Annotated in this window: 101 protein-coding genes, 2 tRNA genes and 1 pseudogene (2 of these 104 cut by a window edge); 53 read left to right on the top strand and 51 right to left on the bottom strand. The window is 68.0% G+C overall.

Annotated features, from left to right (window positions below):
• Both M8R19_RS07125 and rdgC read right to left on the bottom strand, forming a co-directional pair.
• Window positions 1–760 carry the 5' portion of a bile acid:sodium symporter family protein gene (locus tag M8R19_RS07125; protein WP_249917423.1) on the bottom strand. Its footprint begins 185 nt before the window's first position, so only the first 760 of its 945 coding nucleotides appear in the window; its start codon is at window positions 758–760; its stop codon lies off the left edge, out of view.
• 62 nt (window positions 761–822) lie between these two features.
• Window positions 823–1,743 (bottom strand): recombination-associated protein RdgC, encoded by a 921-nt coding sequence (rdgC, locus tag M8R19_RS07120; protein ID WP_009620552.1) that lies wholly within the window; start codon window positions 1,741–1,743, stop codon window positions 823–825.
• Between the two features lie 178 nt (window positions 1,744–1,921).
• Between rdgC and M8R19_RS07115 the strand changes: the two genes are divergently transcribed.
• The 7 genes from M8R19_RS07115 to M8R19_RS07085 all read left to right on the top strand — a co-directional run bounded on the left by M8R19_RS07115 (window position 1,922) and on the right by M8R19_RS07085 (window position 5,179).
• A tRNA-Val gene (locus M8R19_RS07115) sits at window positions 1,922–1,997 on the top strand.
• Between the two features lie 15 nt (window positions 1,998–2,012).
• A tRNA-Asp gene (locus M8R19_RS07110) sits at window positions 2,013–2,089 on the top strand.
• Window positions 2,090–2,320: 231 nt separating this feature from the next.
• A complete protein-coding gene (bamJ, locus tag M8R19_RS07105; protein ID WP_009620550.1) occupies window positions 2,321–3,058 on the top strand; it encodes a BamJ family beta-barrel-assembly machinery protein in 738 nt (245 codons plus the stop codon).
• 368 nt (window positions 3,059–3,426) lie between these two features.
• Window positions 3,427–3,852 carry a YkvA family protein gene (locus M8R19_RS07100; protein WP_249917422.1) on the top strand — a complete coding sequence of 142 codons (426 nt, stop codon included), beginning with the start codon at window positions 3,427–3,429 and terminating at the stop codon, window positions 3,850–3,852.
• 171 nt (window positions 3,853–4,023) lie between these two features.
• The gene (locus M8R19_RS07095) at window positions 4,024–4,341 is read left to right on the top strand and encodes a helix-turn-helix domain-containing protein (RefSeq protein WP_249917421.1); all 318 of its coding nucleotides are present in this window, start codon (window positions 4,024–4,026) and stop codon (window positions 4,339–4,341) included.
• A complete protein-coding gene (locus M8R19_RS07090; RefSeq protein ID WP_009620544.1) occupies window positions 4,338–4,703 on the top strand; it encodes a hypothetical protein in 366 nt (121 codons plus the stop codon). The genes M8R19_RS07095 and M8R19_RS07090 overlap by 4 nt, the downstream gene beginning before the upstream one ends.
• On the top strand, window positions 4,700–5,179 hold the full coding sequence (locus M8R19_RS07085) for a sel1 repeat family protein (RefSeq protein ID WP_249917420.1): 480 nt from the start codon (window positions 4,700–4,702) through the stop codon (window positions 5,177–5,179). Before M8R19_RS07090 ends, M8R19_RS07085 begins: the two co-directional genes overlap by 4 nt.
• A 7-nt stretch (window positions 5,180–5,186) precedes the next feature.
• On the opposite strand, the gene M8R19_RS07080 is transcribed toward M8R19_RS07085, so the two are convergent.
• Window positions 5,187–6,935, bottom strand: a complete 1,749-nt coding sequence (locus tag M8R19_RS07080; protein WP_249917419.1) for a GGDEF domain-containing protein — start codon at window positions 6,933–6,935, stop codon at window positions 5,187–5,189.
• 97 nt (window positions 6,936–7,032) lie between these two features.
• Entirely contained in the window at window positions 7,033–9,114 is a 2,082-nt protein-coding gene (locus M8R19_RS07075; protein WP_249917418.1) for a carboxy terminal-processing peptidase, read from the bottom strand.
• Between the two features lie 152 nt (window positions 9,115–9,266).
• On the opposite strand from M8R19_RS07075, the gene M8R19_RS07070 reads away from it, so the two are divergent.
• Window positions 9,267–10,229, top strand: coding sequence for an NAD(P)H-quinone oxidoreductase (locus M8R19_RS07070; RefSeq protein ID WP_043315619.1), 963 nt, complete (start codon window positions 9,267–9,269; stop codon window positions 10,227–10,229).
• 255 nt (window positions 10,230–10,484) lie between these two features.
• Here M8R19_RS07070 and M8R19_RS07065 read toward each other — a convergent pair whose 3' ends face one another.
• From M8R19_RS07065 to M8R19_RS07040, 6 genes are all read right to left on the bottom strand, one after another.
• Window positions 10,485–11,138, bottom strand: a complete 654-nt coding sequence (locus M8R19_RS07065) for an HAD family hydrolase (RefSeq protein ID WP_249917417.1) — start codon at window positions 11,136–11,138, stop codon at window positions 10,485–10,487.
• On the bottom strand, window positions 11,138–12,133 hold the full coding sequence (locus M8R19_RS07060; protein ID WP_043271062.1) for an ABC transporter ATP-binding protein: 996 nt from the start codon (window positions 12,131–12,133) through the stop codon (window positions 11,138–11,140). The genes M8R19_RS07065 and M8R19_RS07060 overlap by 1 nt, the downstream gene beginning before the upstream one ends.
• Complete coding sequence (locus tag M8R19_RS07055; RefSeq protein WP_116423112.1) at window positions 12,130–12,918, bottom strand: ABC transporter permease; 789 nt, start codon at window positions 12,916–12,918, stop codon at window positions 12,130–12,132. The genes M8R19_RS07060 and M8R19_RS07055 overlap by 4 nt, the downstream gene beginning before the upstream one ends.
• Entirely contained in the window at window positions 12,902–13,744 is an 843-nt protein-coding gene (locus tag M8R19_RS07050) for an ABC transporter permease (RefSeq protein ID WP_064583916.1), read from the bottom strand. The genes M8R19_RS07055 and M8R19_RS07050 overlap by 17 nt, the downstream gene beginning before the upstream one ends.
• Window positions 13,741–14,550, bottom strand: coding sequence for an alkaline phosphatase family protein (locus M8R19_RS07045; protein WP_043315626.1), 810 nt, complete (start codon window positions 14,548–14,550; stop codon window positions 13,741–13,743). The genes M8R19_RS07050 and M8R19_RS07045 overlap by 4 nt, the downstream gene beginning before the upstream one ends.
• Before the next feature lie 65 nt (window positions 14,551–14,615).
• Window positions 14,616–15,674, bottom strand: coding sequence for an ABC transporter substrate-binding protein (locus M8R19_RS07040; RefSeq protein WP_249917416.1), 1,059 nt, complete (start codon window positions 15,672–15,674; stop codon window positions 14,616–14,618).
• A 349-nt stretch (window positions 15,675–16,023) separates the two neighbouring features.
• Here M8R19_RS07040 and M8R19_RS07035 point away from each other — a divergent pair, with 349 nt between their 5' ends.
• Entirely contained in the window at window positions 16,024–16,740 is a 717-nt protein-coding gene (locus tag M8R19_RS07035; RefSeq protein WP_043271054.1) for a UTRA domain-containing protein, read from the top strand.
• Window positions 16,741–17,054: 314 nt separating this feature from the next.
• Here the strand turns inward: M8R19_RS07035 and M8R19_RS07030 are convergent, their stop codons facing one another.
• The 7 genes from M8R19_RS07030 to minC all read right to left on the bottom strand — a co-directional run bounded on the left by M8R19_RS07030 (window position 17,055) and on the right by minC (window position 22,604).
• Window positions 17,055–17,465: a GFA family protein gene (locus tag M8R19_RS07030; RefSeq protein WP_249917415.1), complete on the bottom strand. Its 411-nt coding sequence runs from the start codon at window positions 17,463–17,465 to the stop codon at window positions 17,055–17,057.
• Between the two features lie 10 nt (window positions 17,466–17,475).
• A complete protein-coding gene (locus M8R19_RS07025; protein WP_074981587.1) occupies window positions 17,476–18,765 on the bottom strand; it encodes a M18 family aminopeptidase in 1,290 nt (429 codons plus the stop codon).
• Window positions 18,766–19,313: 548 nt separating this feature from the next.
• Window positions 19,314–19,892, bottom strand: a complete 579-nt coding sequence (locus M8R19_RS07020; RefSeq protein WP_249917414.1) for a class I SAM-dependent methyltransferase — start codon at window positions 19,890–19,892, stop codon at window positions 19,314–19,316.
• Window positions 19,893–19,904: 12 nt separating this feature from the next.
• Window positions 19,905–20,540: an RluA family pseudouridine synthase gene (locus M8R19_RS07015; protein WP_249917413.1), complete on the bottom strand. Its 636-nt coding sequence runs from the start codon at window positions 20,538–20,540 to the stop codon at window positions 19,905–19,907.
• Between the two features lie 66 nt (window positions 20,541–20,606).
• Window positions 20,607–20,861 carry a cell division topological specificity factor MinE gene (gene minE / locus M8R19_RS07010; RefSeq protein ID WP_009620516.1) on the bottom strand — a complete coding sequence of 85 codons (255 nt, stop codon included), beginning with the start codon at window positions 20,859–20,861 and terminating at the stop codon, window positions 20,607–20,609.
• Window positions 20,858–21,673, bottom strand: coding sequence for a septum site-determining protein MinD (gene minD / locus M8R19_RS07005; protein ID WP_009620514.1), 816 nt, complete (start codon window positions 21,671–21,673; stop codon window positions 20,858–20,860). The genes minE and minD overlap by 4 nt, the downstream gene beginning before the upstream one ends.
• A gap of 61 nt (window positions 21,674–21,734) precedes the next feature.
• Window positions 21,735–22,604, bottom strand: coding sequence for a septum site-determining protein MinC (gene minC, locus M8R19_RS07000; protein WP_249917412.1), 870 nt, complete (start codon window positions 22,602–22,604; stop codon window positions 21,735–21,737).
• Window positions 22,605–22,763: 159 nt separating this feature from the next.
• Between minC and M8R19_RS06995 the strand changes: the two genes are divergently transcribed.
• Both M8R19_RS06995 and M8R19_RS06990 read left to right on the top strand, forming a co-directional pair.
• Window positions 22,764–23,693: a lipid A biosynthesis lauroyl acyltransferase gene (locus tag M8R19_RS06995; RefSeq protein WP_249917411.1), complete on the top strand. Its 930-nt coding sequence runs from the start codon at window positions 22,764–22,766 to the stop codon at window positions 23,691–23,693.
• Between the two features lie 72 nt (window positions 23,694–23,765).
• On the top strand, window positions 23,766–24,950 hold the full coding sequence (locus tag M8R19_RS06990; RefSeq protein ID WP_249917410.1) for a patatin-like phospholipase family protein: 1,185 nt from the start codon (window positions 23,766–23,768) through the stop codon (window positions 24,948–24,950).
• Between the two features lie 302 nt (window positions 24,951–25,252).
• Here the strand turns inward: M8R19_RS06990 and M8R19_RS06985 are convergent, their stop codons facing one another.
• The 4 genes from M8R19_RS06985 to M8R19_RS06970 all read right to left on the bottom strand — a co-directional run bounded on the left by M8R19_RS06985 (window position 25,253) and on the right by M8R19_RS06970 (window position 28,995).
• Window positions 25,253–26,110 carry a pirin family protein gene (locus M8R19_RS06985; protein ID WP_074981596.1) on the bottom strand — a complete coding sequence of 286 codons (858 nt, stop codon included), beginning with the start codon at window positions 26,108–26,110 and terminating at the stop codon, window positions 25,253–25,255.
• A gap of 111 nt (window positions 26,111–26,221) precedes the next feature.
• Window positions 26,222–27,052 carry an MlaA family lipoprotein gene (locus M8R19_RS06980; protein WP_249917409.1) on the bottom strand — a complete coding sequence of 277 codons (831 nt, stop codon included), beginning with the start codon at window positions 27,050–27,052 and terminating at the stop codon, window positions 26,222–26,224.
• Window positions 27,053–28,399, bottom strand: coding sequence for a lipid asymmetry maintenance lipase MlaY (gene mlaY / locus M8R19_RS06975; RefSeq protein WP_249917408.1), 1,347 nt, complete (start codon window positions 28,397–28,399; stop codon window positions 27,053–27,055). It lies immediately after the preceding gene.
• A 110-nt stretch (window positions 28,400–28,509) separates the two neighbouring features.
• Window positions 28,510–28,995: a GNAT family N-acetyltransferase gene (locus M8R19_RS06970; protein ID WP_249917407.1), complete on the bottom strand. Its 486-nt coding sequence runs from the start codon at window positions 28,993–28,995 to the stop codon at window positions 28,510–28,512.
• A gap of 172 nt (window positions 28,996–29,167) precedes the next feature.
• Here M8R19_RS06970 and M8R19_RS06965 point away from each other — a divergent pair, with 172 nt between their 5' ends.
• The gene (locus M8R19_RS06965; RefSeq protein ID WP_074981602.1) at window positions 29,168–29,539 is read left to right on the top strand and encodes a hypothetical protein; all 372 of its coding nucleotides are present in this window, start codon (window positions 29,168–29,170) and stop codon (window positions 29,537–29,539) included.
• A gap of 1 nt (window position 29,540) precedes the next feature.
• On the opposite strand, the gene M8R19_RS06960 is transcribed toward M8R19_RS06965, so the two are convergent.
• Window positions 29,541–31,124 (bottom strand): glycoside hydrolase family 17 protein, encoded by a 1,584-nt coding sequence (locus tag M8R19_RS06960; RefSeq protein WP_249917406.1) that lies wholly within the window; start codon window positions 31,122–31,124, stop codon window positions 29,541–29,543.
• Between the two features lie 276 nt (window positions 31,125–31,400).
• Here M8R19_RS06960 and M8R19_RS06955 point away from each other — a divergent pair, with 276 nt between their 5' ends.
• The 10 genes from M8R19_RS06955 (at window position 31,401) to M8R19_RS06910 (ending at window position 40,340) form a co-directional block, all read left to right on the top strand.
• Window positions 31,401–32,258, top strand: a complete 858-nt coding sequence (locus M8R19_RS06955) for a glycine betaine ABC transporter substrate-binding protein (RefSeq protein WP_074981604.1) — start codon at window positions 31,401–31,403, stop codon at window positions 32,256–32,258.
• Window positions 32,259–33,224: 966 nt separating this feature from the next.
• Window positions 33,225–33,536 (top strand): DUF485 domain-containing protein, encoded by a 312-nt coding sequence (locus M8R19_RS06950; RefSeq protein ID WP_074986456.1) that lies wholly within the window; start codon window positions 33,225–33,227, stop codon window positions 33,534–33,536.
• A complete protein-coding gene (locus M8R19_RS06945; protein WP_249917405.1) occupies window positions 33,533–35,188 on the top strand; it encodes a cation acetate symporter in 1,656 nt (551 codons plus the stop codon). The genes M8R19_RS06950 and M8R19_RS06945 overlap by 4 nt, the downstream gene beginning before the upstream one ends.
• A gap of 77 nt (window positions 35,189–35,265) precedes the next feature.
• The gene (locus M8R19_RS06940) at window positions 35,266–37,056 is read left to right on the top strand and encodes a DUF294 nucleotidyltransferase-like domain-containing protein (protein WP_249917404.1); all 1,791 of its coding nucleotides are present in this window, start codon (window positions 35,266–35,268) and stop codon (window positions 37,054–37,056) included.
• The gene (locus M8R19_RS06935; protein ID WP_009620486.1) at window positions 37,053–37,679 is read left to right on the top strand and encodes a 3'-5' exonuclease; all 627 of its coding nucleotides are present in this window, start codon (window positions 37,053–37,055) and stop codon (window positions 37,677–37,679) included. The genes M8R19_RS06940 and M8R19_RS06935 overlap by 4 nt, the downstream gene beginning before the upstream one ends.
• 138 nt (window positions 37,680–37,817) lie before the next feature.
• Window positions 37,818–37,970 carry a DUF3309 family protein gene (locus M8R19_RS06930; protein ID WP_249917403.1) on the top strand — a complete coding sequence of 51 codons (153 nt, stop codon included), beginning with the start codon at window positions 37,818–37,820 and terminating at the stop codon, window positions 37,968–37,970.
• 114 nt (window positions 37,971–38,084) lie between these two features.
• Window positions 38,085–38,390: a hypothetical protein gene (locus M8R19_RS06925; RefSeq protein WP_009620483.1), complete on the top strand. Its 306-nt coding sequence runs from the start codon at window positions 38,085–38,087 to the stop codon at window positions 38,388–38,390.
• Window positions 38,391–38,519: 129 nt separating this feature from the next.
• Entirely contained in the window at window positions 38,520–39,332 is an 813-nt protein-coding gene (locus tag M8R19_RS06920; protein ID WP_074986438.1) for an SDR family oxidoreductase, read from the top strand.
• 234 nt (window positions 39,333–39,566) lie between these two features.
• Window positions 39,567–39,992, top strand: a complete 426-nt coding sequence (locus M8R19_RS06915; RefSeq protein WP_009620481.1) for a hypothetical protein — start codon at window positions 39,567–39,569, stop codon at window positions 39,990–39,992.
• An 18-nt stretch (window positions 39,993–40,010) separates the two neighbouring features.
• Complete coding sequence (locus M8R19_RS06910; protein WP_009620480.1) at window positions 40,011–40,340, top strand: YnfA family protein; 330 nt, start codon at window positions 40,011–40,013, stop codon at window positions 40,338–40,340.
• Between the two features lie 321 nt (window positions 40,341–40,661).
• Here the strand turns inward: M8R19_RS06910 and M8R19_RS06905 are convergent, their stop codons facing one another.
• From M8R19_RS06905 to M8R19_RS06890, 4 genes are all read right to left on the bottom strand, one after another.
• Window positions 40,662–40,892, bottom strand: coding sequence for a YheU family protein (locus M8R19_RS06905; RefSeq protein WP_074986441.1), 231 nt, complete (start codon window positions 40,890–40,892; stop codon window positions 40,662–40,664).
• A gap of 69 nt (window positions 40,893–40,961) precedes the next feature.
• Window positions 40,962–42,164: an osmoprotectant NAGGN system M42 family peptidase gene (locus M8R19_RS06900; RefSeq protein ID WP_116423123.1), complete on the bottom strand. Its 1,203-nt coding sequence runs from the start codon at window positions 42,162–42,164 to the stop codon at window positions 40,962–40,964.
• A complete protein-coding gene (ngg, locus tag M8R19_RS06895; protein ID WP_249917402.1) occupies window positions 42,161–43,933 on the bottom strand; it encodes an N-acetylglutaminylglutamine synthetase in 1,773 nt (590 codons plus the stop codon). Before ngg ends, M8R19_RS06900 begins: the two co-directional genes overlap by 4 nt.
• Window positions 43,934–43,994: 61 nt before the next feature.
• Window positions 43,995–45,764 (bottom strand): N-acetylglutaminylglutamine amidotransferase, encoded by a 1,770-nt coding sequence (locus M8R19_RS06890; protein WP_249917401.1) that lies wholly within the window; start codon window positions 45,762–45,764, stop codon window positions 43,995–43,997.
• A 141-nt stretch (window positions 45,765–45,905) separates the two neighbouring features.
• On the opposite strand from M8R19_RS06890, the gene M8R19_RS06885 reads away from it, so the two are divergent.
• Window positions 45,906–46,376, top strand: a complete 471-nt coding sequence (locus M8R19_RS06885) for a MarR family winged helix-turn-helix transcriptional regulator (protein ID WP_116423126.1) — start codon at window positions 45,906–45,908, stop codon at window positions 46,374–46,376.
• A 912-nt stretch (window positions 46,377–47,288) separates the two neighbouring features.
• Here the strand turns inward: M8R19_RS06885 and mnmC are convergent.
• Entirely contained in the window at window positions 47,289–49,247 is a 1,959-nt protein-coding gene (mnmC, locus tag M8R19_RS06880) for a bifunctional tRNA (5-methylaminomethyl-2-thiouridine)(34)-methyltransferase MnmC2/FAD-dependent 5-carboxymethylaminomethyl-2-thiouridine(34) oxidoreductase MnmC1 (protein WP_249917400.1), read from the bottom strand.
• Between the two features lie 107 nt (window positions 49,248–49,354).
• Here mnmC and pap point away from each other — a divergent pair, with 107 nt between their 5' ends.
• Window positions 49,355–50,845 carry a polyphosphate:AMP phosphotransferase gene (gene pap / locus M8R19_RS06875; protein ID WP_074986452.1) on the top strand — a complete coding sequence of 497 codons (1,491 nt, stop codon included), beginning with the start codon at window positions 49,355–49,357 and terminating at the stop codon, window positions 50,843–50,845.
• An 11-nt stretch (window positions 50,846–50,856) separates the two neighbouring features.
• The gene (locus M8R19_RS06870) at window positions 50,857–51,189 is read left to right on the top strand and encodes a hypothetical protein (RefSeq protein ID WP_043271016.1); all 333 of its coding nucleotides are present in this window, start codon (window positions 50,857–50,859) and stop codon (window positions 51,187–51,189) included.
• Between the two features lie 872 nt (window positions 51,190–52,061).
• On the opposite strand, the pseudogene M8R19_RS06865 reads toward M8R19_RS06870, so the two are convergent.
• Window positions 52,062–52,298: pseudogene (locus tag M8R19_RS06865) on the bottom strand (EAL domain-containing protein); the annotation flags it as partial.
• A gap of 132 nt (window positions 52,299–52,430) precedes the next feature.
• Window positions 52,431–53,306: a LysR family transcriptional regulator gene (locus tag M8R19_RS06860; RefSeq protein WP_058072880.1), complete on the bottom strand. Its 876-nt coding sequence runs from the start codon at window positions 53,304–53,306 to the stop codon at window positions 52,431–52,433.
• 242 nt (window positions 53,307–53,548) lie between these two features.
• Here M8R19_RS06860 and M8R19_RS06855 point away from each other — a divergent pair, with 242 nt between their 5' ends.
• From M8R19_RS06855 to M8R19_RS06840, 4 genes are read left to right on the top strand one after another with little or no spacing between them, the layout of a single operon-like run.
• Window positions 53,549–54,031: a MaoC family dehydratase gene (locus M8R19_RS06855; RefSeq protein WP_249917399.1), complete on the top strand. Its 483-nt coding sequence runs from the start codon at window positions 53,549–53,551 to the stop codon at window positions 54,029–54,031.
• Between the two features lie 53 nt (window positions 54,032–54,084).
• Window positions 54,085–55,449, top strand: coding sequence for an MFS transporter (locus tag M8R19_RS06850; RefSeq protein WP_116423130.1), 1,365 nt, complete (start codon window positions 54,085–54,087; stop codon window positions 55,447–55,449).
• A 21-nt stretch (window positions 55,450–55,470) separates the two neighbouring features.
• A complete protein-coding gene (locus tag M8R19_RS06845) occupies window positions 55,471–56,691 on the top strand; it encodes a CaiB/BaiF CoA transferase family protein (RefSeq protein ID WP_116423131.1) in 1,221 nt (406 codons plus the stop codon).
• Between the two features lie 23 nt (window positions 56,692–56,714).
• Complete coding sequence (locus tag M8R19_RS06840; protein WP_116423132.1) at window positions 56,715–57,479, top strand: enoyl-CoA hydratase; 765 nt, start codon at window positions 56,715–56,717, stop codon at window positions 57,477–57,479.
• Between the two features lie 91 nt (window positions 57,480–57,570).
• On the opposite strand, the gene lapD is transcribed toward M8R19_RS06840, so the two are convergent.
• Complete coding sequence (gene lapD / locus M8R19_RS06835; RefSeq protein WP_249917398.1) at window positions 57,571–59,523, bottom strand: cyclic di-GMP receptor LapD; 1,953 nt, start codon at window positions 59,521–59,523, stop codon at window positions 57,571–57,573.
• A 9-nt stretch (window positions 59,524–59,532) separates the two neighbouring features.
• Window positions 59,533–60,228, bottom strand: a complete 696-nt coding sequence (gene lapG / locus M8R19_RS06830; protein ID WP_249917397.1) for a cysteine protease LapG — start codon at window positions 60,226–60,228, stop codon at window positions 59,533–59,535.
• A gap of 164 nt (window positions 60,229–60,392) precedes the next feature.
• Between lapG and M8R19_RS06825 the strand changes: the two genes are divergently transcribed.
• The 4 genes from M8R19_RS06825 to M8R19_RS06810 are packed head-to-tail and all read left to right on the top strand — an operon-like array spanning window position 60,393 to window position 66,784.
• A complete protein-coding gene (locus M8R19_RS06825) occupies window positions 60,393–61,544 on the top strand; it encodes an efflux RND transporter periplasmic adaptor subunit (protein ID WP_249917396.1) in 1,152 nt (383 codons plus the stop codon).
• Window positions 61,541–64,630, top strand: a complete 3,090-nt coding sequence (locus tag M8R19_RS06820; protein ID WP_249917395.1) for a multidrug efflux RND transporter permease subunit — start codon at window positions 61,541–61,543, stop codon at window positions 64,628–64,630. The genes M8R19_RS06825 and M8R19_RS06820 overlap by 4 nt, the downstream gene beginning before the upstream one ends.
• 46 nt (window positions 64,631–64,676) lie before the next feature.
• A complete protein-coding gene (locus M8R19_RS06815; protein ID WP_249917394.1) occupies window positions 64,677–65,369 on the top strand; it encodes a heavy metal response regulator transcription factor in 693 nt (230 codons plus the stop codon).
• Entirely contained in the window at window positions 65,366–66,784 is a 1,419-nt protein-coding gene (locus tag M8R19_RS06810) for a heavy metal sensor histidine kinase (RefSeq protein WP_249917393.1), read from the top strand. Before M8R19_RS06815 ends, M8R19_RS06810 begins: the two co-directional genes overlap by 4 nt.
• 3 nt (window positions 66,785–66,787) lie before the next feature.
• Here the strand turns inward: M8R19_RS06810 and M8R19_RS06805 are convergent, their stop codons facing one another.
• Together M8R19_RS06805 and M8R19_RS06800 are read right to left on the bottom strand one after the other, a co-directional pair.
• Window positions 66,788–67,189: a YbaN family protein gene (locus M8R19_RS06805; protein ID WP_074977298.1), complete on the bottom strand. Its 402-nt coding sequence runs from the start codon at window positions 67,187–67,189 to the stop codon at window positions 66,788–66,790.
• A 10-nt stretch (window positions 67,190–67,199) separates the two neighbouring features.
• Window positions 67,200–67,787, bottom strand: a complete 588-nt coding sequence (locus M8R19_RS06800; protein WP_043271008.1) for a UPF0149 family protein — start codon at window positions 67,785–67,787, stop codon at window positions 67,200–67,202.
• 898 nt (window positions 67,788–68,685) lie between these two features.
• Here M8R19_RS06800 and recQ point away from each other — a divergent pair.
• From recQ to M8R19_RS06775, 5 genes are all read left to right on the top strand, one after another.
• Window positions 68,686–70,830 (top strand): DNA helicase RecQ, encoded by a 2,145-nt coding sequence (gene recQ, locus M8R19_RS06795; RefSeq protein WP_249917392.1) that lies wholly within the window; start codon window positions 68,686–68,688, stop codon window positions 70,828–70,830.
• 125 nt (window positions 70,831–70,955) lie between these two features.
• Entirely contained in the window at window positions 70,956–72,113 is a 1,158-nt protein-coding gene (locus tag M8R19_RS06790) for a GGDEF domain-containing protein (RefSeq protein ID WP_074977294.1), read from the top strand.
• A gap of 93 nt (window positions 72,114–72,206) precedes the next feature.
• A complete protein-coding gene (locus M8R19_RS06785; protein WP_249917391.1) occupies window positions 72,207–73,223 on the top strand; it encodes a DUF2804 domain-containing protein in 1,017 nt (338 codons plus the stop codon).
• 94 nt (window positions 73,224–73,317) lie between these two features.
• Window positions 73,318–73,752 carry a transcriptional regulator SlyA gene (slyA, locus tag M8R19_RS06780; protein WP_009620445.1) on the top strand — a complete coding sequence of 145 codons (435 nt, stop codon included), beginning with the start codon at window positions 73,318–73,320 and terminating at the stop codon, window positions 73,750–73,752.
• A 280-nt stretch (window positions 73,753–74,032) separates the two neighbouring features.
• Window positions 74,033–76,105, top strand: a complete 2,073-nt coding sequence (locus M8R19_RS06775; protein ID WP_249917390.1) for a motility hub landmark protein FimV — start codon at window positions 74,033–74,035, stop codon at window positions 76,103–76,105.
• A 585-nt stretch (window positions 76,106–76,690) separates the two neighbouring features.
• Here M8R19_RS06775 and M8R19_RS06770 read toward each other — a convergent pair.
• Window positions 76,691–78,877 (bottom strand): patatin-like phospholipase family protein, encoded by a 2,187-nt coding sequence (locus M8R19_RS06770; RefSeq protein WP_249917389.1) that lies wholly within the window; start codon window positions 78,875–78,877, stop codon window positions 76,691–76,693.
• Between the two features lie 66 nt (window positions 78,878–78,943).
• Between M8R19_RS06770 and M8R19_RS06765 the strand changes: the two genes are divergently transcribed.
• Window positions 78,944–79,228, top strand: a complete 285-nt coding sequence (locus tag M8R19_RS06765; RefSeq protein ID WP_249917388.1) for an Rdx family protein — start codon at window positions 78,944–78,946, stop codon at window positions 79,226–79,228.
• A 109-nt stretch (window positions 79,229–79,337) separates the two neighbouring features.
• On the top strand, window positions 79,338–80,330 hold the full coding sequence (gene rfaD / locus M8R19_RS06760) for an ADP-glyceromanno-heptose 6-epimerase (RefSeq protein WP_249917387.1): 993 nt from the start codon (window positions 79,338–79,340) through the stop codon (window positions 80,328–80,330).
• A gap of 1 nt (window position 80,331) precedes the next feature.
• Here rfaD and M8R19_RS06755 read toward each other — a convergent pair whose 3' ends face one another.
• The gene (locus M8R19_RS06755; protein ID WP_074977283.1) at window positions 80,332–81,246 is read right to left on the bottom strand and encodes a LysR family transcriptional regulator; all 915 of its coding nucleotides are present in this window, start codon (window positions 81,244–81,246) and stop codon (window positions 80,332–80,334) included.
• A gap of 126 nt (window positions 81,247–81,372) precedes the next feature.
• Here M8R19_RS06755 and araD1 point away from each other — a divergent pair, with 126 nt between their 5' ends.
• The 5 genes from araD1 (at window position 81,373) to M8R19_RS06730 (ending at window position 87,725) form a co-directional block, all read left to right on the top strand.
• Window positions 81,373–82,371: an AraD1 family protein gene (gene araD1 / locus M8R19_RS06750; RefSeq protein WP_249917386.1), complete on the top strand. Its 999-nt coding sequence runs from the start codon at window positions 81,373–81,375 to the stop codon at window positions 82,369–82,371.
• A 101-nt stretch (window positions 82,372–82,472) separates the two neighbouring features.
• Entirely contained in the window at window positions 82,473–83,792 is a 1,320-nt protein-coding gene (locus tag M8R19_RS06745; RefSeq protein ID WP_249917385.1) for an MFS transporter, read from the top strand.
• 28 nt (window positions 83,793–83,820) lie between these two features.
• Window positions 83,821–85,377: a UxaA family hydrolase gene (locus M8R19_RS06740; protein ID WP_249917384.1), complete on the top strand. Its 1,557-nt coding sequence runs from the start codon at window positions 83,821–83,823 to the stop codon at window positions 85,375–85,377.
• 130 nt (window positions 85,378–85,507) lie between these two features.
• Window positions 85,508–87,079, top strand: a complete 1,572-nt coding sequence (locus M8R19_RS06735) for an aldehyde dehydrogenase (NADP(+)) (RefSeq protein ID WP_249917383.1) — start codon at window positions 85,508–85,510, stop codon at window positions 87,077–87,079.
• A 160-nt stretch (window positions 87,080–87,239) separates the two neighbouring features.
• Window positions 87,240–87,725 carry a hypothetical protein gene (locus M8R19_RS06730; protein ID WP_249917382.1) on the top strand — a complete coding sequence of 162 codons (486 nt, stop codon included), beginning with the start codon at window positions 87,240–87,242 and terminating at the stop codon, window positions 87,723–87,725.
• Between the two features lie 777 nt (window positions 87,726–88,502).
• Here the strand turns inward: M8R19_RS06730 and M8R19_RS06725 are convergent.
• From M8R19_RS06725 to M8R19_RS06715, 3 genes are all read right to left on the bottom strand, one after another.
• Entirely contained in the window at window positions 88,503–89,366 is an 864-nt protein-coding gene (locus M8R19_RS06725) for a DMT family transporter (protein ID WP_083426718.1), read from the bottom strand.
• Window positions 89,367–89,430: 64 nt separating this feature from the next.
• Window positions 89,431–89,772, bottom strand: coding sequence for a tRNA-binding protein (locus M8R19_RS06720; RefSeq protein WP_009620426.1), 342 nt, complete (start codon window positions 89,770–89,772; stop codon window positions 89,431–89,433).
• Window positions 89,773–89,849: 77 nt separating this feature from the next.
• A complete protein-coding gene (locus tag M8R19_RS06715) occupies window positions 89,850–90,611 on the bottom strand; it encodes a helix-turn-helix transcriptional regulator (RefSeq protein WP_249917381.1) in 762 nt (253 codons plus the stop codon).
• A 124-nt stretch (window positions 90,612–90,735) separates the two neighbouring features.
• On the opposite strand from M8R19_RS06715, the gene M8R19_RS06710 reads away from it, so the two are divergent.
• Together M8R19_RS06710 and M8R19_RS06705 are read left to right on the top strand one after the other, a co-directional pair.
• Complete coding sequence (locus tag M8R19_RS06710) at window positions 90,736–91,548, top strand: UDP-2,3-diacylglucosamine diphosphatase (RefSeq protein WP_116423149.1); 813 nt, start codon at window positions 90,736–90,738, stop codon at window positions 91,546–91,548.
• Window positions 91,545–92,573, top strand: coding sequence for a glycosyltransferase family 4 protein (locus M8R19_RS06705; protein ID WP_249917380.1), 1,029 nt, complete (start codon window positions 91,545–91,547; stop codon window positions 92,571–92,573). The genes M8R19_RS06710 and M8R19_RS06705 overlap by 4 nt, the downstream gene beginning before the upstream one ends.
• 3 nt (window positions 92,574–92,576) lie before the next feature.
• On the opposite strand, the gene M8R19_RS06700 is transcribed toward M8R19_RS06705, so the two are convergent.
• Window positions 92,577–92,828: a hypothetical protein gene (locus M8R19_RS06700; protein WP_009620418.1), complete on the bottom strand. Its 252-nt coding sequence runs from the start codon at window positions 92,826–92,828 to the stop codon at window positions 92,577–92,579.
• 211 nt (window positions 92,829–93,039) lie between these two features.
• Between M8R19_RS06700 and M8R19_RS06695 the strand changes: the two genes are divergently transcribed.
• The gene (locus tag M8R19_RS06695) at window positions 93,040–94,167 is read left to right on the top strand and encodes a GNAT family N-acetyltransferase (protein WP_249917379.1); all 1,128 of its coding nucleotides are present in this window, start codon (window positions 93,040–93,042) and stop codon (window positions 94,165–94,167) included.
• A gap of 88 nt (window positions 94,168–94,255) precedes the next feature.
• Here the strand turns inward: M8R19_RS06695 and M8R19_RS06690 are convergent, their stop codons facing one another.
• The 6 genes from M8R19_RS06690 to M8R19_RS06665 all read right to left on the bottom strand — a co-directional run bounded on the left by M8R19_RS06690 (window position 94,256) and on the right by M8R19_RS06665 (window position 99,782).
• A complete protein-coding gene (locus tag M8R19_RS06690) occupies window positions 94,256–94,522 on the bottom strand; it encodes a DUF2790 domain-containing protein (RefSeq protein ID WP_043270980.1) in 267 nt (88 codons plus the stop codon).
• A 416-nt stretch (window positions 94,523–94,938) separates the two neighbouring features.
• Complete coding sequence (locus tag M8R19_RS06685) at window positions 94,939–95,403, bottom strand: REP-associated tyrosine transposase (RefSeq protein ID WP_082657051.1); 465 nt, start codon at window positions 95,401–95,403, stop codon at window positions 94,939–94,941.
• Window positions 95,404–95,552: 149 nt separating this feature from the next.
• Complete coding sequence (locus tag M8R19_RS06680; protein ID WP_249917378.1) at window positions 95,553–97,385, bottom strand: ABC transporter ATP-binding protein; 1,833 nt, start codon at window positions 97,383–97,385, stop codon at window positions 95,553–95,555.
• 75 nt (window positions 97,386–97,460) lie between these two features.
• Complete coding sequence (locus M8R19_RS06675) at window positions 97,461–98,021, bottom strand: peptidylprolyl isomerase (protein ID WP_043271553.1); 561 nt, start codon at window positions 98,019–98,021, stop codon at window positions 97,461–97,463.
• 30 nt (window positions 98,022–98,051) lie between these two features.
• The gene (locus tag M8R19_RS06670; protein WP_074977261.1) at window positions 98,052–98,843 is read right to left on the bottom strand and encodes an alpha/beta fold hydrolase; all 792 of its coding nucleotides are present in this window, start codon (window positions 98,841–98,843) and stop codon (window positions 98,052–98,054) included.
• Window positions 98,844–98,858: 15 nt separating this feature from the next.
• Window positions 98,859–99,782 (bottom strand): PA3225 family LysR-type transcriptional regulator, encoded by a 924-nt coding sequence (locus M8R19_RS06665; RefSeq protein ID WP_249917377.1) that lies wholly within the window; start codon window positions 99,780–99,782, stop codon window positions 98,859–98,861.
• Window positions 99,783–99,837: 55 nt separating this feature from the next.
• Between M8R19_RS06665 and M8R19_RS06660 the strand changes: the two genes are divergently transcribed.
• The 4 genes from M8R19_RS06660 to rarD all read left to right on the top strand — a co-directional run bounded on the left by M8R19_RS06660 (window position 99,838) and on the right by rarD (window position 103,071).
• Window positions 99,838–100,152 (top strand): 3-phosphoglycerate kinase, encoded by a 315-nt coding sequence (locus tag M8R19_RS06660; protein WP_249917376.1) that lies wholly within the window; start codon window positions 99,838–99,840, stop codon window positions 100,150–100,152.
• Between the two features lie 149 nt (window positions 100,153–100,301).
• A complete protein-coding gene (locus M8R19_RS06655) occupies window positions 100,302–100,901 on the top strand; it encodes an FMN-dependent NADH-azoreductase (RefSeq protein WP_074977260.1) in 600 nt (199 codons plus the stop codon).
• A 398-nt stretch (window positions 100,902–101,299) separates the two neighbouring features.
• A complete protein-coding gene (locus tag M8R19_RS06650; RefSeq protein ID WP_249917375.1) occupies window positions 101,300–102,163 on the top strand; it encodes a carboxylate/amino acid/amine transporter in 864 nt (287 codons plus the stop codon).
• Window positions 102,160–103,071: an EamA family transporter RarD gene (gene rarD / locus M8R19_RS06645; protein ID WP_116423156.1), complete on the top strand. Its 912-nt coding sequence runs from the start codon at window positions 102,160–102,162 to the stop codon at window positions 103,069–103,071. Before M8R19_RS06650 ends, rarD begins: the two co-directional genes overlap by 4 nt.
• Window positions 103,072–103,271: 200 nt before the next feature.
• Here rarD and M8R19_RS06640 read toward each other — a convergent pair whose 3' ends face one another.
• From M8R19_RS06640 to M8R19_RS06620, 5 genes are all read right to left on the bottom strand, one after another.
• Entirely contained in the window at window positions 103,272–103,874 is a 603-nt protein-coding gene (locus tag M8R19_RS06640) for a C40 family peptidase (protein ID WP_058072860.1), read from the bottom strand.
• Window positions 103,875–104,243: 369 nt separating this feature from the next.
• On the bottom strand, window positions 104,244–104,651 hold the full coding sequence (locus tag M8R19_RS06635; protein WP_249917374.1) for an NUDIX hydrolase: 408 nt from the start codon (window positions 104,649–104,651) through the stop codon (window positions 104,244–104,246).
• An 8-nt stretch (window positions 104,652–104,659) separates the two neighbouring features.
• On the bottom strand, window positions 104,660–105,190 hold the full coding sequence (locus tag M8R19_RS06630) for a dihydrofolate reductase family protein (RefSeq protein WP_249917373.1): 531 nt from the start codon (window positions 105,188–105,190) through the stop codon (window positions 104,660–104,662).
• Between the two features lie 97 nt (window positions 105,191–105,287).
• Window positions 105,288–106,598 (bottom strand): mechanosensitive ion channel family protein, encoded by a 1,311-nt coding sequence (locus M8R19_RS06625; RefSeq protein ID WP_249917372.1) that lies wholly within the window; start codon window positions 106,596–106,598, stop codon window positions 105,288–105,290.
• Between the two features lie 162 nt (window positions 106,599–106,760).
• Entirely contained in the window at window positions 106,761–108,125 is a 1,365-nt protein-coding gene (locus M8R19_RS06620) for an MFS transporter (protein ID WP_058072859.1), read from the bottom strand.
• Window positions 108,126–108,259: 134 nt separating this feature from the next.
• Here M8R19_RS06620 and M8R19_RS06615 point away from each other — a divergent pair, with 134 nt between their 5' ends.
• Window positions 108,260–109,624 carry a DEAD/DEAH box helicase gene (locus tag M8R19_RS06615; protein ID WP_249917371.1) on the top strand — a complete coding sequence of 455 codons (1,365 nt, stop codon included), beginning with the start codon at window positions 108,260–108,262 and terminating at the stop codon, window positions 109,622–109,624.
• Window positions 109,625–109,911: 287 nt separating this feature from the next.
• Here the strand turns inward: M8R19_RS06615 and M8R19_RS06610 are convergent, their stop codons facing one another.
• Window positions 109,912–111,405, bottom strand: the 3' portion of a protein-coding gene (locus tag M8R19_RS06610; protein WP_249917370.1) for an acyl-CoA dehydrogenase C-terminal domain-containing protein. 327 nt of this gene lie beyond the right edge of the window; only the last 1,494 of its 1,821 coding nucleotides appear in the window; the start codon falls outside the window, past its right edge — the gene reads right to left on this strand; it ends in the stop codon at window positions 109,912–109,914.

Here is a 111,405-nt window from a genome sequence, read left to right as displayed (position 1 = left end):
GCTGTGCCAGGGGCAGGCCGAAGGCGCGCCCGGCGAGGTAGCCGAGGAGGAAGCCGAAGCCGTTGTGCAGGATCACCACGGCCATGATCAGCAGGCCGGACTCGGCGATCTTCGCCTGGCTGGCCGCCACCACCGCCGCGACTATCACCACGATGCACACTACCGAGACCAGCGGCAGCACTTCCACCACCTTGCCCACCCGTGCGCCGAACAGGCGCTGGGCGACCACGCCGAGGGCGATGGGCAGCAGCACCACTTGGAGGATCGACCAGAACAGCTCGGCAAAGGACACCGGCAGCCAGGCCGAGGCCAGCAGCCAGATCAGCGCCGGGGTCAGCAGCGGGGCGAGTAGGGTGGTCACCGCGGCGATAGCCACCGACAGCGCCAGGTCGCCGCGAGCCAGCCAGGTCATGACGTTGGAGGCGGTGCCGCTGGGGCAGCAGCCGACCAGGATCACGCCCACGGCGATCTCCGGCGGCAGGTGCAGCAGCTGGCACAGCAGCCAGGCCACGCCGGGCATGATGACGAAGTGGGCGACCACGCCCAGGCACACGCGCCAGGGATGGCGCGCCACTTCGGCGAAGTCTTCCAGCTTCAGCGTCAGGCCCATGCCGAACATGACGATGCCGAGCATCGGCACGATCGCCGGCGCCAGCGGGCGGAACCACTGCGGCGCGAGGAAGGCCAGCACGGCGAACAGCAGTACCCAGAGGGCGAAGGTGTTGCCGACGAAGCGGCTCAGCAAGGCGATGGCGCGCATGGACGGTGGTCCTTGTCGTTATTGTTGGGCCGGCGCCATATAGGGCGCCGGCCGGGATGGGCTTAAATGCCCTGTGGGATTTCCTCGCCGCCAAGTGCTTCGAACAGCGCCGGCAGGAACTGGCCGAAGGTCAGCATCATCAGGATGAAGCTGGCGTCGAGCTGGCCGAGGGCGTCGTCGCCGCCGTCCTTCTCGGCCTGCTCCTGCAGCAGTTCCTCGAAGCGCAGGCGCTTGATCGCCAGCTTGTCGTCGAGCACGAAGCTGAGCTTGTCCGACCAGGCCAGCGCCAGCTGGGTGACCAGCTTGCCGGAGGACAGGTGCAGCTGGATCTCGTCGCTGGTCAGGTCCTGGCGCTTGCAGCGCACCACGCCGCCGTCCTCGTGGGTGTCGCGCAGTTCGCACTCGTCCAGCACGAAGAAGTCGCCGGCGGCCTCCTGGGTCTTCACCCAGTCGGTGAGGGTGGCGCTGGGCGCGACCTTGACGCTGAGCGGGCGCACCGGCAGCGAGCCGAGGGCCTCGCGCAGGGTGGAGAGCAGGTCCTCGGCCTTCTTCGCGCTGGCGGTATCGACCAGGATCAGGCCCAGCTCCGGGGCGATCGCCGCGAAGGTCGAGGAGCGGCGGATGAAGGCGCGCGGCAGCAGGCTCTGGACGATCTCGTCCTTGAGCTGGTCGCGCTCCTTCTTGTAGACCTTGCGCATCTGCGCGGTCTCGATTTCGTCCACCTTGTCCTTCAGCGCATCACGCACCACGCTGCCGGGGAGGATGCGTTCCTCCTTGCGCGCGCTGATCAGGTAGAAGCCCTGGCTGACGTGGGCCAGGGGCGCGTCGGGGCCCTTGCCGAAGGGCGCGGTGAACCCGTAGGTGGTCAGTTCCTGGCTGGCGCAGGGGCGCGCCGGCTTGCTGGCCAGGGCTTTCTCGAGGGCATCGGCATCGATCTGCAGATCCTGGGTGAGGCGGTAGACGAGCAGGTTACGGAACCACATGAGGGTCAAACTCCCGGACACAAAGGACTGCATTATTCCCACAGCGGCGGTCCAGGCCAAGCCCATGGCGTTTCGCCGGCGTTTTCCTAAGCCTTTGGAACGGCAGAAAAAAATTTTCACGCGGGGGCTTGCCAGGGTGCGAATGCCTCCGTAGAATGCGCCCCACTTCGAGAGTGAAGGGTGATTAGCTCAGCTGGGAGAGCATCTGCCTTACAAGCAGAGGGTCGGCGGTTCGATCCCGTCATCACCCACCAAACTCGAGGTCCGACGCAGCGGTAGTTCAGTCGGTTAGAATACCGGCCTGTCACGCCGGGGGTCGCGGGTTCGAGTCCCGTCCGCTGCGCCATATTCCAAGCCCTCAGGCAGAAATGCCTGGGGGCTTTGTCTTTTCCGGCTCCGGAAAAGGCCCGCGTGCGACGCCGTTCGCAACGCCTATCCTGTTAATTTTTCTATAAGTTTGCCGTGGGAACTTATCCCCCGGCAGTGGTTCCTATTGCCCATAGCCATTGGCCGCGGCGCCCTGATAAGCTCGCGGTTTCATCGAAATGCCAGCATGGCAATCAGACAAGGAATCAGCATGAAACAACATCGGTTGGCGGCAGCGATCGCACTGGTCGGCCTGGTTCTCGCGGGCTGCGATCAGCAGGCTGCCAATGTGGAGCTCAAGACGTCGGCGCAGAAGGCTTCCTACGGCATCGGCCTGAACATGGGCAAGAGCCTGGCCCAGGAAGGCATGAACGATCTGGACTCCAAGGCCGTCGCCCAGGGCATCGAAGATGCCATCGGCAAGAAGCCGCAGCGCGTCACCGATGAAGAGCTGACCCAGGCGTTCACCGACCTGCAGAAGCGTTCCGAGGAGCGCATGGCCAAGCTGAGCGAGGAAACCCTCAAGGCCGGCAAGAAGTTCCTCGAGGACAACGGCAAGCGCGAAGGCGTGGTCACCACCAAGTCCGGCCTGCAGTACGAAGTGGTGAAGAAGGCCGACGGCCCGCAGCCCAAGGCCACCGACGTGGTCACCGTGCACTACGAGGGCAAGCTGACCGACGGCACCGTGTTCGACAGCTCCATCCAGCGCGGCAGCCCCATCGACCTGCCGGTCAACGGCGTGATCCCGGGCTGGGTCGAAGCCCTGCAACTGATGCACGTGGGCGAGAAGATCAAGCTGTTCATCCCCAGCGAACTGGCCTACGGCTCGCAGAGCCCGAGCCCGACCATTCCGGCCAACTCGGTGCTGGTGTTCGACCTGGAACTGCTGGGCATCAAGGACGCCAACCAGGCCGGCGGCGAGCAGCCGCAAGCCCCGGCGCAGAACTGAGTACATTCGTACCAAGAGGACGCCCCGCTCGTGCGGGGCGTTCCTGTTTCTGCAGGAAGATGGCGCTGCCCCGCGGCTGACCAGCCGGTCGGAAAGGGCGTAGTCTGGTGCGGGATGTTACCCTTATGCACATATATGTCGCAGCCGTGGTTACGGCCGGTGCTTGACAGCGAAGGGTGATATCGAATAGCCGCAACTGTATGATTTTTATAAGGTTTCCCGAGCTGAACAAAAAATCGCCGATCTGTCTGTAGGCCGCTGGCGACGGGCTTTCCGGCGCGGAGACCGGATACTTTCAACAGAGTTATCCACAGGAAAGGTGGATAACCCAAACGTTCCCCGGCGACACCGCCGGGACGAGGTGCCCGATGAAGAAACCCGCCGGTTTCGACCGTTATCTGGCCCTGGCCGAACGCTTTCTTGCCCGGGGCCGGGTACCGGCGCTGCTGTTCGCCGTGGCGCGCAAGAGCACGCGCCTGAAGCTGGTCAAGGCCGACCTGCGCCTGCTGCAGGAACTCGCCCTGGCCACCGTGCGCGGGCAGTATCGCCAGCTCAACCCCAGGGCGCTGCTGGCCGTGGTGGCGGCGCTGCTGTATTTCCTCTCGCCGCTGGACATGATTCCCGACTGGCTGCCCGGCGTGGGCCTGCTGGACGACTTGGCGGTGCTGGCCTGGGTGGTGCGCCACTGGCAGTCCGAGCTGGATGCCTTCAAGCTCTGGCGCGACGCGCAGAGCCGCGAGACGCGCCAGTCCCTGGCGCTGCTGCCGGGGCCGGAGCGGCCGGCGCGCGGCTGAATTGCCGTCCACGCGAACCGTGCGCGGCGTCGCGATGCCAAGCGCGATGATGCGCCCGATGAGGCCGAGCGGCGTTTCATGGGCGATACTGTGAAAGGTCGGAATGCTGGGCAGGCGCCAGTGGTTGCCGTCATTGCCCGTTGAAATGCCGGCATGCAAGGAGTGTTGTCGATGAATGTGCAAGTGATCACGCGAGACGGCGAAGCGGAGTACGCCGTGCTTCCCTGGGCCGACTACCAGGCGCTGCTGGCCGCTGCCGGCGCCCGCTCCGCCCAGCCCCCGGCGGGCGCCGTCACGGTGGCGGCGCCGACCGCCTCCTGGCGCGAACTGCGCGAGGCGCGTGGCCTGTCCCTGGAGAGCGTGGCCCGCGAGGTGGGGATCAGCCCGTCCTACCTGGGGATGATCGAAAGCGGCGAGCGCGAGGTCAGCGAAGCCATCGAGCACGGCCTGCGTCGCGCACTGGGAGCGAAGTCGGAGTCGGCATCTTGAGCGTGCATATCAGCCGCAAGCATTGGCAGGGCTTGCTGGACGAGCTGGAAGACGCGCGCCGCCAGCGCCACCTGCTGACCTACCGGGCGCTGATCGAGCGCCTGCAACTGCCGACTCCGGCGATGACCACCCTGACCGCGGCCCTGGAACACCTGGCGCAGCTCGATGCCCGCGCCGGCCGGCCGCTGCGCAGCTCGCTGGTGATCAGCCAGGGCGCCAGCCGCCTGCCGCGCACCGGGTTCTTCGAGTGCGTGGAGCGCCTGGGACGCTTCTCCGGCGCTTCTGACGGCCCGGCGGCGGCGGGCTGGCATGCCGCCGAGGTGGTGCGGGTGTTTGAATTCGACTATCCGGAAGAGCCGTGAGCCGCGAGTTCGTCTGGCGCCTGCGCGCCCGCCTGTCCTACGCCGTGGCGCGACGCCTGATGGGCTGGCCCTGGCTGGTCCGCCAGCCGCGCGCCTGGCGGTGGATGCAGGGGCAGTTCTCGCGCATGGCCAATCTCGGCGACGTGGCTGCGCAGAGCTTCTACGGCCACCTGCTGCTGTTCCGCGGCCAGGGCTTCGGCGCCCGCGAGGAGGGCCTGCGCCTGCTCGCCCTGGCGGCCGCCGGCGGTGATGCCAAGGCTGCCTACCAACTGGGCGTGCAGGCCCTGCAGGGCAGCGCGCAGCGGCAGCCGGACGGTACCGCTGCGGCGCGTCATTGGGCCCAGGCCGCCGAGGCCGGTCATCCGCTGGCCGCGCGGCGCCTGGCCGAGCTCTATCGCGACGGGGCCGAAGGCCTCGCCGCCGATGCCGAGCAAGCCGAACGCTATCAGGCCCTGGCGGCGCGTCTCGGACTCTGAGCGGCTTCTATTCCAGCGTGATGACGTGCCGGCTGTAGCCCGGCACTTCCTTGGCGTGGCGCTTGGCCTCGGAGGCGATGCTCGCCAGTTGCGCCGCGTCCAGGCGCTCGCCGGCGCCGGGCTTGAGGTGCACCACGCCCACCGACAGCGACAGCAGCGGGAACTCCTGGCGCTGGCCGCGGCGGTTATAGGCGACGAAGCAGCCGGCCTGCAGGTGCTCCTGGTTGTAGAAGCGCCGGCACTGGCCCTGGAAGTCCTCCAGCAGCTGGTTGAGGCGGTTGCGCCAGTCCCCGGATGTGAATACCAGCATGAAGTCGTCGCCGCCGATGTGGCCGACGAAGTCGCAGCCGGGGTCCACCCGGTCGCTCAGGCACTGCGCCAGGCACAGCAGCACCTCGTCGCCGCGGGCGTAGCCGTAGAGGTCGTTGAAGGGCTTGAAGCTGTCGATGTCGACGTAGCACACCGCCGCCTCGCGCTCCTGCTGCAGCAGGCGGCCCAGGCACTGCTGGATGGGCACGTTGCCCGGCAGCAGGGTCAGCGGGTTGGCGTAGCGCGCCTGGCGGATCTTCAGTTCGGTGATCAGCTTGAGCACGTCGATCACCCGGCCCAGGCCGAGGTAGCGGCCGCCCTGGGTGATGATGAAGTCTTCCTCGATGCGCTGCCGCGCGCGGCTGGTGAGCAGGCGGCTGACCTGCTGCAGCGACTGGCTGCGCTCCACCGCGAGGAAGTCCTCGTTCATCAGCCGGCTGATCGGCTTGCGTGCGTATAGCTCGGTGCCGAAGGGTTTGAGCAGGGCATCGGAGAGCGCATGGCGGTGGACGATGCCCACCGGCTGCTGGTGCTCGTCGAGCACCGCCAGGGCGTTCAGGTTGGCCTGGGCGCGGAATGCTTCGAGCACCTCGGCGATCGGTGTATCGCGGCCCACCGCCGGCTGTTCCAGCAACAGCGGGCGCAGGTCGGCCTGTTCCTCGCCGTGCAGGGCGTCCGTGCGGTCGAGGTCCGGCAGCAGCCCGCGGACCTCGCGCACCGGCTGTTCCTGCGGGCGGCCGATCAGGTAGCCCTGGACCAGGTCGACGCCCATCTCCGAGAGCACCGCCAGTTCCTCCGGCAATTCGATCCCCTCGGCTATCACCTGGGCGCGGGAGGCGTGGGCCATCTTCAGGATGGAGCCAACGAACTCGCGCTTGACGCCGTCCTGGTGGATGCCGTCGATGAAGTGGCGGTCGATCTTCACGTAGTCCGGGCGCAGCTCCGACCACAGGCGCAGGCTGGAGTAGCCGGCGCCTAGGTCGTCCAGGGCGATGCAGAAGCCCATGGCGCGGTAGTGGTGCAGCGCGGTGTCGAGCAGGCCGAAGTCCTCGATGGGCGCCTGCTCGGTCAGCTCGATGACCACGTCGCCCGGCGCTATGCCGAGGGTCTGCAGCAACTGCAGGGTACGGCCGGGCTGGTGGCTGGGGTCCAGCAGTGACTCGGGGGCGACGTTGAGGAACAGCTTGCCGCCCAGCCCCAGCTCGTGGAAGCGCTGGCAGGCGCGGCGCCGGCAGAGCACGTCCAGCTCGCTCAGGCGGCCGGCGTGGCGCGCGGTGCTGAACAGCGTGAGGGGGGAGTGCAGTGGGCTGTTGGAGGGGCCGCGGGTGAGGGCCTCGTAGCCTACCAGGCGCCGCTCGGAGAGCGACACTATGGGTTGGAACAGACAATGCAGGTCGCCGTGAGCGATGATCTGGGCCAGCGCGCTCAACTGCTCGGTGACGGTCATGACGGTTCTCTGTGGGGTGAAAAGACGAAGGGCCGGTCTCCCGGCCCTTGCGCATTTCACTACTGAGTCATGACTGTTTCGTGACGACTCCGCGCTTTCAGTGCTTGGCCAGCGCCGAGCTGAGCGTCAGGTAGTCCAGCAGGATGTGCCCGGACTCGGTGAGGTAGGCGTCGTCCTGCGGCTTGGTCTTGTCGTCGTCCGGCAGGGCGTTGTCATCCTCCTGCTTGAGTTCCTTCAGCGGCTCCTGGCCCTTGGATTTGCGCAGTGCGTTCTCCATGGCCAACTGGCGGCCCTCGATGCTGCTCTGCTGGGCGCGGCGCTTGGCCTCGTTCAGGCTGACGGTCTTCTCCTTCATCAGCTCTTGGGCCAGGGCCAGGCGCTGGCGGGCGTAGACGAAGTCGGCATTGTTCGCGGTGCGCGCGTCGTGCTGAGTCTTCAGCTGGTCGAGGAACGGCTTGAAGGGGTCGCTCTGCGCCGACAGCACCGGGCGGATGGTGTCCCAGGGCATGGAGTCGGGCAGGGCGCTCTCGCCGATTTCCTTGTCGTCGACGATGGACGGGTAGCTGATGTCCGGGATCACGCCCTGGTGCTGGGTGCTCTGCCCGGAGACGCGGTAGAACTTGGCCAGGGTCAGCTTCAGCTCGCCGTGGTTGAGCGGCTGGATGGTCTGCACGGTGCCCTTGCCGAAGGTCTGGCCGCCGACGATGAGCGCGCGGTGGTAGTCCTGCATGGCGCCGGCGAAGATTTCCGAGGCCGAGGCCGAGAGGCGGTTGACCAGCACGGTCATCGGCCCGGTGTAGAAGGCCTGGCCCTCGTCATCGTTGAGCACGTCGACGCGGCCGTCGCTGTTGCGCACCAGCACGGTCGGGCCCTGGTCGATGAACAGGCCGGTCAGCTCGGTGGCTTCCTGCAGGGAGCCGCCGCCGTTGTTGCGCAGGTCGATGACGATGCCGTCGACCTTGTCCTTCTGCAGCTCGCCGATGAGCTTCTTCACGTCGCGCGTGGTGCTCTTGTAGTTCGGGTCGCCGGCGCGGTAGGCCTTGAAGTCCAGGTAGAAGGCCGGCACGTCGATCACGCCGAGCTTGTAGTTGCGGCCGTCGTGGTCGAGGGTGATTTCCGACTTCTTCGCCGCCTGGTCTTCGAGCTTCACCGCCTCGCGGGTGATGGTGACGATCTTGCTGGTCTGGTCGTTCGGCGCGTTGGTGGACGGAATCACTTCCAGGCGCACCTGCGAGCCCTTCGGCCCGCGGATCAGCTTGACCACCTCGTCCAGGCGCCAGCCGACCACGTCGACCATCTCGCCCTTGCCCTGGGCGACGCCGATGATCTTGTCCGAGGTGGCGATCTGCTTGCTCTTCTCCGCCGGGCCCGCCGGCACCAGGCGCACGACCTTGACGTAGTCGTTATCGCTCTGCAGCACCGCGCCGATGCCCTCCAGGGAGAGGCTCATGTTGATGTCGAAGTTTTCCGCGCTGTCCGGCGACAGGTACTGGGTGTGCGGGTCGTAGGTCTGCGCGAAGGCGTTGATGTAGGCCTGGAAGATGTCTTCGCTGCGCGTCTGCTCCAGGCGCATCAGCTGGTTCTTGTAGCGCTTGGTCAGCTGTTCCTGGATGGCCTTGTCGTCCTTGCCGGCGATCTTCAGGCGCAGCACCTCGTCCTTGACCTTCTTGCGCCAGAGGTCGTCGAGCTCGGCGCTGTTCTTGGCCCAGGGCGCGTTCTCGCGGTCGATGGTCAGGCTCTCGTCGACCTTGAAGTCGATCTTGTCGACGCCCTTGCCGAGCATCGCCAGGGCGAAGTCCAGGCGCTCCTTGAGGCGGTCCAGGTGACGTTTGTAGATGGTGAAGCCGGGGTCCAGCTCGCCGCTCTTGAGGAAGTCGTCGAACTGGGTGCGCCAGGGCGTGAACTGGGCGATGTCGCCGGCGGTGAAGTACATCCGCGACGGGTCCAGGGCCTTGATGTAGGCGTCGTAGATCTTCGCCGAACGGTCGTCGTTGAGCGGCGGCTTGCTGTAGTGATGGCGCTTGAGCAACTCGACGATGTTGAGGCTGGCGATCACCTGGTCACGGTCCGGCTGCAGGCCGTCCCAGGAGTTCTGGCCGGCGGAGGGCGCGGCGAACGAGGACAGGGCGCTGGCGCCGAGGACCAACAGCAGGGCGGTGCGGGGCAGAAATCGCTTCATGCTTAATCGACTGGGTGCGGAGTTATGACGCATATTAGGCCGTATCTGGCGTCGCCGGGTTCCAAGCTTGTCGAGATTGGGCTCTGGCGCGACGAGCGAAGAGAAAGGCCCGACCGACGTGGTGCGGGCCGTGCAAGCACTATGGAGGTAGCGTGAACGCATTGCAAGGTATCGAAGGGCGGGTGGAGTGGGCCGAGCGCGCCGCGCCGACCTGCGGGGCTGGGCAGGTGCGCATCCGCGTGGCCGCCGCCGGACTCAACCGCGCCGACCTGCTGCAGCGCGCCGGGCTCTACCCGCCGCCGCCGGGGGCCAGCGACGTGCTCGGCCTGGAATGCGCCGGGGTGATCAGCGAAGTGGGCGCCGGCGCCACCTGGCAGGTGGGCGACCGCGTCTGCGCGCTGCTGGCCGGCGGCGGCATGGCCGAGGAAGTGGTGGTCGACGCCCGCCACGTGCTGCCGGTGCCCACCGGCCTGTCGCTGGCCGAGGCGGCGGGATTGCCGGAGGTGTACGCCACGGCCTGGCTCAACCTGTTCCAGCTGGCGGGCCTGCAGCCGGGCGAGAAGGTCCTGCTGCACGCCGGCGCCAGCGGCGTGGGCTCGGCCGCCATCCAGCTGTGCAAGGCCTTCGGCAGCCCCTGCTGGGTCAGCGTCGGCTCCGCCGACCGGCTGGCCTACTGCGAGGCCCTCGGCGCCGAGGGCGGCGTGCTGCGCGGCGAGGGCCTGGAGTCGCTGCGCGACTTCGCGCCCTTCGACGTGATCCTCGACCCGGTGGGCGCCAACTACGCGGCGCTCAACCTGCAGGTGCTGCGCCAGGACGGCCGCTGGGTGGTCATCGGCCTGATGGGCGGACGCAAGGCCGAGCTGGACCTGGCGCTGCTGCTGGGCAAGCGCATCCAGCTGACCGGCTCGACGCTGCGCAGCCGCGACGCCGACTTCAAGGCGCAATTGATCGCCGAGCTGGGCACCCGCGTCTGGCCGCTGTTCGCCAGCGGCCAGCTGCAGCCGCGGCTGGAACGCCAGTTCGCCGCCAAGGACGCCGAGCAGGCCTTCGAGGCCCTGGCCAGCAACCAGGTGCAGGGCAAGGTGGTGCTGCTGGTCGACGAGAGCCTGGCCTGACGGGCGGTTCCGCACGGTGTTTGTCCTGAATCTGTAGGAGCGGATTCATCCGCGATCCGGCCGACGGGCCGGCTCCGGCATATCGCGGACGGAGTCCGCTCCTACGACCGTGCTTTCCTGGAGGTGTAGGAGCACCTGTCTTGCGCAGAGGTGCTCTTCGTAGGATGGGTTGAGCTTGCGAAACCCATGCTGTCGTGGCGATGGGTATCGCTTCGCTCAACACCATCCTACGACGGTACTTCTGTAGGCGCGTCCTCAGCGCCAGGCGAGGATTTCCCAGCCGTGCTTTTCCGCCTCGCCGCGCAGCACCGGGTCGGGGTTGACCGTGTGCGGGTTGCCGACGCGGTGCAGCAGCGACAGGTCGTTGCGCGAGTCGGAATAGAAGTGCGCGGCGGTCAGCGGGTTTTCGTCGCCGCCCAGCCAGTCGAGCAGGCGGATGATCTTGCCGTCGCGGTAGGTCAGCACGCCCTGGGTGCGGCCGGTGTAGTGGCCATTCACTACCTCCAGGTCGATGGCCAGCACGTCCTGGATACCGATGCGCTCGGCGATCGGCTGCACCAGGTGCACGCCGGAGGCGGAGATCACCAGCGGGCTGTCGCCGGCGGCGCGGTGGCGTGCCAGGGTGCGGCAGGCGTCGTTGTAGATCAGCGGTTCGATGACGTCCTCGACGTAGGCCTCCACCTCCCGCTCCACTTCCTCGACGCTGCGCCCGGCCATGGGCTCCAGGCTGAAGGCCATGTAGGCCTCCATCGACAGTTCGCCCAGGGCATAGCGCGCCATCAGCTCGGCGTCGCGGCGGATGAAGGATTCGCCGTCGACCCAGCCCAGCTCGGCCATGCGCCGGCTCCACAGGCTGGCGCAGTCGCCGTCGATGAGGGTTTCGTCAAGGTCGAAGATCACCAGGGCCATCAGGCCACCTCCCGGATGCTTTCATGATCGATCGCCAGCGCCAGTTGGCTGCCGGCCGGATAGAGACGTTCCGCGCTGCGGTTGAGCACGTCCACCGTGAGTTCGACGCCGTTGGCCCGCACCCGGTAACGGATGACGTTGCCCAGCAGGCTGTGGGACAGCACCTGGGCGGCGATGCCGTCGCCCGCGTCCAGGCTCAGGCGCAGGGATTCCGGGCGGATCGCCACCTGCCCGGTGAAGGGCCGGCCGAGCAGGCGGCCGGCCTGCTCGGCGTCGAGCAGGTTGTAGTTGCCGATGAAGCCGGCGGCGAAGGCGTCGGCCGGCGCGGTGTAGAGGGTTTCCGCGTCGCCGCTCTGGACGATGCGCCCGGCATTCATCAGCACGATGCGGTCGGACAGCGTCAGCGCCTCCTCCTGGTCGTGGGTGACGAACACCGTGGTCAGCTGCAGCTCCTGCTGGATGCGCCGGATCTGCTCGCGCAGGTGCTTGCGGATGCGCGCATCCAGCGCCGACAGCGGCTCGTCGAGCAGCAGCAGGCGCGGGCGGGTGACCAGTGAGCGGGCCAGGGCCACGCGCTGGCACTGGCCGCCGGAGAGCTGGTGCGGGTAGCGCGCGGCGTACTGGCCCAGTTCGACCATCTCCAGCACCTCGGCCACCCGGCTGGCGGCCTCCGCGGCCGGCACCTTGTGCATGCGCAGGCCGAAGGCGACGTTCTGCTGCACGGTCATGTTGGGGAACAGCGCGTAGCTCTGGAACACCATGGCGATGCCGCGCTTCTGCGGCGGCAGCGGCACCAGGTCCTGGCCGTCGACCAGGATGCGCCCGCTGTCCACCGCGGTGAGCCCGGCGATGCAGCGCAGCAGGGTGGACTTGCCGCAGCCGCTGGGGCCGAGCAGGGTGACGAACTCGCCGCGCCGGGCGGCGAAGTCGATGTCCTGGAAGACCTGGGTGTCCCCGAAGCTCTTGTCCAGGCGTTCGACGCTGAGGAAGCTCATGTGCGGTCCTTGTTCAGGCGGTTGGCGGCCCAGGTCAGCAGCAGGATGAAGAGGAAGTAGGAGACCACCACCGCGCTGGTGTAGTGGCCGCTGCTGTTGCGCATGTTATTGAGGAAGACCTGCAGCGTCTCGTAGCGGGTGCCGACCAGCAGGTTGGCGAAGACGAACTCGCCGATGAGGAAGCTGAAGGACAGGAACAGCGCCACCATCAGGCCCTTGCGCAGGTTCGGCAGCACCACCAGCAGGGCCGCCTGCCAGGTGCTGGCGCCCAGCAACTGGGCGGCGTCCATCAGGTCGTGCAGGTTGATCGCCTGCAGGTTGTTGCCGATGGCCCGGTACATGAACGGCAGGGCGATGGTGAAGTAGCAGCCGATGAGGATCCAGGGCGTGCCGGTCAGCGCCAGGGGACCTGCGGCATACAGCTGCAGCAGGCCCACCGAGGAGACCACCGGCGGCACCGCGAAGGGCAGCAGGATGAGCACGTTCATCAGCGCGTCCAGGCGCGGGAAGTGGTAGTGCACCACGAACATCAGCGGCAGGATCAGCAGCACGCTCAGCAGCAGCGCGCCGAAGCACACCAGCAGCGACTGGCCGAAGGCGGTGAGGAAGCGCGGGTCGGTCCACAGCGCCAGGTACCACTTCAGCGTCAGGCCGTCGGGCAGCACGCTCGCCGACCACTGGGTGGCCAGGGAGTAGAGCAGGGTGGCGGCCAGCGGCAGCAGCAGGATCAGGAACAGGGCCCAGACCACCAGCCGGTGGTACAGCGGGCTAGCGTTTCTGGACATGGTAGCTCCGCCGCAGCAGCCACTGGTGGGCCAGGGTGATGACGGTCATCAGCCCGACCAGGATCATCGCCAGGGCGCTGGCCATGTTCGGGTCGAGGAAGACGTCGCCGGAGACCAGGCCGGCGATGCGGATCGGCACCACGTTGAAGTTGCCGGTGGTCAGCGAGTAGACGGTGGCGTAGGCGCCCAGGGCGTTGGCCAGGAGGATGACGAAGGTGCCCAGCAGCGCCGGCGTCAGCACCGGGATGCCGATGTGCCGCCAGAACTGCCAGTGGTTGGCGCCCAGCAGCGCCGCCGACTCGCGCCAGTCCTCGCGCAGGGCATCGAAGGCCGGGTAGAGCAGCATCACCCCCAGGGGAATCTGGAAGTAGGTGTAGAGGATGATCAGGCCGGTCTTGGAATAGAGGTTGAAGTCCTCGATCAGCCCGGCCTGCTTGAGCAGCAGGGTGATGGCGCCGTTGAAGCCGAGGATGATGATGAAGGCGAAGGCCAGCGGCACCCCGGCGAAGTTGCTGGTCATGTTGGCGAAGGCCATGACGAAGTCGCGCAGGCGGCTGTCCACCTGGCGCAGCGAATAGCTGCCGAGCACGGCGATGGCCAGGCCGATCAGGCTCGACCACAGGGAAATCTCCAGGCTGTAGCGGATCGCTTGCAGGTAGAAGGGCGAGGCGAATATCTCGGCGAAGTTGCCCAGGCCCCAGGCGTCCTCGCTGCGCAGGCTGTTGATCGCCACCCACAGCAGCGGGGCGATCTGGAAGGCGAAGAAGAACAGCGCGAAGGGCAGCAGGCAGAGCAGGGCCAGGCGCTTTCCGCGGTTCGCGCTCATGGCCGCAGCAGTCCTTGGCAGACCGGCTTGTCGTGGGGCGCGCCGAGGATTTCGCAGAGGCTGCCGCACAGCTCGACCTGGCGCGGGCGCACCTGGTCGTCGAGGCTAAAGGCCTCGCCGAAGACGAACAGCGGCACCTCGCGCTCCTCGGGGAGGATGCCGCCGTGGGTATGGTCGTCGTTCATGCCGTGGTCGGCGGTGACCATCACCTGGTAGCCGGCGGCCAGCCACTGGTGCAGGTATTCCGAGAGCAGCACGTCGGCCTGGCGCGCGGCGTTGCGGTACTGGGCACTGTTCAGGCCATGGCGGTGGCCGGCGTCGTCGATGTTCATCGGGTGCGCCAGCAGCACGTCGGGCTTGTGGCGGCGGCGCAGGTGCTCGGCGTCGGCCAGCAGGTGCGAGTCGGGGTAGTGGTCGGTCCAGTAGAAGTGGCCGAACTGGATCGGCAGCGCCGCGTCCTCGGTGTGGCGGTCGCGGGCCGCGTCGAAGGGCGAGCGGTTGTACAGCTCGCTGACCCAGTGGTAGGCCGCCGCCGCGGTGCTCAGGCCGGCGTCGCGGGCGTAGTGGAACAGGCTGCGCTCCTTCGACAGGCGCGACACCTGGTTGTGCAGGATGCCGCTGTCGATCGGCGCGACGCCGGTGAGCAGGCATTCGTAGAGCGGCCGCGACAGCGACGGCAGCTCGCACTGCAGGCGGTAGAGGCGGCCGCGGCCGGCGTTGCAGAGTGCCTGCAGGTGGCCCATGCAGTCATGGGCGACGCCGTAGTTGAGGCCGTCGAGAATGACCAGGATGACGGGACGGGACATCGTAGCTGCCTGTGTCGGGGAAACCGGAACGGGCGCCCCCGGCCATGGCCGGGGGCGGTGCCGCGTTACTGCATGTTGATGATCACGCTCTCCTGCCACATGCGCGGCAGGCGCTTGGAGGTCGCTTCCCAGGCCTGGCCGTCCTTGATCGGCTGGGCCTTGGCGTACTGCTCGTTGGGCAGCAGCTTGGCCTTGACCTCGGCCGGCAGTTGCAGGTGCTCGGCGCGGATCGGCCGGGCGTTGCCCTTGGCCAGGTTGATCTGCCCGGCGTCGCTGAAGATGTACTCGCGGGCCAGCTTGGCGGCGTTGGGGTGCTTGGCGTACTTGTTGATGATGGTGGTGTAGCCGGAGATCACCGAGCCGTCGGAGGGGATCAGCACCTCGAAGCGGCTGGGGTCGATCTGGTCGCGGTAGCTCAGGCCGTTGAAGTCCCAGACGATGCCGACTTCCACCTCGCCTTTCTCCAGGGTGTTGATCACCGGGTTGGTCAGCGACAGGCGGCCCTGCTTGGCCAACTGGGCGAAGAACTCCAGGCCCGGCTTGATGTTCTTCTCGTCGCCGCCGTTGGCGATGGCCGCGGCGAGCACGCCGTTGACCGCCTGGGCCGCGCTGCTGACGTCACCGATGGTGACCTTGTACTTGCCCTTGAGCAGATCGGCCCAACTGCGCGGCACGTCCTTGACCAGTTGCTTGTTGACGATGAAGGCGATGGTCCCGGTGTAGGCCAGGGCCCAGTGGCCGTCCTTGTCCCTGGCCCAGTCCGGGACCTGGTCCCAGGTGCTCGGCTTGTAGGGCTGGCTGACGTCCTGTTGCACGGCGATGGGGCCGAAGGCGGCGCCGACGTCGCCGATGTCGGCGCTGGCGTTCTCGCCCTCGGCCTTGAACTTGGCCAGCTCCTGGGCCGAGCTCATGTCGGTGTCCATGTGCTTGAGCCCGTACTTGCTCTCCAGGTCCTTCCAGGTGTCCTTCCAGTTCGCCCAGCTGTCGGGCATGCCCACGCTGTTCACCTGGCCTTCCTTGCGCGCGGCCTGTTCCAGCGCCTGCAGGTCGGCCTCGGCGGCCATGGCGGTCGCGCTGCCCAGGGCAATCGCGGTTCCCAGCAGTGAAGCAAGCAAGCGTTTCATTCGGTGCTCCTTCGGTCATCGGGTTTGGCAGTCGGGCCCACGCCCCGGCAAGGGCGCGGCGCGTCGCTGGTCTAGATCAGCAAGACCCAGGCCAATCTACGAAGCGGGCATGACAATTTCGTGTCCGGGCGGCGGCATGGGGGTCAGCAGGCGGCGCCCGGATACAGCCTAGACCATGCACAAGACCTTGATGCGACGGGGCTATGCCGGGCCCGGGAGCTGGCATGGGGCCTGCTTGCCATGGCATTGTCACCGGACGGTCACCGGCGATTCCTACAGTGGAAGCTGCCGCCGGTTGCGGTGAAGTGCCCCAGGTTGGGGCTGGTCTAGTCCAAAAGAGGGAAACAGCATGCGCGACGAGGCGCTACCGACGGTGACGGCGATCTGCCGGGCGCTGCTGGAACAGATCGACAGCGGCCTGCTGCCGGCCGGCGGCAAGCTGCCAGCGGAGCGGCGCCTGAGCGAGCTGTTCGACACCACGCGCATCACCCTGCGCGAGGCGCTGACGCAGCTGGAGGCCCAGGGCCTGATCTACCGCGAGGAGCGCCGCGGCTGGTTCGTCTCGCCGCCGCGGCTGCTGTACAACCCGCTGGTGCGCAGCCACTTCCACGCGATGGTCGCCGGCCAGCAGCGGGTGCCGGCCACCGAGGTGCTGTCGGCGCGCCAACTGCCGGCCAGCCCGGCGATCTGCGCGCACCTGGAGCTGCCGGCGCTGTCCAGTGTCTACCAGATCCGCCGTGCACGAAGGGTGGACGGGCGGCTGGTGCTGTACGTGGAGCACTACCTGAACCCGGCCTACTTCCCCGGCATCCTCGACAACGACCTGCGCCAGTCGCTGACCGATCTCTACGCCAGCCGCTACGACATCCGCTACGGCCGCGTGCGCTTCGACATGGTCCCCACCGCCCTGCACGGCGAAGCCGCCAGCGCCCTGCGGGTGGCCGAGGGCAGCCCGGCGCTGCGCATCACCCGCATCAACCGCGACCAGCACGGCCGGGTGATCGACTGCGACCTGGAGTTCTGGCGGCACGATGCCATTCATGTGAGCGTGGAAGTGCCGGATTGAGGGGAGGGCTCTTCGTAGGAGCGAGCTTGCTCGCGAACCTGGCTCTTCATGCGTTTGGCCGACCTTCGCCCCCTCTCCCCAGCCCTCGGCTGCGCGCCCCGCCCTGAAGGGAGAGGGAGCTTGTCCGTGCCGAGAAGAGGCCTGGTTTCAGCCGACAATCTCTGTGCTAGCCGGCTAACTCCAAACTATCCAAACACACCGAACGGTCCCCTCTCCCTTCAGGGAGAGGGTTAGGGAGAGGGGCGGACTTATCCCCGAGTGCCTAGGTCAAGGGTTCGCGAGCAAGCTCGCTCCTACAAAAATCAACGCGAACGTCAGCTCTTGCGTTCCGGATTCCACTCCGGATAGGCGGGAGCGTCCGCACCGTCAGTCAGCCAGGGACGGTCGTGGGAAGTCCAGATGTGCCGGGCCGGTCGTGCGCCCGGATCTTCGTCGAGGGTGCCCACCCGGAGGATGACGTGGGCCTGGCCGGCGCGCTCGGCGACCAGTTGGCTGCCGCAGCGCGGGCAGAAGCGCCGCAGCTTGCCGGGGGAGGATTCGTAGGCGGCGACCAGTTCTTCCCCGCGGGTCCAGCGGAAATGTTCGCGCAGGACCCCGGCGGTAGTGGCGTAGGCCGCCGCATGGGCCTTCTGGCAGGTACGGCAGTGGCAATGCGCGATCGGCATGTCCAGGCCATCGACCTCGTAGCCGATGGCTCCGCACAGGCAGCTGCCTTTCAGGCTCATGGTTTTTTCCTCAAGGCAACTCGGCGCTTCCGTAGAAGGCCCCCAGCACCTTGGCCAGGTAGCGCAGGTCGTGGCTACCGGCCAGTTCGCGGATGCTGTGCATGGCGAAGGTCGGCAGGCCGATGTCGACGGTGCGCACGCCCAGCTGGCTGGCGGTGATCGGGCCGATGGTGGAGCCGCAGCCCATGTCGCTGCGGGTCACGAAGCTCTGCACCGGCACTTCGTTTTCCAGGCACAGGTGGCGGAAGTAGCCGGCGGTCTCGCTGCTGGTGGCGTAGCGTTGGTTGCTGTTGACCTTGATCACCGGGCCGCCGTTGAGCAGCGGGCCGTGGTTGCCGTCGTGCTTGTCGGCATAGTTGGGGTGCACGCCGTGGGCGTTGTCGGCGGAGACCAGCAGCGAGCGCTGGATCACCCGCACGAAGGCGTCGCCGTCGGGCAGCAGGCGGCGCAGCACCTGCTCCAGGAAGGGGCCGTCGGCGCCGCAGGCCGAGCAGGAGCCGACTTCCTCGTGGTCGGTGCAGACCAGCACCGCGCTCTGCTCGTCGCCGCTGTCCAGCAGGGCTTCCAGGCCGGCGTAGCAGGACAGCAGGTTGTCCAGGCGGGCGCCGGCGATGAACTCGCCGCCCAGGCCCACCACCGCGGCGCGCTGGGTGTCGTAGAAGCTCAGTTCGTAGTCGAGGATGGCGTCGGCGATGATGCCGTGCTCGTTCTGCAACTGTTCGCCGAGCAGGTCGCGGAAGTCGCGGGTCTCGCCGGCGGCCAGTTGGGCGAGGATCGGCGGCAGTTCGGTCTGCGCGTTGATCGCCCAGCCCATGTTGGCCTCGCGGTTGAGGTGGATGGCCAGGTTGGGGATCACCGCGATGGGTGCGCGGAAGTCGATCAGGCGGCTTTCCACCTTGCCGGCCAGGCGGAAGGTGACGCGCCCGGCCAGGGACAGGTCGCGGTCGAACCAGGGCGCGAACAGGGCGCCGCCGTAGACCTCGACGCCCAGCTGCCAGTAGCCCTTGCGGGCCAGTTCCGGGTTCGGCTTGACGCGCAGGCAGGGGCTGTCGGTGTGTGCGCCGACCAGGCGCAGGCCGTGCTCCAGCGGGGCGTTGCGGCCGAGCTTGAAGGCGATCAGCGAGGAGTCGTTGCGCGTCACGTAGTAGCGCCCACCGGCCTCGGTGCGCCAGGCGTCGCGCTCGTCGAGGCGCTGGTAACCGGCCTCCTCGAGGCGCCGGGCGAGGCTGGCGGTGGCGTGGAAAGGCGTCGGCGAGGCCGCGAGGAAATCGATCAGGCCCTGGTTGAGATCTGCACGCATGGGAAACTCCGGACAACGATGGGCGGAAGTTTATCGCAAATGGTGGGGGCGGCGGGGCTGTGGCTATGCCGGCGGGGATTCATCGCGGACTCCGTCCGCGATTCGCGCGCAGGGCGCGCTCCTACAGGGGAATGGCGTGGGTGGGGCGGCGTAGGAGCGGATCTCATCCGCGAATCGCGCCGGATCGTCCGGCTATCGCGGACAAGGTCCGCTCCTACGGGGGACGCCATGCCTCATGGTGAGTTGTAGGAGCGCGCCCTGCCCGTGATTCGCGCGCAAGGCGCGCTCCTACAGGGGAATGGCGCAGGTGGGGTAGTGTAGGAGCGGATCTCATCCGCGAATCGCGCCGGGACGTCCGGCTATCGCGGACAAGGTCCGCTCCTACGGGGGCACCATGTCTCATGGTGAGTTGTAGGAGCGGGCCCTGCCCGCGATTTCGCGCGCAGGGCGCGCTCCTACAGGGGAATGGCGCGGGTGGGGCGGCGTAGGAGCGGATCTCATCCGCGAAACGCGCCGGGACGGCCGGCTATTGCGGACAAGGTCCGCTCCTACGGGCGCCGTGCCACCACGGCGAAAATATGCCAGTGCTTGGTACCACCGACGGCGGTATTGCCTTGCCACTCGTGTTCTTCGAAGCGCAGCGTTTCCCAGCCCTGGAAAAGGGCTTGCGCGGCTTCGCGGGTGTGGAAGCTCATGCCGTCGCGCCCCTGCCACTGGTCGCGCTCGCCGAAGAAGTGCCCGGCGAACAACCCGCCACGCTCCAGGGCAGCCTCGATGCCTTGCCACAGGCGCGGAAAATCGGCAGGCGGGCAGAAGGGCAGGGCGAAGCTGCTGTTGATCAGCTGCGCGTTGGGCAGGGCGGTGTCCTGGAAGCGTTCGCAGCGGGTTCGCAGGCGTTCGGCCTGGCCTGTGGATAAACCTTCCGTCAGGTGACGCAGGCCGGCGGAGTTGCTGTCGATCGCCAGCACCCGCCAACCCTGGCGCAGCAGCTCATGGGTATCGCGTCCCGAGCCGCAACCCAGATCCAGGGCCTGGCCGGGCACTCCGTGCCAGTGCTCCAGCGCCTGCAGCAGCGAGGGATGGGGTGGGACGCCGCGGGTTGCCTGGTGGAAGTCTTGCCGGTCCATGGCGGTTTCCGCTCAGAACGGCGCAGGCGACTCGAAGCGCAGGCGCTCGCCGCTCTGCGGGTGGGTCAGGCACAGCAGGCTGGCGTGCAGGCACAGGCGGTCGCGCAGGGCCAGGGCTTCGCCTTCGGCGTAGAGGCGGTCGCCGAGCAGCGGGTGGCCGATGGACAGCATGTGCACGCGCAGCTGGTGCGAGCGGCCGGTGATCGGCGTCAGCTCGACTCTTGCGTACTGGCCGCAGCGTTCCACCACGCGCCAGAAGGTCAGGGCGTGGCGGCCGTGCTCGTGGTCGACGATGTGCCGCGGCTTGTTCTCCGGGTCGTAGCGCAGCGGCAGTTCGATGCGCCCGCTGTCCCGTTCCGGCTCGCCCCAGCACAGGGCGGTGTAGGCCTTTTCGGTCTCGCGGTCGTGGAACTGCCGGGACAGCTCGCGGTGGCTGTCGGGGTCGCGGGCCAGCACCATCAGGCCGGAGGTTTCCCAGTCCAGGCGGTGGACGATGCGCGCCTCCGGGTAGCCGTTTTCCTGCAGGCGGGTGACCAGGCAGTCCTTGTTGTCCTCGGCGCGGCCGGGCACCGAGAGCAGCAGGGTGGGCTTGTTCACCACCAGCAGGGCGGCGTCCTGGTGGACGATCTGGATGTTCGACAGCGGCATGGGGCCTCGACAGCGGCTAGAAATGACTGCGGCGGCCGAGGCCGCCGCAGTTCACTCCGGGAACGATCAACGTTCCGGCAGAGTGATGTTGAGTTCCAGGATCGAGCAGCTGCCCTGGTTGGCCAGTTCCACCTGGACCTGTTCCTGGTCGATCGGCACGTATTTGCGGATCACTTCCAGCAGGTCTTTCTGCAGCTGCGGGAGGTAGTCCGGTTGCGAACGGTTGCCGCGCTCGTGGGCGACTATGATCTGGAGTCTTTCCTTCGCGATGGACGCGCTGTTCGGCGCTTTCCGGCTGCGAAAGAAGTCTAAAAGGCTCATTCACGTCCTCCGAACAGTCGTTGCAGGAATCCTTTCTTCTGCACATCGAGGAATCGATGTGGCATCTCTTTGCCCAGCAGGCGGTCGACCGCGTCGCTGTAAGCCTGGCCGGCGTCGCTCTGCTCGTCGAGGATGACCGGCACGCCCTGGTTCGAGGCCTTGAGCACGGCCTGCGACTCGGGGATCACGCCCAGCAGGCGGATCGCCAGGATTTCCTCGACGTCTTCCACGCCGAGCATCTCGCCCTTGGTGACGCGCTCGGGGTTGTAGCGGGTCAGCAGCAGGTGTTCCTTGATCGGCTCCTCGCCCTTCTCGGAGCGCGCCGACTTGCTGGCCAACAGGCCGAGCATGCGGTCGGAGTCGCGCACCGAGGAGACTTCCGGGTTGGTCACGACGATCGCCTCGTCGGCGAAGTACATGGCCAGGTGGGCACCCTTTTCGATGCCGGCCGGGGAGTCGCAGATGATGTATTCGAAGTTCTGCTTGAGTTCTTCCATGACCTTGCCGACGCCTTCCTGGGTCAGGGCGTCCTTGTCACGGGTCTGGCTTGCGGCCAGGACGAACAGGTTCTCGAGGCGCTTGTCCTTGATGAGGGCCTGGGTCAGCGTGGCTTCGCCGTTGATGACGTTGACGAAGTCATAAACCACGCGGCGTTCGCAGCCCATGATCAGGTCGAGGTTACGCAGGCCCACGTCGAAGTCGACGATGACGGTCTTGTGGCCGCGCAGGGCCAGGCCGGTGCCGATGGCGGCGCTGGTGGTGGTTTTACCGACGCCACCCTTACCGGAAGTGACTACGAGGATCTTGGCCAAGGTGATTCACCCCAAAGAAAAAACGAAGAGTTCTGGTCCCTGAAATTCGCGGCAGTATCCGTTAAAGGCGGGTGATGTTCAACACGTCTCCCGACAGGCTGACGTGTACCGCCTGCCCCCATTGCGGACTGCGCCTAAGGTCTTCTGCCACCTTGTAATTCCCGGCGATCGAGACCAGTTCGGCGCCCAGTTGCTGACAGAAGATTCGCGCGCTGGTGTCGCCCTTGACGCCGGCCAGGGCACGACCGCGCATCGGACCGTATACGTGGATGTTGCCGTCGGCCAGAAGTTCCGCACCGGGGCTCACGGGGGCGAGCACGATGAGGTCGCCGCCGGCGGCGTAGATCTGCACGCCGCCGCGTACCGGGGTGGTCACCAGTTTAGTCGGACGGACGGCCGGGGCGGCGGGTTCGGCAGCCTTTTCAGAGGTCTTTTCAGGGGCTTTTTCAGGCGCCTTGTCCGCCGTCTTGTCGCCGGCCTTGTCGATGGCTTTTTCGACCACCGGTTCGGCCAGCTTCTCGCTGCGCGGGCGGCGCACTATGCCTTCGTTCGCCGGGGCCGCCGCGGCGTCCCTGGGTTCCAGCGGGCGGTCGCGGGAGCCGGAGGGCGGCAGCACCGGGATGTCCAGCATGGTCGCCAGGCGCAGGTCTTCCTCGCGGTTGGCGCGGATGGCCAGGGTGCGCAGGCCGTGGCGGCGGCAGATGTCCAGCACGCCCTGCAGGTCGAGCTGGCCCTCGCCGCCGGGCAGCTTGTCCAGGGCCAGCACCAGCGGGGTGTCGCGGAAGAAGTTGGGAGCCTGGGCGACCTTGTCGGCGAGCTGACGGTCCAGGCGCGACAGGTCGTTGTGCGCCAGTTCCAGCACGGTGACGGCGAGCATGCTGCCCTTGAGCTGGAAAACGGGATCTTGGTCGAGGAGGTCGGCTTGGCTCATGGTCGCACTGCATCGCTAAATGGCCTCGACTTATAGCGAACCCTCCCGGCAGCCGCAAGCCTGGCGCGGGGCCAGGTGCGATAGTGGCACCGCAGCGGCGGCGCAAAGGCGACGCTCGCGGTAGAATGCCGCCTTTGCCCGTCATTCCCGGAATCGTTCATGGACCGTCCCAGCTTTCGTGCCGCCTTCCTCCATCCGCGCTACTGGCCGCTGTGGCTGGGCCTGGGCGCGCTGTGGCTGGTGGTGCAGCTGCCCTATCCGGCGCTGCTGGCGCTGGGGCGCGGCCTGGGCGTGCTGATGTACCGCGTGGTCGGCAGCCGCCGGGCGATCGCCGCGCGCAACCTGGAGCTGTGCTTCCCCGAGCTGTCCGCCGCCGAGCGCACCCGGCTGCTCAAGGCCAACTTCGCCTCCACCGGCATCGCCTTCTTCGAAATGGCCATGAGCTGGTGGTGGCCCCGGGCGCGGCTGGCGAAGCTCGCCCATATAGAAGGTCTGGAGCACCTGCGCCAGGCCCAGGCCGAAGGCAAGGGCGTGATCCTCATGGCCATGCACTTCACCACCCTGGAGATTGGCGCGGCGCTGCTGGGCCAGGTGCAGACCATCGATGGCATGTACCGCGAGCACGACAACCCGGTGTTCGACTACGTGCAGCGCCGCGGCCGCGAGCGGCACAACCTGGACGCTAGCGCCATCGAGCGCGAGGACGTGCGCGCCATGCTCAAGGTGCTGCGCGCCGGGCGCGCCATCTGGTACGCCCCGGACCAGGACTACGGCGCCAAGCAGAGCCTGTTCGTGCCGCTGTTCGGCATCCAGGCCGCCACCGTCACCGCCACCACCAAGTTCGCCCGCCTGGGCCGTGCGCAGGTCATGCCCTTCACCCAGACGCGCCTGGCCGACGGCTCCGGCTACCGCCTGGTGGTGCACCCGCCGCTGCAGGACTTCCCCGGCGAGAGCGAGGAGGCCGACTGCCTGCGCATCAACCAGTGGGTGGAAGCCGAGATCCGCCAGCAGCCCGAGCAGTACCTCTGGGCCCATCGCCGCTTCAAGAGCCGCCCGGAAGGCGCGCCGAAGCTCTACGACAAGCGCTGAATGCGGCGGCGGGCTTTACCGCGGCGAGCGGCGCTGCATACTCAAATGCAGGACGCATCCAGGACTCCGGTCGTGACTGAATCTGCCGTTCCCCCATCCCCCCAGGCCGTCACCGGCCTCATCCTCTCCGGCGGCGGCGCCCGCGCCGCCTACCAGGTGGGCGTGCTGGCGGCCATCGCCGAGCTGCTGCCGGAGGGCGCGGCCAATCCCTTCCCGGTCATCGTCGGCACCTCGGCCGGCGCCATCAACGCGGTTGGCCTGGCCTGCGGCGCGCTGTCCTTCCGCGAGGCCATCCACAGCCTGACGCGGGTGTGGAAGGGCTTCCACACCGGCCAGGTGTACCGCGCCGACTTCACCGGGGTGCTCGGCCAGGCCCTGCGCTTCCTCGGCCACAGCCTGCTGGGCCTGGGCCGGCGGCGGCCGGTGGCGCTGCTCGACAGCACGCCGCTGCGCCACCTGCTGGCCCGCGAGATGGACTTTTCCGGCATCAGCGCCGCCCTGCAGCAACGCAAGCTGCGCGCGGTGGCGGTGACCGCCTTCGGCTACGACTCCGGGCAGGCGGTGACCTTCTACCAGGGCCGCGCCACCATCGAGCCCTGGCTGCGCCACCGGCGCATCGGCGTGCCGACGCGGCTGCACCTGGAGCACCTGCTGGCCAGCTCGGCGATCCCGCTGCTGTTCGCCCCGGTGCGCATCAAGCGCGAGTTTTACGGTGACGGCGCGGTCCGCCAGCAGGCGCCGATCAGCCCGGCGCTGCACCTGGGCGCCAACCGCGTGCTGGTGATCGGCGTCAGCGGCAACCCGACGAACAACGGGCCTGACGAGGGCGCCGCCGACCTGGCCAGCGGGCGGCCGCCGACCCTGGCACAGATGGGCATCCACCTGCTCAACAGCACCTTCATCGATAGCCTGGAAGGGGATATCGAGGTGCTGCAGCGCGTCAATTACCTGGGCTCGCTGGTGCCCCAGGAGCGCCGCTGCCACGAGGCCGGGCTGCGCGAGGTGGAAGTGCTGCTGGTGTCGCCATCGCGACCGCTGGACGAGATCGCGGCCAAGCACCGCAAGGAACTGCCCTGGGCGGTGCGCCTGTTCCTGCGCGGCCCGGGCGCGACTCGGGCGAGCGGGGCGGGGGTGTTGAGCTACCTGCTGTTCGAGCGCGGCTATTGCCACGAGCTGATCCGCCTGGGCTACAAGGATGCGATGGACAAGCGTGCGGAGCTGGTGCGCTTTCTCGGGCTGGAGGAGCATTGTCTGTAGGGGAGGGGCGTGGAGAGGATCTCGGACGGAGCCCGCTCCTACGCTTCAGGCAAACACGTAACTGCCTTGCAGGCCGCACCGGAGCGCTCTTCGTAGGAGCGAGCTTGCTCGCGAACCGCATGGCACGGCGTTTGTTCGCGAGCAAGCTCGCTCCTACGAAAAGCCATGCTCGCCTGCAACGTAGGAGCGGACCTTGTCCGCGATAGCCGGAACCACCGGCGCGGTTCGCGGATGAGATCCGCTCCTACGCTGCCCCACCCACGCCGTAACCATGTAGGAGATCCATCCGCGACCCCGGCGGTTCAGACCGCCAGCACGCCATCCCGGTAATCGCGCAGGGCCTGTTCGATCTCTTCGCGGCTGTTCATCACGAAGGGCCCGTATTGCACGATCGGCTCGTTCAGCGGCTTGCCGGCCAGCAGCAGGACTCGCGCGCCCGTGTCGCTGTGCAGTTTCACCGCGTCGCCTTCGCCCAGGCGCGCCAGGCGGTTGGTGCCGACTTCGCCGCCGCGCTCGGCCTGCACCTGCAGGCTGCCTTCGTAGACGTACAGCAGCGCGCGGTGGCTGGCCGGCAGGTTGAGGCCGATGTCGGCGCCGGCCGGCAGCTTCAGGTCGTAGTAGTGCGGTTCGGTGTCCGGGCGCTGCACGGCGCCGTCGAGCTGCACCTGGCCGTCGTTGAAGCGCCCGGCGATCACGGTCACTTCCACGCCGTTGGCGGTGGTGGTGCGCGGTACGTCTTGCGGCTCGATGTCGCGGTAGCCGGCCGGGCCGAGCTTGCTCTTGCCGGGCAGGTTCAGCCACAGCTGGAAGCCGCGCATGGCGCCTTGCTCCTGCTCGGGCATCTCGCTGTGGATGATGCCGTGGGCGGCGGTCATCCACTGCACGCCGCCGGGCTTGAGCAGGCCTTCGTTGCCCAGGTGGTCGCGGTGGCGCATGCGTCCTTCGAGCATGTAGGTCACGGTCTCGAAGCCGCGGTGCGGGTGGTCGGGGAAGCCGCCGATGTAGTCGTCGGGGTTCTGCGTGTCGAACTGGTCGAGCATCAGGAAGGGATCGAAGCGTTCGATGCCCGGGCCGCCGATCACGCGGGTCAGGCGCACGCCGGCGCCGTCGGAGGCGGGGCGGCCGATGTGCAGGTCGATCAGGTTGCGCAACTGGGTCATGGGGGACCTCCTCGTTCAGGCATGGAGGCCATGGTAGTCGCGCTGATTGAATGAATGGTTGCGAGTTTTGCGGGCCGAATATCGAATTTGTCGATATTCGGCCCGCCCCACTCATTCGCCGATCTGCAGCTTGCGCGCCTCGGTATAGAAGTAGCGAAGCTTCTCGTACTCGAAGGGCGTGTTCATCTGCCCGTAGCGGAAGCTGTTGCTGTAGCGCCGGTCGATGACCTCCAGGGTGGGGATTTCCCAGTAGTCGCCGCTGGCGCTGGCCACGCCCAGGTAGTCCACCTGCTGGCCGGCGACGAAGTCGGTGACCAGCCCGCCGGTGTCGCGCAGGTTGGACGGGCCGAGGATCGGCAGCATCAGGTAGGGGCCGGCGGGCACGCCGTAGAAGCCGAGGGTCTGGCCGAAGTCCTCGGGCTGCCGCGGCAGGCCCATGCGGGTGGCCGGGTCCCACAGGCCGAGCACGCCGAAGGTGGTGTTGAACAGCAGCCGCGCGGTGGTGTTCATGGCCCGCTTGCCCTTGAACTGCAGCAGGCTGTTGAGCAGGCTCGGCACCTCGGCGATGTTGCTGAAGAAGTTGCTCACGCCGCTGCGCACGAAGCGCGGGGTGACGTACTCGTAGCCGTGCACCACGGGCAGGAACACCCACTCGTCGAAGCGGTAGTTGAAGTGGTAGACGCGGCGGTTCCACGACTCCCAGGGGTCGTAGACGTTGAGCGCGCTCAGGGTGGCGCGCTCGAACTCGCGCTGGTCCAGGCCGGGGTTGAACTTGAGCGCGTCCAGCGGGTGCTTGAAGCCGTCGGCGTCGGGCGCCAGCTGCACCTGCTTGGCGGCTGAGGGCGGCACGGCGGGCGCCGGGCCGAGGTCGGAGGCATTGTCGGCGTGGGCCAGCGCGCTGCCCAGCAGCAGGGCCAGCAGCCAGGGGGATCGGCGGGTCATCTAGCGCTTTCCTGTGTCGGCGGCGGCCTGCAGCGTGGCGTCCTGGCCGCGGAAGAAGTCCAGCATGTCCTGGGCGTTGACCCGGTAGTTGAGGTTGCCGCAATGGCCGCCCAGCGGGTACAGCGTCAGCCGGTCGCCGAAGGTGCGGCGCAGGAAGCCGATGTCGCCGGGGCCGAGGATGACGTCGTCGGCGTTGTGCATCACGGCGATCTTCGGCGTCTCGTGCAGGTACTGCTGCAGGGCGTACAGGCTGGTCTGCTGGATCAGCTGCGGCAGGCTGCCGCCGCCATGGCGCTTGCGCCACATGGGGATCAGCTGCTCGACCATGTAGCAGTCGAAGTCGCATTGCAGCGCGCGCTTGAAGAAGGGTTCCAGGCTGGTGCCCTCGTTGATCGGGTAGTGCGGCGGGGTGACCAGCCCGCGCTGGTTGATCAGGTCCGAGGTGAAGGCGATGTCGGCGGAGGAGAAGCGGAAGGTCGTGCCGATCAGCATGGCCATCTCTTCGTTGGTCAGGTGCTGCCTGGAGTGCTGGAAGTCATAGAGGAAGGCATCGTTGAGGTCGATGTAGCCCTTCTGCTGGAAGTAGCGCGTCAGCTTGCCGAGCACCAGCTGGTAGTAGGTCCTGGAGTCGGTGATGCCCTTGACCTGGGTCTGCACCAGGCGGTCGAGGTTGCTCACCGAGGTGTAGAGGTTCACCGGCGGGTTGAGCAGCAGCACGCGCTTGAAGTTGAAGCTGCGGCGGGTTTCGTCGAGGTGGCTGACGAAGGCCGCGTGCAGCGCGCCGAGGCTGTAGCCGGTGAGGTAGTAGCCGGTGATCGGCAGGCTCGGGTGCTGGGCGCGCACCGCCTGCATCACCCGGTACAGGTCGTCGGCGTCGTCGGGGCTGTAGCCGGGGGTGGCGCGCATCGAGGCGCCGGCCATGAAGTCCCAGCTGGTCGGCGAGGAAATCTGCACCACGTGGTAGCCGGCGCCGTAGAACAGGCGCTTGAGGTATTCCGGGGTGCTGCTGAGGTAGCTGGCGCCGGTGCCGGCGATGATGAACACCAGCGGCGCCGGGTGGTCCTGGCGGGCCAGGCGGTAGTGCAGCTTCTTCACCGACCAGAAGTTGTCCGGCAACTGGAACTCGCGTTCCGGGCGCAGCTTCAGGGCGTAGTCGTGCTGGTCGATGTCGGCGTCGTCCGGCAGCTGCGGGCGCAGCTCCGCCGGGGTGGTGGCGATGGTCGCTTCGAAGGGGTTGCCCAGGGGGTAGCCGTAGCTGGCCGGGTCGACATCCCTGGCGAGCGCCGGACCTGCGAAGCCCATGACGAGGCTGCCGAGCAGGGCAGCCACGCGCGTAAGCAGAGGCATGGGGTGGATTCCTTTCAGTAGGACGCGAAATGCAGTGAAACCGAGCACTCTGACAAGTGCAAGTTCTACAAGTGCTGTAGGACGCGTCCGGAATCCTCCTGGGCGGCCGTTCAGTCGCGCCGGCCGAGGCGGGCGAGGGCGTCGCCGGTCAGGCGGTAGGCGGTCCACTCGTCCAGGGGCACGGCGCCCAGGCTGCGGTAGAAGCCGATGGCCGGTTCGTTCCAGTCCAGCACCGACCACTCCAGGCGCCCGCACTTGCGTTCCACCGCCAGGCGCGCCAGTTCGGTCAGCAGCGCCTTGCCCAGGCCCACGCCACGGGCGCTGGGGCGCACGTAGAGGTCTTCGAGGTAGATGCCGGGCTGGCTCAGCCAGGTGGAGTAGTTGTGGAAGAACAGCGCGAAGCCGGCGCCGACGCCGTCCACCTCGCCGATCAGCACCTCGGCGTAGGGGCGCGGGCCGAACAGGTGCTCGTGCATGCGCCCGGCGTCGGCCTTGTTCTCGTGGGACAGGCGTTCGTACTCGGCCAACTCGGCGATCAGTTCGAGGATCAGCGGGACGTCGTCGGGGCGGGCGGGGCGCAGCTGGATGCGGGACATGCTCATCTCCTGGTGAAGCGGACCGCCGAGCATGCCGTGCCGGCCCGGTGCTGGCAACCTCGGCGGTGCGGGATGCGCAGCTGCTGCAGCCGCCCACGCCAGGGGGCTGCGCCTCTTGCATCGGCCCCCGCGCTGGTTATGCTGGGCGCCCTTCGCCCGTGGAAGTGGCGCCATGCCTTCACGTTCATCGCTGATCCTGCTCTGCCTCGTCGCGCTCTGGCTGGCCGCCTGCTATGGCGTGCGCTTCGGCCTGCTGGAAAACGGCAGCTGGGTGGACGTGTGCGCCGACGATGCGGCGCTGTGGGCGTGCCAGGCGCGCTCCGGACTGGGCCTGCTGATCCATTTCGGGGTGTTCGGCCAGGCGGCGTTGGCGGCGTCCGTGCCGGCCTTTCTGCTGCCAGGGCGCATCGGCTGGTGGCTGGCGGCCCTGGCGCTGTTCGTCGGCCTGCTGGCGCTGGTGTTCTACAGCGTGAGCATGGCGGTGTTCGCCGTGGTGCTGGCCGGGCTGCGCCTGGTGCGCCAGCCGCGCCCGGCGCGGGCCTGAGTCAGGCGGCCGGCGCCGAGGCTGCGGCCGCCACGCACCTTTCCTGGCGCAGGCCGCGCCACAGGGCGCCGGCGAGCAGCAGGGCGATCCCCGCCCAGATCAGCGCCTGGCGGTTGCCCAGCCCTTCCAGCACGAGTTGCGGGACTATGCCCGCGGCGATCAGCAGCGCCAGCAGGCCGGCCTCGCGGCGTGGCGCGGTCGCCGGCCGGCAGAGGTAGACCAGCGCCGGGAACAGCAGCGCCGCGTTGGGGAAGTTGCGGTAGCGCGCGTCGAACACCAGGGCCAGCATCCACACCGCGCCGGCGAAGCCGCTGGCCAGCAGCCACCAGCCGCCGCGGGTCTCCAGCCAGGCCAGCAGGCGCGCGCGCCAACCGGCCCCGGCGCCCAGCGCCAGGGAGAGGTGTGCCAGCACCAACAGGTTGAGCAGCACCAGGTACGCCGCCCACAGCCATTCGTCGAGGAAGGTGCAGATCACCTGGGCCTGGGCGCCCCACAGGCCGACGCAGGCAGCGCCGAGGGCGGCAGCCAGTGGCTGCAGCAGGGCGTCTCGGGCGCGGGCCGGGCGACCGCCGAGCAGCAGCGCGGCGCCCCACAGGGCTAGCGACAGTGCCAGCCAGCGCGGCCAGTCCGGCTGGTTGGAAACCGGCCCGGCGAGCACGTTCTTGTCCTGCCGGTCGGCGTCGAACAGGCCCCAGTAGCCACCCACGGCGCCCTCGATACGGCGCTTCCACGGCTGGTCGAAGGCCTCGATCAGGTTGTAGCGCCAGCCGTGCTCCTCGGCCAGGCGCACGAAGTCGCGGATGTAGCGCGCCTCGTTGACGCGGCTGGGCAGGGCGGTCTGGCGCTGGCGGCCCTCGCTGGGCCAGCCGGTCTCGCCGATCAGGATGGCCTTGCCGGGGAAGGCCTGGTCGAAGCGCCGGCGGATGTCCGCGACGTGCTCCAGGGCGCCGTCGATGCCGCTGGGCTGGTTGTCCCAGTAGGGCAGCAGGTGCAGGGTGATGAAGTCGACGCCGCCGGCCAGCTGCGGGTGCTTGAGCCAGTATTCCCAGACCTCGGCATAGGACACCGGCTGGCGCACCTGGCTTTTCACCCGCGCCAGCAGGCCGTCGAGGTACTTGCTGGTGACTTCCTGGCGCAGCAGCGTCTCGTTGCCGACGATCACCGCCTGGACGACGTCGGGGTAGGCGTTGGCCGCCGCTATCAGCTTCTGCACCTCGCGTTCGCTGTCGGCGGGGATGGCGTTGATCCAGGCGCCGAGGATCAGCTTCAGGCCATGCTTGCGCGCCAGCTCGGGAATGCCCTCCAGGCCGCTCATGGAATAGGTGCGCACGCAGGTGAAGCGCGTCGCCAGCAGTGCCAGGTCGGCGTCCATCTGCGCCGGGCGCAGGGTGAAGGGCTGGTCGAAGGGCGACTGGTCCTTGCCGAAGGGGCTGTAGGAGGCGCACTGCAGTTTGTGCGTGGGGCCGGCCGCGTCGGGCAGGACGATGGCGCGGCCCTGCAGGTACCAGGTGGCGCAAAGGGCCAGGGTGGCCAGGAGCAGACCGAGACAGTAGGCTGAAAAAGGATGGCGCTGGAATCTGGGCATGGGCGCGGTGCTTGCGAGCAGGTCGCGCATCTTAGCAATGCCCCGCCTCCGGCGTCTGTGCAGACGAGCGCGGGATGGCTCTCTGGCATCAGTGGGGGACACGAGCATGTCGTAAATGCTCCGTGGTTGTCGCAATTGGACAGTCGTTGTCGCGTACCGGCAGGTTGCGCGTCGTTCTCGGAGCAGCCCGCCAGCCCCTCGCGCCGATGATGGAGGGGCGGCCAAGACCGTCCCGGAGCGCTCGTTCCGGTGAACCTAGAACAAGGGGAGACTCTTATGCGAATGATGCGACGACTGATGGGCCTGGGTGCGGGGCTCGTGCTGTCGGCGGCAGCGGGCCTGGCCGGTGCGGCGGCCAAGCCGGAGATCACCATCGGCTACGTGGATGGCTGGTCGGACAGCGTGGCGACCACCCACGTGGCCGCCGAGGTGATCCGCGAGAAGCTCGGCTACCCGGTCAAGCTGATGCCGGTGGCGGCCGGGATCATGTGGCAGGGCGTGGCCCGCGGCAAGCTCGACGCCATGCTCTCGGCGTGGCTGCCGGTGACCCACGGCGCCTACTACGAGAAGATGAAGAGCCAGGTGGTCGACCTGGGCGTCAACTACCCGGGGGCGAAGATCGGCCTGATCGTGCCGGAATACGTCAAGGCCAACAGCATCGAAGACCTCAAGGCGATGAAGGACGACTTCGGCAGCCGCATCGTCGGCATCGACGCCGGCGCCGGGGTGATGCTCAAGACCGACCAGGCGATCAAGGACTACGGCCTGGACTACAAGCTGGTAGCCAGTTCCGGCAGCGGCATGATCGCCGAGCTGACCCGCGCCGAGAACGACAAGAAGGCGGTGGCGGTGACCGGCTGGATTCCGCACTGGATGTTCGCCAAGTGGAAGCTGAAGTTCCTCGATGATCCGAAGAAGGTCTACGGCGAGGAAGAGCACGTCGACAGCGTGGCCAACCCGGCGCTGGAGAAGAAGGCCCCGGAAGTCTGGGCGCTGCTGAAGAAACTGCAGTGGAAGGACGGCGCGGAGATCGGCCAGGTGATGCTCGCCATCCAGGACGGCGCCAAGCCTGAGGAGGCTGCCAAGCAGTGGGTGGCCAGCAACCCGGATCGGGTGAAGGAGTGGACGCAGTAGGGCTTTGCCTGGCCTGGCGGTAGGTTGCTGCTGGGGCTGGTAGAGGTTGTGAGGAGAGCCGCTTCTCTTTTTGGGGGAGCGGCTTTTTTGTTTGGGGAGTGGGGGGCGGTGGTTGTGGTGTTGGGGTCAAGAGCGCCCTCTCCCCAACCCTCTCCCGCAAGCGGGAGAGGGGGCTGTTCGGAGTGGGTGGGGAGTTTGGAGTCATCCTGGAACGCCTAACCCTACCCCGTCATTCCCGCGAACGCGGGAACCCAGTGACGGCCAGGTTCGCGAGCAAGCTCGCTCCTACGAAAAGCAAAAGCACGTCCGCTCTGGCTTTTGCTTTTGGGATTTCCAGAGAAACCTCCGCGCACTCCGAAACGCCCCTTCAGAAGGCCGAGCGAAACCGGCGCTCAGGAGGTCATGCGACATGGATGTCGCGAGAGCCCCGCGGGCTACAGGGACGTACCCTCGGGGCGGGCCTCCGTGGCGGGGGAATTCGTGAGGGTAGCCCGGCTTTATCGGGCCCGTATGTCGGGGCAAGCCTTTTTGGTTCCTTTTGTGGCGTTTGACAAAAGGGACTCGCCCGAGGGGGCGAAACGAGAAATCTCCGCAGACTCGGAGCGGCGCGCTACACCGAGCCCCAACTCAAAAAAGTCTCTGGGTTCCCGCATTCGCGGGAATGACGGTGGTGGGAGGATGGCGCCTGACCGACGCATCGCTCAGGACAGCCCCCTCTCCCTTCAGGGAGAGGGTTGGGGAGAGGGCGCTCTCAACCCCAACACCGCAGCCACCGACAAACCCCATTCGCGAGCAAGCTCGCTCCTACAGACATCCCCACCAAGACTCCGCCACTCCCACGCCGAAGGCTCTAGAAAGCCCCTCCCAGCCCGCTACGACTAAAGTCGTCTGGAGGCCTTGCACCAGAGTCCTAAAGTGGGGATCGACGACATCCGCGTCATCCCCCGCTGTGAGGACAAGAACAAAATGAACGACAGCATCTACCAGCGGATTGATACCAATCCGCGCTTCAAGGAACTGGTGGCCAAACGCGAGCGATTCGCCTGGCTGCTCTCACTGATCATGCTGGGCCTGTACGTGGCCTTCATCCTGCTGATCGCATTCGAACCGCAAGTGCTGGGCACCAAGGTGAGCCCCGATTCCTCGGTGACCTGGGGCATTCCCATCGGCGTCGGGCTGATTCTGTCCGCCTTCGTCCTCACCGGCATCTACGTGCGCCGCGCCAATGGCGAGTTCGACCGCCTGAACCAGGAAGTCCTCAAGGAGGTCCAGCAATGATCGCCCGCCTGTTCGCGGCCCTCGGCCTGGCCGCCTTCGCCCCCGCCCTCTGGGCCGACGCCCTGACCGGCGACGTGCAGCGCCAGCCGATCAACGTCTCGGCGATCATCATGTTCGTCGCCTTCGTCGGCCTCACCCTGTGCATCACCTACTGGGCCTCCAAGCGCAGCAAGTCGGCCGCCGACTTCTACACCGCAGGCGGCAGCATCACCGGCTTCCAGAACGGCCTGGCGATCGCCGGCGACTACATGTCCGCCGCGTCCTTCCTGGGGATTTCCGCGCTGGTGTTCACCTCCGGCTACGACGGCCTGATCTACTCCATCGGCTTCCTCGTGGGCTGGCCGATCATCCTCTTCCTGATCGCCGAGCGCCTGCGCAACCTCGGCAAGTACACCTTCGCCGACGTGGCCTCCTACCGCCTCAAGCAGAAGAACATCCGCACCCTGTCCGCCTGCGGCTCGCTGGTGGTGGTGGCCTTCTACCTGATCGCGCAGATGGTCGGCGCCGGCAAGCTGATCGAACTGCTGTTCGGCTTGAACTACCACGTCGCCGTGGTCATGGTCGGCATCCTGATGGTGCTCTACGTGCTGTTCGGCGGCATGCTGGCCACCACCTGGGTACAGATCATCAAGGCCGTGCTGCTGCTGTGCGGCGCCTCCTTCATGGCGATCATGGTGCTCAAGCACGTCAACTTCGACATCAGCGCGCTGTTCTCCGAAGCCATCAAGGTGCACCCCAAAGGCGAGGCCATCATGAGCCCCGGCGGCCTGGTGAAGGACCCGATCTCGGCCTTCTCCCTGGGCTTCGCGCTGATGTTCGGCACCGCCGGCCTGCCGCACATCCTGATGCGCTTCTTCACCGTCAGTGACGCCAAGGAAGCCCGCAAGTCGGTGTTCTTCGCCACCGGCTTCATCGGCTACTTCTACATCCTGACCTTCATCATCGGCTTCGGCGCCATCGTGCTGGTGAGCACCAACCCGGCCTTCAAGGACGCCGCCGGCGCCCTGATCGGCGGCAACAACATGGCCGCCGTGCACCTGGCCGACGCCGTGGGCGGCAGCCTGTTCCTCGGCTTCATCTCCGCGGTGGCCTTCGCCACCATCCTCGCGGTGGTCGCCGGCCTGACCCTGGCCGGTGCCTCGGCGGTGTCCCACGACCTGTACGCCAGCGTGCTCAAGGGCGGCAAGGCCAACGAGAAGGACGAGCTGCGCGTGTCGAAGATCACCACCGTCGCCCTGGGCGTGGTCGCGATCATCCTCGGCATCCTGTTCGAGAAGCAGAACATCGCCTTCATGGTCGGCCTGGCCTTCTCCATCGCCGCCAGCTGCAACTTCCCGGTGCTGCTGCTCTCGATGTACTGGAAGAAGCTGACCACCCGCGGCGCCATGATCGGCGGCTGGCTGGGCCTGATCACCGCGGTGGTGCTGATGATCCTCGGCCCGACCATCTGGGTGCAGATCCTCGGCCACGAGAAAGCCATCTACCCGTTCGAATACCCGGCGCTGTTCTCCATGGCCGTGGCCTTCATCGGCATCTGGTTCTTCTCCATCACCGACAAGTCGGCGGCGGCGGACGAGGAGCGCGCACGCTTCTTCCCGCAGTTCATTCGCTCGCAGACCGGCCTGGGCGCCAGTGGCGCAGTAGCCCACTGATGCCTCGCGGCTGACTTGACGAAGCCGGAGGCTCGCCTCCGGCTTCGCCTTTTACGCACTGCCACAAGGGGCTCGCGATGCCCGAGAGCTTCAACTTCTCCGCGCCGCCGTTCGATCAGCTGCGCGTGAGCGAGCGCCAGGCCTTCGCCGAGGCCCTGAGCGTCGCCTACTACACCAGTGGCGAGACCGTACTCGAAGCCGGCGCCGCGGTGCCCTGCCTGTTCATCGTGCTCAAGGGCGTGGTCGAGGAGCGCGGCGAAGATGACCGGCTGTTCGCCCAGTACGCCGGCGACGACCTGTTCGACATCCGCGGGCTGTTCTCCGGCAGCAGCAAGCACGACTACCGCGCGGTGGAGGAGAGCATCCTCTACGAACTGCCGGCCAGCACCTTCCACCAGCTGTGCAGCGACAACCCCGGCTTCGCCCGCTTCTTCCAGGCCGACCTCGCGGCCAAGCGCCAATTGGCGCGGCGCGACGGGCAGAACCTGGCCGAATTCATCCTCACCCGCATCGCCCGCGAACACCTGCTGCCGGCCATCGAAGTGGACGCCGGGCTGCCCCTGGGCGACGCCGCGCGCCTGCAACTCAGCCATGGCGCCGATGCCCTGCTGGTGCGCAGCGGCGGCGAACTGGGCATCGTCACCCGCACCGACCTGATGCGCGCGCACTTCCGCGACGGCCGCGCCGAGGACGAGGCCATCGGCCCGCTCGCCCACGGCCCGCTGGCCAGCATCGAGCTGGGCGATTTCCTGTTCGACGCCATGATCCTCATGACGCGCCTGCGCATCGAGCGCGTCGCGGTGCACGAGGACGGCGAAGTGGTCGGCCTGCTGCACCTGACCCAGGTGCTCAGCCTGTTCTCCACCCACTCCCACGTCCTGGCGCTGCGCATCGCCCGCGCCGAGACCGAGGAGGAGCTGCGCGGCGCCGCCGAGACCCTGCACACCCTGATCGCCACCCTGGCCGGCAACGGCATCCGCCTGCGCTTCATCATGCAACTGGTCGGCGCGCTCAACGAGCAATTGCTCGAACGCCTCTTCGAACTCTTGATACCGGCGCCGCTGCGCAGCCGCTGCTGCCTGGTGGTGATGGGCAGCGAAGGCCGCGGCGAGCAACTGCTCAAGACCGACCAGGACAACGCCCTGATCCTCGCCGACGATTTCCCCCAGGAACAGGCCCTGGCGCTGATGCAGCGCTTCAGCGATGCGCTGCTGGCCTGCGGCTATCCGCCGTGCCCCGGCGGCGTCATGGCCAGCCACGCGCAGTGGTGCAAGCCGCTGGCCGCCTGGCAGCGCGAGCTGAACACCACGGCCCTGGAAGGGCGCCCGGAACAGCTGCTGCGCCTGTCGATCCTCATCGACGCCTGGCCGGTGGCCGGCAACCGCCAGCTGTTCGACGGCCTGCGCCAGGGCCTGCTGGGCTTCGCCGCGGACGGCGAGCGCTGGCTGGCGGACATCGCCGTGGCGGCCCTGCAGTTCGACACTCCGCTGACCTTCCTCGGCCAGCTGAAGACCCGCGAGGAACACCTGGACATCAAGCGCGGCGGCATCTTCCCCATCGTCCACGGCTGCCGCGTGCTGGCCCTGCGCGAAGGGCTGGAGGCGCGCGGCAGCCTGGCCCGGCTGGACGCGCTGAAGGCGCACGGCGTGCTCGACGAGGGCCTGGCGGAGAACCTTGCCGAAGCCTTCGAGCTGTTCCTGCAGCTGCGCCTGACCCAGCAACTGGCCGGCGAGCGCGATGGCCGCCAGCAGGGCCTGGACGTCGCCCGCCTGAGTCGCCACGAGCGCGATATGCTGCGCTTCGGACTGCATGCGGTGAAGAAGTTCAAGCAGAGCCTGGAACGGCAGTTCCACCTGGAGAGCCGATGAACGCCCTGGTGAAGATTCCCGACCATCACTGGTCCGGCTGGCGCCGCCGGCTGTACTGGTGCCTGCACGCCCCGGAGGAGGCCGAGGAGATCGTCTCCCTGGACCTGGAGACCACCAGCCTCGACCCGCGCAAGGCGGACATCCTCAGCATAGGCGCGGTGCTCATCCGCCGCGGCAAGCTGGTGCTCGGCGAGCGCCTGGAGCTGCTGGTGGAGCCGCCGGCCAGCCTCGACGGCGAGTCGATCCGCATCCACAAGCTGCGCCGCGCCGACCTCGAAGGCCAGTTGCCGCTGGACGAGGCGCTGCGCCGGACGCTGGCCTTCATCGGTGACCGCCCGCTGCTGGGCTACTACCTGTCGTTCGACGTCGCCGTGCTGCGCCGCCACCTGCGCGAGCGCCTGGGCGAGGCCCTGGGCAACCCGCGCATCGAGGTCTCCGCGCTGTACCAGCGCAAGATGGCGCGGCGCTACCCGGACCTGCACCTGGACCTGCGCTTCGACACCCTGGCGCGTACCCTCGGCATTCCCGTGGAAGGCCGCCACACCGCGCTGGGCGATGCGCGCAGCGTGGCGCTGATGTTCCTGCGCCTGCGCAAGGGCTCGCTGCCCGACCTGCAGCACTGAGCCCGCGGCGCAGAAAAACTGAATCCCGGCGTTGCGACGCCAGTCCCAATAGCAGGTGGGCAGCCCGTGCGCTGCCCGTTCCGCGGACGCGGGCCGGCAATGCTGGCGTGCCGTCCGACTGCCTACGGGAGGCGCTCCATGGGAACCATTCTGCTGGTCATCTTCATCCTTCTGCTCATCGGCGGCCTGCCGGTGTATCCCTATTCGCGCAGCTGGGGCTACGGGCCCTCGGGGATCCTCGGTGTGGTCCTGGTGGTGCTGCTGGTCATGCTCCTGCTGGGCTACGTATAGCGTGAACCCTTCGCGGTCCGCCGCTGGCGCAAGGTGCGCAAAGTGATCCAGGACACAGCCCGCCGTCCTCCCACGCCCTACCATGATGGCCTTTTGCAGGACGGGGGAAAGGGAATGCTCGGAGTCGTACTGGTCGCCCTGGGCAGCCTGTGGCTGCTCGGCCAGTTGCTCAGTGGCCTGGTGGCGCTGCCGGCGGCGGACTGGTTGGCGCGGGAGAGCGATCCGCAACGCTACTGGCAGTTCGTCTATTTCGCCCCGGCCCTGCTGCTGGCGCTGGGCTTCTTCCTGTTGCGCTACCGCGTGCATTCGTTCGCCGGCCTGCGCCGCGAGAAGGTCAATTGCGCGGCCTTCGTGCTGATCTTCGCGGGCGTCGCACTGGTTCTCGGGAAGCTTTCCTGTCTGCTGCTTCCATTGTTCTGAAGGCTGCGCCTTACCTGGCTGTGGCGCCGGTTTGCCGGCGCCATTCAGCAGCCTGATTAAAGCGCAGCGCGGGCGGGGCCTTGGCTACACTGCCGGACAATTCCCCGGACAAGACAAGGCAACCCCCCTATGCAAAACCGCATGATGATCACCGGCGCCGGTTCCGGCCTGGGCCGCGAAATCGCCCTGCGCTGGGCCCGCGAAGGCTGGCGCCTGGCCCTGGCCGACATCAACGACGACGGCCTGGCCGAAACCCTGCGCCTGGTGCGCGAGGCCGGCGGCGACGGCTTCACCCAGCGCTGCGACGTGCGCGACTACAGCCAGCTGACGGCGCTGGCCCAGGCCTGCGACGAGAAGCTCGGCGGCATCGACGTCATCGTCAACAATGCCGGCGTGGCCTCCGGCGGCTTCTTCGAGGAGCTGTCGCTGGAAGACTGGGACTGGCAGATCTCCATCAACCTGATGGGCGTGGTCAAGGGCTGCAAGGCCTTCCTGCCGCTGCTGGAGCGCAGCAAGGGGCGCATCGTCAACATCGCCTCCATGGCCGCGCTGATGCAGGGCCCGGCGATGAGCAACTACAACGTGGCCAAGGCCGGCGTGGTGGCCCTGTCGGAAAGCCTGCTGGCCGAGCTGAGCCTGGTGGACGTGAAGGTCCACGTGGTCTGCCCGTCGTTCTTCCAGACCAACCTGCTGGACTCCTTCCGCGGCCCCAGCCCGGACATGAAGAACCAGGTGGGCAAGCTGCTGGAAGGCTCGCCGATCAGCGCCGCCGACATCGCCGACTACATCCACCAGGAAGTCGAGCGCGGCAGCTTCATGATCCTGCCCCACGAGCAGGGCCGCCTGGCCTGGCAGGTCAAGCAACAGAACCCGCAGGCGATCTACGACGAGATGACGCGCATGGCGCAGAAGATGAAGGCCAAGCAGCGCAGCCTGGCCTGAGTTTTCGCACCGCTTCGGTGCAAGCGAAAACAGCGCTTGCCCAGGGCGGTGCAAAAGCGTAGTTTTGCTTCACCGGCCTGCCTGCCGATGTAAGTTGGACCCCAGTGAAAGCCCCGCCTCCATCGCGGGGCTTTTGCTTTTCCGGGCCAGGCCACGCAACATTGCTGCCCGGCGCTTCCGTGGCGCCTGCGCCTGTGCTAGAAGGCAGCGTCGTCCAGAGGGAGTCTCACCGTCTTGCAGTCCGAATCCATCGTCTATGGTTGCATCCGCGACTGGCCCGGCGACTCCATGGAGCGGCGCCTGCGCCGCGCGGCCAACCGCAAGGTGCTGGACAGCCTGCCGATGGGCGAGGCCTGGCCGTTCCTCGGCCGCGAGATGTTCAGCCGCTGCGAGCAGGAAGGCGCCGGCCTGTACCAGTCCCAGGTGATCCACTTCGGCGCCAGCTACCCGGCCATCGAATACGAGTGGAACCTGTGGGTGGAGCAGTTCGAGGCGCTGCTCAAGCGCCTGTACTGGGCCAGCGCGGTGGTGCACCTGGAAACCGAACTCAACGGCTGCCACACCTTCCGCTGGGAATCCGAACGCGGCTTCCACAGCCCCCAGGAAGGCGACCTGCGGGTACGCTGCGCCTGGGAGCGCGAAGGCGGCCTGCGCGGCTGAGCCGCCAAGGAAAGCGAGATGCTCAACTACCTGTGGTTCCTCCTGGCCGCGTTCTGCGAGATCGCCGGCTGCTACGCCTTCTTCCTCTGGCTGCGCCTGGACCGCACGCCCCTGTGGATAATTCCCGGGCTGTTCAGCCTGCTGTGCTTCGCCCTGCTGCTGACCCGCGTCGAGGCGGCCTATGCCGGGCGCTCCTATGCGGCCTATGGCGGCATCTACGTGGCGGCGTCGCTGTTCTGGTTGGCCTATGTGGAGAAGAGCCGGCCGCTGTGGAGCGATTGGCTGGGCGTGGCGCTGTGCATCGTGGGGGCGAGCGTGGTGCTGCTGGGGCCGAAGTTGGCGCCTTGATGGGGGCTGGCTTTTCGTAGGAGCGAGCTTGCTCGCGAACCTGGCTCCTGGTGCTCAGCTAACCCTTGCAACCCTCTCCCCAGCCCTCTCCCTTCAGGGAGAGGGCTGGGGAGAGGGCGCTCTAAAGCCCAGCACCTAAAGTCCCCGACAAGCGCCATTCGCGAGCAAGCTCGCTCCTACGCGGCATCAGCCATGGCGTACCCCTGTAGGAGCGGGCCCTGCCCGCGATATCGCGCGCAGGGCGCGCTCCTACACCACCACACACCCCGTAGGATGGGTTGAGCGAAGCGAAACCCATGCGGCCGTGGCGATGGGTATCGCTCAGCTCTCCAGCCACTCCTTCGGCACTTCCACCTTGAGCATCAACTGACACTGCTGGCTCTCCGGATCGAACACGATCACCGCCTCGCCGCGCCTGAGCGCGTGGCGGGCGCGTTCGACGCGGGTGGCCAGGGGCGTGTCGTCGCCGTTGTCGGTGCCTTCGCGGGTGACGAAGTCTTCCAGCAGGTTGTTCAGGGTATCGGCTTCGAGCAGGTCGTAGGGAATCAGCATGGGCGGGCACTCGGCGGAACTGGCGGCGATTCTAGTCGCGCGCCGGCCCGCCGGCGAGTGCGGAACGCCTCAGTGGTGCCCCTTTTCATCGTCCTTGCTGTTGTCCAGCAGTTCGCCCACCGGTTGCACGTGGGTGGTGCTCTCCATGTGCACCGGGTGTTCCAGTTGCTTGCTGAAGCGCTCGATGGCGCCTTCCTTGGGCTCGGCGTCGCTGTCGAACACCGGCGGGCTGAGCAGGTAGGCGCAAAGCAGGCGCGCCAGGTTGGCCAGGCTGTCGATGTGGGTGCGCTCGTAGCCGTGGGTGGCGTCGCAGCCGAAGGCCAGCAGCGCGGTGCGGATGTCGTGGCCGGCCTCGATCGCCGACTGCGCGTCGCTGTGGTAGTAGCGGAACAGGTCGCGGCGCACCGCCACCTCGTGGCGCTCGGCCAGGCGCAGCAGGTGCCGCGAGAGGTGGTAGTCGTAGGGCCCGCCGGAGTCCTGCAGGGCCACGCTCACCGCGTGCTCGCTGGAGTTCTGCCCCTCGGCCACCGGGGCGATGTCGATGCCGACGAACTCGCTGACGTCCCAGGGCAGGGCGCCCGCCGCGCCGGAACCGATCTCCTCGGTGATGGTGAACAGCGGGTGGCAGTCGATCGGCGGTTCCTGGCCGCTTTCGACGATGGCCTTGAGCGCCGCCAGCAGCGCCGCCACGCCGGCCTTGTCGTCCAGGTGGCGGGCGCTGATGTGGCCGCTGTCGGTGAACTCCGGCAGCGGGTCGAAGGCCACGAAGTCGCCGATGGACACACCCAGCGCGGCGCTGTCGGCCGGGCTCACGGTGTAGGCGTCCAGGCGCAGCTCGACGTGGTCCCAGCTGATCGGCAGGCTGTCCACCGCGGTGTTGAAGGCGTGCCCCGAGGCCATCAGCGGCAGCACGCTGCCGCGCAGCACGCCGTTGTCACAGAACACGGTGACGCGGCTGCCCTCGGCGAAGCGGCTCGACCAGCAGCCCACCGGGGCCAGCGCCAGGCGGCCGTTGGGCTTGATCTCGCGGACGATGGCGCCGATGGTGTCCAGGTGCGCCGAGACCGCGCGGTCCGGGCTGTTGCGGCGGCCGGCGAGGGTCGCGCGGATGGTCCCGCGGCGGGTCATCTCGAAGGGGATGCCGATCTCCTCCAGGCGCTCGGCGACGTAGCGCACGATGGTGTCGGTGAAGCCGGTGGGGCTGGGGATGGCGAGCATCTCCAGCAGCACCCGCTGCAGGTAGTTGAGGTCCGGTTGCGGCAGTCGGCTCATGCGGGCACCTCGCGGTCCAGGGGTTCGCGGCTGAGCGGGAAGAGCAGGTCGAGGAAGCGCTCGGCGGTGGGCTGCGGCTCGTGGTTGGCCAGGCCCGGGCGCTCGTTGGCCTCGATGATCACGTAGTCCTCGCCCTCCACGTCGGGCACCAGCAGGTCCAGCCCGGTGACCGGGATCTCCAGCGCCCGCGCGGCGCGGATGGCGGCCTCGCGCAGGCTCGGGTGGAGCCTGTCGGTGACGTCTTCCAGGGTGCCGCCGGTGTGCAGGTTGGCGGTGCCGCGCACGGCCAGGCTGCGGCCCTCGGGCAGCACGTCGTCGTAGCCGAAGCCGGCGGCGTGCAGGGTGCGCTCGGTCTCGCCGTCCAGCGGGATGCGGCTCTCGCCGCCGGTGGCGGCCTGGCGCCGGCGGCTCTGCGCCTCGATCAGCTGGCGGATGCTGTGGCGGCCGTCGCCGATCACCGTGGCCGGGTGGCGCACCGCGGCGGCCACCACTTCGTAGCCGATCACCAGCACGCGCAGGTCCTGGCCGGGGTGGTAGCTTTCCAGCAGCACGCGGCCGTCGAACTGGTGGGCGTGCTCGATGGCCGCCTCGACCTCTTCGATCTTCGTCAGGTTCACCGCCACGCCCTGGCCCTGCTCGCCATCCACCGGCTTGACCACCAGCGCGCCGTGCTCGGCGAGGAACGCGGCGTTGTCCTCGGCGCTGCCGGCCAGGCGCTGCTGCGGCTGCTTCAGCCCGGCGCGGGCCAGCGCCCGGTGGGTCAGGCGCTTGTCCTGGCAGAGAGTCATGCTCACTGCGCTGGTCAGGTCGCACAGCGACTCGCGGCAGCGGATGCGCCGGCCGCCCTGGGTCAGGCTGAAGAGGCCGGCGTCGGCGTCCTGCACCTGCACTTCGATGCCGCGGCGATGAGCCTCGTCGACGATGATCCGGGCATAGGGGTTCAGCCCCTGCTCGGGGCCGGGGCCGAGGAACAGCGGCTGGTTGATGCCGTTCTTGCGCTTGATGGCGAAGGTCGCCAGTTCGCGGAAGCCGAGCTTGCGGTACAGCGCCTTCGCCTGCTTGTTGCTGTGCAGCACCGACAGGTCGAGGTAGGCCAGTTCGCGGCTCATGAAGTGTTCGATCAGGTGGCGCACCAGGGCCTCGCCGACGCCCGGCCGGCTGCACTGCGGGTCCACCGCCAGGCACCAGAGGCTGGAGCCGCCTTCCGGGTCGTGGAAGGCCTTGGCGTGGTTCAGGCCCATGACCGCGCCGACCGCATTGCCGGTCTCGCTGTCCTCGGCCAGCCAGTAGGTGGGCCCGCCCTGGTAGTGCGGGGTGAGCCGCTCGGCGTCCACCGGCAGCATGCTGCGCGCCAGGTACAGGCGGTTGACCGCCGCCCAGTCGTCCTCGCCGTGCACCCGGCGGATGCGGAAGCCGCGGAAGGAGCGACGCGCCGGGCGGTAGTCGGTGAACCACAGGCGCAGGGTGTCGGAGGGGTCGAGGAACAGCTGCTGCGGCGCATGGGCCAGCACCTGCTGCGGCGCCGCCACGTAGAGGGCGATGTCGCGTTCGCCGGGGCGCTCGTTGAGCAGCTCCGTGGCCAGCGCGTCGGGTTCGGCGAAGGTGTGCCCGATCAACAGCCGGCCCCAGCCGCAGTGCAGGCTGTGAGGCTCGCAGCCGGGCCGCTCGTGGTCCTCGGCGAAGCGCGCCTGCAGGCGCTGGTAGGTCGGCACCTGGCCGCGCAGCAGGCGCTGGTTGTGCGGATGGGGCAGGTTGAAATGGCTTTTCATGGTTCGCTCCCTGGAGGGCGGGCCGCCGGTACGGTGCCGGTGGCCCGCGCTGCTGGCTGGGTCAGAGTCCCTGTTCGGTCAGCCAGAGGTTGAGGGCGGCCAGCTGCCAGAGCTTGGAGCCGCGCAACGGGGTGAGGTCGTCCTGCGGGCTGCCGAGCAGGCGGTCGATCTGCGCCGGCTCGAACAGGCCGCGGTCCTGGCTCGGGTCCAGCAGCAGTTCGCTGACCCAGGCGCGGGTGTTGCCCTGCAGATGCTTGAGCCCCGGCACCGGGAAGTAGCCCTTGGGCCGGTCGATCACCTCGGCCGGGATCACCCGCCGCGCCGCGGCCTTGAGCACCTGCTTGCCGCCTTCGCCGAGCTTGAAGCGCGCCGGGATGCGCGCCGAGAGTTCGGCCAGGCGGTAGTCGAGGAACGGCACGCGGGCCTCCAGGCCCCAGGCCATGGTCATGTTGTCGACGCGCTTGACCGGGTCGTCCACCAGCATGATGGTGCTGTCCAGGCGCAGCGCCTTGTCCACCGCGTCGCTGGCGCCGGGCATGGCGAAGTGCTCGGCGACGAAGGCCTGGGCCACGTCCTCCACGCGCATGGCCGGGCGCACCGTGGCTTCGTATTCGCCGTGGCTGCGGTCGAAGAAGGCCGCGCGGTAGGCGTGCAGCGGCGAGGCGGCGTCGACCATGGGCGGGTACCAGTGATAGCCGGCGAACAGCTCGTCGGCGCCCTGGCCGCTCTGCACCACCTTGCAGTGCTTCGACACTTCGCGGGCGAGCAGGTAGAAGGCGATGCAGTCGTGGCTGACCATGGGCTCGCTCATGGCGCGGAAGGCCGCCGGCAACTGCTCGATCACCTGGTTCTCGCCGATGCGCAACTGGTGGTGGCGCGTGCCGTAGCGGCGGGCGATGAGGTCGGAGTAGTGGAACTCGTCGCCGCGCTCGCCGCCGGCATCCTCGAAGCCGATGGAGAAGGTCAGCAGGTCGTCCACCCCGGCCTCGTGCAGCAGGCCGACCAGCAGGCTGGAATCCACCCCGCCGGAGAGCAGCACGCCCACCTCGCGGGCGGCGCGCTGGCGGATGCCCACGGCTTCGCGCAGGCTGTCCAGCACGCGGTCTTCCCAGTCTTCCAGGCGCAGTTCGCGTTCGTCCTCGCGGCAGCCGTATTCCAGGCGCCACCAGCAGTGCTGCTCGCTGCGGCCGTCGGCGTCGATGCTCATCCAGGTCGCCGGCGGCAGCTTGCGCACGCCGTTGAGGAGGGTGCGCGGCGCGGGCACCACGGCGTGGAAGTTCAGGTAGAGGTTGAGCGCCTCGGCGTCCAGGCTGGTGTCGACGCCGCCGCCCTGCAGCAGCGCCGGCAGGCTGGAGGCGAAGCGCAGACGCTTGTCGTCCCGGGCCAGGTACAGCGGCTTGATGCCCAGGCGGTCGCGGGCGATGAACAGCCGGCGGGCGTCGCGCTCCCAGATGGCGAAGACGAACATGCCGTTGAGCCTGGGCAACAGTTCCTTGCCCCAGGCGTGGTAGCCCTTGAGCAGCACCTCGGTGTCGCCGCCGGAGAAGAAGCGGTAGCCGAGGGCTTCCAGCTCCTTGCGCAGCTCGGGGTAGTTGTAGATGGCGCCGTTGAACACCAGGGACAGGCCCAGGGTGGTGTCGATCATTGGCTGGCCGGAGGCTTCGGCCAGGTCCATGATCTTCAGCCGGCGGTGGCCGAGGGCCACTGGTCCTTCGCTATGGAAGCCCCAGGCGTCGGGTCCGCGGGGGGCGAGGTGGTGGGTGATGCGTTCGACCGCCGCGAGGTCGGCCGGTTGATTGTCGAAGCGTAGTTCTCCTGCTAAGCCGCACATTTTCCTTACCGGTTCTCCGTTGGGGATGAATGGGGTTCGGGCCGGGGCCCTTTTTTTGTGTTAACAGAAAGACTCTTTCATGTGAAAGTAGTTCTATGATTTTTTTATGAATTAATGCGGTTTTTGAACGGACGATTGATTATGGTTGAAAGGAAAAATGCCTTGGAGGATGCCTATGCGCTGTCCATGTTCCAGGCCCTGCGGCGGCTGCAGCAGGGCAGCGAGGTGCACGCCAAGCGCCTGAGCCGCTTCGGCGGGCTGACGCCGCTGCAACTGCTGATCCTGCAGGTGTTGCTGGTGGAGAGGGAGATCACTGCCAGCCGCCTGGCCAAGCGTGTGAGCCTGTCCCAGGCTTCGCTGTCCGGGGTGCTCGATCGTCTGGAAAGCCGTGGTTTGCTGGCGCGCCGGCGTGATGAGCAGGATCGGCGCAAGCAATGGTTGCTGTTGGAGGATGCCGGCCGCGATGCGCTGCAGTCGGCGCCGCCGTTGTTGCCGGAATATGTGTTGGTGCGTTTTGCCGAGTTGCCCGAGTGGGAGCGGCATGCGGTGTTGGCGGGGTTGCTGCGGGCGGCGGAGTTGTTCGAGTTGCCGGAGGAGGAGGAAGAGGAGTGATGGGGGTTGGGAGGTTGGGATGCGTAGGAGCCTGCTCCTTTGCTTTGCGCCCAACCCCACCCCCCGTCATTCCCGCGAACGCGGGAACCCAGAGACTTTTGGGGTTGGGCTCGGCGTAGCGCGCCGCTCCGAGTGCGTTGATGTTTCTTGTTTCGCCCCCTCGGGCGAGTCCCTTTTGTCAAACGCCACAAAAGGAACCAAAAAGGCTTGCCCCGACATACGGGCCCGACAGAGTCGGGCTACCCTCACGAATTCCCCCGCCACGGAGGCCCGCCCCGAGGGTACGTCCCTGTAGCCCGCGGGGCTCTCGCGACATCCATGTCGCATGACCTCCTGAGCGCGGGTTTCGCTCGGCCTTCTGAAGGGGCGTTCTGGTGCGCTCGGCTATTTCTCTGGAAGTCCCAAGAGCAAACGCGCTTTTGCTTTTGCTTTTCGTAGGAGCGAGCTTGCTCGCGAACCCGGCAGTCACTGGGTTCCCGCGTTCGCGGGAATGACGAGGTTGAAGGATGGTGCCTGACTTACAGGCCACTCCGAACAGCCCCCTCTCCCTTCAGGGAGAGGGCTGGGGAGAGGGCGCTCTTGAACCCAACACCTAAGTCCCCAGTAACCACTGTTCGCGAGCAAGCTCGCTCCTACGAAAAACACCTCGGCGCCGCCAGCGACAGGTTCCTCGCCAGGTGTGGCCCGGCTCTCGATGACGAGGGGGCGTGAGGAGTATCAGTTTGACTCCAAACTTTCCGCTCACTCCGAACGGCCCCCTCTCCCTTCAGGGCGGGGCGCGCAGCCGAGGGCTGGGGAGAGGGCGCTCTTACCCCCAACACCGCAGCCACCGGTAACCACTGTTCGCGAGCAAGCTCGCTCCTACGAAAAACACCTCGGCGCCGCCAGCGACAGGCTCATCGCCAGGTGTGGCTAGGACTTCAGCCCCCGAACCAACTCGCGCAGGAAGAACCGATTGGGATGGCAAGCCTCGGCCACGGCGCGGGGCAGGGGTAGTGGTTCGTCGTCCAGCCAGGCCGCCAGCAGTTCGCCGGACAGCGGCGCGCTGATCAGCCCGCGGGAGCCGTGGGCGCTGTTCAGGTACAGGCCGTCGAGCCAGGGGCAGGGCGCTTCGGGTACCTGGCGGGCGTCCTTGGCCAGTACTGCATAGGCCTCGGCGAAGGCTTCGCGCGCGGCCAGCGGGCCGATCAGCGGCAGGTAGTCCGGCGTTGTGCAACGGAACGCGGCGCGGCCTTCGAGGGCTGCCGGGTCCTGCGGGCCCAGGCGCTGCAGCAGGTCCGGGGAGATTTCCCGCAGCAGTTCCAGGTTGCCCTGGTGTTCGGCGACGGTGGGCTGCAGGTCGTCGCTGTGAAAGTCGAAGCTGGCGCCCAGGGTGTGCTCGCCCAGGCGCGGCGGAGCGACGTAGCCCTCGGCGCAGACCACGGTACGCAGCGCCGCGCTTGCTTCGGTGGCCGGCAGGCGGCTGATCTGCCCGCGGATGCGTTTGAGCGGCAGGCTGGCCGCGCCGGGGAAGGCGCGTACCTCGGCGGCGGTGGCCAGGACCGCCACCGGCGCCGAGGCCAGGCGCTGTTCGCCATCGAAGGCGTGCCACTGCCCGCCGTCGCGCTCCAGGCGCACCTCGTGGCCGCTCAGCAGCTCGATGTTCGGGTGTTCGGCCAGGGCCCGGCACAGCGCCGGCGGATGCGCCCAGCCGGCCTCGGGGAAGAACAGCCCGCCGGCCGGCAGGGCGATGCCGGCGGTGGCTTCGGCCTGTTCCCGCGAGAGCGCCTGCAGCAGGTCCTCGGGGAAGGCTTCGGCCAGCTTCGCCTGGCGCTTGCCCTCGGCTTCGTCGAAGGCCAGTTGCAGCACGCCGCAGGCGTCCCAGTCGCGGCCGCGTTGCAGACGCTCCAGCAGCCGGCGGGTATGGCCGAAGCCGGCCACCACCAGACGCGACAGCGCCGTGCCGTGGGCCGAGAGCTTGAGGTAGAGCACGCCCTGGGGGTTGCCCGAGGCCTCCGCGGCCAGTTCGCCATGGCGTTCCACCAGGCTTACCTTCCAGCCGCGCACAGCCAGGCTGGCGGCGGTGGCGCAGCCGGCCAGGCCGCCGCCGACGACCAGCGCGCGGCGCTCGCCCACGGGCGCCGGCGGGCGCGCATACCAGGGCTTGGCGGCGTCCTGCGGCTGGCCCTGGAACTCGCCCACCAGCATCTCGCGCTTCTGCCCGAAGCCCTTGACCCGCTGCATGGCGAAGCCGGCGGCGATCAGCCCGCGGCGGACGAAACCGGCGCTGGTGAAGGTGGCCAGCGTCGCGCCGGGGGCCGCCAGCCGCGCCAGTTCGGCGAACAGCGGCTCGGTCCACATCTCCGGGTTCTTCGCCGGGGAGAAGCCGTCGAGGAACCAGGCGTCGATACGCGCTTCCAGCTCCGGCAGGGTTTCCAGCACGTCGCCCACCAGCAGGGTGAGCACCACCCGGCCACCGTCGAACAGCAGGCGCTGGAAGCCGGGATGGATGGCGTGGTACTGCGCCAGCAGCTGCTCGCTCCAGGGCCGCAGTTCATCCCACAGGGCCAGGGCGCGCGCCAGGTCGTCGCGGCGCAGCGGGTACTTCTCCACGCTGACGAAGTGCAGGCGCGCATCCGCCGGGGCCAGGGCCTCGAACTGGCGCCAGGCGCAGAGGAAGTTCAGGCCGGTGCCGAAGCCGGTCTCGCCGATGCACAGGCGCCCGCCCGCCGGCAGTGCGGCGAAGCGTCGCGGCAACTGGTTGCCGTCGAGGAACACGTGGTGGGTTTCCGCCAGGCCCGAGGCGCGGGAGAAGTACACGTCGCCGTAGGCGCGCGACAGGGGCTGGCCGTTGTCGTCCCAGTCGAGCTGGGCGCTGTGGTGGTCGGGCATGGGGCTACCGGCAGGAAAGCGAAGCGCGCATTTTAGCCGATCCCCCGCGCAGACAGCCTGCGTCACATCCGCTACCTTCAATGCAACCCGCAGTCAGGAGGCAGTGCATGTTCGAGTCCGCCGAGATCGGCCATTCCATCGACAAGGAAACCTACGAAAGGGAAGTCATAGAGCTGCGCGAAGCCTTGCTGGAGGCCCAGTACGAGCTCAAGCGGCAGGCGCGGTTCCCGGTGATCATCCTGATCAACGGCATCGAGGGGGCCGGCAAGGGCGAGACGGTCAAGCTGCTCAACGAGTGGATGGACCCGCGGCTGATCCAGGTGGAAAGCTTCCTCTGGCCCACCGACGAGGAGCTCGCCCGCCCGCCGCAGTGGCGCTTCTGGCGGCGCCTGCCGCCCAAGGGGCGCACGGCGATCTTCTTCGGCAACTGGTACAGCCAGATGCTCCATGCGCGGGTCAACGGCGATATCAAGAGCAGCCGCCTGGACGTCGCCATCGACGCCGCCGAGCGTTTCGAGCGCATGCTCTGCGACGAGGGCGCGCTGATCTTCAAGTTCTGGTTCCACCTGTCCAAGAAGCAGCTCAAGGAACGCCTGAAGACCCTCGAGAATGACCCCCAGCGCTCCTGGCAACTGAGCGAGATCGACTGGCTGCAGAGCGAGGTCTACGACAAGTTCGTGCGCTACGGCGAGCGCGTGCTGCGCCGCACCAGCCGCGACTACGCGCCATGGTACATCGTCGAAGGCGCGGACGAGCGCTACCGCAGCCTGACCGTCGGCCGCACCATCCTCGAAGGCCTGCAGGCGGCGCTCGACGTCAAGGACCGGCCGCGCCGGCAGCCCCATGCCGCGCCGTTGGTGGCCAGCCTGGACAACCGCGGCCTGCTCGACAGCCTCGACCTGAGCCTGGCGCTGAGCAAGGACCAGTACAAGACGCAACTGGCCCGGGAGCAGGCGCGCCTGGCCACGCTGATCCGCGACAAGCGCTTCCGCCAGCATTCGCTGCTGGCCGTGTTCGAGGGCAACGACGCCGCCGGCAAGGGCGGCGCCATCCGCCGCGTCACCGACGCCCTGGACCCGCGCCAGTACCACATCGTGCCCATCGCCGCGCCCACCGAGGAGGAGCGCGCCCAGCCCTACTTGTGGCGCTTCTGGCGGCACATGCCGGCGCGCCGGCAGTTCACCATCTTCGACCGTTCCTGGTACGGCCGGGTGCTGGTGGAGCGCGTCGAGGGCTTCTGCCCGCCGGCCGACTGGCTGCGCGCCTACTCGGAGATCAACGACTTCGAGGAGCAACTGGTGGAGTTCGGCATCGTGGTGGTGAAGTTCTGGCTGGCCATCGACAAGGACACCCAGTACGAGCGCTTCAAGGAGCGCGAGAGCATTCCCTTCAAGCGCTACAAGATCACCGAGGAAGACTGGCGCAACCGCGACAAGTGGGACCAGTACGTCGACGCGGTGGGCGACATGGTGGATCGCACCAGCACCGAGATCGCGCCCTGGACCCTGGTGGAGGCCAACGACAAGCGCTTCGCCCGGGTCAAGGTGCTGCGCACGCTCAACGATGCGCTGGAGGCGGCGTTCGATAAGGACAAGTGAAGGAGACGGCGATGGTCTACGTGCAGCGCGATGAGAACGGCCGCCTGGTGCGGGTCGAACGCGAACCCTTCGCCGGCGGCCAGGGCGCCCCGGCCGACGACCCCGAGGTGCTGGCCTGGATGAGCGGCGCCCTGGACGCGCGCCTGCAGTCCCTGCAGCGCTCGGACCTGGAGTTGGTGCGGGTGATCGAGGACCTAGTGGGCGTGCTGGTGGGTCGCGGCCTGATCCGCTACACCGACCTGCCCGAAGCGGCCCGGCGCAAGCTGGAAGACCGCGCCACCACTCGCGCTGGGCTGGATGGGTTGGGGGCTTTGGTGGAGGAGGAGGATGAGCGGTTGTTCTGAAGGCAGGCTCGGGGTTTTTGTAGGAGCGAGCTTGCTCGCGAACAGTGGTTACCGGTGGCTGCGGTGTTGGGGGTAAGCGCCCTCTCCCCAGCCCTCTCCCTGTGTAAGGGAGAGGGGGCTGTCCTGAGCGACGCGTCGGTCAGGCGCCATCCTTCAACCCCGTCATTCCCGCGAACGCGGGAACCCAGAGACTTTTGGGGTTGGGCTCGGTGTAGCGCGCCGCTCCGAGTGCGTTGATGTCTCTTGTTTCGCCCCCTCGGGCGAGTCCCTTTTGTCAAACGCCACAAAAGGAACCAAAAAGGCTTGCCCCGACATACGGGCCCGATAAAGCCGGGCTCCCCTCACGAACTCCCCCGCCACGGAGGCCCGCCCCGAGGGTACGTCCCTGTAGCCCACGGGGCTCTCGCGACATCCATGTCGCATGACCTCCTGAGCGCGGGTTTCGCTCGGCCTTCTGAAGGGGCGTTTCGGAGTGTGCGGATGTTTCTCTGGAAGTCCAAAACCCAGAGCAAGAGCGGACATGCTCTTCGTAGGAGCGAGCTTGCTCGCGAACCTCGCGAACTGGCCGGCGATATCTGCGCACTGGTTCAACTCCGCCCCCTCTCCCTAACCCTCTCCCTGAAGGGAGAGGGGACCGTTGGGCAGGGCTTGATGTTATGGCGTTAGCCGGCAGCCTCGGTGATTTCCGACTGGTGCCAGTTCTTCTCTCGACACGGACAGCCCCCTCTCCCTTCAGGGCGGGGCGCGCAGCCGAGGGCTGGGGAGAGGGCGCTCTTAAGCCCAGCCCAACCTGAAGTCTTCTGGGTTCCCGCGTTCGCGGGAATGACGGGGGTGAGGATCGGAGCGCGGGATAAAGACTCGCAATCCCACCTCTACCCCCCCTCACCCCACGGCGCCGGCGCCCCGATCAACCGCCCCATCGCCCCCTTGATCCCCATCTCCCGCAACACCCGCAATTCCCCCTCGCTCTCCACCATCTCCGCGATCAGCGGCAGGTCGATGCTGTTGGTGGCGCGGAACACCGCCTCGATGAACAGGCGCTTGGCCTGGTCCTGGTCGATGGCGCGGATGTAGCTGCCGTCGAGCTTCAGGTAGGCCAGGCCCCAATGGCACGGCCAGTCCCGATTTGGCCCTGACCAGGCGCGCCTTCGAGATCGTGTTCGACGAGACAGCCCAATGGCAGCGGAAGCGCCTGCAAAAGATGGAGTGCTCGTATGGTCTTGCGAGCCGCGTTCCGAGCGTTACGTCATGTATGAGATGAAGCTTCTGACATAGTGCGGAAGGTTCGAAAAGCTATTCGCCACCAACCACTGCTTGCGATGTCGCCAGGATTCCTCCAGGGAGACTCCGGCAATTCGATGTTCACTGATGGCTGTGCTGGCAATGCTGCGGGGCACAATGGAGACACCTACGTTTTCCTCGACCAGTTGAAGCAGCGTGGGGAAGTTCTGCACGTTCACCCGGGCATTGATGCGTTTCCCCAGTTTTCCCGCCAGCTTGGAGAGGAACAGGAAGTTGCTGCTGCGGCGATCCAGGCAGATGAAGTCGGAATCCAGTGCGGTGGCAAGGCTGACCTGCTGTGCGTTGGCCAGGGGGTGGAAAACCGCAGTGATCAATATCAGTTCATCCTGCCCGTATGGCTTGGACTCGAGCGCCATCACATCGACCTCGCCTGCCAGCAGGCCTATGTCTGCCGTATTTTCCGTAACGGCAAGAACGATGTCTTCGCTCAGCCGCTCCTCCAGTTCCACATTGATATTGGGATGTGCGACCAGATAGCGGCTAAGTGGCGCGGTCAGGCCGGCCAGGCAACTGCTATTGGCGACAATTCGTATTTGCCCCCTGATGTTATTGGAGAAGCGCGACAGGTCACCTTCCATATGCTGGACCGACGTGAGGATGCCACGCACATGGTCCAGGAATACGCGCCCGGCTGGCGTTAGCGCCATGCCCTTGGCGCTTCTCAAGAACAATGTGGTTCCCAGGGCCTGCTCCAGATTCTTGAGCCGGTAGCTGGCCGACGGTGCGGAGAGGAAGCGGCTGGATGCTCCGATCGAGAGGCTTTCCGATTCGGCAATGGCGAGAAACAGTCGTAGATCGGTCAACTCGTATCGCATGGGCACCTCGGGGTTTGCATTGAGTCGTCGGTAGGGGGCGCCTGGCCGAATATATCCTCACCATCATCGGAAGTTTCGGCAAGTCTGTTTTTAAAGTCTGAGCATACCCTTCCAATATCCCGATCACCCCCTTCGAATATTTCAACTGTTTTCCTACCCGGCAGGCCTCTAGTCTGATTATGTCGTTGTGATCGTACCGACCTTGAGATGTTTCTATTTAAAAAATAATAGGGCTACGATACATGCATTCTTCCCCTGATCTTCCCTGCGAGAGTCATCGGATCTGTGCGCAACGCTATTTCGAGGATTTCGAAATAGGCGAGCGTTTCATTCTTCCGTCCCGAACGATGACCGATGCGCTTTTCGCGGCCTTTCAATTGGCCAGCGGCGATAATCATCCGGTTCATTACGATATCGAATACTGCCGGGCGCACGGCATGCCGAACATGCTGGCGCACGGGTTCCAGGTCGCGATCCAGACAGCCGCCGGCGCGGGGCTGTTTCCGCACATGGTGGAAGATTCGCTGAAGGCATTCCTGGGGCAAAGCAGCGAGTTTCTCAAGCCGGTGTATGTGGGAGACACGCTCTACAGTTCGCTGGAAATTATCGAACTGATTCCTGGCCGGACGACTGGTGTGCTGGAAATGGCCTCATGCATCGTCAATCAGCGAAGTGAGCAAGTATTGCACGGCAGGCAGAGATATCTGCTTCGCAAGCGCGCGTAATCATACCGGGGTGGCGCTCTTTCCTGTGACATTAGAATAAGAACGGAGTCACTATGAGCCAGTTGGAAGTTTTATCGAAAAGCAATTTAGGAAGTACTTCGGCGGACCTGGCGTCGGAAGCAGAAGAAGCACTACTGTACAGAAAGATTACCTGGAGGCTGATCCCCTTTCTGCTATTGGCCTACGTCATCTGTTATATCGACCGGGCCAATGTCAGCTTCGCCTACCTGAGGTTCAAGGATGATATCGGACTGTCCGACGCCGCTTATGGCCTGGGGGCCGGAATCTTTTATCTTGGATACATAGTCTTCGAGCTTCCAAGCAATATTCTGCTGGAAAAGCTGGGGGCCCGAACCACCTTGATGAGGATCATGGTGCTTTGGGGGCTGGTTTCGGCCGGAACGGCCTTCGTGAGTTCTCCCGAGCAATTCTATATCGCGCGTATCCTGCTGGGCGCCGCCGAGGCCGGGTTCTTCCCGGGCTTGATCCTGTACCTGACCTACTGGTTCCCGGCCAACAGACGTGGGCGTGTCACCTCGTTGCTGATGCTGGGACTGTGCATAGCCGGGGTCATTGGCGGCCCTGTTTCCGGCGGCATATTGGATTTGTTCGAAGGCTCCACGGTCATGAAGTCCTGGCAGTGGATGTTCCTGCTCGAAGGCCTGCCCGCCGTCATTATCGGTTTCGTGGCGTTCTTCTACCTCAGCGATGGCCCGATGGACGCCAAATGGCTGAGCGAGGACGAAAAGCGACGGGTATTGGCCAACCTGGAACGGGACCAGCAAGGTAAGGTGCAACAGCATGGAGGCAAGGCCGTGCTGTTCAAGTTGCTCACCGACCCCAAGGTCTTCATCGCCTCGGTCGCCTACTTTTTCAGCCCCTGGGCGCTGAGTGTCCTCAATGTCTGGGGGCCCGCCATCATCAAGCAGTCCGGCGTCGAGAACGCGTTCGCCATCGGCCTGCTGACCATCGCCCCGAACCTGGCGGGGGCTATCGCCATGGTTTACGTGGGGCGCCGATCCGACCGGCATGGAGAAAGGCGTTGGCATTTCATGTTCAGCGTGGGCATCACCGCTATCGGTTCCCTGATGCTCGCGTCGATGCATGACAACTGGGTGGCGGCCACTGTTTTCCTGACGCTGGTGGGGATCGGTCAGTACGCCGCCTTCGTCGTGTTCTGGAGCATTCCTCCCAGCTATTTCTCCCGTACCACGGCTGCGGCGGGCATCGCGATCATCAGCAGCCTCGGGCAGATTTCCGGGCTCTTGTCGTCCTGGATTCTCGGAATCCTCAAGGAGGCCACGGGCAGCATGGTGGTCGGCCTGTACCTGGTCTCCGCCATCCAGATCCTGGCCGGACTGTTGATCGTCTTCGGGTTTCGCGAGCGAGTGCCTGCCGAAAAGCACACGGGCCACTGAGTCATTGCACAGGTGAGCAAAATGAATACTGCATTGGAAGGTATCCGCATTCTCGATCTTTCGAGAATTCTCGCTGGCCCCTGGTGTACCCAGAACCTTGCGGACCTGGGCGCCGATGTGATCAAGGTGGAAAGCCCCTGGGGCGGGGACGACAGCAGGGACTGGGGGCCTCATTACCTTGAGGTGGCCGATGGCGAGGAGCGGCTGTCCGCCTATTTCCTCAGCTGCAACAGGGGCAAGCGTTCCATCGCCATCGATTTCTCCCGGCCCGAGGGGGCCGAGGTGGTCCGGCGACTGGCCAGGCAGGCCGACGTCGTGATCGAGAACTACAAGTCCGGATCGCTGGCCAGGCATGGCCTCGACTATGAAAGCCTGAGCGATGGCAATCCGGGCCTGATCTACGTGTCGATCACCGGTTTCGGCCAGACCGGGCCGATGGCGGGGCGCCCCGGCTACGACTACATCTTCCAGGGCTTCGGCGGGCTCATGAGCTATACCGGGCATCCCGACGGGGAACCCGGGGCGGGGCCGTTGCGCACCGGCGCATCCATCATCGACCTGAGCACCGGAATGTACGCAACGGCCGCAGTCCTGGCGGCGTTGATCGAGCGGGCTCGCACCGGCAGCGGTCGGTACGTCGATCTCGCCCTCTCAGACGTTGCCATCGCCATCAATGCGAACCATAACCTTGGCTACCTGATTTCCGGGCGGGTGCCCGAGCGCATGGGGAACACCCATGCGAACCTGGCTCCCTACGAAGTATTCGCCTGCGCCGATGGCCATCTGATCCTGGCGATCGGCAATGATCAACAGTTCACCAGGTTCTGTGCTCTGGCGGGCGAGCCTGGTCTTGCCAGCGATGCCAGGTTCGCCAGCAACGAGCAGCGCCTGCGCAACAGGCCGGCGTTGCGCGAGGCGGTCGCCGTGCTCCTGGCGAGGAAGACCCGCTCGGCCTGGAAGGAAGTTCTCGATGGCGCCGGTATTCCCTGGGGGCCCATCAATACGTTGCAACAGGCATTCGATGATGCGCAGGTCAGGCATCGCCTCGTTCGCCAGACGCTTCGGCATCCCCGCGCAGGCGACATTCCCTGCGTCAGGAATCCGTTGCTGGCCGGGGACGTGAGTGCCGGAAGGGCACCGCCGATGCTTGGCGAGCACACCAGCGAAATACTCTCCGAACTGCGCTTCGACAAGGCACGGATCGACGCGCTGAAGAACGCCGGAATCGTTGCCGGCGATTGATGACCAGCAAAGGGAATCAGCCAATGAACCATCACGTCAGCCTCTCCATCGACTCACGAGGCGTTGCAGTGCTCTGCATCAGGAATGCAGGCCCATTGAACATTCTCGGTACCGAAGTGGTAAGCGACGTACTCGCGGCCTTGAATGCCATCTCGTCGAACGAAGCCGTTCGGGTAGTGGTCTTGAGCACATCGGGTAGCAAGGCCTTCATCGGCGGCGCCGACATAAAGGAAATGGTGGATTTCGACGTGCAGGAGGGGAGGCGCTTCATTTCCTCCCTGCGCGACCTGTGCGTTGCCTTGAGGCAGTGCAGGGTTCCCGTGGTGGCGAGAGTCCAGGGTTGGTGCCTGGGAGGAGGGCTCGAAGTCGCCGCGGCCTGCGACATACGAGTGGCCGCGGGCAATGCTCGCTTCGCCATGCCGGAGGTCAGGATGGGCATTCCTTCGGTGATCCATGCGGCTTTGCTGCCTGCGCTGATTGGCAGTGGGCGGGCGCGCTGGCTCATGCTGTCGGCGGAAGCGATCGACGCGCAGACGGCCCTGGCGTGGGGGCTGGTCACGGACCTGGCCGACGACGCCGAACTGGACCAGGCGGTGGAGCGTGTGCTGGAGCCCTTGCTGCAGATCCAGCCAGGGGTGATGGTTGCCCAGAAGTGTCTGCTGAATGACTGGGAGGGGTACGCGCTGGGCGATGCCATCGACTCCAGCATCCCGTGCTTCGGTGACGCCTTCGACACCGGCGAGCCTAGTCGATCGATGCGCGAGTTCATTTCCAGGCGCCGGGGCTGAGTCGGGGCTGTCCGCCAACGGGTTCAGACGCCTGCTAGCCTGGCGCTCGGAGCTTCGATCCTGTGCGCCGTGGGCCACCTCCTGCACTGATTCAGGACGGTTGTTCGTCCCACGGCGCCGGCGCCCCGACCAACCGCCCCATCGCCCCCTTGATCCCCATCTCCCGCAACACCCGCAATTCCCCCTCACCCTCCACCATCTCCGCGATCAGCGGCAGGTCGATGCTGTTGGTGGCGCGGAACACCGCCTCGATGAACAGGCGCTTGGCCTGGTCCTGGTCGATGGCGCGGATGTAGCTGCCGTCGAGCTTCAGGTAGGCCAGGCCCAGGTGGGTGAGGTTGCCGATCAGGCTGAAGCGCCCGCCGAAATGCTGCAGGCCGAGGCTGGCGCCGGTTTCGCGCACGGCCTGGCCGAGTTGTTCCAGTTCGGCCGGCGGCGGCAGGTAGCGTTCGTCCAGCTCCAGGGTCAGCAGGGCGGCCTGCTGCGGGTTGGCCTTGATGGCTTCGAGCAGTTGCCGCAGCGCCCTGGGCTCGCGCACGCTGGCGGCCGACAGGCTCAGCGCCACGGGCTCGGGGTGCTGGGCCAGGTGGGCCAGGGCGTGTTCGAGCATGGCCCGGTCCAGGCGCGCCGCCCAGCCGAAGCGCTCCACCCAGGGCAGGAACTGCCCGGCGGCCACCGCCTGGCCCTGCGGGTCGAGCAGGCGCGCCAGCAGCTTCTGCTGCAGCAGGGCGCCGTCGGCGCAGGCGCGTACCGGCTGGAACCACAGTTGCAGCTGGCTCTTTTGCAGCGCGCTGTCGATCCAGGCGTGCCAGGCGTGGCTGTCCTGGGCCGGCTGGCCATTGGATTCGTCCAGGCGCTGCCAGGGCCGTTCGGCATTGGCCTGGGCGCTGGCCAGGGCCTGATCGGCGCGGGCCAGGACGCTGGCCGCCGCTTCCCCCGGGCGGAACGCGGCCAGGCCCAGGTGCGCCACCGGCTGGACGTCGCTGGCGCCGGTGCGCTGGAGGCTTTCCAGCTGGTCGCTGAGGGCTTCGGCCAGGCGTTCGGCGCCGCTGCCGTCCAGCCCCGGGGCGAGCAGGGTGAACTCGCCGCCGCGGCTGCGCGCGGCCAGCCAGTCGGGCTTGCCGTGCTGGGCCAGGGCGCCCTGCAGCAGGCCGGCGACTTCGCGGATCAGCGCGTCGGTGCGCTGGCCGCCCAGGCGCTGGTTGAGCCCGGCCAGGTCGTTCAGGCGCAACAGCAGCAGGTAGCCGGCGGCGCTCTGCTCGCCGGGCGTCAGCTGGGCTTCCAGGCGGGCGTCGAACAGGCGCCGGTTGGCCAGGCCGGAGAGGCTGTCCTGGTAGGCCTCCTCGCGCAGCTTCTCGCTGCGCGAGGCCTCCTCGGCGAACAGCGCCTTGAGCTTCTCGACCATCTGGTTCATCGCCTGCACCACCCGGCGCAGTTCCGGGGTGCGCGGCTCGCGGGGCAGGGTGAGGAATTCGCGGCGGGTGATGGCCCGGGCCTGCTGCACCATCTGGTCCAGCGGGCGCAACTGGGTGCGCAGCAGCCAGCCGCCGAGGATAGCGCTGACCACCCCGCAACCGAGCAGCCAGGCCAGGCTGCCCAGGGCGCTGTCCCACAGCCGCGCCAGGGCGAACTGCGGGTGGCTGACCACCTCGACCCGCGCCGCCTGTTCCCAGCCGCGCATGATCAGGGCGTCGCCGCCTTCGGCCTTGAGGTTGACCAGGCGGGCGAACCAGCCGGGCACCTCGCCGTTGCCCGGGGCGGCCTTGCGTTCTACCAGCACCTGGCCGTCGGCGATGCGCACCACGCGGATGCTGGCGAAGTAGCCGCTGTCGAAGATCGAGCTGACCATCAGCTCGATCATCGCCGGGTCGTCGACGTGGGGCGTCAGCGACAGCCCCAGGGCGGTGGCGGCGTCCTGGGCGTGGGAGCGCAACTGGCTTATGAGCTGCTCGCGGGAACTCTCCAGGCTGGTGGCGAAGCTGCCGGCGAAGGCCACCACCAGGAACAGGCAGATGGCCAGGAAGAGTTGCTTGAGTAGCGACATGCATGCCTCCTAGCGCGTCTCGTCGAGGATCAGCCCCTCGCCGCGCATCTTGGTCAACAGGTCCTGCCAGCGCGACAGCTGCTTGCTGCTGCCGCTGCGCTTGCCGCCGCCGGGGCCGGGCAACCACAGCCCCTCGGCGTTGAAGGCGTAGACCGGGAGCAGGTCCTGGCGCTGCGAGGCGGGGCGGATCTGCGGGATGAGGTTGTCGAGCACCAGCGGCTCGGCGTCGGGGCTGGCGTACCAGGTCAGCACCATGTGCGCCTGGTTCAGGCGCAGCGCCTTGACGTAGGTGATGCGCAGCTTGTCGCTGGGGATGCCGAGCTGGCGCAGGGTGACGTACTTGGCGATGGCGTAGTCCTCGCAGTCGCCGGCGCCCTTGTACAGGGCCTCGACGGGCGTCGCCCAGTAGTCTTCCTGGCCCCACACGCTGCGGTCGTCGCGGAACGCCAGGCTGGCGTTGAAGAAGTCGTTGGCGGCCTTGAGCTTGCCGGCCTCGTCCTGGCCCCGGGCGCTTTGCAGCAGCTCGCCCCAGTCGTGGATGCGCTGGCGCGCCGGGCCCACGTCGCCCCAGCGTTGCTCGGCGTTGCGCAGGATGGCGTCGAAGTCCCATTGCGCCTGGATGCCCAGGGCCAGGACGAGGAGCAGCACCAGGCCGGCCCCGGACGGGCGGACGAACAGCCGGAGGGCTCCTTGCAGTGGCCGCATCGCCGGGGCTCCAGGGGGAATGAGTGAAGTCTAGGCGCTGCCTGGCGGCTGTCGATGGCGGCGAAACTGACAGCATTGTCATCTTCGGGTCAGGGTGAAGTCCCGCGGCCTGGCCTATAAACGCAGGATGCGGTCCGCCGGGCCGCGACGAGGAGGAGGGCGGCATGCAGGCGCAAGGCAGGCGGATAGGGATGGCGGCGGGGCTGCTGGGCGTGGTGCTGGCGGGCGCCCTGGCCTGGGGGCTCGGCGCGCGCCAGGGCGAGCCGCGGGCCGCCGCCGCGGCGCCCGGGGTGCCGGTGACCCTGGTGCGGGTGGCGCGCGAGGACCTGGCGCAGAACCTCGCCGGCGTCGGCACCGTCACTTCCCTGCACAGCGTGCTGCTGCGACCGCAGGTCGAGGGCCAGCTGACCGCCTTGCTGGTGGAGGAGGGGCAACTGGTCGAGCGCGGCCAGTTGCTGGCGACCATCGACGACCGCGCCATCGCCGCCGCCCTGGAGCAGGCCGAGGCCACCCGGCAGAGCAACCAGGCGCAACTGCGCATCGTCGAGCAGGACCTGCAGCGCTACCGCACCCTGATCGAGCGCGGCTCCATCTCCCGGCAGATTCTCGAACAGCAGGAGGCCCAGGCCGCGCAGCTGCGCGCCACCCTGCGGGCCAACCAGGCGACCATCGACGCCGAGCGCGTGCGCCTGTCCTACACCCGGATCACCTCGCCGGTGGCCGGCCGCGTGGGCATCCGCAACGTCGACGTCGGCAACCTGCTGCGTACCAACGATGACAGCAGCCTGTTCAGCGTGACGCAGATAGCGCCCATCTCGGTGGTCTTCGCACTGCCCCAGGAAAGCCTGCCGCGACTGCAGCCGCTGCTCGGCGGCGACACCCTGGTCAGCGCCTACAGCCGCGACGGCGGCCAGTTGCTGGGCGAGGGCCGCCTGCGCAGCATCGACAACCAGGTGGCCAGCAGCACCGGCACCATCCGCGTGCGCGCGGTGTTCGACAACCCCGACGGCAAGCTCTGGCCCGGCCAGTTCGTCGCCGTGGACCTGCGCACCGGCGTGCTGCGCGACGGCCTGGTGCTGGACAGCCGCGCCGTGCGCCGCGGCCTGGAAGGCGCCTTCGTGTACCGGGTGGTGGACGGCAAGGCCGAGGTCGTGCCGGTGCGGGTGCTGCAGGAGGTCGACGGGCGCAGCCTGGTGGAAGGCCTGGAGGCCGGCGAGGCGGTGGTGCTCGACGGCCATTCGCGGCTGGTCCCCGGCGCCCGCGTCGAAGTGCTGGGCGAGGCGCCGGCCCTGGCCCTGCGCCGGAGCCAGCCGTGAGCGTGCGCGCCGGCATGTCCGGCTGGTGCGTGCGCCACCCCATCGCCACTTGCCTGCTGACCATCGCCTCGCTGCTGCTCGGCCTGCTGGCCTTCCTGCGCCTGGGCGTGGCGCCGCTGCCGCAGGTGGATTTCCCGACCATCCAGGTCAACGCCCTGCTGCCCGGCGGCAGCCCGGAGACCATGGCCTCGGCCGTGGCCACGCCGCTGGAGGTGCAGTTCAGCGCCATTCCCGGCATCGCCGAGATGACCTCCAGCAGCGCCCTGGGCTCCACCACCCTGACCCTGCAGTTCGAGCTGGAGAAGGACATCGACGTCGCCGCCCAGGAAGTCCAGGCGGCCATCAACGCCGCCTCCGGGCGCCTGCCGGCGGACCTGCCGAACCTGCCCACCTGGCGCAAGGTCAACCCGGCGGACAGCCCGATCATGATCCTGCGGGTCAATTCCGAGCTGCTGCCGCTGATCGAGCTGAGCGACTACGCCGAAGTGCTGCTGGCCCGCCAACTGAGCCAGATAGCCGGAGTGGGGCAGATTTTCGTGGTCGGCCAGCAGCGCCCGGCGATCCGCATCCAGGCGCAGCCGGAGAAGCTCGCCGCCTACCGCCTGACCCTCGCCGACCTGCGCCAGGCGCTGCAGTCGGCCAGCATCAACCAGGCCAAGGGCGCGCTCTTCGGCGACGGCCGGGTGTCCACCCTGGCGGCCAACGACCAACTGTTCAGCCCAGCCGACTACGACGATCTGGTGGTGGCCTACCGTGCCGGCGCCCCGGTGTTCCTGCGCGACCTGGCGCGGGTGGTCAGGGCGCCGGAGGACGACTACGTCAAGGCCTGGCCCAACGGCCGCCCCGGCGTGGCCCTGGTGGTGCTGCGCCAGCCGGGGGCGAACATAGTCGCCACCTCCGACGCCATCCAGGCGGCCCTGCCGCGCCTGCGCGGGATGCTCCCGGCCGGCGTCGAGGTGGAGGTGCTCAACGACCGCACGCGCACCATCCGCGCCTCGCTGCACGAGGTGGAGCTGACGCTGCTGCTGACCATGGGCCTGGTGGTGCTGGTGATGGGCCTGTTCCTGCGCCAGCTGTCGGCGACGCTGATCGTCGCCACGGTGCTGGCGGTGTCGCTGAGCGCCAGCTTCTCCGCCATGTACCTGCTGGGCTTCACCCTGAACAACCTGACCCTGGTGGCGCTGATCATCGCCGTGGGCTTCATCGTCGACGACGTCATCGTGGTGGTGGAGAACATCCACCGCCACCTGGAGCAGGGCAAGGACCGCGTGCTGGCGGCCCTGGACGGCTCTGCGGAGATCGGCTTCACGGTCGTTTCCATCAGCTTCTCGCTGATCGCCGCGTTCATCCCGCTGCTGTTCATGGGCGGCATCGTCGGCCGGCTGTTCCGCGAGTTCGCCGTCAGCGTCACGGCGGCCATCCTGCTCTCGGTGCTGGCCTCGCTGACGGTGGCGCCGATGCTCGCCTCGCGCTTCATGGGCGCGCCGAAGCACGCCGGCCACGGCGGCATTTCCGAATGGCTGCTGGCCCGCTACGCCCGCGGTCTGGACTGGTCGCTGCGGCACCAGCGCACGGTGCTGGCCGGCTTCGGCCTGTGCATCGCGCTGGCGGTGGCCGGCTACGCGGGCATCCCCAAAGGCTTCTTCCCGCTGCAGGACACCGCCTTCGTGTTCGGCACCACCCAGGCCGCCGAGGACATCTCCTACGCCGACATGGCCGAGAAGCACCGCCAACTGGCCGAGATCGTCGCCGCCGACCCGGCGGTGCAGAGCTACAACCATGCCATCGGCATCACCGGCGGCAGCCAGAGCCTGGCCAACGGGCGCTTCTGGATCGTGCTGAAGAACCGCGGCGACCGCGACGTCTCGGTGGAGGAGTTCATCAACCGCCTGCGGCCGAAGCTGGCCAGGGTGCCCGGCATCGTCCTCTACCTGCGCTCGGCCCAGGACATCAACCTGGCCACCGGCCCGGTGCGCACCCAGTACCAGTACGCCCTGCGCAGCAACGACAGCGCCGAGCTGGCGCTGTGGGCGCAGCGCCTGACCGAGCGGCTGAAGCAGGAGCCGGGGCTGGCCGACGTGTCCAACGACCTGCAGGTGGGCGCCAGCGTCACCGCCCTGCAGATCGACCGGGTGGCGGCGGCGCGCTTCGGCCTGAGCGCCGAGGACATCAGCCAGACGCTGTACGACGCCTTCGGCCAGCGCCAGGTCGGCGAATTCCAGACCGAGGTCAACCAGTACAAGGTCATCCTCGAACTGGACGCCCGCCAGCGCGGCCGCGCCGAGAGCCTGGCCTGGTTCCACCTGCGCTCGCCGCTGAGCGGCGAGATGGTCCCGCTGGCCGCCGTGGCCAGGGTCGCCCCGGCGCGCTCGGGGCCGCTGCAGATCAACCACAACGGCATGTTCCCGGCGGCCACCCTGTCCTTCAACCTGGCCCCGGGCACGGCCCTGGGCGAAGCGGTGCGCCTGGTGCAGCGCGCGCAGCAGGAGATCGGCATGCCGGCCAGCATCGGCGGCGACTTCCAGGGCGCCGCGCGGGCCTTCCAGAGCTCCCTGGCGAGCCAGCCGCTGCTGATCCTCGCCGCGCTCTTCGCCGTGTACGTGATCCTCGGCGTGCTCTACGAGAGCTTCGTGCACCCGCTGACCATCCTTTCCACGCTGCCCTCGGCCGGCATCGGCGCGGTGTTCCTGCTCTGGGGCTGGGGCCTGGAGTTCTCGGTGATGGCGCTGATCGGCCTGGTGCTGCTGATCGGCATCGTCAAGAAGAACGGCATCCTGATGGTCGACTTCGCCCTGGCCGCCCAGCGCCAGCGCGGCCTCTCGCCCCATGACGCGATCCGCGAGGCGTGCCTGGCGCGCTTCCGCCCGATCATGATGACCACCCTGGCCGCGCTGCTGGGCGCCATCCCGCTGATGATCGGCTTCGGCACCGGCTCGGAGCTGCGCCAGCCGCTGGGCGTGGCAGTGGTCGGCGGGCTGCTGGTGAGCCAGGCGCTGACGCTGTTCAGCACGCCGGTGGTGTACCTGGCGCTGGACCGCCTGTTCCACCGCAAGCCGGCCGCCGTGGCCCTGGGAGGTGCGGCATGAGGCGGGGCTGGTTAGCATGGCCGCACGCAGCGAACGGAGGCCGGGCATGCGCGTACTGATAGTCGAAGACGAGAGCAAGACCGCGGACTACCTGCAGCGCGGGCTCAGCGAGCAGGGCTTCACCGTGGACGTGGCGGCCGACGGCATCGACGGCCGCCACCTGGCGCTCAACGGCGAGTACGACGTGATAGTGCTGGACGTGATGCTCCCTGGCATCGACGGCTACGGCGTGCTGCGCGCCCTGCGCGAGCGGCGGCAGACGCCGGTGATCATGCTCACCGCCCGCGAGCGCGTGGAGGACCGCGTGCGCGGCCTGCGCGAGGGCGCCGACGACTACCTGATCAAGCCGTTCTCCTTCCTCGAACTGGTGGCCCGCCTGCAGGCCCTGACCCGCCGCGGCGCGCACCTGGAGAGCGCGACGCAGATGCGCATCGCCGACCTGTCCATCGACCTGGTCAGCCGCCGCGTGTTCCGCGGCGCCACGCGCCTGGAGCTGACCGCCAAGGAATACGCGCTGCTCTGCGTGCTGGCCCAGCGCAGCGGCGAGATTCTCTCCAAGACCGCCATCGCCGAGCTGGTCTGGGACATCAACTTCGACACCGACACCAACGTCGTCGAGGTCGCCATCAAGCGCCTGCGCGCCAAGCTCGACGGGCCCTTCGAGACCAAGCTGCTGCATACCATCCGCGGCATGGGCTACGTGCTGGAGAGCCGCGCCGGGCAAGGGGGCGGCGGATGAAGGGCCTGTCGCTGTCCACCCGCCTGGCCGGCATGTTCGCCGTCGCCGCGCTGGGCGCGTTCCTGCTCATCGGCTCGGCGCTGTACTGGGTGCTCGACCAGCAGATCGAACGCCTGCAGCGCTCGGAGCTGGACACCCGCTTCAACATGGTCGCGCGCATGCTCGACAAGCCCGACCTGGTGCAGCGCTGGCCGCACCTGCAGGGCAAGCTGAACACCCTGAGCCAGGAGTACGAGCTGATCCGCTTCTGGATCGACAGCGACGACGCCCGCCTGCGCTACGGCCAGGCCAGCGAGCCGGTGCGCCGCCTGCTGGCCGCCGGCAGCGGCTACGGCGAACTGGAGCTGCCGGACCACGGCTCGCCGCTGTCCACCCGCGTCGGCCGCCTGCCGGCCAGCGGCGAGCGCCCGGCGCTGGTGCTGCTCACCGCCATCGACAGCGTGGCCTTCCAGCAGGCGCGCCAGGCCACGCTGGTGGCGCTGTTCGGCCTGTCGGCGCTGGGCATCGCCCTGGCCTCGCTGTGCGGCCACTGGATCGCCCGCGTCGGCCTGCGGCCGCTGCACCGGCTCAGCGACGAGGCCCGGCAGATCAGCCCGCGGCAGTTGTCCCAGCGCCTGCGCCTGGAGCGCTTGCCGGCCGAGCTGTCGGCCCTGGCCCAGGCCTTCAACGAAGCGCTGGACCGCCTGGAACAGGCCTACCTGCGCCTGGAGTCGTTCAACGCCGACGTGGCCCACGAACTGCGCACGCCCCTGGCCAACCTGATCGGCCAGAGCCAGGTGGCGCTGTCCCGCGAGCGCGGCGCGCGGGACTACGAAGAGGTGTTGCAATCCAACCTGGAAGAACTGGAACGCCTGCGCGCCATCGTCAACGACATGCTGTTCCTCGCCCGCGTCGACCAGGGCAGCCTGGCCGCCGAGCGGGTGGAAACCTCGCTGCGCGCCGAGGTGGGCAACACCCTGGACTTCCTCGAAGTGATCTTCGACGAGCAGGGCGTCAGCGTGGCGCTGCATGGCGAGGCCCGCGCCAGCGTTGAGCGCGCCCTGTTCCAGCGCGCGGTGACCAACCTGCTGTACAACGCCGCCCAGCACACCGCGCCGGGCGGGCGCATCGAGGTGCGCCTGAGCGGCGAGGGCGGCGCCGCGCGGGTGGAGGTGAGCAACCCCGGCACGCCCATCGGCGACGAGGAGCGCGCCCGGCTGTTCGAGCGCTTCTACCGCGTCGACGCGGCGCGGGCCAACAGCCAGAGCAGCCACGGCCTGGGCCTGTCCATCGTCAAGGCGGTGGCGAGCATGCACGGCGGCAGCGTTTTCGTGCGCAGCGAGGCGGGGGTGAATACCTTCGGTTTCAGCGTGGCCGCCGTGCCGGCGCCAGCGGGGCCGGACGGGGAGGGCGGAGGCGAGCCGCTGCCGGCCTGAGCCTCAGATGCGGCGGGTCTTCACCTTCAGCAGGATGTACAGGCTGACCAGCACAGCGCTGCTGAGCATGAACACCCGGGCCCAGAGGTGCGGGACCAGGTAGCAGGAGAAGCCGATGCTGATCCACATCAGCCCCACCGTGTAGAGCTTGCCCTTGAGCGGGATGCCGTTGCCTTCCAGGTAGTCGCTGATCCAGGGGCCCAGCCTGGGGTGGCTCACCAACCAGTCGTAGAAGCGCTGCGAACTGCGCATGAAGCAGGCCGCGGCGAGCAGCAGGAAGGGCGTGGTGGGCAGCAGCGGCAGGAAGATCCCGGCCACGCCGAGCGCCACGCTGAGCCAGCCGACGGCCAGCAGCAGGTAGCGCACCCAGGCGTGACGGCTACGGCGGATTTCCCGCGGTGCCATAGGCGCCGGATCAGTGTTGGCGGGGCTTGAGCAGCGCCGGTTTCTCTTCCGGGGCCTGGCAGAGCAGGAACAGGTTGGTCAGCAGCTCGGGGATCTGCGCGACCATGTCGTCCACCAGGTGGCGGTCGCGGGCGATCTCGTCGAACTCCGGCTGCTCGTCGAACAGCCCGGAACCGACCATGATCGGCAGCAGCAGCTCGCTGACTTCTTCCTCGGCCTGCTCGAACCACACGGCCTCGCGCAGGAACACGCCTTCCATGAAGCCGATGCACCAGCCGCGGATGTCGGAATCGTCCGGTTCGTCGCCCAGGTAGGGCTCGCAGGGCAGCTCCAGTTCCTCGTCGCCGGCCAGCTGGCGGGTGATGTGCGCCTTGAGCAGCAGCAGGGAGCCTTCGATTTCCTCGCGCTCGGCGTCGCTGCGGTAGTGCGGCGGCTCGGCGAAGAGCGCATCGATCCACTCGCGGTCGGGCACCTGGTCCGGGCAGATCGCCAAGGCGGTCAGGTAGCCGTGGGCCGCGACATAGTCCAAGGCTTCCTCGTGCAGGTCGTCGGCATCGAGAAAGGCTTGCAGGCGGGCCAGTTGGTCGGCGAAGGACATCGGTTACTACCTCGGCGGGGATGCGGGCCTGAATTGTAGTCTTTCCGCAGCCCGCGGGCCAGCCACGGGGCTTGGTGGCCGGCGTGGGGTTCTGCTTTTCGTAGGAGCGAGCTTGCTCGCGAACCTTGGTCCTGTGCTCCTATCCCCACCCTCGTCATTCCCGCGAATGCGGGACGCGGCTCCATCGCGAACAGCGCTTGCGCTGGCCCGAAGGGGAATAACCCAGAGACTTCTTCGGGGTTGGGCTTGGTGTAGCGCGCCGCTCCGAGTTTGCGGGGATTTTTTGTTTCGCCCCCTCGGGCGAGTCCCTTTTGTCAAACGGTGGAAGGCCACCCCCGCAAAAAGGAACCAAAAAGGCTTGCCCCAACATACGGGCCCGATGAAGCCGGGCTCCCCTCACGAACTCCCCCGCCACGGAGGCCCGCCCCGAGGGTACGTCCCTGTAGCCCGCGGGGCTCTCGCGACATCCATGTCGCATGACCTCCTGAGCGCCGGTTTCGCTCGGCCTTCTGAAGGGGCGTTCCGGAGTGCGCGGATGTTTCTCTGGAAATCCTTACGGCGTTATCCGCCGAATCGCGGACGGAGTCCGCTCCTACGGTTACAGGGAAGCACGGGCGTAGGAGCAACTGTCTGCGCCGAGGCGTTTTTCGTAGGATGGGTTGAGCTTGCGAAACCCATGCGGTTGCGCTGATGGGTATGGCTCCGCTCAACGCCATCCTACGAAAAGCCATGCTCGCTCATGCGGTAGGAGCGGACTTTGTCCGCGATTGGATTCTCCGGCCTCGCCGGACGCCCCGGTGGCGCGCTAATAGAGCAAGCGCCTTCAATCCATTGCGACGGCTGACCCACTCCCATCGCCCCGCTTGCGTATAATGCCCGGCTCGAAACGGAGTCCCCCATGCTCGACCAGGCCCAGCGCATCCTCAAAGACGTATTCGGCTACGACGCCTTCCGTGGCAACCAGGCGCGCATCATCGAACGCGTGGCCAGCGGCGGCGACGCCCTGGTGCTGATGCCCACCGGCGGCGGCAAGTCGCTGTGCTTCCAGGTCCCGGCGCTGCTGCGCGAGGGCCTGACGGTGGTGGTCTCGCCGCTGATCGCGCTGATGGAGGACCAGGTCGCCACCCTCGACGAGCTGGGCGTGCCGGTCGCCGCGCTGAATTCCTCGCTCAGCCCCGAGGCGCAGCGCGACATCGCCGCGCGCCTGCAGCGCGGCGAGATCAAGCTGCTCTACCTCGCCCCCGAGCGTCTGGTGCAGCCGCGCATGCTGGACTTCCTGCAGCGCCTGAACGTCGGCCTGTTCGCCATCGACGAGGCGCACTGCGTGTCGCAGTGGGGCCATGACTTCCGCCCGGAATACCTGCAGCTGGGCCAGCTCGCCGAGCTGTTCCCGGACGTGCCGCGCATCGCCCTGACCGCCACCGCGGACATGCGCACCCGCGAGGAAATGATCCAGCGCCTGCACCTGCAGAACGCCGAGCAGTTCCTCTCCAGCTTCGACCGGCCGAACATCTTCTACCGCATCGTGCCCAAGGAACAGCCGCGCAAGCAGCTGCTGGGCTTCCTCGCCGAACGCCGCGGCGACGCGGGCATCGTCTACTGCCTGTCGCGCAAGAAGGTCGAGGAGGTCGCCGATTTCCTCTCCAACCAGGGCTTCCCGGCGCTGCCGTACCACGCCGGGCTGTCCAACGAGCTGCGCGCCTTCCACCAGAAGCGCTTCCTCAACGAGGAAGGCCTGATCATGGTGGCGACCATCGCTTTCGGCATGGGCATCGACAAGCCCAACGTGCGCTTCGTCGCCCACCTCGACCTGCCCAAGAGCCTGGAGGCCTACTACCAGGAAACCGGCCGCGCCGGCCGCGACGGCCTGCCGGCGGACGCCTGGATGGCCTACGGCCTGCAGGACGTATTGCTACTGCGGCAGATGATGCAGAACTCCGAGGGCGACGAGCGCCACAAGCGCGTCGAACGGCACAAGCTCGAAGCCATGCTGGCGCTGTGCGAGGAGACCCGCTGCCGGCGCCAGGCGCTGCTGGCCTACTTCGACGAGGTGATGCCCAACCCTTGCGGGCATTGCGACATCTGCGTCGATGGGGTGGAAACCTGGGACGCCACCGAACCCGCGCGCCAAGCCCTGTCGGCGATCTACCGCAGCGGCCAGCGCTATGGCGTCGGCCATCTGGTGGACATCCTCCTCGGCAAGGAGACCGAGAAGGTACGCAGCGTCGGGCACCAGCACCTGGCGGTGTTCGGCATCGGCAAGGCGCGCGGCGAGGAGGAATGGCGCACGCTGTTCCGCCAACTGGTCGCCCGTGGCTTCGCCGACGTGGACGTCGACGGCTTCAACGGCCTGCGCCTGACCGAAGCCTGCCGCCCGCTGCTGCGTGGCGAGGAGACCCTGGCCCTGCGCCGCGATCCCAAGCCGCAGCGCAGCAAGTCCCCGTCCTCCGGCGGCGCCAGCCCGGCCAGCCAGCTGGTGCGCCAGGAAGAGCGCGAGATGTGGGAAGCGCTGCGCACCCTGCGGCGCAAGCTGGCGCAGGAGCATTCGGTGCCGCCCTACGTCATCTTCCCCGACGCCACCCTGCTGGAAATGCTGCGCAGCCAGCCGACCACGCTCACCGCCATGGCCCAGGTCAGCGGCGTCGGCGCGCGCAAGCTGGAGCGCTACGGCCAGGCCTTCCTCGACGTGCTCACCGAGTCCGAGGCGGCGCCGTCCACGCCGGCGCCGGTGGTCGACCTCAGCCACGAACTGGTCAGCCTGGCCCGCGCCGGCATGACCCCGGCGCAGATCGCCCGCCAGCTCGATTGCACCGAGAAGAACGTCTACAACCTGTTGGCCGAGGCCATTGCCGCGCAGCAGCTGAGCCTGGAACAGGCCCTGGACCTGCCCGAGGAGCTGCTGGCCGAAGTGCAGGATGCCTTCCTCGAAGAGGACGGCGAGCTGCCGCCGGTAGCGGCCCTGGCCGAGCGCTTCGAGGGCCGCGTGCCGCAGGGCGTGCTGCATTGCGTGCGCGCCGCGCTGCAGGCCGAGCTGGAAGTCTGAGACCGGCGCTGGCCATGCTGGCGCTTTGATGGCTGACAGAAAAGTGGCGTTTCGAGGCGACAAACTTGTGACGCGCTTCGCAACGGGCTAAGGTGTGCCCAAGACCTCCACCAGAAGAGGCGGACGTGCCACAACATGCCTGGCTCGACGACGTGCGCGCCAACCCCTATGCCGAACAGCTCGCCCGCGGTTTCCGCCGCCTGCGCTTCGACGCGCCCGTGGAAGGCGAGTACCGCGCCTACCTGCTGGAAGACAACTTCGCCCTCAAGTGCAGCGCCCTCGGCTTCGCCGTGCTGGCCTGGCTGGCGCTGGCGGCCATCGACCTGCTGCTGATCCCGGGGCCGGAGCACTGGAGCATGCTCGCCGTGCGCGCCGCGGTGCTGGTGCTGCTGGTTGTCTGCGGCGGGCTGATCCTGCAGCGGCGCTTCGTGCGCCTGGTGGTGCCGCTGAGCCTCGCCTGCATCCTCGCCGTGGGCATCGGCGCCGCCGTGGTGGTGGGCATCGCCCACCGCGTCGACCCCGGCTACCCCTACGAAGGCCTGCTGCTGGTCAGCATGGCCGCCTACTTCCTGGTCGGCCTGCGCTTCTCCGAGGCGCTGGGCTCGGCCTCGCTGATCCTCCTGGCCTACCTGGGCTGCGAGCTCTACGCCGGCCTGGCGCCGGCCAAGCTGCTGAACAACCTGGTGTTCCTGCTGCTGGGCAACCTGGTCGGCGCGGTGGGCTGCTACCTGCTGGAGTACAAGTCCCGCGAGCACTTCCTGGTCAGCCGGCTGATGCGCCAGATGGCCGACCACGACGCCCTCACCGGCCTGCACAACCGGCGCAGCTTCGACCGCCAGCTGGAGCGCCTGTGGCGCCAGGCCCAGCGCGATGGCACGCCACTGTCGCTGCTGCTCTGCGACGTCGACCACTTCAAGGCCTACAACGACCGCTATGGCCACCAGGCCGGCGACGAGGTGCTGCGCCGCATAGGCAAGGCCCTGGCGGCCAGCGCGCGGCGGCCGCTGGACATGGCCGTGCGCCTGGGCGGCGAGGAGTTCGCCGTGCTGCTCTATGGCACCGACCTGGACGAGGCCCGGCACCGCGCCGAGGTGTTGCGCCAGGCGGTGCAGGGCCTGGGCATCAGCCACGAGGGTTCGAGCACCGCCGCGGAGGTGACGCTGTCCATCGGCGTTTCCTGCCTGAAGCCCGACATGCCTTTGGCCCTGCAGGCGATCTACGCCCATGCCGACCGCGCCCTCTACGAGGCCAAGGCGTTCGGCCGCAACCAGGTGGTGGCCTGACCCATTCGGTCCCCCGTCCTGGCGCCGCCGGTGACTGCGCCCGCTGGCACGCCGGTGCTAGGATGCCGCCGACCCCGCAGCCGAGCGCCCGCCATGCAGCGACTGATCCAGGCCAACGGCCAGCCCCACTACGGGGTGTTCGCCGATACCCCGCAGGACGTCAACCACCGCGACTTCGACTACCGCTCGCCCATGGGGCGCAAGCTGGGCGCGCTGAGCAAGTGGCGCAACTTCCACCAGTTCCAGTACTTCGGCCTGATCAGCCCGCAACTGATCGGCGGCTGCGCCCTGGCCGAACTGAGCCTGGTGGCCGTCGGCTTCGTCTACCTCTACGAGCCGCGCAGCGGGCGCATGCTCGAACGTCGCTTCAAATGCCCGCTGGGCCTGGGCACGCGCTTCTCGCAGCGCCCGAACGATGGCGCCTGCGAACTGCGCCAGGGGCGCAACCGGCTGCGCCTGGAGAATTCTGCCGGGCCGCTGCGCAAGCGCCTGCTGGTGGAACTGGACGACGGCACGCGCATCGACGCCTGTTTCGACGAGACTGAGCCGGCCTTCCAGCCCATGAGCTTGTGCACGCCCGCGGCGGTGAACGGCTGGGTATACGCACGCAAGGTCGCCGGGGTGCGCTGCGCGGGCCAGGTGCGCAGCACCCTGGGCGACTTCGACCTGCGCGCCATCGACGCCTTCGCCCACCACGACTGGTCGGCCGGCTACATGCGCCGCGAGACCTTCTGGAACTGGGCCTGCCTGTCCGGCGAGGCGCAGGGGAGGCGGGTGGGGTTGAACCTGTCGTGCGGCGTCAACGAGACCAGCTTCACCGAGAACTGCTTCTGGCTCGACGGCGAGCTGTGCAAGGTCGACAGCGTGCGTTTCGAGTTCGACCGCGACCGGGAGCTGGGCCCCTGGCGCATCCGCTCCTTCGATGGCCAGGTGGACCTCACCTTCGAGGCCCACGGCCTGCATCGCGAACGCCTGAACCTGGGCCTGCTGGCGAGCAACTTCAAGCAGATCTTCGGGCGCTTCCGCGGCGAGCTGCGCCCCCATGGCCGCGCGTCGCTGGTCATCGACGACCTCTGGGGCTTCGTCGAGGACCAGTACGCCAAATGGTGAACGGGTAAAGCCCTGCGACAAAATGTCATTGTACGGGCTTGATTAGCCGACTAATAATTAGCCAAATCAATTAGCCTGAAACTGCTGCAGCACAATGACAGATAAAGACAAGCACTACTTCGGCACCCAACTGGCCCAGGCCTCGCGTGCATGGCGCGCCGAACTCGACCGCCGCCTCAGCCACCTGGGGCTTTCCCAGGCCCGTTGGCTGGTGCTCCTGCACCTGGCGCGCAATTCCGGCATCCCCACCCAGCGCGAGCTCGCGCAATCGGTCGGCGTCGAGGGCCCGACCCTCGCGCGCCTGCTCGACGGCCTCGAATCCCAGGGCCTGGTGCGCCGCCAGGCAGTGGCCGAGGACCGCCGCGCCAAGCGCATCTGCCTGACGCCCAAGGCCGACGTGCTGATCGCCGACATCGAGAACATCGCCGCCAGCGTACGCAATGACGTATTGGCCGGCATCGATGAGTCGGACATAGCAATCTGTCAGAAAATCCTCTCCCGCATCCTCTCCAACCTGGAAAAGAACTGAGCGATTCTTCACACTTTTTCGAGTAGAATTGCCAAACTTCTGACGGCCCCTACGGGGCCGTCATCCGTTCGGAGTGGTACCCAGGCCTTTCGCCGGATTTCCGACGAATTGTCTTGACCTAGACGGGGCCTGCGCCTAATCGTGATGGCAATGAGCCTTTATGGCGTTGCCGGGCCAACCCACGTCCCGGATGGGCGTCTATATTGCATGGACAGCACGACCGATCGCACAGCGAGGTCAAGGATGGCCTGCAGACCTGGACACAACTGGGATGGGACCTATGGCTCGACTCACTCGCTTGCCGCTGGCAATGGCCGTACTCTCGGCTCTCATGACTTCCCAGGCCCACGCGCTGGGGCTCGGGGACATCACCGTGCATTCGGCGCTGAACCAGCCGCTGGATGCGGAGATCGAGCTGCTGCAGCCCGGTGACCTGAGCAGTGACGAGCTCATCGCCCGCCTGGCCGACATGGCGACCTTCGAGCGCATGGGCGTGGACCGCACCACCTTCCTGCAGAACCTGCGCTTCACCCCGGTGATCCGTAACGGCCGCGGCTACATCCGTGTGGTTTCCACCCAGCCGGTGCACGAGCCCTACCTGAATTTCCTCCTCGAGCTGGAGCGCCCCAACGGCCGCCTGCTGCGCGAGTACACACTGCTGATCGACCCGCCGGGCTACGCCGGTGGCAGCTATGCCCAGAGCACTCCCACGCGCGGCGCCGACAGCGGCCCGGCGGCCAGCCGCCCGGCCAAACGCAGTGCGGCGGCGCGCCCGGCACCCGTTCCGAGCGCGCCCATCGCTGCGGGCGAGGGGCGCTACACCACCGCCGCGGGTGACACCCTGTGGAGCATTTCCGGGCGCCTGGGCGCCAAGGGCGCCGCCCGCCAGGAACTGATGACCCAGCTGCAGCAACTGAACCCGCAGGCGTTCAGCGGCGGCAACCCGCATCGCCTGCGCCTCGGCTACCAGCTGGTGCTGCCCGCCGGCCAGGCAACGCCTGCGGCTGCCACGAGCACCGCTGTCGCCACGCCGAGCAGCGCTGCGCCTGCCGTGCCGGCGCCGAGCGAGGCGACGGTGGCCCAGGCCCAGGGGCAACTGGCCGACATGACCGCCGAGCGCGAGCGCCTGAACCAGCGCATGGACACCCTGCAACAGCAGCTCGACACCCTGCAAAAGGCCCTGGAAAGCCGAGACCAGCAGGTGCAGAGCCTGCAGGCCGAACTGGCCCGCCGCCAGGCCGAGCAAGCGGCCGTGCCGGCCAGCGCCCCGGAGTCTGAAGCCGCGCCTGCCGCCCCCGTAGCTGCACCCGCGCCCGCGCCGACGGCGGAAGCCGCCAAGCCGGCGTCCCAGGCGCCCGTCGCGCAGGACGAAGAAAACGCATCCCTGACCCGCTACTGGCCGTGGGCCGCCCTGGCAGCCCTGGTGCTGGCCTTGGGCCTGGTCTACAACCGCCGGCGCAAGCCCGGCACCGACGAGCCGCCCCTGGCGCAGCCCGAGGCCGCCAGCCTGCCGCCGCTGGCGCCGGCCGGCCCGGCAGCACCGGCCAAGCCGGTGGTGGCTTCCGCCGTCGCGCCCCTGGCCAGCGCCAACGAAGCCTCCCTGGCCCGCTTGCCGGCCGCCAGCAGCGACAGCCTGGAAGGGGCGAACATCTACATCGCCTACGGCCGCTTTGGCCAGGCCCGCGACATGCTGACCAAGTCCGTCGCCGCCGAACCGCAGCGCCGCGACCTGCGCCTGAAGCTGCTGCTGGTGCTCGCCGAGCTCGGCGACCTGGCCGCCTTCCACGAGCAGGAGCGGGCGCTGCAGGCGATGGGCGGCGACCAGAAGCAGATCGACCAGCTCAAGGCCCGCTACCCCGCCATGCTCGAGCGCGAAGACGAGCAGGCCATCAGCGACGGCCTCGGCGAATGGGACGGGCTGGAGCTGGGCGACATCGGCGAGCACCCCGCGCCGACACAGCCGCCGCTGGGCGACACCGCCGACCTGAACCTCGGCGAACTCTCCCTGGACCTGGACTGGAACAGCCTGGACGCCTTCGATTCGCCCAAGGGCTCGCCGGCCAAGGGCGGCAAGGACGACACCGAGGACCTCCTGAAGGACTTCCGCAGCAACCTGCGCGAACTGCCCGAGGTCACCGAGTTCGACCTGGACGACGAGCAGGCCGGCGCCTTCGGCCTGCCGAGCCGCGCCGGCGGTGAGCAGGACAAGTTGCTGGCCAGCCTCGACCGGGCCCGCGCCTGCATCGACCGCGGCGACCTCGACGAGGCCTACCGGATTCTCGAGCAGGTGCTGCAGGAAGGTGACAAGCAGGAACAGGAAGAAGCCCGCGAGTTGCTGGCGCGGATTGCCTGAAGCATCCCCGATTCACTTGGAGCCCGGCCTTGTGCCGGGCTTTTTGTTGCCTGAAGCCGGTGAGGCTCGGCGCTCGGGCTTTCCCCTCACCCCAGCCCTCTCCCGGAGGGAGAGGGGGCTAGTCCGTGCCGAGAGGAGGCCTGGTTTCAGCCGGCAATCCCTGTGCTGGCCGGCTAACGCTGAAACACCAACGTACGCCGAACGGTCCCCTCTCCCTCCGGGAGAGGGTTAGGGGGCTGCGGTAGGCGCAACTGTCTTGCAGGTCACGCCGGAGGGCTCTTCGTAGGAGCGAGCTTGCTCGCGAACAGACTCCGCTGCGGGGCTCATTCGCGAGCAAGCTCGCTCCTACGAGAAGCCGTGCCCGCCCGTACGGTAGGAGCGGATCTCATCCGCGAATCGCGCCGGGATGTCCGGCTATCGCGGACAAGGTCCGCTCCTACAGGGGAAGGAATACCGTGCCTCCCGGCGACCTGTAGGAGCGGGCCCTGCCCGCGATATCGCGCGCAGGGCGCGCTCCTACAGGGGAATGGTGCGGGTGGGGCGGCGTAGGAGTGGATCTCATCCGCGATTCGCGCAGGGCTTCCCTCAGAAATTCCGCCCCAGGTTCAGGTACACCGCATGCTCATCGGCATCGTTCAGCCCATAGCTGAACGACAGCGGCCCCAGCGGCGTCTCGAAGCCGAGCATGATGCTCATGGCGTTGATGTAGCCGGTGTCGTAGCTGTTGTCGTTGTTCCACACCCGCCCGCGTTCCAGGCTGCCGCCGAGGTAGAAGGGGAAGTCCAGGGGCAGGAACGAGCGTTCGGTCATGCGCCGGTAGTAGATCACCCGGCCGAGGCTGTAGTTCTGCCCGGCCAGGGCGTCCTGGCGGAAGCCGGAGAGTTCGCGCGCGCCGCCGAGCAGGAAGCTCGATACCACCACGTCGGCGTCGTCCAGGGTGCGCCCGTAGCCGCCGCCGAGCACCCAGGTGTTCGGCCCGCTGCTCAGCGCCTTGTCCAGGCGCAGTTCCCACTGGCGGTAGCGGTCGTCGTCGCCCAGCGACGGCGTGTGCTCGCGGTAGCCGGCCTGGATGTCCTCGCCCTCGCGGGGGAAGTCGACGTTGTCCATGGTGTCGAAGGAGTACTTCAGCTCGGCGTAGCCTTCGTTGAAGTGGAAGTCCGGCAGGTCCTGCTGGCCCACGCGCACGTCGGCCTTGCCAAAGGCCTGGGCCACGCCCAGGCGGATCTCGCCGTTGTTGGCGATCTGCCGGCCGAGATTGAGGCCGTAGCCGTAGCGCTCCAGGCGGTATTCGGCGATGGGGTCGTCGTTGTCGGTGGCCTCGACGTTGCGCGCCTCGTTGAACAGGTAGGGCGCCACGAAGTAGCGCGAGCCGGCGTCCAGCGGCTGGTAGAACTCGCTGTAGAGTTCCTGCTGGTCGCCGATCTGCAGGCGCGTCAGCCATTCCGCGCCGAGGCGGTTGATGCCGTTGACGCGGTAGCTGGCGCCGACGTTGAAGGTGCTGTCGCCGCGCAGGTCGTCCGACAGGTTCAGGCCCAGGCGCAGGTAGTCGGTGCCGCTGCGCTTGCCCAGGGCGTGGATGACCAGGGCGTTGCCGCCTTTCTCGCGGACCACGCGGTACTGCACCTGGTCGAAGTAGTCCAGGCCGTAGAGGGTGCTCATGTCGCTCTGCAGGCGCTCCAGGTCCAGCGGCTGGCCCAGCGGCTGGCGGATGTAGTGGCGGATCACCTCGTCGCCGACTTTGGAGTCGTTCTCCACGCGGATACTGCCGATCACCGGGGTGCGCTCGTCCGGCGTGCGCGCCTCGGCCAGGGCCACGGCCTCCTGGTCGCGGGGTTTGCGCAGGGCCGCCAGGCGCGTGGCGAGGATGCTGGTGGCGCGGTAGCCGGCGTCGATCAGCTGCGGCACGCGGCCGAAGTCGGTGGAGCTGTAGCCGCTGAGCGGCGGCTGGATGAGCACGTCGTCGGGCTTCAGGGTGGCCAGCTGCGCCTCGGAGTTCTTGCGCGTCATCAGGGTGACCGACTGGTTGAGCATGTCGACCACGGTGGTCAGTTGCTTGCGTTCGAGCAGCGGGTTGCCGATGTCGACCACGATGACCACGTCGACGCCCATCCTGCGCGCCACGTCCACCGGGATGTTGTCGACCATGCCGCCGTCCACCAGCAGCTTGCCGTCGACCTCCACCGGGGCGAACACCGCCGGGATCGACATGCTGGCGCGGATCGCCTGGGGCAGGTGGCCACGGTCGAACACCACCTTCTCGCCGGTGGCGATGTCGGTGGCCACGGCGCGGAAGGGGATGGCCAGCTTGTCGAAGTCGCGGGTGCCGCTGGTGTGCACCAGCAGGCTTTCCAGGAGCATGGTCAGGTTCTGTCCCTGGATGGCGCCCAGGGGCAGGCCGAGGGAGCCGTCGTCGCGGAAGCTGAGCTTCTGCTTGACTAGGAAGTCGCGGTCGTCCTGCTTGCGCCGGAAGGGCACGTCCACCCGCGGCGGCGAGTCGGACAGCGCCTGCTGCCAGTCCAGGCCGAGGGCGATGCGCTCCAGTTCCTTGGGCGTGTAGCCGGCGGCATAGAGCCCGCCGACCACCGCGCCCATGCTGGTCCCGGCGATGGCGTCGATGTGAATGCCCTGTTCGTCCAGGGCCTTGAGCACGCCGATGTGGGCCAGGCCGCGGGCGGCGCCGCCGGACAGCACCAGGCCGATCTTCGGCGGGTGCCCGGCGGCGAGGGTGGACAGCGGAAGGAGCAGCAGCAGGGCGAACAGCAGGCGGCGCATGGGGCGGGGTCCGATCGGGCTTCCAGGCGGCTATTATAGGCATCCCAGAGCAGGAGCCCGGTCGCCATGAGCCAGCCCAGAGCGGAAATCGTCATCACCTATTGCACCCAGTGCCAGTGGCTGCTGCGCGCCGCCTGGCTGGCCCAGGAACTGCTCAGCAGCTTCGCCGACGACCTCGCCCGGGTGAGCCTGGAGCCCGGCACCGGCGGGGTGTTCCGCATCACCTGCGACGGCGAGCAGATCTGGGAGCGCAAGGCCGACGGCGGCTTCCCCGAGGCCAAGGTGCTCAAGCAGCGGGTGCGCGACCGCATCGACCCGCAGCGTGACCTGGGACACAACGACCGGCCGTGAGTCGGGTATTTCGTTAGCGAGCTATCTTTTCCTGCCTTATATCAAAGGCCGCCGGCGGCGCGCGCAATAGCCTGTGGGCAATTCATTCTCCCCAGGGGAGTGTTCCCACATGAGCATCATCGTCACCGGGGCGGCCGGCTTCATCGGCAGCAATCTCGTCAAGGCACTGAACCGGCGTGGTGAAACCGAGATCATCGCGGTCGACGACCTGACCGAGGGCGACAAGGTCCGCAACCTCGCCGACTGCGACATCGCCGATTACCTGGACAAGCGCGACTTCGTCGAACGCTACGCCCGCGGCGGTTTCGGCGTGGTCCGCGCGCTGTTCCACCAGGGCGCCTGCTCCAGCACCCTGGAAGGCGACGGCCGCTACCTGATGGACAACAACTACCGCTACAGCTGCGACCTGCTGGAGGCCAGCCTGAAACTGGGCGTGCCCTTCCTCTACGCCTCCTCGGCGGCGGTCTACGGTGGCGGGCGCGACTTCCGCGAGCTGCGCGAGTACGAGCGGCCGCTGAACGCCTACGGCTACTCCAAGTTCCTCTTCGACCAGCGCGTGCGCCGCGTCCTGCCGCAGGCGCACAGCCAGGTCGTCGGGCTGCGCTACTTCAACGTCTACGGCCCGCGCGAACAGCACAAGGGACGCATGGCCTCGGTGGCCTTCCACTGCTTCGAACAGTTCCGCGCCAGCGGCAAGGTGCACCTGTTCGGCGAATATGGCGACTACCCGGCCGGCGGCCATCTGCGCGACTTCGTCTCGGTGGAGGACGTGGCGCGGGTCAACCTGCACTTCCTCGACAACCCCGGCCGCAGCGGCATCTTCAACCTCGGCAGCGGCCGCGCCCAGCCGTTCAACGACGTGGCCCTGGCGGTCATCAACAGCCTGCGCGCGCAGCAGGACCAACAGCCGCTGGACCTGCAGCAGGCCATCGCCCAGGGACTACTGGAATACGTCGAATTCCCCGACAGCCTGCGCGGCAAGTACCAGTGCTACACCTGCGCCGACATCGCCTTCCTCCGCGAGGCCGGCTACCGCGCGCCGATGCTGGGCGTGGAGGAGGGGGTGGAGCGTTATTGCCGGTGGTTGCTGGACCAGGCTTGATTCAGGCGAATTCGTCGATCAGCAACTGTGCCGGCACCGACAGGCTGGCGCCCTTGCGAGTGACCACTTCGTAGGGTTCGCTGCGCGTCTTCACGTTCAGCGCCAGGCGGGTGATGAGCCCTGCATCCAGGCCCACGCGCGCCACGTCCACCGGCATCAGCGCCACCAGCGCCTCGTCCTCCAGCAGCAGGCTCAGGGTGGTGAAAGTGGACGAGGTCTCGACGGGGTAGGGCGGGAAAGGCAGCCCGGCTTCGCGGAATTCCCGCTCCAGCAGCAGGCGCATCGGCATGTTCACCGGGAACACCACCCAGCGGTAGGCGGCCACGTCGGCCAGCTCCAGCGAATCCGCCCCGGCCAGCGGGTGGCGCGGGTTGGCCACCAGGGCCAGGCCTTCCTGTTCCAGGGCCCGGCATTCGTAGTTGTCCGGCCTCCGGCTGACGCTGGTGCGGCAGATGGCCAGGTCCAGACGGCCCTGGTCGAGCAGGCTGAGCAGGCGCGCGCTGGTGTCCTCGACTATTTCCACCGACAGCTCCGGCTGCTTGTGCCGCAGCCGCGCCAGGCCCTCCACCAGCATGGGCACGGCGCCCATGATCACCCCCACCGAAAGCCGCCCGCCGTGGCCCTGGAGGATGCCCAGCATTTCCTCGCGCAGGTGCGCCAGGTCGGTATGGATCAGCCGCGCGTAGCGGATCACGCAGCGCCCCAGGTCGTTCGGCTGCAGGCCCTTGGGCGTGCGTTCGAAAAGCGTCGCGCCGAGGGTCGACTCGATTTCGTGCAGCGCCTTGGTGGCGCCGGGCTGGGTGATGGCCACCGCTTCGGCGGCCTTGTGCAGCGAGCCGTGTTCGTCGAGGGCGATCAGCAGGCGCAGCTGCTTCAGGCGCAGGCGCGAGGCGATGGTGGTCAGCGAGGGCAGCATGGGGGATAAGGAAAAGTTATCGCTCAATCAGCAGCTCTCATTAGGCAGCATTTACCCGCGAATTTACAGTGGCTCCCACGAGGTTCCTGCGCAGGGCCGTTGGACGATAACAATGCGAGCCGAATCATGAGACTGATCCAATTCCTCACCGACCAGGGCTGCCGCCGGGTCGGCGTCGTCGAAGGCCAACAGGTCGAGACCCTGCGCGACTGCTCCAGCACCCGGGAACTGGCCCTGGCGGCGATCCGCGCCGACCGCAGCCTGGTCGACGAGGTGCTGGCGCGCGGTAGCGAGCCTTGCACCGAGACCTACTCTCAACTGCTGGAGGCCGGCCGGGTATTGCCGCCGCTGGACCACGAGGACCCCGCCCACTGCCTGATCAGCGGCACCGGGCTGACCCACCTGGGCAGCGCCTCCACCCGCGACAAGATGCACCAGCAGAAGGACGAGGACGACAGCGCCCTCACCGACACCATGCGCATCTTCCGCTGGGGCATCGAGGGTGGCCGTCCGGCGCCCGGCTCGGTGGGCGTGCAGCCGGAGTGGTTCTACAAGGGCGATGGCAGCATCGTGGTGCCGCCCGGCGGCGCCTTCCGCGTCCCCGAATTCGCCGAGGACGCTGGCGAGGAGCCCGAACTCACCGGCCTCTACGTGATCGGCGACGATGGCCGGCCGTACCGCCTGGGCTTCGCCCTGGGCAACGAGTTCTCCGACCATGTGATGGAACGCCGCAACTACCTGTACCTGGCGCACTCCAAGCTGCGCAGCTGCTCTTACGGGCCCGAGCTGCGGGTCGGCGAGCTGCCGCGCCATCTCGAAGGCCGCAGCCGTATCCTGCGCGACGGCCAGGTCGTCTGGGAAAAGGCCTTCCTCTCCGGCGAGGACAACATGTGCCACAGCCTGGAGAACCTGGAGTACCACCACTTCAAGTACGCCCAGTTCCTCCGCCCCGGCGATGTGCACGTGCACTTCTTCGGTACTGCCACGCTGTCCTTCGCCGACGGGGTTCGCACCCGGGCGGGCGACCGCTTCGAGATCAGCCTGGCCGAGTTCGGCGAGCCGCTGGTCAATGCCATCGAGCAGGTCGAGCCGGTGTTCGCCGCCGGCGGCGTCGTCCCGCTCTGAGCGACGCGCGGAGCCCCGGCCGGGCTCCGCCGCCGCGCTACGTCCACCCGCACGGCCATGGCCGCGCGGGTGCCCATAACAAACATAAGAAAGAGACGGCCATGAAAACCACCAACGCCCAGACGTTGTACGCCGATGTCGCTCCCGCCCGCGTGGCCCAGGCCACCACGGTGCGCTGGCGGATCTTCCTGCTCCTGCTGCTGCTCGCGGCGATCAACTACATCGACCGCGCCTCGCTGTCGGTGGCGCTGCCGCTTATCTCCCAGGAATTCAACCTGACCCCGGCCCTGGAAGGCCTGCTGCTCAGCTCGTTCTTCTGGTCCTACGCGCTGATGCAGATTCCCGCCGGCATGCTCCTGGACCGCTTCCAGGCGCGCAACATCGTCGGCATCGCCACCGTCGCCTGGGGCAGCTTCCAGGCCCTGGGCGCGGCCTCGCACAACTGGATACTGCTGCTGGCCACGCGCATCGGCCTGGGCGTCGCCGAGTCGCCGATCATGCCCGCCGGGGCCAAGCTCAACGGCGCCTGGCTGACGCCCAACGAGCGCGGCCGCGGTGCCACCCTGGTGGACGGCGGCGCACCGCTGGGCACCGCCCTGGGCGCGATCATCATCGCCGGGTTGATTTCCTGGTTCGGCTCCTGGCGCACCGCCTTCGTCATCGCCGGCATCGGCACCGTGGTGGTCGGCCTCTGGGCCTGGTGGTACATCCGCAACAACCCCGCCGACCATCCCGGGGTGAACGAGGAGGAACTGCGGCACATCCGCGAGGCCAACGAGGCCGCTTCCCGCGAGCATGGCCAGGGCCGCAAGGCGGTGCTGCGCGAGATGCTCCGCGACCGCTCGGTGCTGGCCATGATCTGCGGGTACATGTGCTACAACAGCGTGTTCTACGGCCTGATGACCTGGATGCCGAGCTACCTGCACCAGGCCCACGGCCTCGACATCAAGGCCATGGGCGGGGCGACCTTCCTGATCTTCATGTGCGGCTTCGTCGGCGAACTGGTCGGCGGCTGGTTGGCCGACAAGTGGAAGGCCGCCGGCGGCGCGCCGAACCGGGTGATGCGCAGCATGTTCGCCGGCTCGGCCATGATCGCCTCGCTGTGCATCCTGCTGGTGGCCTACACCGCTGATGCCGCCGGGGTCATCGCGCTGCTCTGCGTCGCGCTCTTCTTCATCCGCTGGTGCGGCATGTACTGGTGCCTGCCGGCGATCCTCGGCGGCAAGTCGCGCGCCGGCGTGCTGGGCGGCAGCATGAACTTCGGCGGCAACATGGTCGGGGTGATAGTGCCGATCCTCATCGGCCTGATCGTGCAGTTCACCGGCTCCTACTTCCTGGCCCTGATCTTCTTCGTCGTGATGGCCCTCGGCCTGGTGCTGTTCTCCAGCCTGATCGACTACCGTGAGCGCGGGCTGGCCTGAGCCGGCCCGCCGATGTGAGGTTGCTGTAATGGAACTGATAAGCAGAACCGGCGGGCCAAGCACCGCCAACGCCGTGATCCGCCTGAACCCGCTGGACGACGTGCTGATCGCCCGCCTGGCCCTGCCCGCCGGCCTTGAGCTGGCAGGGGAGGGGCTGAAGCTGCGCGAGGCGATCCCCGCCGGGCACAAGGTCGCCACCCGGCGCATCGAGGCGGGCCAGCCGCTGCGCCGCTACGGCCAGATCATCGGCTTCGCCAGCCGGACGATCGAGGCCGGCGAACACGTCCACGTGCACAACCTGGCCATGGGCGACTTCGCCCGCGACTACGCCTTCGGCGTCGACGCCGTGGCCGCAGTGCCGTCGCGTGAAGAGAGCTTCCTCGGCATCCGTCGCGCCGATGGCTGCGTCGCCACGCGCAACTACATCGGCATCCTCACCTCGGTGAACTGCTCGGCCACGGTGGCGCGGGCCATCGCCGACCACTTCCGCCGCGACATCAACCCCGCCGCGCTGGCCGACTACCCCAACGTCGACGGCGTGGTGGCCCTGACCCACGGCGTGGGCTGCGCCGTCGACCCAGGCGGCGAGGCCCTGGCCATGCTGCGCCGGACCCTCGGCGGCTATGCGATACACCCGAACTTCGCCGCGGTGCTGATGATCGGCCTGGGCTGCGAGACCAACCAGATTCCCGACCTGCTGGCGGCCCAGGGGCTGAGCAGCGGCGAGCAGCTGCGCACCTTCACCATCCAGGACAGCGGCGGCACGGCGAAGACCGTGGCCAGCGGCATCGAGCAGGTGAAGAGCCTGCTGCCCATGGCCAACCGCGTGCAACGCGAGCCGGTCAGCGCGCGCTACCTGACCGTGGGCCTGCAGTGCGGCGGCTCCGACGGCTACTCGGGCATCACCGCCAACCCGGCGCTGGGCAACGCGGTGGACCGCCTGGTGAGCGCCGGCGGCACCGCGATCCTCTCGGAAACCCCGGAGATCTATGGCGCCGAACACCTGTTGACGCGCCGCGCGGTGAGCCGCGAGGTGGGCGAGAAGCTGATCGCCCGCATCCGCTGGTGGGAAGCCTACTGCGAACGCATGGGCGCCGAGCTGAACAACAACCCCTCGGCCGGCAACAAGGCCGGCGGGCTGACCACCATCCTGGAGAAGTCCCTGGGCGCGGTGGCCAAGGCTGGCTCCAGCAACCTGGTGGACGTCTACGAATACGCCGAGCAGGTGCGCGCCCACGGCCTGGTGTTCATGGACACCCCCGGCTACGACCCGATCTCCGCCACCGGCCAGGTCGCCGGCGGCGCCAACCTGATCGCCTTCACCACCGGGCGTGGCTCGGCCTACGGCTGCGCGCCCTCGCCGTCGATCAAGCTGGCCACCAACTCGCGCCTGTGGGAGCGCCAGGAGGAGGATATGGACGTCAACTGCGGCGGCATCGCCGACGGCTCCACCAGCATCGAGGAGCGCGGCGAGCACATCTTCCGCCTGATGCTACGCATCGCTTCCGGCGAACGCAGCAAGAGCGAACTGCACGGATACGGCCAGAACGAATTCGTGCCCTGGCAGATCGGCGCCATCACCTGATCCGCCGTCACCGACGGGCGCCTACCCGCGCCCGCCAGCCTCTTCCCAGCGGGCATCACGCCCCACTTCTCACGCCCTCCGGGGCCGCGCCAGGCTCACGAGGCCTGGCAATCTTTTGCAGGAGACCAGCATGTTCGGACACAACTTCATCGGCGGCGCACGCACCGCCCAGGGCAACCTGACCCTGCAAAGCCTCGACGCCAGCACCGGCGAGGCGCTGCCCTACAGCTTCCACCAGGCCACCCCGGAAGAGGTGGACGCCGCCGCGCTCGCCGCCGAAGCGGCCTTCCCGGCCTGCCGCGCGCTGCCCGATGCGCGCCGCGCCGAATTCCTCGACGCCATCGCCGCCGAGCTGGATGCCCTGGGCGAGGACTTCATCGCCATCGTCTGCCGCGAGACCGCCTTGCCGGCGGCGCGTATCCAGGGCGAGCGCGCCCGCACCAGCAACCAGCTGCGCCTGTTCGCCCAGGTGCTGCGCCGCGGCGACTACCATGGCGCACGCATCGACCGCGCGCTGCCGGAACGCCAGCCGCTGCCGCGTCCGGACCTGCGCCAGTGCCGCATCGGCGTCGGCCCGGTGGCGGTGTTCGGCGCCAGCAACTTCCCGCTGGCGTTCTCCACCGCCGGCGGCGACACCGCAGCGGCGCTGGCCGCCGGTTGCCCGGTGGTGTTCAAGGCCCACAGCGGACACATGGTGACCGCCGAGCACGTCGCCTCGGCCATCGTCCGCGCAGCGCAGGCCACCGGCATGCCGGCCGGGGTGTTCAACATGATCTACGGCGGCGGCGTCGGCGAACAGTTGGTCAAGCACCCGGCGATCCAGGCCGTCGGCTTCACCGGCTCGCTCAAGGGCGGCCGCGCGCTGTGCGACCTGGCCGCGGCCCGGCCGCAGCCGATCCCGGTGTTCGCCGAGATGAGCAGCATCAACCCGGTGCTGGTGCTGCCGGCGGCGCTGGCGGCGCGCGGCGAGCAGGTGGCTGCGGACCTGGCCGCCTCGGTGGTGCTGGGCTGCGGGCAGTTCTGCACCAACCCCGGCATGGTGATCGGCATCGCCTCGGCCGAGTTCTCCGCCTTCGTCGCCAGCCTAGCCGGGCGCATGGCCGACCAGCCGGCGCAGACCATGCTCAACGCCGGCACCCTGAAGAGCTACGAACGCGGCATCGCCGCCCTGCACGCGCACGCCGGCATCCGCCACCTGGCCGGCCAGCCGCAGCAGGGTCGCCAGGCATTGCCACAGCTGTTCCAGGCCGACGCGCGCCTGCTGGTGGAAGGCGACGAGTTGCTCCAGGAGGAGGTCTTCGGCCCGGTCACCGTGGTCGTCGAAGTGGCCGATGCTGCCGAACTGCAGCGTGCCCTGCAGGGGCTGCGCGGCCAGCTCACCGCGACCCTGATCGCCGAGCCGGAGGACCTCTCGCGCTTCGCCGCCCTGGTGCCCCTGCTCGAACGCAAGGCCGGGCGCCTGCTGCTCAACGGCTACCCGACCGGCGTGGAAGTCTGCGACGCCATGGTCCACGGCGGCCCCTATCCGGCCACCTCGGACGCCCGCGGCACCTCGGTGGGCACCCTGGCCATCGACCGCTTCCTGCGCCCGGTGTGCTACCAGAACTACCCCGACGCACTGCTACCCCCCGCCCTCAAGGACGCCAACCCGCTGGGAATCGCCCGCCTGGTGGACGGCGTCGCCAGCCGCGAGCCCCTCTAGCCGCCCCGCCATAGGCTGCATCGCCCGCGCCGGTGGGCGATGTATCGGTTGTTTTACCCAGTCTTTACCAAGCGCTGACAACCGTCAGGCCCCGGACGAGCGATGATAGGCACCATGAAAGGCGGGTGCTTGGGCGCCCGTGTCCGGAGGTGCAATCAAGATGTCGTCGCAAGCCGTGTTCAAGTCGATCGCCGCTGCCTTGGCCCTGAGCCTGTCGGCCGCCGCCGTGGCCGGGCCGCCCGGTTATGGTCCCGGCCCGGGGCATGGTTGGGGCCCGGGCCCCGGGCATGGTCACGGCCTGCCGGATTACGCGCGGTCGCTGTGGATCGGTAGTGCGCTCTATTTCGTCGCTGCGGGCACCTACTACCTGTGGAACGCCGACCGCCGCCAGTACGTGGTGGTGGAGCCGCCGCCGGCGGTGCAGCAGGCGCCGGCGGGTGTGAGCTACGACGTGATCGCCTACCCGGCGCGCGGGCAGACGCCCGACCAGCAGAGCCGTGACCGCTACGAGTGCCATACCTGGGCCGTGGGCCAGAGCGGCTTCGACCCGGCCGCGGCCAGCCAGGCGCCGGTGCCGGGCGTGGCGGATACCTACCGGCGGGCGTTGGGTGCCTGCCTGAACGGGCGTGGCTACAGCATCAACTGAAACAACCGGCCCCGGGCCGGACCGAACAGGCCGCTTCGCAGGCAATCGTGCGGTGAGTCCTTGGCAATCCCTCCCCAGGGCAAGGAGTCGGGTTACGCATGCTGCGGGGCGGCCTTCTTATTTTTTCTGGGGGGATGGTTTCCGGGAGTGTGCTTTAGAAGAGCGCCCTCTCCCCAGCCCTCGGCTGCGCGCCCCGCCCTGAAGGGAGAGGGGCTGTCCTGAGCTGTTGGAGAGTTCGGAGTCATCCTGAGACGCCTATCTCCCCCTCGTCATTCCCGCGAACGCGGGAATCCAGTGGCTTTGGGTTCGCGAGCAAGCTCGCTCCTACGAAGAGCAAAAGCAGCTCTGCTCTGGCTTTTGCTCTTGAGTCTTCCAGAGAAACATCCGCGCACTCCGAAACGCCCCTTCAGAAGGCCGAGCGAAACCGGCGCTCAGGAGGTCATGCGACATGGATGTCGCGAGAGCCCCGCGGGCTACAGGGACGTACCCTCGGGGCGGGCCTCCGTGGCGGGGGAGTTCGCGAGGGTAGCCCGGCTCCATCGGGCCCGTATGTTGGGGCAAGCCTTTTTGGTTCCTTTTGTGGCGTTTGACAAAAGGGACTCGCCCGAGGGGGCGAAACAAAAAATCTCCGCAGACTCGGAGCGGCGCGCTACACCCAGCCCAACCCCGAAGAAGTCTCTGGGTTCCCGCGTTCGCGGGAATGACGAGGTAGAAATCGGAGCAAGAGGGCCAGGTATGCAAGCCAGACCATGGACCCACCCAAAAAACTGACACTCGCTACGCCGCACTACGCGCACTGAGGAAGGTGGCGAAGATGATCAGCGCGCCACCGGCCAGCATCCGCAGGCTCGGCTGTTCGCCGAACAGCACGGCGGCGAAGGCAATGCCGTAGACCGGCTCCAGGGCGAAGATCACCGCCGCGGTGCGCGCCTTGATCAGTTGCAGGCTGGCGACGAACAGGCTGTGCGCCACGCCCGTGCACAGTACCCCCAGCAACACCAGCCACAGCCAGTCCAGCGCCCGCACCGCGGGCAGTTCGAACAGCGCCAGCGGCGCCAGGCAGAGGACGATGGTGAGGTTCTGCGCGAAGGCCGAGAGGATCGGGTCCAGCCCGCGCACGCTGGCGCGGTTGGCCAGCGACAGCAGGGCGAACAGCAGGCCCGAGACTATGCCCCAGAACAGCCCGGCGGTGGCGCCCTGGCTGAAGTCCAGGTTCGGCGTCACCAGCACCAGGCCCAGGCACACCAGCCCCACCACCAGGTATTCGGCGCGGCGGATGCGTTCGCGAAACAGCAGCCCCTCCAGCAGCACGGTGAAGGCCGGGAAGCTGGCGAAACCCAGGGTGGCCACGGCGACGTTGCCCACCTTCACAGCGAGAAAGAAGGTCAGCCAGTGCGCGCACAGCAGCAGCCCGCTGCCGGCCAGCGCGGCGGCCTGGCGCAGGCTTGGCCGCGGCTGCGCCGCCAGGTGCCCGGCGAAGGCGCCGCCCAGCGCCGCCAGGCCGAACAGCGCGCGGCCGAAGACGATCACCAGCGGGGCGGCGAGGATGAGTTTGCCGAAGATGCCGCTCAGGCCGAACATCAGGGCGCCTACGTGCAGGCCGATCAGGGCCGAGCGGGGTGTCAGTCGGGGAACGCGCATTGCTTCTCTATCTATCGCAGGACCGCAGGTGCTTGATGAGCCAGTCGCCCGGCGGTGAAAGGCCTCAGGCCAGGCGCGCGCCGTTGGGCAGCGGCTTGTCGAAGCCGGCCAGCACCACTTTGTCGTCGCTGTCGTAGACGCCGGTGACCAGCACTTCCGAGCGCACCCCGGCGATCGACTTGGGGGCGAAGTTGCAGACGCACAGGACCTGGCGGCCGAGCAGTTCGTCGAGGGAATAGTGCGCGGTGATCTGCGCGCTGGAGGTCTTCAGCCCCAGCGGGCCGAGGTCGACCTGCAGGATGTACGCCGGCTTGCGCGCCTTGCTGTTGGGTTCGGCGTGGACGATGGTGCCCACGCGCAGTTCGACGCGCTCGAAATCCTGCCACTCGATGGTCTCTGCCGACATCGCTGATCTCCTCAGCTCATCTTCTCAATAATGGGGCGGCAGTCTAGGGCGTGGCGGGGCGTTTGTCTGTCGCGCGGCTAGCGGGAATTGTCGCGCGCCTCGCGGCGGATCTGCCGCGGCGTGCTGCCGAACTGGCGGACCAGGGCGGCGGTGAAGGCGCTCTGCGAGGCGTAGCCGACCCGCGCGGCGATCTCGCCCACCGCCAGGTGCGTGGCGCAGAGCAGCTCGCGGCCCAGTTGCAGGCGGCGCTGGCGCACGTAGTCCATGGGCGTCTGCCCGGTCTCGGCGAGGAAGCGGGCGTGGAAGCGCGCCGCCGACAACCCGGCCAGCCGCGCCAGGTCGGCGACCTGCAGCGGGTGCCCGGCGTGGCGGTCGACATAGGCGTCCAGGCTGGCCAGCGGCAGGCGCGTCGGCTCCTCGGCGGCGTGCATGCCGGCCAGGCTGGCGAGCAGCAGCAGGGCGCCCTGGCGGGCGATCACCGGGTCCTGCAGGGGACTGGCGGCCAGCCAGTGCACCAGTTGCCCCTGGGCCGGGTTCAGGGCCAGGGCGGCGGGGCGTTCCAGCAGGCGGCGGATGCTCTGTGCGTGCTCGCCCAGGCCGCGCAGCAGCAGGTCCTCGTCTTCCAGGTCGAACACCAGGCACTGGCTGCCGCCGGGGGCGGCGCAGGCGTGGTGCGCGCCGCGCGGGACCACCGCGAAGTGCTGGCGGGTGACGCGGCTGCCCAGGCCGCCGACCTCGAACTCCAGGTCGCCGGACAGCCCCAGGACCAGCTGCGCGTGGTCGTGGCTGTGGGCGAGGTGCTCGTGGCTGTAGCGGCGCAGGGAGAGGATCTGGCTCATGGCGGGCTCCGGGGGCAGGCCCACAGTCTAGCGCGGCGCAGGCTGTCACGGGACTGTCGCGCGGCCGTCATGCGCGGGTCACCGCCGGGCCGGAAAATCGACTAAACCCCGCCGGAGGCCGCCCATGACCAGCGCCCAACGCCTGATGCCGACCAAGAAACAACGGGTGCGCACCCTGTGGATATCCGACGTCCACCTGGGCACGCGCGACTGCCAGGCCGAGCACCTGGCGGGCTTCCTCAAGCGCTACCACGCCGAGCGCATCTACCTGGTGGGCGACATCATCGACGGCTGGAAGCTGCGCGGCGGCATCTACTGGCCGCAGGCGCACACCAACGTGATCCGCCGCCTGCTGACCATGAGCAAGCGCGGCACCGAGGTGATCTACGTCACCGGCAACCACGACGAGTTCCTGCGCCGCTATTCCACGCTGCTGCTGGGCAACATCCGCCTGGTCGACGAGATCGAGCACACCACCGCCGACGGCCGCCGCCTGCTGGTGATCCACGGCGACCAGTTCGACGTCATCACCCGTTACCACCGCTGGCTGGCGTTCCTCGGCGACTCGGCCTACGAGTTCACCCTGACCCTCAACCGCTGGCTGAACCACTGGCGCAGCCGCTACGGCTACGGTTACTGGTCGCTGTCGGCGTACCTGAAGCACAAGGTGAAGACCGCGGTGAACTTCATCAGCGACTTCGAGGAAGCCATCGCCCATGAAGTCCACAAGCGTGGGCTGAACGGCGTGGTCTGCGGGCACATCCACCACGCAGAGATCCGCCAGATCGGCGAGGTGGAGTACCTCAACTGCGGCGACTGGGTGGAGTCCTGCACGGCGCTGATCGAGCACTGGGACGGCAGCATCCAGCTCTACCGCCTGGCCGAGGAGCAGCTCCAGGGCGCCAGCGAGGCCATCGTCGCCGAGCCGGCGGCATGAGGCTGCTGATCGTCAGCGACGCCTGGGCGCCGCAGGTGAACGGCGTGGTGACCAGCCTGCGCGCGCTGGTCGCTGAACTGGAAGCCATGGGGCACCAGGTGCGCCTGCTGTCGCCGGCCGAGTTCCGCAGCCGGCCCTGCCCGAGCTACCCGGAAATCCCCCTGGCCTGGGACCTGTGGAAGGTCGGCCCGGCCATCGAGGCCTTCGCCCCGGACTGCGTGCATCTCGCGACCGAGGGCCCGTTGGGCTGGGCCGCGCGGCGCTGGCTGTTGCGCCGCGGCCTGGCCTTCACCACGGCGATCCACACGCGCTTCCCGGAATACCTGAACAACCGCTGGCCCTGGCTGCCGCTGGCGTTCGGCTATGCCATGCTGCGCCGCTTCCACGCCCCCAGCGCAGCAGTGCTGGTGAGCAGCGAGCGCATGCGTGGCGCCTTCACCGACTGGGGCGTGCAGGCCCTGGAGTTGTGGCGCAAAGGCGTGGATACCACGCAATTCCAGGCGGGACCGGGACCCGCCGAGGGCCCGGTGTTCCTCTATGTCGGGCGCCTGGCGCCGGAGAAGAACCTGGAAGCCTTCCTCGACCTAGACCTGCCCGGGCTCAAGCGGGTGGTGGGCGACGGCCCGTCACGCGGCGAGCTGCAGGCGCGTTATCCCCAGGTGGAATTCCTCGGCTACCGCCATGGCGAGGCGCTGGCTGAGGCCTATCGCGCGGCCAGTGTGCTGGTGTTCCCTTCGCGCACCGACACCCTCGGCCTGGTGATGTACGAGGCCCTGGCCTGCGGCACGCCGGTGGCTGCCTTCCCGGTGTCGGGCCCGCTGGACGTGCTGGAGGAGGGCGTCACCGGGGCCATCGATCCCGACCTGGGCAAGGCCTGCCTGCGCGCCCTGGCGCTGGACCGCCAGGCCTGCGCCGAGTGGGCCGCCGGGCAGTCCTGGCGGCTCTCGGCGCAACAGTTCCTGGCCCTGCAGCGGCCGCTCGGCGAGCCGGGCGGGGTGGTCGAGGCCGAGGTCCTGGCCGACTGAGGCCTAGTGGAACAGGTCGCGGTCGCTGTCCAGGCTCTGGTCCACCAGCCACTTGCCGTGGGCGATGGAGGCGTGCTGCGCGGCGTCCAGATCGGCGAGGAAGGCCATCTTCGTCGGCAGCGGCTGGCGCCGTGTGCTGCGTCCGTCCGGGGCGATGATCTGGCAGCCGCCGGCATAGGGCGTGGGCAGCCCCGGGTGTTCGAAGACGCGGGCGATGATGGTGTAGTCGCGATGGGTGCATTGCAGGGTTTGCATGGCATGGACCTCGCTGTCGGGCCAGGGGGCGCCGCCTGCGCCATTGCCGGCGCCAGGCGCCGCGCCGCTCTGGCGTGGCTGTCCCGCTTGGGGCGGGGCCTGTGCTTTCGCGTATCCCCACCTTAGAACAGCAGGCCGGCCGTGCAAGGACGGGGCGACGAAGGGCGCCGCGGCACTTTTCTTCCGCCGCGCCCGGCGCCAGACTGTCGGCATGCCTATCCATAGACTTTCCCGCCTCGGCGACCTAGCGCCCGGCCAGTGGGACGCCCTGCTGCCGGACGCCCAGCCGTTCCTGCGCCACGCCTTCCTCGCCAGCCTGGAGGACAGCGGCGGCGTCACCGCGCGCACCGGCTGGCGCCCGGCGCACCATGTGCTGCTCGACGACGCCGGGCGGCTGCGCGCGGCGCTGCCGGCCTACGTGAAGGCGCATTCCTACGGCGAATACGTGTTCGACTGGGGCTGGGCGGACGCCTGCCAGCGCGCCGGCATCCGCTACTACCCCAAGCTGCTGGTGGGCGTGCCCTTCTCACCGGTGAGCGGTGCGCGCCTGCTCGGCACGGACGAGGGCATCGCCGAGTTGCTGGGCGTGCTGGCCGAGGGCACTGCGGAAGGCGTGTGGTCCGGCGTGCACGTGAACTTCACCGATCCGCGCGCCGATGGGTTGATCGCCGCGCAGGACGGCTGGCTGGAACGCCTGGGCTGCCAATATCACTGGTTCAATCGCGGCTACCGGGATTTCCAGGACTTCCTCGACGCCCTGGCCTCGCGCAAGCGCAAGCAACTGCGCAAGGAGCGTGAGCAGGTGGCGGGGCAGGGCATGGAGTTCCGCTGGATGGAGGGGCCCGAGCTGGCCGAGGCCGACTGGGACTTCGTCTACGCCTGCTACGCCAGCACCTACGAGGTGCGCGGCCAGGCGCCGTATCTGACGCGGGAGTTCTTCAGCCTGCTGGCCGAGCGTATGGGCGAGGCGATCCGCGTGGTCTTCGCCCGCCGCAACGGACGGCCGGTGGCCATGGCCTTCAGCCTGGTGGATGGCGACACCCTCTACGGGCGCTACTGGGGTTGCCTGGCGGAGTACGACCGCCTGCACTTCGAAACCTGCTTCTACCAGGGCCTGGACTACGCCCTGGCCGCCGGGCTGCGCCGCTTCGACGCCGGCGCCCAGGGCGAGCACAAGCTGATCCGCGGCTTCGAGCCGGTGCTCACGCGCTCCTGGCACCAACTGGGGCACCCGGGCCTGCGCGCCGCGGTGGATGACTTCCTCGCCCAGGAACGCGCCGGCATCCGCGCCTACGCCGAGGAGGCGCGGGCGGCGCTGCCTTACCGGCAGGCGGAGTAGGAGGAAGTCGGGTAGAAGGTCGGCCCCCGGCCGCTACGACAGGCTCGCGGGGTGGCCAAGTCGGCCAGGGACCGAGACCGGGTGGGGCTCAGACGTGGCTCGCCTGGCCGCCCCATTCGAGGAAGCGCACGCGGTGCGTGGTGCCCTCGTGGTCCTGGTACACGAGGTAGGCGGGGACCATGCCCACCTTGTGCGAGTTGTCGGTACGGTGCAGCACCTTGTCGATGTCCAGCGGCATGCCGTAGTGGTATTCGACCGTCGGAAGGTCGGCGCCCGGCTCCTTGATCGCGTCCTGGGCGAAGACCATGGGAGCGAGGCTGGAAAGCACCGCCGATACGACAGAAGCAATCTTCATTCTGGTGGTCCTCATAGCGAAGGGGATGAAGCCTCGCCCTGGAGCACTGGCATCCGATGTCTGGCCGCGGGTCCGGGGGCGGGCAGGGGGCGATGCTTCAGGCGTCCACCGCATGGCGGGGCGTGGAACAGATATGACCACCGAACCACCCCACGCGAGAAATTGATGTGCTTGCTAATGATCATCGACCAGGGTGATGCGGCGACTTGTCGCAGGGTTCGGGATAGAGGCTTAAGGCTTCATTAACGGACAGGGCGATATGCCGCAGGAATCCTGTAGGAGCGGGCCCTGCCCGCGATTCGCGCGCAGGGCGCGCTCCTACAAGGTGCGGTGCTTTGCGAATGGGCTGGGCGGGAGATTCGGCGTCAACCTGTAGGAGCGGGCCCTGCCCGCGATTTCGCGCGCAGGGCGCGCTCCTACAGCCAGACCGCGTTCCAGAAGGGGTAGTCGCCAACCTTGGCCACCAGGCCGGCACGTAGGGGATTGGCGACGACGTAGCGTGCGGCGGCACGCAGGTCCTCGTCTCGGCGCAGTGCGCGATCATGATACGCCCGTGCCCATAGTGTTCCGGACCTGCCCAGACACTGGTTCACGTGCCGGGCACTGCATGATTTCAGACGGTTCACAAGACTGTTCAAGCTCGCCCCAGAACCGATCTGGAGCAGCCAGTGGGCATGGTCGGGCATCAGTACCCAAGCCAGCATATGGCCGTCGTCGAGGAGCCTCGGGTCGCCGAAGCAGCGCGCTGCCGCACAGGCGGCAGGAAAGCAGCGAAAAATGGGGGTGCGGTCGTATGTGGTGGTCGTAACCAGGTAGGTCGTATGAGGCTGGGAAAACCGACCTTTGCGCAGCGCCGAATGGCCCGGGGATTGCTCGTCCATATTCAGTCCTCAGGGGAAAGGACTGAATATCGCTTCCAATCCCTGAGGAAAGAGCGCTGGCCGCTACCGAATGCGCTGCCCGCCCTGTAGGAGCGGGCCCTGCCCGCGAAATCGCGCGCAGGGCGCGCTCCTACAGGGGGGATTGCGGGTTAATCCACCCCCACGAACCCGCCGGTCTGGTGGCGCCACAGGCGGGCGTAGAGGCCGCCGTGTTCGATCAGTTCGGCGTGGCTGCCGCTTTCGACGATGCGGCCGTGTTCCAGCACCACCAGGCGGTCCATGCGGGCGATGGTGGAGAGGCGGTGGGCGATGGCGATCACTGTCTTGCCTTGCATCAGCGTTTCCAGGCTTTCCTGGATGGCCGATTCCACTTCCGAATCCAGCGCCGAGGTGGCTTCGTCGAGGATCAGGATCGGCGCGTCCTTGAGCAGCACGCGGGCGATGGCGATGCGTTGGCGCTGGCCGCCGGAGAGCTTCACGCCGCGCTCGCCGACGTGGGCGTCGAGGCCGGTGCGGCCCTGGGCGTCGTACAGCTGCGGGATGAACTCGCTGGCGCGGGCCTTGCGCACCGCCTCCTGCAGTTCTTCCTCGCTGGCGCCGGGGCGGCCGTAGAGCAGGTTGTCGCGGATCGAGCGGTGCAGCAGCGAGGTGTCCTGGGTGACCATGCCGATCTGCGCGCGCAGGCTCTCCTGGGTCACGTGGGCGATGTCCTGGTCGTCGATCAGGATGCGCCCGCCTTCCAGGTCATACAGGCGCAGCAGCAGGTTGACCAGGGTCGACTTGCCGGCGCCGGAGGGTCCGACCAGGCCGATCTTCTCGCCCGGGCGCACCACTAGGTCCAGGCCCTGGATCAGGCCGCTGCCCTTGCCGTAGCTGAAGTCCACCTTGTCGAAGTGCACCTCGCCGCGTTCCACCACCAGCGGCTTGGCGTCGGGCGCGTCGACCACCTGGCGGGGGATGGCGATGGTCTGCATGCCGTCCTGCACCTGGCCGATGTTCTCGAAGATGCCGCCGACCACCCACATGATCCAGCCGGACATGTTGTTGATGCGGATCACCAGGCTGGTGGCCAGGGCGATGGCGCCCACCGAGATCAGCTCCTGGCTCCACAGCCACAGGGCCAGGCCCGTGGTGCCGGCGATGAGGATGCCGTTCATGATGGTGATGCTGACGTCCATCGAGGTCACCACGCGCCCGGCGCGCTGGGCCTTGTGCGTCTGCTCGGCGATGGCCTCGCGGGCGTAGTCCTCTTCCTGGCGGGTGTGGGCGAACAGCTTGAGGGTGGTGATGTTGGTGTAGCCGTCGACGATGCGCCCCATCAGCTTGGAGCGCGAGTCCGAGGCGGCCACCGAGCGGCGCTTCACCTGCGGCACGAAGTAGGCGAGGGCGCCGACGTAGGCGATCACCCAGAGCACCAGGGGGATCATCAGCCGCCAGTCGGCCTCGGCGAACAGCACCAGGGCGCTGAGGGTGTAGATCGCCACGTGCCACAAGGCGTCCACCACCTGCACCGCCGAGTCGCGCAGCGAGTTGCCGGTCTGCATGATGCGCTGGGCGATGCGCCCGGCGAAGTCGTTCTGGAAGAAGCCCAGGCTCTGCTTGAGCACGTAGCGGTGGTTCTGCCAGCGGATCAGGTTGGTCATGCTGGGGTTGATGCTCTGGTGCACCAGCATGTCGTGCAGGGCGTTGAACAGCGGGCGCAGCACCAGCGCCACCACGGCCATCCAGGCCAGTTCGTTGCCGTGCAGGCGGAAGAAGTCGGTGGGCGCGGTGTTCTGCGCCAGGTCGACGATGCGCCCCAGGTAGCTGAACAGCGCCACCTCGATCAGGGCGACGATCAGGCCGACCACCAGCAGGATCGAGAACACCGGCCAGACCTGGCGCAGGTAGTAGGTGTAGAAGCGCCAGACGTCGGCCGGCGGCATGTGCTCGGGGGCGTCGCGGAAGGGGTCGATGAGCTTTTCGAAGCGGCGGTAGAGCATGATGTCTCTCGGTTGTCGCGGGCCCGTCCTGGGCCCGCCGTTTCAGGCCTCCGTCAGCGTGGGAATCGGGGATTCTCAGAGACGCTTGGCGGAGAGTATGACCACCGGCTCGGCTGGCACGTTCTGGTACATGCCGCGGTTGGTGGTGGGCACCTTGGCGATCATGTCGACCACGCCCATGCCGCGCACGACCTTGCCGAACACGGCGTAGCCGAAGTCGCGCTGGCCGTGGTCGAGGAAGTCGTTGTCGGTCAGGTTGACGAAGAACTGGCTGGTGGCCGAGTTCACGTCGCTGGTGCGGGCCATGGCCAGGGTGCCGCGGGCGTTGAGCAGGCCGTTGTCGGCCTCGTTCTTGATCGGCTCGCCGGTGTCCTTCTCCTGCATCTTCTCGGTGAAGCCGCCGGTCTGCACCATGAAGCCGGGGATCACCCGGTGGAAGATGGTGCCGTTGTAGAAGCCGCTGTCGACGTAGCCGAGGAAGTTCTTCACGCTGATCGGCGCCTTGGCGCTGTCGAGTTCCACCTCGATCTCGCCCAGGGTGGTGGACAGCAGCACGTGGGGTTTCGCCGGGTCGGCGGCGAGCGCCGAGGTGGCCAGGACGAGGGTACAGGCGGCGAGCAGGAAGCGTTTGAACAGGGTCATTTTGCGGATGTTTCCTGAGATGTTTTAGGAATGGTCTACCTGCTCGAGGAAGTCGAGCAGGGTGCTGTTGAAGGCTTGCGGCTGGTCCAGCGGGGTGGCATGGCGCGAATCCTCGATCACCACCAGGCGCGCGTTGGGCAGGCGCTCCACGTAGGCCTGCTTGAGCGTCACCGGGGTGTAGTCGCGGTCGGCGCTGACCACCAGTGTCGGACAGGTTATGCGCCCGAGGCGCTCCTGCACACCCCAGCCGATGATGGCGTGCAGGCTGGAAAGGTAAGCGCGTTTGTCGTTCTGCGGCCAGCGTTGCTCGATCTTGCGCCGCAGGTCGGCCTGCTCCGGCTTGGGGAACAGCAGCTTGCCGAGGGCCTTGCCCACGGTGTCCAGGCCCAGCACGTGGGCGAGGAACAGCCGGCGCGCCACTTCCAGGTATTCGCGCAGGGTGCGTGGCTTCACTTCCGGGGCGCTGTTGACGATGGTCAGGCTCTTGAGCAGTTCCGGCCGGCGGGTGGCCAGCTCGAAGCCGATCATCCCACCCATGCTGATGCCCACCAGGTGCACCGGGGCCAGGCGCAGTTCCTCGATCAGCGCCGCCACGTCCTCGGCGAAGCCGGTAATGCTGTAGCGCTCGCGGGGCTTGTCGGACTGGCCGTGGCCGCGCACGTCGAGGGCGATCACCCGGTGCCGCCGGAGCAGTTCCGGCACCTGGTACTCCCAGTCGCGGCTGCTCGAGCCCAGGCCGTGCACCAGCAGCACGGGCGTGCCCTGGCCGCTGTCCTCGAAGTACAGGCGCTGGCCGTCGTGGTGCAGGTAGGGCATCGGCGGTTCTCCGGGTCAGGCGCTCGGTGGCGCGGCGAAAGGGGCGTCCAGGGGCACGTTGGCGAAGGTCTTCAGCAGTTCGACGAGGATCTGCGTGGCCGGGCCCAGGGGTTTTTCCTTGTTCGGGTAAAGATAGAAGCGGCTCTCGCGGGTGACGCCCTGGGTCAGCGGCAGCGGCTTGAGCGAGCCGTCGCGCAGTTCGCGCTCGATCATGTGCCGCGGCAGCCAGGCGAAGCCCAGGCCGTTGCCGACGAAGGTGGCGGCGGTGGCCAGGCTGCCCACCGTCCAGCGCTGCTCGGCGCCCAGCCAGCCGACGTCGCGCGGCTGCAGGCGGCCGGAGTCGCGGATGACCACCTGCATCTGGGTTTCCAGGTCCTGGTGCGTCAGCTCGCGCTGCAGGCGGTGCAGCGGATGGTCCGGGTTGGCCACGGCGACGAATTCCACGGTGCACAGGTCGGCGCCCAGGTAGCCGGCGATGTTCAGGCCGCTGATGGCCAGGTCCGCATGGCCCTGCTGCAGCGCCTCTTCGACGCCGGAAAGCACCTCCTCGCGCAACAGCACGCGGCAGCCGCGACTCTGCGGCACGAACGCGGACAGCGCGCGGACCAGCCGCAGGGTGGGGTAGGCGGCATCCACCACCAGGCGCACTTCCGGCTCCCAGCCCTGCTCCATGTGGTGGGCCAGCTCCTCCAGCTGGCCGGCGCTCTTCACCAGTTGCCGCGAGCGCCGCAGCAGCACCTCGCCGGCCTCGGTGAGCACCGCCTTGCGGCCGTCGATGCGCAGCAGCGGCACGCCGAGCTGCTCCTGCATGCGCGCCACCGTATAGCTGATGGAAGACTGCGAGCGGTGCAGGGCCTCGGCGGCCTGGGCGAAGCCGCCGTGGTCGACCACCGCCTGCAGCGTGCGCCATTGATCCAGGGTAACGCGGGGCGCTTTCATCCTCGCCTCCTCTTGTCTAATCTGGCGCTCTGCCTGAACCGAGCGAGACCGCCACATGAAAAGAATCTGCTGTGCGTTGCTGCTGTCGCTGCCGTTGACCGCCCTGGCCTACCCGATCGAGGTGGAGAAGTCCCTCAACGGCACGGAGATCGACGTCCAGACCCAGGACATCGGCGACAGCATGGGCGCCGTGCTGTTGCAGAACTACGGCAAGCAGGACGTCGCCTGCAGCGCGGTGTTCCAGAACGGCCCGGAGTCGCCCAAGGTGCGCAAGACGGTGCTCGCCGCCGGCAAGTCCAGCAACCTCACCGCCAGCTTCGGCCGCGCCATCATCAAGCTGCGCATCAAGCTGACCTGCAACCCGGCCTGAGCCGGCAGCGCATGTTCTCCAGACTAGGAGCAGACGCGGTACAAATCAACTAAATCGATATTTTGAAGCAATTATTTCTGCTTTTTTATCGATAAGTCATTCCATAAGCTGACCTCCATCGACGCAAACGACCGCTGGAGGTCAAGCCCATGTCCCGTGTTCTGGTAATCGAAAGCAGCGCCCGCCAACAAGGTTCGGTCTCCCGCCAGCTGACCGCCGAGTTCATCGCCAACTGGCGCGCCGCCCACCCCGCCGACGAGATCCAGGTCCGCGACCTGGCGCTGGAACAGGTGCCGCACCTGGACGCCGACCTGCTGGGCGGCTGGATGAAGCCGGCCGAGCAGCACAGCGCCGCCGAGCAGGCCGCGCTGCAGCGTTCCAACCTGCTCACCGAGGAGCTGCTGGCCGCCGACGTGCTGGTGCTGGCCGCGCCCATGTACAACTTCGCCATCCCCAGCACCCTGAAGTCCTGGCTGGACCACGTGCTACGCGCCGGCGTCACCTTCAAGTACACCGAGACCGGTCCCCAGGGCCTGCTCGGCGGCAAGCGCGCCTACATCCTGACCAGCCGCGGCGGCGTGTACGCCGGCGGCCCGCTGGACCACCAGGAACCCTACCTGCGCCAGGCCCTGGCCTTCATCGGCATCCACGACGTCACCTTCGTCCACGCCGAGGGCCTGAACATGGGCGCCGAGTTCGCCGAGAAGGGCCTGGCCAAGGCCCGCGAGCAACTGGCCGCGGTGGCCTGACCATAGATTCCGGCTTACCACTTGCGCGCCCGTCGCTCCTGGGCGCGACGCCCGGTCGACGCACTTCCCCCGCGAATGTCGATCGGGCTTTTTCTTTGGCGGGGTTCGCGAGCAAGCTCGCTCCTACAGGAGCCCGACGCTTTTCGTAGGAGCGAGCTTGCTCGCGAACGAGGTTCTCCGCGATGACATGGGGCGCTGGCCCTGCCGGCGGGATCGTGGATGAATCCTATCCACGTCGTTCCCATGTAGGAGCGCGCCCTGCGCGCGAATCGCGGGCAGGGCCCGCTCCTACAGGTCGACGCTGAACCTCCCGTTCATGCCGGAGAGCACCCAGGCCCTTTCTTCGCCCCGGCAAAACCGCTATTTTCCACGCCCCTTTTCGGTGCGCCTGTTCGGTCATGCCTTACCTGCTTTTCGTAACCGTCCTCTGGGCGTTTTCCTTCAGCCTGATCGGTGAATACCTCGCCGGCCAGGTCGACAGCTATTTCGCCGTGCTCACCCGGGTGCTGCTGGCTGGCGCGGTGTTCCTGCCCCTGACGCGCTGGCGCGGAGTGGCGCCACGCTTCATCGGTGGGGTGATGCTGGTCGGCGCGCTGCAGTTCGGCATCACCTACGTCTGCCTGTACCAGAGCTTCCGGGTGCTGACGGTGCCCGAGGTGCTGCTGTTCACCGTGCTCACGCCGCTGCACGTGGCGCTGATCGACGACGCCCTGAACCGCCGCTTCAACGCCTGGGCGCTGCTGGCCGCGGCGGTGGCCGTGCTGGGCGCGGCGATCATCCGCTACGACGGCGTCAGCGGCGACTTCATCGAGGGCTTCCTGCTGCTGCAGCTGGCCAACGCCACCTTCGCCGCCGGCCAGGTGCTGTACAAGCACCTGGTGGCGCGCTACCCGTCGGACATCCCGCAGTACCGGCGCTTCGGCTACTTCTTCGTCGGCGCGCTGCTGGTCGCGCTGCCCGGCTGGGCGCTGCTGGGCAACCCGGCCAAGCTGCCGACCACCGACGTGCAGTGGCTGGTGCTGCTGTTCATGGGCCTGCTGGCCACCGCCCTCGGGCAGTTCTGGTGGAACAAGGGGGCTACGCTGGTGGATGGCGGCACCCTGGCGGTGATGAACAACCTGCACGTGCCGGTGGGGTTGCTGATCAACCTGCTGATCTGGAACGAACATGCCGACCTGGCCCGCCTGGCCCTGGGCGGCGGGGTGATAGTGGCGTCGCTCTGGGTGAACCGCCTGGGGCTGGCGCGGAGGGCCGTGGCATGAACATTTCCGGTCGCGGCGTCGCCCTCTCCCTGGCCGCCTCGGTGCTCTTCGTCACGCTGCCGGGCTACCTGCGCTGGTTGGCGCCGCTGGACAGCATCCAGATCGTGGCGCACCGGGTGGTCTGGTCGATCCCCATGGTCCTGCTGCTGGTGGCCTTCACCGGCCAGGGCGGCGTGCTGCGCGATGCCGGCCGGCGCCTGCTGCGCGAGCGCTGGCTGCTGCTGTGCTTCCCGCTGAGCGCGGCGATGATGCTGGTGCAGTGGGGCGTGTTCATCTACGCGCCCATGGTCGGCCAGACCCTGCAGCTGTCCCTGGGCTACTTCCTGCTGCCGCTGACCATGGTGCTCTGCGGCCGGCTGTTCTACGGCGAGCGCCTGACGCCGCTGCAGGGCATCGCTGTGGCCTGCGCGCTGGTCGGCGTGCTCCACGAGCTGTGGCTGACCCGCGCCTTCTCCTGGTTCAGCCTGATCACCGCCCTGGGTTATCCACCGTATTTCATGCTGCGCCGGCGCATGGGCGTGGACGCGCTGTCCGGCTTCGTCTTCGAGATGCTGGTGCTGCTGCCCTTCGCCCTGTGGACCATCTGGCACTTCGGCGACCTCCAGGTGTTCGCCGAGACGCCGCGGCTGTGGGCGCTGCTGCCGATGCTGGGGTTGATCAGCGCCCTGGCCTTCGCCGCCATGATGGCCTCCAGCCGGCTGCTGCCCATGGGGTTGTTCGGCATCCTCAGCTATGTCGAGCCGATGCTGCTGTTCCTGCTGGCGGTGCTGTTCCTTGGCGAGGCGTTCCAGCCGCAGCAGCTGTGGACCTACGGGCCGATCTGGCTGGCCATCCTGCTCACCGGCTGGGACAGCGCGCGGCTGCTGCGCAAGCAGGCGCGGCGCGAGCGGCGGGGTGGTGGGGCGTGATGAGGCACGCTTTCAGCCACGCCATTTCAATGTAGGAGCGCGCCCTGCGCGCGATTCGCGGGCAGGGCCCGCTCCTACAGCCCTGCCCAACCGTGGGGCGAATAACCGTTCGCGGTTATCCGCCGTTGGCCCCGCGTCCATGAAAAACGCCGTTTTCCCTGCCCGGGAAAACGGCGTTTTTGTTCTTGCGGCGCGGGCCCTTACTCGAAGCGATTGCCCGGCAGGTCGGCCTTGGCCAGGGTCTCCGGCAGCACGCGCTTGGCCGCCAGGTAATGGCGTTGCCAGTACTTGTCGTTGAGGTTGGCCACCTTCACCCGCTGCCCGCGGCGCGGGGCATGGACGAAGCGGTCGTTGCCGACGTAGATGCCCACGTGGTCGACGTTGCGGCTGCGGATGCGGAAGAACACCAGGTCGCCGGGCTGCAGGTCGCGGCGCGCCACCTTGGGGTTGCTGCTCTGGTAGATGGCCCGGGCGGTGCGCGGCAGCTCGACGTCGTCGACGTCGCGGAACACGTACTTGACCAGGCCGCTGCAGTCGAAACCCTTGGGCGAGGTGCCGCCCCAGCGGTAGGGCGTGCCGATCATGCTGAAGGCGCGCTGGGTGACCTGGTGGGCGTCACTGGGCTGCTGCTTCGCCGGCTGGGCGATGCTCAGCAGCTCCTTGCCCTGTACCGGGACACGGAGTTCGAGGGGAGCGGGCGCGTAGGAACGCGTGGCCCGTGGAGAAGCTTCCACCCCGGTTACAACGGCGGCCAAACTGGCTGCCAAGCCTATGGAAAGGCATGTCAAAAGGGTACTGCGCATTCGGCATGTCTTCTTTCTGGTTGTGGATGTAACCCAGACTCCGCTGGATCGCCGTTGCTCTTCGGCGGGCGATGGTTTCCTTTGGTCCGCGAAAAAATTCCGCGCATTCTGACCGACTTTTCGTGACAGTGTTTTGACCGTCCGTCGCTTCCGGGGAGCGCCGTGTGACTCGGCGGGCATTCGGTGACATGTGTTCGGACTGCCCGGTCGGGCGCCGACCTTATAGCCGAAAGCCCTATGCCAGGCGGGTTGCCGGGAGATGGCCGAGGTTCGCGCGAGGGTGGCCGGAAGGGGGCGGGAAGGGCGTGGAGTGGGACCTGATGTCGCAGGGAAAAACCCGACGAAATGCAGGCCCTCTGAGGTTTTTCGTCAGTTGGCGAGGTGTTCGCGCAGCGCCGGCAGAACTTTTTCGCGCAGCAGCGGCGCCAGCGGCTCGGGATGGCGGCCGTCTTCCAGCCAGGCCAGCTCTTCCAGTTCGGCGGCGGCGCTCACCGGGTGCGGCAGGCTGGCGACGAAGACGTGGGCGTCGACGCGGGTGTCGGCCTCGTTGGCCGCGGCGGCCTGGAAGTTGCCCAGCGGCCGCAGGGCGCTGGCCGGCAGGTTCAGGCCGAGTTCTTCCTGCAGCTCGCGCAGCAGCGCCTGCAGCGGGCTTTCGCCGGGTTCGCGCTTGCCGCCGGGGAGCATGAAGGCGCGGGTGCCGCGCTTGCGCACCAGCAGCAGGCGGCCGGCGTCGTCGAGCAGGCAGGCAGCGGCGATGTCGAGGGTGGTCTGGGGCATGCGGGGGCTCATTTGAGGACCTGGTAGCGCACCTGCACGATGCCGCTGGGGAAGCTGCGCTGTTCCAGCAACTGCAGGCGCCGTTCGAGCCCGATGCCGAACAGTGGGATGCCGGCGCCGAGCAGGTGCGGAATGATGCTGACGATCACCTCGTCGAGCAAGTCCGCCGCCAGGCAGTTGCCGGCCAGGCTGCCGCCGCCCACCAGCCAGATGCGCTGGCAGCCGCGGGCTTCGAGGTTGGCCAGGGCCTCGCTGGGCGGGCAGTGCTGCAGCTCCACCTGGGGCGAGGCCAGCGGCAGGCGGTTGGCGCGGGTGAGGACGATGGCCGGCTTGTCCGGGTAGGGCCAGTCGCCGAAGTCCAGGCATTGCAGGTAGGTGCCGCGGCCCATCAGCAGGCCGTCGATGCTGGCGTAGAAGGCTGAATAGCCATGGTCGTCGTCATGGCCGTCGAATGCGTCCAGCCAGTCGACGCTGCCGTCGGGGCGGGCGATGTAGCCGTCCAGGCTGCTGGCCACGTAATAGATGAGGGTGGCGGACACGATGTTTCTCCGGGAAAGGCGCGCGGAAGCGCGCGCCTGCCTTGAGCATGGCACCGGCCCGGGCGGGCGGCCAGGCCGGGGGCTGTCGCCCGTCCGATCAGGCCTGTTCCATGTCCAGCGCTGGGTGGCGTTCGCCGCGTCCCGCTGGCGCCGGCAGCAAACCTTGCAGCCCGCCACGCAGGTCCTGGCCGCTGGGTTGCTGGTAGACGCCCAGGCCGAACTCCGGCAGCACCGCCATCAGGTAGTCGAAGATGTCGCCCTGGATGCGCTCGTAGTCCAGCCACGCGGTGGTGCGGGTGAAGCAGTAGATCTCCAGGGGCACGCCTTCGGCGCCGGGCTGCAGCTGGCGGACCATGCAGGTCATGTGCGGGTGGATGTCCGGGTGGGCCTTGAGGTAGGCCTCGGCGTAGGCGCGGAAGGTGCCGATGTTGGTCAGCCGCCGGCGGTTGGCCGACAGCGGCACGTTGCCGGCGTTGGCCTGGTTCCACTCGCTCAGCTCGTCCTGCTTGCGCCGCAGGTAGTCGGTCAGCAGGCGCACGCCGGACAGCTTCTGCGCCTCGGCTTCGTCGAGGAAGCGCACCTGGCTGGCGTCGAGGTACAGGCTGCGCTTGATGCGCCGCCCGCCGGACTGCTGCATGCCGCGCCAGTTCTTGAACGACTCGGACATCAGGCGCCAGGTGGGCACCGAGACGATGGTCTTGTCCCAGTTCTGCACCTTCACCGTGTGCAGGGTGATGTCCACCACGTCGCCGTCGGCGCCGACCTGGGGCATCTCGATCCAGTCGCCCACGCGCAGCATGTCGTTGCTGGTCAGCTGCACGCTGGCGACAAAGCTCAGCAGGGTGTCCTTGTAGACCAGCAGCAGGACCGCGGACATGGCGCCCAGGCCTGAGAGCAGCAGCATCGGCGAGCGGTCGATGAGGATCGACACCACCACTATGCCGCCGAAGACGAAGAGGAACAGCTTGGCCAGTTGCACGTAGCCCTTGATCGAGCGGGTGCGGGCGTGTTCGGTGCGCGCGTAGATGTCCAGCAGGGCGTCGAGCAGGGCGCTCAGGGCCAGCAGCAGGAACAGCGCGGTGACCGCCATGGCCAGGTTGCGCAGGAAGGCCTCGGGCCTGCCGGCCAGGTTGGGGATCAGCGCCAGGCCGAACTGCACCACCAGCGATGGCACGGTCTGCGCCAGGCGCTGGAACACGCGGTTGTCGCGCAGGTCGGCGAGCCAGCTCAGGGCCGGCTGGCGCGCCAGCAGGTCGGCGGCGCGGCGGACCAGGAAGCGGGCCAGGCGGCCGACGATCCAGGCCACTGCGAGGAGGATGACGAGGCCGAGGGCGGCGCTGGTCAGCGGGTGTTGGTCGAGCAGGGCCCAGTAGCCCTGGAGGGTGGCGAGGGGAGAGGAAAGGTCCATAGGCCGGAAACATCCTTTGGATCGGGGCGCCAGTGCGGGGTGGCGCGTGGTGCGGAGGCTACGGGGTAGCCGCGAAGGCCCGGCCGCGGTGGCCGGGATGAGCGCGGCATTGTAACGGCAGGCTAGCGGCAGGGCCGAGCAGGATATTTCCGAAATGTAACCTCAGCCCGCCAGCTCCTCCAGGGTGCGCCCGCGGGTCTCGATGCCGAAGCCCCAGACCACCGCCGCGGCGACCAGGAAGCACAGCGCGCCGAGGGTGAACACGCCGCCCTGGCCGGCCACCGGCAGGACCAGGCCGCTGACGGTGGGCCCGAGCAGCGAGCCGACGCGCCCCACCGCCGAGGCGAAGCCCGAGCCGGTGGCGCGCGCCGAGGTGGGGTACAGCTCCGGGGTATAGGTGTAGAGCACCGCCCACATGCCGAACAGGAAGAACTGCATGGCCAGGCCGAAGCCGATCAGCAGCGCCAGGCTGCCGCCGAACACCGCGGTCTGGCCGTAGGCATAGGCCATGGCGCCGCCGCCCAGGAGCATCAGCACGCAGCTGGGCTTGCGGCCCCAGCGCTCCACCAGCCAGGCGGCGCAGAGGAATCCGGGGATGCCGGCCAGGGAGATCAGCACCGTGTAGTACACCGACTGCGTCACGGCGAAGCCGGATTGCTGCAGCAGCGCGCTGAGCCAGGAGGTCAGCCCGTAGAAGCCGAGCAGGGCGAAGAACCACAGGCTCCAGACCGTCAGGGTGCGGCTGCGGTAGGCCGGCGACCAGAGTTCGGCGAAGGCGCTGAAGAAGCCCGGGCGGCTCGGCTCGGGGCGCGCCAGGGCCTGCGGCTCGGGCAGGCTGGATAGCTTCAGCGAGGCCATCACCCGCGCCTCGATGCGCTGCAGCGAGCGCTCGGCCTTGTCCGCCAGCCCGGCCTGTTCCAGCCAGCGCGGCGATTCCGGGACCATGAAGCGGATGGCCAGGACGAACAGCGCCGGGAAGGCCAGCAGCAGGAACAGGCTGCGCCAGCCGGCCGCCGGCAGCACGAAGTAGGACAGGCAGCCGGCGGCGATGAAGCCCAGCGGCCAGAAGCCGTCCATGAGGGCGATGTAGCGGCCGCGGGCCCTGGCCGGGATCATCTCCGAGAGCAGCGACTGGGCGATGGGGAATTCCATGCCCATGCCGATGCCCAGCAGCACGCGGTACAGCGTCAGGCTCTGCACGTCGCCGGCGGTGGAGCACAGGTAGCTGGCCAGGCCCCAGAGCACGATGCTCCACTGGAACACCGGCTTGCGCCCGAAGCGGTCGGCGAGCATCCCCGACAGCGCCGCGCCCAGGACCATGCCGAAGAAGCTGGAGCTGGCCAGCAGCCCGGCCTGGGCGCTGGACAGGCCGAACTCGGCTTTGATCGAGCCGAGCAGGAAGGTCATCATCGCCAGGTCCATGGAGTCGAAGAAGAACGCCAGGGCGATGATCACGAAGATCAGCCGGTGGTAGGGGCTCAGCGGCAGGCGCTCGAGGCGCTCGGCGGCGGTGGGGCGATGCGGCATCTCGACACTCCTCGGGCTGTCCTGCGGCCAGTCTGGGACGGGCCTGCGCGGTGGACTTGCCCGAGGGCGACACGGGGCGTGCGGATCGCGACCGGCGAATAAAACCTGCTTTCGGGCGCGGCAACCGTTAGGCTATGCAGCTATTTGGTCCTTTCGTCTTCCCGAGGTCTGCCTTGTTCGCCCAATTCGCCCTCCACGAACGCCTGCTCAAGGCGCTGGAAACCCTGTCCTTCACCGAGCCGACCGCCGTCCAGGCCGCGGCCATCCCGAAGGCGCTGGAGGGCCGCGACCTGCGCGTGACCGCGCAGACCGGCAGCGGCAAGACCGCCGCCTTCGTGCTGCCGCTGCTGCACCGCCTGCTCAGCGAGGAGAAACCCAGGAGCGGCGCCCGCGCGCTGATCCTGCTGCCGACCCGCGAGCTGGCCCAGCAGACCCTCAAGGAAGTCGAGCGCTTTGCCCAGTTCACCTTCATCAAGGCCTGCCTGATCACCGGCGGCGAGGACTTCAAGGTGCAGGGCGCGCGCCTGCGCAAGAACCCTGAGATCATCATCGGCACCCCCGGCCGGCTGAACGAGCAGTTCAACGCCGGCAACCTGCCGCTGGGCGACGTCGAGGTGCTGGTGCTGGACGAGGCCGACCGCATGCTCGACATGGGCTTCGCCGAGGACGTGCTCAAGCTTGCCGGCGCCTGCCCGGCGCAGCGCCAGACCCTGTTGTTCTCCGCCACCGCCGGCAGCGGCCTGCACGCGATGGTCGAGCAGGTCCTGCGCGAGCCGGAAAGCCTGCAGCTGAACCGCGTCAGCGAGCTGAACGAGGACATCGCGCAGCAGGTCATCCTGGTCGACGACAACGCCCACAAGGAAGCCATTCTGCACTGGCTGCTGGAGAACGAGACCTTCGACAAGGCCATCGTCTTCACCAACACCCGCGTCCAGGCCGACCGCCTGACCGGCCGGCTGATCGCCGCCGGGCACAAGGTCTTCGTGCTGCACGGCGAGAAGGACCAGAAGGACCGCAAGCTGGCCATCGAGCGCCTGAAGCAGGGCGCGGTGAAAATCCTCGTCGCCACCGACGTGGCCGCCCGCGGCCTGGATGTCGAGGGCCTGGACCTGGTGCTGAACTTCGACATGCCGCGCCGCGGCGACGAGTACGTGCACCGTATCGGCCGCACCGGCCGCGCGGGCGAGGCCGGCCTGGCCATCTCGCTGGTGTCGCACAGCGACTGGAACCTGATGTCGAGCATCGAGCGCTACCTCAAGGTGCGTTTCGAACAGCGCACCATCAAGGAGCTCAAGGGCAGCTACAAGGGGCCGAAGAAGGTCAAGGCCTCGGGCAAGGCCGCCGGCACCAAGAAGAAAAAGACCGATTCCGGCAAGAAGGCCGGGGCCAAGCCCGCCGCCAAGCGCAAGCCGGCGAACAAGCCGAAGGCGGCGCCCTCGTCGGTGGTCAGCAACGACGGCATGGCGCCGCTCAAGCGCAAGAAGCCGGCTATCGAGTAAGTCGTAGCCCGCGCGGGCCCTGCCCGCGATCGCGCGCAGGGCGCGCTCCTACAGGTTGACGCTGAACTTCTCGCACACGCCGAACAGCCCCGTAGAATGGGTTGAGCGAAGCGATACCCATCGCCATGACCGCATGGGTTTCGCAATACGAAGAGCGCCTCGGCGTAGTTTGCGCCAGGGCTTTTCGTAGGAGCGAGCTTGCTCGCGAACGGATTCCGCAGCGGGGCTCGTTCGCGAGCAAGCTCGCTCCTACAACAACTGCCGGGACCTGGCAGACGCCCTACGGATCACTCGAAGGCGAAATGCTCCGCCTTCAGCCCCATCACCGAACGCACCGGCTTGGCCATGGCCGCCGCGTGGCCCTTGGCGCGGGGTAGCAGGCGGGCGAAGTAGAAGTCGCTGGTGGCGATCTTGGCCTTGTAGAAGTCGCTCGACTCGCTGCCGCCCTGGCGCAGGCGCTTGCGGGCCGTGGCTTCCTGCAGCGCCCAGGCGTAGGCCAGGGCGACGTAGCCGGAGAACATCAGGTAGTCGTGGCTGGCGGTGCCCACCAGGTCACGCTGCTTGCGGGCGCTCAGGGCGATGCGCAAGGTCAGCAGGTTCCACTGCGCGCACAGCTTCAGCAGCGTCAGCGCACGTCCACGCATGGCCGGTTCTTCCTTGAGCAACCCCGTGGCGAATTTCGCCACCACCCTGGTGAAGTCGCGCACCGCCTTGCCCTGGGTCATCAGCAGCACCTTGCGCCCGAGCAGGTCGAGGGCCTGGATGCCTGTGGTGCCTTCGTAGAGGGTGGCGATGCGCGCGTCGCGGACGATCTGTTCCATGCCGTGCTCGCGGATGTAGCCGTGGCCGCCGAACACCTGCATGCCCAGGTTGGCGCTCTCCAGGCCCAGTTCGGTGAGGCAGCCCTTGAGGATCGGGGTGAGGAAGCCGAGCTTGTCGTCCCAGCGTTCGTACTCGGCGTTGTCGCTGGTCAGCAGGCCCTGGATCATCTTGTCGGCGTACTGCGTGGCCAGGTAGACCAGCGTGCGGCCGCCCTCGGCCACGGCCTTCTGCGTCAGCAGCATGCGCCGCACGTCGCCGTGGTGCATCAGGCTGTCGGCCACCTGTTCCGGTTCCTTGGTGCCGGACAGCGCGCGCATCGAGCGGCGCTCGCGGGCGTAGGCCAGGGCGCCCTGGTAGGCCAGTTCGGCGGTGGCCACGCCCTGGATGGCGGTGCCGATGCGCGCGCTGTTCATGAAGGTGAACATGCATTCCAGGCCCTTGTTCGCCGGGCCGATGAGAAAGCCCCTGGCCTCGTCGAAGTTCATCACGCAGGTGGCCGAGGCCTTGATACCCATCTTCTTCTCCAGCGCGCCGCAACTCACGCCGTTGCGCGGGCCGAGGCCGCCGCCTTCGCCGGGCAGGAACTTGGGCACGATGAACAGCGAGATGCCGCGGGTGCCCCTGGGCGCGTCGGGCAGGCGGGCGAGGACGATGTGCACGATGTTCTCGGTGAGGTCGTGCTCGCCGGAGGAGATGAAGATCTTGGTGCCGGTGATGGCGTAGCTGCCGTCGGCGTTGGGCTCGGCGCGGGTCTTCACCTGGCCGAGGTCGGTGCCGCACTGCGGTTCGGTGAGGCACATGGTACCGCCCCAGCGGCCTTCGGTGAGGGGCGTCAGGTAGGTGCGCTTCTGCTCTTCGGTGCCGTGCTGCATCAGGGTGTTCATGGCGCCCAGGGACAGCCCCGGGTACATCGAGAACGGCCAGTTGGCGGTGCCGAGCATTTCCTGCTTGAGCGCGCC

This window comes from Pseudomonas sp. R3.Fl, assembly GCF_023516765.1.
GTDB classification, from domain to species: domain Bacteria; phylum Pseudomonadota; class Gammaproteobacteria; order Pseudomonadales; family Pseudomonadaceae; genus Pseudomonas; species Pseudomonas citronellolis.
This window is presented reverse-complemented; position numbering and strand designations above follow the sequence as displayed.

Coding starts and splice junctions, on each gene's coding strand:
- rdgC (WP_009620552.1), bottom strand. CDS start 1,743: ATGTGGTTCCGTAACCTGCTCGTCTACCGCCTCACCCAGGATCTGCAG.
- bamJ (WP_009620550.1), top strand. CDS start 2,321: ATGAAACAACATCGGTTGGCGGCAGCGATCGCACTGGTCGGCCTGGTT.
- M8R19_RS07100 (WP_249917422.1), top strand. CDS start 3,427: ATGAAGAAACCCGCCGGTTTCGACCGTTATCTGGCCCTGGCCGAACGC.
- M8R19_RS07095 (WP_249917421.1), top strand. CDS start 4,024: ATGAATGTGCAAGTGATCACGCGAGACGGCGAAGCGGAGTACGCCGTG.
- M8R19_RS07080 (WP_249917419.1), bottom strand. CDS start 6,935: ATGACCGTCACCGAGCAGTTGAGCGCGCTGGCCCAGATCATCGCTCAC.
- M8R19_RS07075 (WP_249917418.1), bottom strand. CDS start 9,114: ATGAAGCGATTTCTGCCCCGCACCGCCCTGCTGTTGGTCCTCGGCGCC.
- M8R19_RS07065 (WP_249917417.1), bottom strand. CDS start 11,138: ATGGCCCTGGTGATCTTCGACCTTGACGAAACCCTCATCGACGGCGAC.
- M8R19_RS07060 (WP_043271062.1), bottom strand. CDS start 12,133: ATGAGCTTCCTCAGCGTCGAACGCCTGGACAAGAGCTTCGGGGACACC.
- M8R19_RS07055 (WP_116423112.1), bottom strand. CDS start 12,918: ATGTCCAGAAACGCTAGCCCGCTGTACCACCGGCTGGTGGTCTGGGCC.
- M8R19_RS07050 (WP_064583916.1), bottom strand. CDS start 13,744: ATGAGCGCGAACCGCGGAAAGCGCCTGGCCCTGCTCTGCCTGCTGCCC.
- M8R19_RS07045 (WP_043315626.1), bottom strand. CDS start 14,550: ATGTCCCGTCCCGTCATCCTGGTCATTCTCGACGGCCTCAACTACGGC.
- M8R19_RS07040 (WP_249917416.1), bottom strand. CDS start 15,674: ATGAAACGCTTGCTTGCTTCACTGCTGGGAACCGCGATTGCCCTGGGC.
- M8R19_RS07035 (WP_043271054.1), top strand. CDS start 16,024: ATGCGCGACGAGGCGCTACCGACGGTGACGGCGATCTGCCGGGCGCTG.
- M8R19_RS07030 (WP_249917415.1), bottom strand. CDS start 17,465: ATGAGCCTGAAAGGCAGCTGCCTGTGCGGAGCCATCGGCTACGAGGTC.
- M8R19_RS07025 (WP_074981587.1), bottom strand. CDS start 18,765: ATGCGTGCAGATCTCAACCAGGGCCTGATCGATTTCCTCGCGGCCTCG.
- M8R19_RS07020 (WP_249917414.1), bottom strand. CDS start 19,892: ATGGACCGGCAAGACTTCCACCAGGCAACCCGCGGCGTCCCACCCCAT.
- M8R19_RS07015 (WP_249917413.1), bottom strand. CDS start 20,540: ATGCCGCTGTCGAACATCCAGATCGTCCACCAGGACGCCGCCCTGCTG.
- minE (WP_009620516.1), bottom strand. CDS start 20,861: ATGAGCCTTTTAGACTTCTTTCGCAGCCGGAAAGCGCCGAACAGCGCG.
- minC (WP_249917412.1), bottom strand. CDS start 22,604: ATGAGCCAAGCCGACCTCCTCGACCAAGATCCCGTTTTCCAGCTCAAG.
- M8R19_RS06995 (WP_249917411.1), top strand. CDS start 22,764: ATGGACCGTCCCAGCTTTCGTGCCGCCTTCCTCCATCCGCGCTACTGG.
- M8R19_RS06985 (WP_074981596.1), bottom strand. CDS start 26,110: ATGACCCAGTTGCGCAACCTGATCGACCTGCACATCGGCCGCCCCGCC.
- M8R19_RS06980 (WP_249917409.1), bottom strand. CDS start 27,052: ATGACCCGCCGATCCCCCTGGCTGCTGGCCCTGCTGCTGGGCAGCGCG.
- mlaY (WP_249917408.1), bottom strand. CDS start 28,399: ATGCCTCTGCTTACGCGCGTGGCTGCCCTGCTCGGCAGCCTCGTCATG.
- M8R19_RS06970 (WP_249917407.1), bottom strand. CDS start 28,995: ATGTCCCGCATCCAGCTGCGCCCCGCCCGCCCCGACGACGTCCCGCTG.
- M8R19_RS06965 (WP_074981602.1), top strand. CDS start 29,168: ATGCCTTCACGTTCATCGCTGATCCTGCTCTGCCTCGTCGCGCTCTGG.
- M8R19_RS06960 (WP_249917406.1), bottom strand. CDS start 31,124: ATGCCCAGATTCCAGCGCCATCCTTTTTCAGCCTACTGTCTCGGTCTG.
- M8R19_RS06955 (WP_074981604.1), top strand. CDS start 31,401: ATGCGAATGATGCGACGACTGATGGGCCTGGGTGCGGGGCTCGTGCTG.
- M8R19_RS06950 (WP_074986456.1), top strand. CDS start 33,225: ATGAACGACAGCATCTACCAGCGGATTGATACCAATCCGCGCTTCAAG.
- M8R19_RS06945 (WP_249917405.1), top strand. CDS start 33,533: ATGATCGCCCGCCTGTTCGCGGCCCTCGGCCTGGCCGCCTTCGCCCCC.
- M8R19_RS06940 (WP_249917404.1), top strand. CDS start 35,266: ATGCCCGAGAGCTTCAACTTCTCCGCGCCGCCGTTCGATCAGCTGCGC.
- M8R19_RS06935 (WP_009620486.1), top strand. CDS start 37,053: ATGAACGCCCTGGTGAAGATTCCCGACCATCACTGGTCCGGCTGGCGC.
- M8R19_RS06930 (WP_249917403.1), top strand. CDS start 37,818: ATGGGAACCATTCTGCTGGTCATCTTCATCCTTCTGCTCATCGGCGGC.
- M8R19_RS06925 (WP_009620483.1), top strand. CDS start 38,085: ATGCTCGGAGTCGTACTGGTCGCCCTGGGCAGCCTGTGGCTGCTCGGC.
- M8R19_RS06920 (WP_074986438.1), top strand. CDS start 38,520: ATGCAAAACCGCATGATGATCACCGGCGCCGGTTCCGGCCTGGGCCGC.
- M8R19_RS06910 (WP_009620480.1), top strand. CDS start 40,011: ATGCTCAACTACCTGTGGTTCCTCCTGGCCGCGTTCTGCGAGATCGCC.
- M8R19_RS06905 (WP_074986441.1), bottom strand. CDS start 40,892: ATGCTGATTCCCTACGACCTGCTCGAAGCCGATACCCTGAACAACCTG.
- M8R19_RS06900 (WP_116423123.1), bottom strand. CDS start 42,164: ATGAGCCGACTGCCGCAACCGGACCTCAACTACCTGCAGCGGGTGCTG.
- ngg (WP_249917402.1), bottom strand. CDS start 43,933: ATGAAAAGCCATTTCAACCTGCCCCATCCGCACAACCAGCGCCTGCTG.
- M8R19_RS06890 (WP_249917401.1), bottom strand. CDS start 45,764: ATGTGCGGCTTAGCAGGAGAACTACGCTTCGACAATCAACCGGCCGAC.
- M8R19_RS06885 (WP_116423126.1), top strand. CDS start 45,906: ATGGTTGAAAGGAAAAATGCCTTGGAGGATGCCTATGCGCTGTCCATG.
- mnmC (WP_249917400.1), bottom strand. CDS start 49,247: ATGCCCGACCACCACAGCGCCCAGCTCGACTGGGACGACAACGGCCAG.
- pap (WP_074986452.1), top strand. CDS start 49,355: ATGTTCGAGTCCGCCGAGATCGGCCATTCCATCGACAAGGAAACCTAC.
- M8R19_RS06870 (WP_043271016.1), top strand. CDS start 50,857: ATGGTCTACGTGCAGCGCGATGAGAACGGCCGCCTGGTGCGGGTCGAA.
- M8R19_RS06860 (WP_058072880.1), bottom strand. CDS start 53,306: ATGCGATACGAGTTGACCGATCTACGACTGTTTCTCGCCATTGCCGAA.
- M8R19_RS06855 (WP_249917399.1), top strand. CDS start 53,549: ATGCATTCTTCCCCTGATCTTCCCTGCGAGAGTCATCGGATCTGTGCG.
- M8R19_RS06850 (WP_116423130.1), top strand. CDS start 54,085: ATGAGCCAGTTGGAAGTTTTATCGAAAAGCAATTTAGGAAGTACTTCG.
- M8R19_RS06845 (WP_116423131.1), top strand. CDS start 55,471: ATGAATACTGCATTGGAAGGTATCCGCATTCTCGATCTTTCGAGAATT.
- M8R19_RS06840 (WP_116423132.1), top strand. CDS start 56,715: ATGAACCATCACGTCAGCCTCTCCATCGACTCACGAGGCGTTGCAGTG.
- lapD (WP_249917398.1), bottom strand. CDS start 59,523: ATGTCGCTACTCAAGCAACTCTTCCTGGCCATCTGCCTGTTCCTGGTG.
- lapG (WP_249917397.1), bottom strand. CDS start 60,228: ATGCGGCCACTGCAAGGAGCCCTCCGGCTGTTCGTCCGCCCGTCCGGG.
- M8R19_RS06825 (WP_249917396.1), top strand. CDS start 60,393: ATGCAGGCGCAAGGCAGGCGGATAGGGATGGCGGCGGGGCTGCTGGGC.
- M8R19_RS06815 (WP_249917394.1), top strand. CDS start 64,677: ATGCGCGTACTGATAGTCGAAGACGAGAGCAAGACCGCGGACTACCTG.
- M8R19_RS06810 (WP_249917393.1), top strand. CDS start 65,366: ATGAAGGGCCTGTCGCTGTCCACCCGCCTGGCCGGCATGTTCGCCGTC.
- M8R19_RS06805 (WP_074977298.1), bottom strand. CDS start 67,189: ATGGCACCGCGGGAAATCCGCCGTAGCCGTCACGCCTGGGTGCGCTAC.
- M8R19_RS06800 (WP_043271008.1), bottom strand. CDS start 67,787: ATGTCCTTCGCCGACCAACTGGCCCGCCTGCAAGCCTTTCTCGATGCC.
- recQ (WP_249917392.1), top strand. CDS start 68,686: ATGCTCGACCAGGCCCAGCGCATCCTCAAAGACGTATTCGGCTACGAC.
- M8R19_RS06785 (WP_249917391.1), top strand. CDS start 72,207: ATGCAGCGACTGATCCAGGCCAACGGCCAGCCCCACTACGGGGTGTTC.
- slyA (WP_009620445.1), top strand. CDS start 73,318: ATGACAGATAAAGACAAGCACTACTTCGGCACCCAACTGGCCCAGGCC.
- M8R19_RS06775 (WP_249917390.1), top strand. CDS start 74,033: ATGGCTCGACTCACTCGCTTGCCGCTGGCAATGGCCGTACTCTCGGCT.
- M8R19_RS06770 (WP_249917389.1), bottom strand. CDS start 78,877: ATGCGCCGCCTGCTGTTCGCCCTGCTGCTGCTCCTTCCGCTGTCCACC.
- M8R19_RS06765 (WP_249917388.1), top strand. CDS start 78,944: ATGAGCCAGCCCAGAGCGGAAATCGTCATCACCTATTGCACCCAGTGC.
- rfaD (WP_249917387.1), top strand. CDS start 79,338: ATGAGCATCATCGTCACCGGGGCGGCCGGCTTCATCGGCAGCAATCTC.
- M8R19_RS06755 (WP_074977283.1), bottom strand. CDS start 81,246: ATGCTGCCCTCGCTGACCACCATCGCCTCGCGCCTGCGCCTGAAGCAG.
- araD1 (WP_249917386.1), top strand. CDS start 81,373: ATGAGACTGATCCAATTCCTCACCGACCAGGGCTGCCGCCGGGTCGGC.
- M8R19_RS06745 (WP_249917385.1), top strand. CDS start 82,473: ATGAAAACCACCAACGCCCAGACGTTGTACGCCGATGTCGCTCCCGCC.
- M8R19_RS06740 (WP_249917384.1), top strand. CDS start 83,821: ATGGAACTGATAAGCAGAACCGGCGGGCCAAGCACCGCCAACGCCGTG.
- M8R19_RS06735 (WP_249917383.1), top strand. CDS start 85,508: ATGTTCGGACACAACTTCATCGGCGGCGCACGCACCGCCCAGGGCAAC.
- M8R19_RS06730 (WP_249917382.1), top strand. CDS start 87,240: ATGTCGTCGCAAGCCGTGTTCAAGTCGATCGCCGCTGCCTTGGCCCTG.
- M8R19_RS06725 (WP_083426718.1), bottom strand. CDS start 89,366: ATGCGCGTTCCCCGACTGACACCCCGCTCGGCCCTGATCGGCCTGCAC.
- M8R19_RS06720 (WP_009620426.1), bottom strand. CDS start 89,772: ATGTCGGCAGAGACCATCGAGTGGCAGGATTTCGAGCGCGTCGAACTG.
- M8R19_RS06715 (WP_249917381.1), bottom strand. CDS start 90,611: ATGAGCCAGATCCTCTCCCTGCGCCGCTACAGCCACGAGCACCTCGCC.
- M8R19_RS06710 (WP_116423149.1), top strand. CDS start 90,736: ATGACCAGCGCCCAACGCCTGATGCCGACCAAGAAACAACGGGTGCGC.
- M8R19_RS06705 (WP_249917380.1), top strand. CDS start 91,545: ATGAGGCTGCTGATCGTCAGCGACGCCTGGGCGCCGCAGGTGAACGGC.
- M8R19_RS06700 (WP_009620418.1), bottom strand. CDS start 92,828: ATGCAAACCCTGCAATGCACCCATCGCGACTACACCATCATCGCCCGC.
- M8R19_RS06695 (WP_249917379.1), top strand. CDS start 93,040: ATGCCTATCCATAGACTTTCCCGCCTCGGCGACCTAGCGCCCGGCCAG.
- M8R19_RS06690 (WP_043270980.1), bottom strand. CDS start 94,522: ATGAAGATTGCTTCTGTCGTATCGGCGGTGCTTTCCAGCCTCGCTCCC.
- M8R19_RS06685 (WP_082657051.1), bottom strand. CDS start 95,403: ATGGACGAGCAATCCCCGGGCCATTCGGCGCTGCGCAAAGGTCGGTTT.
- M8R19_RS06680 (WP_249917378.1), bottom strand. CDS start 97,385: ATGCTCTACCGCCGCTTCGAAAAGCTCATCGACCCCTTCCGCGACGCC.
- M8R19_RS06670 (WP_074977261.1), bottom strand. CDS start 98,843: ATGCCCTACCTGCACCACGACGGCCAGCGCCTGTACTTCGAGGACAGC.
- M8R19_RS06665 (WP_249917377.1), bottom strand. CDS start 99,782: ATGAAAGCGCCCCGCGTTACCCTGGATCAATGGCGCACGCTGCAGGCG.
- M8R19_RS06660 (WP_249917376.1), top strand. CDS start 99,838: ATGAAAAGAATCTGCTGTGCGTTGCTGCTGTCGCTGCCGTTGACCGCC.
- M8R19_RS06655 (WP_074977260.1), top strand. CDS start 100,302: ATGTCCCGTGTTCTGGTAATCGAAAGCAGCGCCCGCCAACAAGGTTCG.
- M8R19_RS06650 (WP_249917375.1), top strand. CDS start 101,300: ATGCCTTACCTGCTTTTCGTAACCGTCCTCTGGGCGTTTTCCTTCAGC.
- rarD (WP_116423156.1), top strand. CDS start 102,160: ATGAACATTTCCGGTCGCGGCGTCGCCCTCTCCCTGGCCGCCTCGGTG.
- M8R19_RS06640 (WP_058072860.1), bottom strand. CDS start 103,874: ATGCGCAGTACCCTTTTGACATGCCTTTCCATAGGCTTGGCAGCCAGT.
- M8R19_RS06635 (WP_249917374.1), bottom strand. CDS start 104,651: ATGCCCCAGACCACCCTCGACATCGCCGCTGCCTGCCTGCTCGACGAC.
- M8R19_RS06625 (WP_249917372.1), bottom strand. CDS start 106,598: ATGGACCTTTCCTCTCCCCTCGCCACCCTCCAGGGCTACTGGGCCCTG.
- M8R19_RS06620 (WP_058072859.1), bottom strand. CDS start 108,125: ATGCCGCATCGCCCCACCGCCGCCGAGCGCCTCGAGCGCCTGCCGCTG.
- M8R19_RS06615 (WP_249917371.1), top strand. CDS start 108,260: ATGCAGCTATTTGGTCCTTTCGTCTTCCCGAGGTCTGCCTTGTTCGCC.